Consider the following 100803-nt stretch of genomic DNA (forward strand, 5'->3'; position numbering starts at 1 on the left):
ACTGGTGACGGTGTGGGAGAGTAGGACGCAGCCGGACAAACATTGTGCCAAAGCCCTCGACGAGTCGTCGAGGGCTTTGGTGCGTCCTGGGGCGGGTGCACACCCGTCGCTGCAGGACGACACAGGCGAAAGAGGGGCCCCGCCGGCACGATGCCGGCGGGGCCCCCTTCGTCGTGCTCGGACCTGCGTCAGCCGTCTGAGGGCTTGTTCATGCCGTCCTTGATGAGGTTCATGACGGACGAGTCCGCGAGCGTGGTGACGTCACCGACCTCTCGGTTCTCCGCCACGTCCTTCAGCAGCCGCCGCATGATCTTGCCGGAACGGGTCTTGGGCAGCTCCTCGACGATCATGATCGAGCGCGGCTTGGCGATCGGACCGATCTCCTTGGCCACGTGGCCACGCAGCTCCTGGACGAGCTCCTCGCCCTGGGTCCCGGAGTCGGCACCTTCCTGCCGGAGGATGACGAAGGCGACCACCGCCTGGCCGGTCGTCTCGTCGCTCGCGCCGACCACGGCGGCCTCGGCCACCCTGGGGTGCGAGACGAGCGCGGACTCGATCTCCGCCGTGGACAGCCGGTGACCGGAGACGTTCATGACGTCGTCGACCCGGCCGAGGATCCAGATGTTGCCGTCGGCGTCGTACTTCGCCCCGTCACCGGCGAAGTAGTACTCGGGGCCGAAGCGGCTCCAGTAGGTGTCCTTGTAGCGCTCTGGGTCCCCCCAGATGCCGCGCAGCATGGCGGGCCACGGCTTGGTGAGCACGAGGTATCCGACCTGCTCGGGCTCGGTGAGCGGCTGGCCCTCGTCGTCGAGGATCTCCGCGCTGATGCCCGGGATGGGCCTCTGCGAGCTGCCCGGCTCGAGCGTCGTCACCCCGGGGAGGGGGGAGTTCATGATCGCGCCGGTCTCGGTCTGCCACCACGTGTCCACGATGGGGGCGGTGCCCGCACCGATGACATCGCGGTACCAGCGCCACGCCTCGGGGTTGATCGGCTCACCGACGGAGCCGAGCACCCGGATGGAGGAGAGGTCGTACTTCTTGGGGATCTCCTCGCCCCACTTCATGAAGGTGCGGATGGCGGTGGGGGCGGTGTAGAGGATGCTCACCTTGTACTTCTCGACGATCTCCCAGAACACGCCCTGGTGCGGGCTGTCGGGGGTCCCCTCGAAGATCACCTGGGTCGCGCCGTTGGCGAGCGGCCCGTAGACGATGTAGCTGTGACCGGTCACCCAGCCGATGTCGGCGGTGCACCAGTAAACGTCGGTCTCGGGATGAAGGTCGTGGACGACGGAGTTGGTGTAGGCGTTCTGCACGAGGTAGCCGCCGGAGGTGTGCAGGATCCCCTTCGGCTTCCCCGTCGTCCCGGAGGTGTAGAGGATGAAGAGCGGGTGCTCGCTGTCGTGCGGCTGCGGCTCGTGCTGGTCGGAGGCGCTGTCGACCACGTCGTGCCACCAGACGTCGCGCGAGTCGTCCCAGTCGACGTCCATGCCGGTGCGCTTGACGACGAGCACCTTCTCCGCGGTCGTACCCTGGACGGCGTGGTCGACGGCGGCCTTGAGCGGCATCGACTTGCCCTTGCGGAACTGCCCGTCCGTGGTCACGACGACCTTGGCCTCGCCGTCCTCGATGCGCGTCCTGAGCGCGTCGGAGGAGAAGCCGCCGAAGACGACCGAGTGGGGCGCGCCGATGCGCGCGCAGGCGAGCATCGTGATGACCGCCTCCGGGATCATCGGCATGTAGACGGCGACGCGATCCCCCTTCGTCACTCCGAGCGACTCGAGGGCATTGGCCGCCTTGCAGACCTCGCGCTGGAGGTCCGCGTACGTGATCGTGCGGTCGTTGCCGTCCGCGGCGACGACGTGGAGGGCGACGCGGTCACCGTTGCCGGCCTCGACGTGCCGGTCGACGCAGTTGTAGGCGACGTTCAGCTCGCCGCCGAGGTACCACTTGGCGAAGGGGGCCTCGCTCCAGTCGAGCGTGGTGTCGAAGTCCTTGGACCACGTGACGTACTCCCGGGCTCGTGCCGCCCAGAATCCCTCGTGGTCCGCCGCTGCCTCGTCGTAGAGCGCTGCCTTGCCGTTCGCCTGTGCGGCGAACTCGGTGCTCGGGGCGTAGTCCGACACATGTCCTCCTCATCGAGAGCCCGCGCGACGGTGCGCGGACGTGGTGTACCTCTCCACCTTGGCCCGCGGGGGCGGTGAGCACAACGTGGTCCCACGGACCGTCGCCGGGCGCGGGGGAGCAGGCGACGAGCGGTCGAGGGGAGTGTGGTCACCCTGCACAGCCTCCGGACCGACCGCGCCGCGCCACCCTGAGCACAGTGACCAGTGATCGGTGCGAGCGTGGCCCCCTCCGCCGCGATCTGGGACGGTTGGGTGATCACAAGGAGGTGGTTGACGTGTTCACCGAAGGACAGTTGTACTCGCCCGTGACCGAACACGCAGACGGCAGCGTCGAGGTGCACCTGGCGGACACGCACCCGGGCCGTGAGGACCCGGAGTACCTGCGGCGACGGGGCGAGATCGCCGGCGCCGCCCTCGCGTGGGAGCGCGGCTCGCAGCCCGTCCCGACCATCACCTACTCCGAGCGGGAGCACGAGGTCTGGCGCACGGTGAGCGCCGAGCTCGCCCCGCTCCACGAGCGGTACGCGCACAGCGAGTACCTCGCGGCCAAGGAGCGGCTGGCGCTGCCGACCGACCACGTGCCCCAGCTCGCGGAGGTCGGCGAGCGCCTGGTCCCGCTCACCGGGTGGACCTACGTCTGCGCGCCGGGGCTGGTGCCGCTGCGTGACTTCTACGCGGACCTGGGCAGCCGCACCTTCAACTCCACGCAGTACCTGCGCCATGACTCCCAGCCGTTGTACACGCCCGAGCCGGACATCATCCACGAGGTGATCGGGCACGCCAACCAGCTCGCCAGCCCGCGGTTCGCCGCCATCACGCAGGCTGCCGGGCGCGCCTCCCTGCGCCTCGAGACGCAGGAGGCGATGAAGCTCGTCGCGGACGTCTTCTGGTTCTCCATCGAGTTCGGCGTGATGCGCGAGCACGGCGAGGCCAAGGCGTACGGGGCCGGGATCCTCTCGAGCTACGGCGAGATCCAGGAGTTCGGCCACATGGAGATCCGCGAGCTCGACCTCGCCGACATGGGCACCCTCAACTACGACATCACGGCCTACCAGCCGGTGCTCTTCGCCGCCGAGTCGCTGACGCACCTCGAGGACGTCGTCGGCGAGTTCTTCACGACGGTCGACGACGACGCGGCGGCGGCGCTGCGTGCCGAGGCGGGCCGGCGGGGGCTCGTCCCCGGCTAGGGAGCCTCGACGAGGGCCGCGATGCCGGTGAGCACGATGCCCAGCCCCGTCCCGAACTCCGCGGGGGAGCGCGGCGGCGGGGCGATGCCCGAGCGGGTGGCCTGGTCGTGCGACTGGGCGACGTACGCGTGCCCGTAGACGAAGTGCAGCAGCGTGCTGGCCGCCGTCGATGCGAGGTCCTCCTCCAGCCCGGCATCGGCGAGCAGCTCGCCCACCTCCGCGGCGGGTGCCTGCCCGCCCATGCCGAAGGCCCACATGCTCATGACGAGGTCGGCGCCGTCCGGGTAGGCGGTGACGGCAGCGTGCAGGTCCGTGCAGCGGCGGTGGACGCGTTCGCGCCAGTCGGCGCCCGGTGCCGACGGGTGCTGCGGCCCGCGGCGCAGGATCTCGTCGGCGACCGCCCCGAGGAGCGCCTGCTTGTTGGGCACGTGGTGGTAGATCGCGCTCTGCTGCACCCCGAGCTCGGTGCCGATGGCCCGCATCGTCAGGTCGGGCAGGCCGACCCGCGCGAGGATCGACAGGGCGGTCTCGACGACCAGCGCGTGGGTGAGCGGCCGGCGGGGGGAACGAGGGGATGGCACGGTCCCGACCCTATGACGACGAAGGGGGGGAGAGCCGCAGCTCTCCCCCCCTTCGTCTCGCGCTGACCGGACGGTCAGTGCTCGACCACCTCGGCCACGCCGTGTCCGGTGAGGCTGCGGACCTCCATCTCCGCGAACTTGGCCCGGTTGAACTCCTTGCTCGTCACGGTGCCGAGCCAACCGAGGAAGAACCCGAGCGGGATCGAGACGAGGCCGGGGTTGTCCAGCGGGAACCAGCTGAAGTCCACGTCCTGCAGCATCGAGGGCGACTTGCCGGTCAGCGGGTCGATCGGCTTGCCGGACACCACGGGCGAGAAGACGATCAGCAGGAGCGCGGAGGACAGACCGCCGTACATCGACCACAGCGCACCCCGGGTGTTGAAGCGCTTCCAGAAGAGGCTGTAGAGGATGGTCGGCAGGTTGGCGCTCGCCGCGACCGCGAAGGCCAGGGCCACGAGGAAGGCGATGTTCTGGTCCTTGGCGAGCATGCCGCCGAGGATCGCCACGACGCCGGTGCCGACCGCCGCGTACCTCGAGACCTTGACCTCGGCGTCCTGCGAGGCCTGGCCCTTCTTGAAGACCTGGTTGTACAGGTCGTGGGCGACGCTCGCGCTGGCGGTGATGGTCAGGCCGGCGACCACGGCGAGGATCGTCGCGAAGGCGATGCCGGAGACGATGCCGAGGAGGACCGACCCGCCGAGCTCGTAGGCGAGAAGCGGGGCGGCGGCGTTGGCCTTGCCGGGAGCGTTGGCGATGACCTCCGGGCCGACGAGGGCGCCGGCGCCGTAGCCGATGACCAGGGTCAGCAGGTAGAAGCCACCGATGAGCCAGATGGCCCACTCGACCGACTTGCGCGCCTGCTTGCTCGTCGGAACCGTGTAGAAGCGCTGCAGCACGTGCGGCAGGCCGGCGGTGCCGAGGACCAGGGCGAGCGAGAGCGAGATGAAGTCGATCTTCGTGGTGAGGTTCTTGCCGTACTTCAGGCCCGGCTCGAGGAGCTTCTCGCCCGCCGCGGGGTTCTTGTCGACGGCGGCCTGCATGACACTCGAGAGGTTCATGCCGAACTTGCTGAGGACCCAGACGGTCATCACGGCGACCGCGAAGATCAGGAGCACCGCCTTGATCATCTGCACCCAGGTCGTGCCCTTCATCCCACCGATCATCACGTAGGCGACCATGACGATGCCCACGACCGCGATGACGACGTTCTGCGCCGCCGACCCGTCGACGCCGAGCAGCAGCGAGACGAGGCCGCCGGCGCCGGCCATCTGCGCGAGCAGGTAGAAGAAGGAGACGGCGAGGACCGAGCTGGCCGTCGCGATGCGCATGGGGCGCTGCTGGAGCCGGTAGGACAGCACGTCCGCGAGGGTGAACCGGCCGGTGTTGCGGAAGAGCTCGGCCACGAGCAGGAGGGCGACGAGCCACGCCACGAGGAAGCCGATGGAGTAGAGGAAGCCGTCGTAGCCCTGGAGGGCGATGGCGCCGGCGATGCCGAGGAAGCTCGCGGCGGACAGGTAGTCGCCGGCGATGGCCAGGCCGTTCTGCCGACCGGAGAAGGAGGCCCCACCGGTGTACATCTGGCTGGCCGTCTTGTGGCCCGAGGCCACCTTGATGACGATCGCGAGGGTCACGACGACGAAGACGACGAAGATCGAGATGTTGAGCGCGGGGGAGCCGGTCTGCTCGGCCGCGACGAGTGCGGGGATCATCCGTCCACCTCCGGGGTCCCGTGGGCGCCGACCTGGGCGGCGACGGCCTCGGCCTGCGGGTCGAGGACCCGGCTGGCCCAGCGGACGTAGGCGATGGTGATCGCGAAGGTCGTGACGAACTGGCCGAGGCCGAGGATCACGCCGATGTTGATGTTGCCGAAGACCTTGGTCGACATGAAGCCGGGGGCGAACATCGACAGCAGCACGTAGAGGAAGTACCACGCGAGGAAGAACGCGGTGACGGGGAAGACGAAGCCGCGGAAGGTGCGGCGCAGGTCGCCGAACTCCTTCGACTCCTGGACGGCGATGTAGCGCTCGCCGAGCGATTGAGCGTCGCTGCTCATGGCTCACCTCCGGTTAGGGGGAGACCCGGACAGCGGTGGCCGGGTCGGGACCAGAGTGGACCGCCCCGGTCCGTCCCCGGGGCCACCGTGCGCGGGCTCGCGGTCGGCGGGAGCACCCGTCGCCGTGCGGACCACGAGCGTGCGCCGAGCGGCCCCGTGGACGCGACGAACGGTCAACCGGTCTCCACGAGGACGTCCTCGGGCGTGTGCAGCCGGGTCATCGTCCGCGCCCACCTCCGCGGGCGCGGCGTCGCCAGGGAGACCACGATCGTCACGACGAAGGCGAGCGGAGTCGCCCACGCGGTCGGCGCGGAGGTGAGGGCGCCGAGCCACCCCTCGGGGGCGAGGTCGGTGACGGAGACGATGGCGGCGACCGACGTGGTGAGGCCTCCCACGCTCACGCCCGCGGCGGCCCCCTTCGCCGTGAGCCGAGGCCACCAGACGCCGAGGATCAGCAGGGGCGCGAAGGTCGCCGCCGCGATCGCGAAGGCGTGGCTGACCGCCGTCGAGATGCCGACCGGGCCGGCCGTGCAGGCCACGACGAAGGGGGCGAGCACCCCGACCCCTGCCGCGAGACGGAAGGAGGCGGCCGGGCCGGCGTCCCCGTGCGTCAGCCGGGCGGAGAGCGGGCGCAGGACGTCCTGGTCGATCGCCCCGGCGACCGACATCGCCACGCCCGAGGCGGTGGCGAGGAAGGCGGCGAAGGCGCCGCCCGCGACGAGGGCGGTGAGCAGCTGGCCGTCCAGGCCGGGGAGCATCGCGCCGGGGAGCGCGAGGACGACCGTGCGGCTCGGGTCGTCGCTGATGTCGGCCCGGTCGAGGTAGGCGCGACCGAGGTAGCCGTAGATCGGGGGGAAGACGTAGAAGAGGCTGAGCAGCACGAGCACCGAGACTGTCGTGCGCCGGGCCGCGACGCCGTCGGGGTTGGTGTAGAAGCGCACGGCGATGTGCGGCAGGCCCATCGTGCCCAGGCACAGCGCCGCGAGCGTGCTGTACGTCGTGAAGAGCGTCCGGCTCGTGGGGTCGTCGGAGGTGAGCGGCTCCCACCACGAGGCCTCCGCCTGCGGGGTGGGGGCTCCGGTGCGCTGCCAGACGAGGAGGAGGACGAAGGCGGGCACCGCGATGGCCGTGAGCTTGATCCAGTACTGCACCGACTGCACGAGGGTCACCGAGCGCATGCCACCGGCCGCGACGTTGAGCACGACGATGACCGTGAGGACGGTGGCGCCGACCCAGGTCGGCAGGCCGCTCACGTGCCGCAGCGCGAGCCCGGCTCCCTGCATCTGCGGCAGCAGGTAGAGCCAGCCGATGCCGACGACGAGCAGGGCGCAGCCGCGGCGCAGGGCGGTGGACTCCAGACGCGACTCCGCGAAGTCGGGGAGGGTGTAGGCGCCCGAGCGACGCAGGGGCGCGGCGATGAGCAGCAGCAGGACGAGGTAGCCGACGGTGTAGCCGATGGGCATCCACAGCATGTCGATGCCCTGGTCGAAGACCAGCCCGGCGACGCCGAGATAGCTCGCGGCGGACAGGTACTCGCCGCTGATCGCGCTCGCGTTGCGCCACGGGGTGACGGCGCGGCCCGCGACGTAGAAGTCGCTCGTGCCCTTGGCCAGGCGCAGACCGAGCGCACCGAGCGTGAGCGTCGTCAGGCAGACGAGGGCGATCGCCGCGACGCTGAGCGGCTGGGTCACCTGCGGCCCACGAGGTCGCTGAAGTCGGCCTCGATGCGCTCGCTGGCCCGGGTGTACCAGCGGGCGATGAGGACGACGCCGGGGTAGACGAGCAGGCCGAGGACGAGCCACGGCAGCGGGACACCGAGCAGCTCCAGCCGGCGCAGCGGCGGGGCGAGGGCGAAGAGGAGAGGCAGTGCGCCGAGGGTGACCAGGCCGACGGCGAGCACGCTGAGGGAGAGCTGGAGCTGGGCACGCACGAGGGAGCGCACGTACGTCGTGCCGAGCCGGGACTGGTCGGCGATCTCCTGACGGACGGTGGGCGGTCGGACCTGCCGGGTCCGGTGGCGGGTGCGGGTGACGCGGACCCGGTGGGGCGGGGTGCTCACCCCTCGTCCTGGCCCGGGCGGGGCCGCAGGAGGGTGCCGCGCAGGTGCCGGGTGTGCCGCCGGCTCACCTGCAGCTCCGTGCCGTCGACGACGACCGAGCACCGACCCGCGTCGTTGTGGATCTCGCTGATGTGGCGGGTCGAGACGAGCGTCGAGCGGTGGATGCGCACGAACCCGACGTCGGCCCACTCCTCCTCGAGGGTGGCGAGGGGGATGCGCACGAGGTGCGAGCCGCTCGGGGTGTGCAGCCGGACGTAGTCGCCCTGGGCCTGCACCCAGCGGATCTCGCTGCGGGGGACGAACCGGGTGATCCCACCGAGCTCGACGGGGATCGTCTCCTCGTCCTCGGGGGCCGAGGCGGGCTGGGCCTCACGCTCGGCGGCGGCGAGGCACCGGCGCACCGCCTCGCCGATGCGCTCGGGCCGCACCGGCTTCATGAGGTAGTCGACGGCGTCCAGGTCGAAGGCGTCGACGGCGTGGTTGTCGTGCGCGGTCACGAAGACGACCTGGGGCCGCTCGGCGAAGCGCCGGATGACGCGGGCCAGCTGCATGCCGTCCAGCCCCGGCATCGAGATGTCGCTGAAGACGACGTCGACGGCCTCCCGCTCGAGCGCCGCGAGGGCGGCCGTGCCGCTCGCCGCGGTGAGCACGCGGCTGATGCGCTCGTCCTGGTCGAGGAGCCAGGCGACCTCGTTGCGCGCCGGCGCCTCGTCGTCGACGACGAGGACGGTCAGCGCGGCGGGACGAGACGGTCGCGGCATGGCCCCCACCCTAGGCGGGTTGCTCGAGGGCAGGGGAGTACTTGGGCACCCGGAACGAGACCTTCATCCCCGCGCCGGGAGCCGTGTCGACGACGAGGCCGAACTCCTCGCCGTAGACCTGGCGCAGCCGCGCGTCGACATTGCCCAGCCCCACCGAGTCGGATCGGGACTGGCCGTCGAGGATCTTGCGGATCGTCTCGGGGTGGGCGCCGACCCCGTCGTCGTCGACGGAGAACTCCGCGACGCTGCCGTGGTCGGTCGCGCTGAGCACGACGTGCCCGGGTCCCTCCTTGGGCGCCAGGCCGTGCCGGACCGCGTTCTCGACCAGCGGCTGGATCGCGAGGTAGGGCACGCGGACGGGCAGCACCTCGGGCGCGATCTTCAGGGTGATGGACAGCCGGTCGCCGAAGCGGGCCTGCTCGAGGACGAGGTAGCGCTCGACATTGCGCAGCTCCTCGCTCACCGTCGTGAACGCACCGTCGCGACGCAGCGCGTAGCGGGTGAAGTCGGCGAACTCCAGGAGCAGCTCGCGCGCACGGGACGGGTCGGTGCGCACGAAGGAGGCGATCGCGGCGAGCGAGTTGTAGATGAAGTGCGGGGAGATCTGCGCCCGAAGCGCCCGCAGCTCCGCCTCCATGGCACGGGTGCGCTCGAAGGACAGGTCGGCCAGCTCGACCTGGGTCGCCACCCACGACGCGACCTCCTCGGCCGCTCGCGCCAGGCCGGCCGAGACCTGCGGGCCGTAACCCGCGATCGCGCCGACGACCCGGTCGTCGACGATGACGGGGGCGATGACGGCTGCCCGCACCGGGCACTCGGTCGAGGTGCACGTGACCGTGTCCGGCCCGAGGACGACGACCTGCCCCGAGGCGAGGACCGGGGCGGCCTGGTCCATCACGGCCGGCAGGTGGTGTCTCCCTTCGCCCTCCCAGACGATGACGCCGGAGGTGTCGCAGACCGCCAGCCCGGGGGTCGCGAGCATGGCCCGCAGGTACGGGGCGGCGCGCTCGCAGCCGTCGTCGGTGAATCCGTCGGCGAGGTGCCGACCGGCCATGGAGGCGGTGTGGAGGGTCTCGTAGGTCGCGAGGTCGGTGACCGAGATGAAGCCGGGTCGGGCCCGTCGCCAGCGCACGAGGGCGATGACGAGGCCCAGCGCGAGGAAGCCTCCCGTGACCACGGCCACGGTCGGCAGGTGCAGGCCGGCGTCCATGGGCGAACCCTAGTGCCGCCTACGCTGTGCGGGTGCCAGACTCAAGCCCGCTCGTCGCCGCCCTGACCCAGCTCGCCGCGATCCCGGAGGTCGCCGAGGCCTCGGACCGGGCCCGCGAGGCGTGCACCAACCTGCGCTGGCACGAGGCACTGCGCCGGCGGATCCCGGAGGCGTCCGCGGAGTCCCGCGTCCGCGGTGCCTGGGCGAGCGCCGAGCTCGACGGGGCCCGCTCGACCGCGACGATCGTGCGCGACCTCATGCGGGGGGCGCGGGAGCGCAGCCCCGACCCGGACCCGGCAGAGCGGGTCATCCACGGCGCCATCGCGGCCACCGCGGAGAGCGAGCACCTGCGCGACCTCGTCACCCGCTCGCCCGGGCAGGCGCTGGCGCGCCTGCACACCGCGGCGGCGGCGCAGCTGGTCACGGACCACGGCCAGCTCGGCCGGCCCCGCGTCGAGGGGGAGGGGTGCGAGGAGTTCGCCGACCTCGGCCCGGCGCCGACGGGCGAGGAGCTGCGGCGCCGGCTGTCCGGGATCATCGAGCTCATGCAGTCGGCGAGCGAGGCGCCGGCGCTCGTCGTCGCCTCGATCGTGCACGCGGAGATCGCGACCGTGCGGCCCTTCGTCGTCGGCAACGGGCTCGTCGCGCGGGCCGTGGAGCGGGCGATGATCGCCGCGACCGGGCTCGACCCCACGGGCGTCGCGGTGCCCGAGGCGGGGCACGGCCACGAGGGCGGTCCGGCGTACCTCGGCTCGCTCGGGGGCTACGTGCACGGTGGCGTGCCGGGGGTCACGTTGTGGCTGAGGCACTGCGGTGACTCGCTCGTCGCGGGCGCCGAGGAGGGCTGGCGGGTGGCCGACTCGGTGCGTGCGGGGCGCCTCGGCTGAGACCCTCGGCACCTCGCGCGCGTCGGGAATTGCGTTCCCGGCGTGGAGGGTTATTGTTGTCCTCAGCTGCTCCCTTCGGGTCGAGCGGCCAACGCCCGGCTCCCTCCCCCCGGAGTCCGCGCGTTGACGGCCCCGGCGCTCCCCCGCCGGGGCCGTCCCCTTTCCTGGGAGTGTGCTCCACGGACCACGCTCGTCCACAGACCACGGTGGCGTGAAGGGGGCATCCACAGGGCCGCCGGCCCCGTTCCGGGCGCCGTCGGGTCGGGGGCAGGGTCGAGGACATGCATCCCGTCGTCATCGTCACCGGCGCCTCCGGAGGGCTCGGCGCCTCCACGCTCGCTGCCGTCACGGCCACCGTGCTCGCCCGCGACGGCTCACCGGTGCTCGTCGACGGCGCCTTCGCCTCCGGTGGGCTCGATGCCACGGTCGCCGCGGAGCACCTCGACGGGCTGCGCTGGGGTGATCTCGCCGAGCACGAAGGGGAGGTCGACGCCGCCCGCCTGCGCCGGGCCCTGCCGCTCGGGCCGGTGCCTGTCCTCGCCGCCCGCGGGCGGCGCCCTTCCCCCGGGGCGGTGCGCGAGGTGATGCTGGGGCTGGCGGCCGAGGGGCCGGTGGTCGTCGACCTGCCCGCGATGGGCCGGGTGCCGGCGGTGTGGGCGGAGCTGGCCGCGCTCGTCGTGCTCGTGGTCGGCCTGCGGCCCCGGTGGCTGCGCGACGGGGAGGTGGTCGCGGGCGCGCTCGGGGACCTGCGCGGGTCGACGTTGCTCGTCACCCGCGGGCCGCGGCGGGCGGAACGGGTCTCGGAGCGGGCGGCCGAGCACCTGGGGCTACCGCTGCTCGATCACCTCGCCGACGACCCGGGCGTCGTCCGCGACGAGGCCCACGGACGCGCGCCCCGGCCCAGAGGAGCCGTCGGCGAGGTGGCGCGGGCACTCGCCGCGGAGCTGCCCGGCCACGGCCCGGCGCTCGCCGAGCGTGTCCTGGGGCTGGCGTCATGAGGTGGTCGAGCGCGATCGACGAGCAGGTGCGCGCTGGCAGGGCCCCGGACATCGGGGTCATCGACGAGGTGGCCCGCTCCGAGGCGGTGCGCCTGGGTGCGGCCGGGACGGCGCGGAGGTCGGGGGAGCTGCGCGCGGACCTCATGGGTCTCGGTGCGCTCGAGCCGCTCGTCGCCGACGCGCTCGTGACCGACGTGCTCGTCAACGGGGACGGCTCGGTGTGGGTCGACCGGGGCGAGGGCGTGACCCGGGCCGACGTGGTCGTCGGGGACGCGGACGCGGTCCGGCGCCTGGCCACGCGGCTGTCGGCGATCGCGGGGCGGCGTCTCGACGACGCCCAGCCCTGGGTGGACGGCCTGCTGCCGCGCGGGATCCGCCTGCACGCCGTGCTCCCGCCGTTGGTGGCCGACGGGGCACACGTGAGCCTGCGCATCCCGCGGCACCGGGGCGGTGGGCTCGACGCGCTCGTCCGGCTCGGTATGGCCACCCCCGCCCAGGCGGAGCAGCTGCGCGAGGTCGTCGCCGACAAGCGCGCCCACGTGGTCACCGGGGGGACGGGGACCGGCAAGACGACGCTCCTCGCGGCGATGCTCGCCGAGGTGCCGTCCGCAGAGCGGCTGCTCGTCGTCGAGGACGTGGGGGAGATCCAGGTCGGGCACCCTCACGTGGTGCGGTTGCAGGCGCGGGCGGCCAACACCGAGGGCGCCGGTGAGGTGACGATGGTCGATCTTGTGCGGCAGGCGCTGCGGATGCGGCCCGACCGGCTCGTCGTCGGAGAGGTGCGGGGCGCGGAGGTGCGTGACCTCTTGCTCGCGCTCAACACGGGGCACGAAGGGGGCTGCGGCACCCTCCACGCCAACCGCGCCGAGGACGTGCCCAGTCGCTTCGAGGCGCTGGGTGCGCTCGCCGGCATGAGCCGTGAGGCGGTGCGCGCCCAGCTGGTCAGCGCGATCGAGGTGGTCGTGCACCTGCGGCGGGTCGGTGGGCGTCGCGTCGTCGACTCGATCGGCCCGCTGCCCGGGGTGCGGACATGACACTCGCCGTGGTCGGCCTCGTGCTCGCGGCCGTGCTGCTCTGGCCGGGACCGACGACGGGCGTGTCCCTCACGGCGCCCGCCGCGCCCAGTCGTGGGTGGTGGACCCTTGGGACCGCAGGTGGACGCCTGCGCGACCTCGAGTCCCTCGCCGTCGTCGCCGACCTGCTGGCGATGGCCTTGCGCTCGGGAGCGACTCCCGTGGCTGCCGTGCGGGTGGTGACGGGCGAGGCCCCACGGCCGTGGCGGTCGGTGCTCGAGGAGGTGGGGGCCGAGCTCACGACCGGGGGTGGCGCGGGCGGGGTGTGGCGGAGGCACGCGGCCGGGCGTCCCGAGCTGGGTCCGCTCGCGGGCGCCTGGTCGCTGAGCGAGGACCTCGGCGTCGCCCTCGCCCCGTCCATGGCGACCAGCGCGCAGGTGCTGCGGGCCCGGGTGCAGGCGCGGCGCCGCCTCGAGGCGGCGACCGCGGGTGCGCGGGCGACGATGCACATGCTGACGCTGCTGCCACTCGTGGGGATGCTCGCGGGGTTCGCCTTCGGCCTCACGCCCTGGGAGGTGTACGGCCACAGCGCGGTGACGATGGGCGCGGCCGTCCTGGGGCTCGTGCTCACCGCCGTCGGGTGGCTCGTCTGCCGGTGGGTGCTCGCACGGGCCGTGCAGCCGAGGGTCCACACGTGAGCATCCTCGTGGTGCTGCTCGTGGTGGTCGCGGTGGCGGTGTGGCCGGGCCGGGCCGCCGGCGTGGGGTGGCTGCGGCGGGAGCCGGAGCCACCCAGGTCGACGGCCTCGCTCACGGTCGACGAGGTCGCCGACTCGAGCGTCCTCCTGGCGCTCGCGCTGCAGTCCGGGCGGGGCCTGGTCCAGGCCTTGGAGGAGGTCGCCGAGGTGTCCGCGCAGGGCGCGGGCGAGGACCTGCACCGGGTGGCCGCCGCACTCGGGTGGGGCCGCTCGATGGCGGAGTCCTGGACCTACGCGCGAGAGCTGTGGGGTCCGACGGCGACGGCCTTCGTCGTCGCCGACGCGGTGGGTGCCCCCTCTGCCGCGGTGCTGCTCGACGCGGCCGAGACCCTGCGGGACACCGAGGCCAGACGGCTCGAGGAGTCCGGGGGCAAGGCCGCCGTGATGCTCGTCCTCCCGCTCGGGCTGTGCTTCCTGCCGGCCTTCATCGCGACCGCGGTCATCCCGCTGGTCGCCGTGCTCGTGGGGACCCAGCTCGGCTGACCCGTCGGCGCGCCCCACGGGTCGAGGTGATCCCCACCGGGTGGGCGGTCGCTGCGACCTCGACCCGGCCAGCCGAGATCGGCGCTTTCCCCAACCCGGTCCTGCGTGTCGTGACGGTCCACAGGTCCCGCGCGACCCTCCCGCGTGCGGGCCCAGGGGCGAAGGGTGGAAGTCAGCGCAGCACACCAGGTGCTGCCGAGAGGGAGGAACGACCCATGAAGAAGTCCATCGTCAGCTGGGTCCACCGTGGGCGACTGGCCTGCGAGGCCGGGATGACCACGGCGGAGTACGCGGTCGGCACGCTCGCCGCGTGCACCTTCGCGATCGTGCTGCTCGCGGTCGTGAAGTCCGGGACGATCAAGACGGGCCTGTCGGGTGTCATCCTCGAGGCGCTCGGCATCCGCTGAGGGGACGGGGGACGCGGGGATGGTGACGGCGGAGCTCGCCCTCACCATCCCCGCGGTCGTCCTCGTCCTCGTCATCTGCCTGTCCGCCCTGTCCTGGGGCGTCGACCGGGTGCGCTGCGTGGACGCCGCCAGGGTGGCCGTCCGTGAGCTGGCCCGGGGCGAGTCCCCGTCCCGTGCGCTCACGGACGCGCAGCGCACGGCTCCCGACGGGGCGCGTCTGGAGGCCGGGCGCAGCGGCTCGGACGTCACCGTCACCGTGACGGCTCCGTCACCACCGGCCCTGGCCTTCGCGGCCGCGGAGACCTCGTGCGCGTCGACCGCCCGGCTCGAGTCCGTCGATGTCGCCCCGTGAGCTGCGCGCCGAGGCCGGCTCGTCGACGGTCCTGGCTGTCGGGCTCATCGCGGTCCTGCTCACCATCACGCTCGCGGCCCTGGCCGTCCTCAGCGCGGTGCGGGCGGCGCACGTCGCCCGCTCTGCGGCGGACCTGTCCGCCCTCGCGGGGGCTGTCGAGTACCAGCAGTCGGCCGACGCGGGCGGCGCGTGCGCCGAAGCCCGCCGTGTGGCTGCACACCACGACGTGGCGGTCATCGGCTGCGATGTCGGTGGCGGGGGCGAGGTGACCGTCACGGTGTCGGCGAGGATCCCCCTTCGGCTCGGCGGGGTCGGCCCGGACCATGCCGAGGGGAGGGCTCGCGCCGGCCCGTCACCGGAGGACGGGTGATGCCCCGGACCGCCTGCCCGAGGACCCTCCGTGGCCGGCCACGACCACGGCCTGGCCCGTCAGGGGCGCGGGTCGCGACGGATCGGGCGCGTCGCGTCCGGTCCGAGGGCGTCGCGGCCCGGGGTGGCGACACCCGTGTCGATGCGCTCGGTCGGCTGGTCGGTGAGCGTCGGGTCGTGTCGCTCGGCCACCTCGGCGCGCTCGCGGGCGATCTCGGTGGAGACGCGCTGGTCCTGGAGCTCGCGGTCGCGGCGGGCCACCTCCTCGCGGTGGGCCGCCTCTTGGTCGGCGAGGCGCTGCCTGGCGGCCAGCTCCTGCTCCTTGCGCTGGCGGCGCTGCCTGGTCCGTCGCGTCAGGGCCGCCTTGATGAGCACGAGCCCGAGCCACAGCAGGAGCATCGTCGCCATGCCCGCGACGACGAGCGCGAGCGGGTCGAGGGTGATCGTCACCGCGTCGAAGAGCTTGATGTCGACGTCCTGGCCGGCGACGTCCGGGGCCTGGGTGCCGAGGAGCAGGGCCGCGCCGAGCGCGAGGGCGACGAGCACGAGGATGAGGCCGAGGATGACCATGGCAGTAGCTCCCGGAGGTTGTCAGCCCGCGGTCTCCTGCAGCGGGTCCTCGCTCACTGTATGTCCGAGCGAGGCCAGGAGCAGGTCGAGCAGCGCGACGGCGCCGCGAGCGTCCAGCGGCTCGTTGCCGTTGCCGCACTTGGGCGACACGACGCAGGCCGGGCAGCCGTCGCCGCTGCACCCGCACGCGGCGATCGTCTCGCGGGTCATCGTCAGCCACTCGCCGATCCGCTCGTGCGCGCGTGCCGCGAACCCCGCACCCCCGGGGTGCCCGTCGTAGACCATGACGGTGGGCAGCCCCGTCTGCGGGTGCTGGTCGGTGGAGACGCCGCCGATGTCCCACCGGTCGCACGTGGCGAGGAGCGGGAGCATCCCGATCGCGGCGTGCTCCGCGGCGTGCGCGGCGCCCGGCACGTCCTGCTCGGCGACACCGGCCCGCGCCAGCGCCTCCGGCGTCATCGTCCACCACACCGCCCGGGTCGAGAGGGTCCGCTCGGGCAGGTCGAGCTCGTGGCGGCCGATGACCTCGCCGCTCGGCAGTCGCCGGAGGAACCCGGTCACCTGACGGCGCACGTCCACCCGGCCGAAGGAGACCCGGACCGGTCCGTGGTCGACCCCGACCTCCTCGGCGACGATGTCGAAGGAGGACACCGACTGGGCGTGCGTCGACCACCCCGGGTCGCCCAGCACGACCGTGGCCGTCGACTGCTCGAGATCGAGGTCGGTGACGACGAAGGTGCGCCCCTGGTGCACGTGCACGGCGCCCGTGTGGACCTGCGCGTGCGCCGAGCTCTCGTCGACCGTCCCGACGACGCGACCGGACCTCCCTTCGACGATGCTCACCACCTCGCCGATGCCGCGCAGGGACACGTGCTCGCCGGGCCGGTCGGGCCGGGTCCAGAACCAGCCGCCGGGGCGGGCACGCAGGATCCCTCGCGTGACGAGCACGTCGAGGACGCCGCTCAGCCCCTCGCCGAACCAGCGCTCGTCGTCGAGGGTCACGGGGATCTCCGCGGCGGCGCAGGCCACGTGCGGCACGAGGACGTGGAGGTTGCGCGGGTCGAGCACGCTCGTCTCGACCGGGGTGTCGAAGACCGCCTCGGGGTGCTCCACCACCCAGGTGTCGAGCGGGTCGTCGGCGGCGAGCAGCACGGCGAGGGCGTCCTGCCCGTCCCGCCCGGCGCGACCCGCCTGCTGCCACACCGAGGCCAGCCGACCGGGCCACCCGGCCATGAGGACGACGTCGAGCCCGGCGATGTCGATGCCGAGCTCGAGCGCGTTGGTCGCGGCGAGCCCGAGCAGGTCGCGGTCGCGCAGCCGACGCTCGATGATCCGCCGCTCCTCGGGCAGGTAGCCGCCCCGGTAGGCCGCGATCCTCCCTTCGTCCACCGCGCTCACCCGCCGCGCGGCGGAGGAGGCGAGGGCCTCGACCCCCGCCCGCGACCGCGCGAACGCGAGCGTCTGGACGTCCCGGCCCACGAGCTCGGCCATGAGCTCGGCGGCCTCCGTCGTGGGGGAGCGGCGGGCGCCCTCGTCGTCCTCCGGCGGCTGCCACAGCGCGAAGGTCAGCGCCCCGCGGGGCGAGCCGTCGCGCGTCACCGCGAGCACGTCGTCCCCGATGAGCCGCGAGGCGTGGCCGCCCGGGTCGCCGACGGTGGCCGAGGCGAGGACGAACACCGGATCGGCGCCGTACCGGCGTGCCACCCGCCGCAGCCGGCGGATGAGCAGGGCGACGTGCGACCCGAAGACCCCCCGGTAGACGTGGCACTCGTCGATGACGACGTAGCGCAGCCGCCGCAGCACGTGCGCCCAGTGCTCGTGCCCTGGCAGCAGGGAGTGGTGCACGAGGTCGGGGTTGGTGAGGATGACGTCGGCGTGGTCGCGGATCCAGCGCCGCTCGTCGGTCGGGGTGTCGCCGTCGTACGTCGCGGCGCGGATGCCGGGGACCGCCCACGACTGGATCCTCGCCAGCTGGTCGGCAGCCAGCGCCTTGGTCGGGGACAGGTAGAGCGCGGTCGCGCCGCGGCCGTTGGCGGCGGCCCGACCCTCGAGCACCGCGGTGAGCGAAGGGAGGAGGTACCCCAGCGACTTGCCCGAGGCCGTACCGGTCGCCAGGACGACGTGCCTGCCCTCCCGTGCCGCCTCGGCGGCAGCGGCCTGGTGTGACCAGAGCCGGTCGATGCCGGCGCCGGCGAGGGCGGTCCGCAGGGGTGGGGCGACCCAGTCCGGCAGGTCGGCGTGCTCCGCAGGGCGACGGGGGATCGACTCGACGTGCCGCACCCGGTCCTCGCGGCCGGCGGCCAGGGCGCGGAGCAGGTCGGGGGCCTGCGGACGGGTGCTGGACATGTGATCTACGGTAGGCCGGTGCCCATCACGATCACGACCAGCGAAGCGGGCGAGGTCCACATCGTCCACGTCAGTGGTGAGATCGACGTGACCTCCGCCGCCGTGCTGCGCGACGCGCTCGAGGCGCTCATCGCCGATGGGCGCCGCCGTCTGACCCTCGACCTGTCCGCGGTGACCTTCATGGACTCCACCGGCCTGGGGATCGTCGTCGGGCGCCTCAAGCGCCTCTCCCGCCACGGCGGGACGATGACCGTCGCGGCCGCCCACCCCCGGGTGCTGCGGGTCTTCTCCATCACCGGCCTCGACCAGCTCCTCGACGTCCACCCGGATGTCGACGCCGCAGTCCGCGCCGCGGAGGCAACTCGGCAGTAGTGTGAGCCAACGGTCGTGCCGCCACGACGACGGTCCGGCCGTGACCCGCGCCCATCAAGGAGGATGGCATGGCTGGCTCGCACGCGTCCCTGACCGCAGCGTCATCGATCACGCTCGACGGCACCAACCTCGGCCTCGTCGGCGGCGTGGCCGCGATCGGCCTCCTCGCGCTCGTCCTGGGGGTGGTCCTGCGGGGGCAGGTGCTCGCCGCGGGCGCCGGCACCGAGCGCATGCAGGAGATCGCCGGCGCGGTCGAGGAGGGCGCGCACGCCTACCTGCGGCGGCAGTTCAGGACGCTCGTCGTCTTCGTCGTCCTCGTCTTCGTCCTGCTCCTCTTCCTGCCCGCCGACACCGCGGGGGTCCGCTGGGGACGGTCCGGGTTCTTCGTCCTCGGCGCCGTCTTCTCCGCGACGATCGGCTACCTGGGCATGTCGCTCGCGGTCAAGGCCAATGTCCGCGTCGCCCAGGCCGCCCGCTCGACCGGTCGCGACGACGGGATGCGGATCGCCTTCCGCACCGGCGGGACGGTCGGCATGTTCACCGTCGGCCTCGGCCTCATCGGTGCGGCCGTCGTCGTCCTCGCCTACCGCGGTGACGCTCCCAAGGTCCTCGAGGGCTTCGGCTTCGGTGCCGCCCTGCTCGCGATGTTCATGCGCGTCGGCGGCGGCATCTTCACCAAGGCCGCCGACGTCGGCGCCGACCTCGTCGGCAAGGTCGAGGCCGGCATCCCCGAGGACGACCCGCGCAACGCCGCCACCATCGCCGACAACGTCGGTGACAACGTCGGCGACTGCGCCGGCATGGCCGCGGACCTCTTCGAGTCCTACGCCGTGATGCTCGTCGCGGCGCTCATCCTCGGCTCCGCGGCCTTCGGCGCCTACGGCCTCGTCTTCCCCCTGCTCATCCCCGCCATCGGCGCCGTGACGGCCATGATCGGCATCTTCATCACCCGCGCGCGGGCGGGGGAGTCGGCGCTCGACGCGATCAACCGCGGCTTCTACATCTCTGCGGTGATCTCCGCGGTCCTGTGCGCCGTCGCGGCGTACACCTACCTGCCCGGCGCCTACGCCGACCTGGGATCGCCCGACGAGGGCGTCGCCGCCCTCGTGGGCGACCCGCGCCGGGCGGCGCTGCTCGCCGTCGTCCTCGGCATCGTGCTGGCCGCCGTCATCCTGCGCATGACCGGGTACTACACGGGGACCGACAAGCGACCGACGATGGACGTCGCGCGCACCACCGAGACCGGCGCCGCGACCGTCATCCTCTCCGGCATCAGCCTCGGCCTCGAGTCAGCCGTCTACAAGGTCGTGACGATCGCGGTCTGCATCTACCTGGCCTTCCTCCTCGGCGGCTCGTCGGTCGTGCTCGGGCTCTTCTTCATCGCGCTCGCCGGCTGCGGGCTGCTCACGACCGTCGGCGTCATCGTCGCCATGGACACCTTCGGCCCGGTCTCGGACAACGCCCAGGGCATCGCCGAGATGTCCGGTGACGTCGACGGCGAGGCCGCACAGATCCTCACCGAGCTCGACGCCGTCGGCAACACGACCAAGGCGATCACCAAGGGCATCGCGATCGCGACGGCCGTGCTCGCCGCGACGGCGCTCTTCGGCAGCTACACGGATGCGTGGACCTCGGCAGTCCGCGCGGTCGACCCGGGCTCGCTCTCCAAGGACCGGGTGTCCGACCTCGAGCAGATGGTCAACACCCAGATCGTCGCCCCCAACGTCCTCGTCGGCGTGCTCGTCGGCGCCGCGGTCGTCTTCCTCTTCTCCGGCCTGGCGATCAATGCGGTCACCGTGGCCGCCGGGTCGATCGTCCACGAGGTGCGCCGCCAGTTCCGCGAGCACCCGGGGATCATGGCCGGCACCGAGAAGCCCGAGTACGCCCGCGTGGTCGACATCTGCACCCGCGACTCGCTGACGAAGCTCGCGACCCCCGGCCTGCTGGCCGCCCTCACCCCGATCATCGTCGGCTTCGGGCTGGGCATCGGGGCGCTCGCCGGGTTCCTCGCCGGCGCCATCGCCTGCGGCGCGCTCATGGCCGTCTTCCTCGCCAACTCCGGCGGCGCGTGGGACAACGCGAAGAAGATCGTCGAGGACGGCAAGCACGGCGGCAAGGGCTCGTCCGGCCACGAGGCCGCGGTCATCGGTGACACCGTCGGCGACCCCTTCAAGGACACCGCCGGGCCGGCGATCAACCCGCTCATCAAGGTGATGAACCTCGTCGCCGTCCTCATCGCCCCGGCGATCATCACCCTCTACCTCGGCGACGACACCGACCAGATGATCCGCTGGGGCATCGCACTCGTCGCGTTCGTCGTCATCGTCGGCGCGCTGCTCTACTCCAAGCGTGACGACGTCGCGATGGCCGACCCGGACGTCGAGCCGGTCCTCGACCGAGCCTGACGGGCGAAGGGAGCGGGCCGGGCTGGCTAGGCTCGTCGGGTGAGTACCTCGGCGACCCTGCGCACCGACCCGGCCCTGCTCGACTCCCTGAGGGAGGACCTGGCGGGCGCCCCCTTCGGCGTGGACGAGGTGCGCGAACGCCTCGGTGCCCTCGCCAGCGCGGCCCTCGGCCGCGAGCAGACCCTGCCCGCACGGCGCGCGGTCGCCGGCGCGAGCGACCCGCTCGGCGTGCTCATCGGGTGCTTCGGGCTCGGGCTGCCCACGGCCGCCGACGACCTGGCGAGCGCCCTGCCGCGCACCGGCGTCACCGGCGCGGTCGCCCTCGGGATCGTCGAGCCGGAGGGCGCGCACGTCCGGGCCACCTGCGACCTGCGGCCCTACGGGGACGACACCGGGCACGCGTGGTGGGTCGCCTCCGACCCCACGGAGCACGCCCGCAGCGAGCCGCTGCCCGTCGACCACGTGCTCGGCATCGGTGGCGCCTCGACGACCCTCGCGTCGTGGACCCCCCGCACCCGCGTCGCCCGGGCCCTCGACCTCGGCACCGGCTGCGGCGTCCAGGCCCTGCACCTGTCGACCCACGCCGAGCACGTCGTGGCCACCGACCTGTCGCGGCGTGCGCTCGGCTACGCCGCCTTCAACGCCGCGCTCAACCGCGCCGACTGGGACCTGCGCGAGGGCAGCTTCCTCGAGCCGGTGGCCGGGGAGGCCTTCGACCTCGTCGTGAGCAATCCGCCCTTCGTCATCACGCCGCGGAGCGGGGACGTGCCGCTCTACGAGTACCGCGACGGGGGCGCCGCCGGTGACGCGGTCGTCGCCGCCCTGACGAAGGGGGTCGGCGCCCACCTCGCGCCCGGAGGCGTCGCCCAGCTCCTCGGCAACTGGGAGACCGGCGCCGGCCAGGACTGGCGCGACCGGGTCGGGGAGTGGGTCGCGGAGAGCGGCCTCGACGCGTGGGTCGTGCAGCGCGACGTGCAGGACCCGGCGGAGTACGCCGAGCTGTGGACCCGCGACGGCGGTCACCTGCCGGGCACGAGCGAGCACGACACGCTGGTCGGCGCCTGGCTCGACGACTTCGCGTCGCGCCGGGTGGAGCAGATCGGCTTCGGGATCATCACGCTGCACCGACCCACGACGCAGCGGACCCCCTTCGTCGACCTCGTCGAGGCGCACGGACCGGTCGCCACCCCCATGGGGCCGACCATCGCTGCCGGGCTGGTGGCCCGCGACCGGCTCGCGGGGCTCGACGACGACGCCCTGCTCGACACCGCGTGGCGCTGCGCCGACGACGTGACCACCGAGACGCACGCGGCTCCGGGCGCCACCGACCCCAATGTCATCGTGCTGAGGCAGGGCGGGGGGCTGGCGCGCTCGATCCGCCTCGACACCCTCGACGCGGCCCTGGTGTCCGTGAGCGACGGCGAGCTGACCGCCCGGCAGTCGCTCACCGCGATCTCCGCGCTGCTCGACCTGCCGACCGGTGAGGCGCTCGGGGCCGGCGCGACGCTCGTGCGGCGCCTGGCCGCCGACGGCCTGCTCCGGCCCGCCTGAGCCTGACCCCACGCGCAGAGGGTCACGTCATGCACCAAGAACGCGTCTGATGTGCACGACGTGACCCTCTGGGGGTGGCTAGCGGGGTGTCGAGGTCACTGCATGGTGATCTTCCACTCGTCCTCGACCTTGACCAGCTTGACGTCGTTCTCCTCGTCCTTGCTGTTCTTGACCTTGACGGTGGCGGTCTTCTCGTCCTCGGAGACCGTGGAGGAGAGGATCTCGATGTCGTCGGCGTTGGCCTCCTCGGCCAGGTCGTCGCCGCCCTCCTTCATGCCCTCGACGCACGTGGTGCCGGCCGACTCCATGGTCTTGAGCATCTCGGGGTCGATGCTGTCGCAGACCTTGTCGTAGTCCTTGTCCTCGAAGGCCTGAGCGAAGTCCGTGACGGCCTGCTCCGCGTCCTTCTCCGGGCTGCCGCAGGCCGAGAGGCCCAGCGCGAGCCCGCTGGCGGCGATGATGGTGGCGAGCTTCTTCATGGGGTCCTCCCCGGTCGTGGCGCGGCCGTGGTGCAGCGCTCGTCGGTCACGACCCTAACGACGCCGGCCGGGGTGGGCGATGGGGAGGACTGCCCGCCCCGGTCGGTCCGATCAGTCGAACTGCCAGGAGCGCTTGGACAGGCCGAACCAGAAGCCGTCGACCGCCGTCCGGCGCTCGGTCGCGCCGGAGGCCTCGGCCGCGCCCATCGCGATGTACAGCGGCGCCCAGTGCTCGGTGCGCGGGTGCGCCTCGTGGGAGGCGGGTGCCAGCTCGAGCATCCGCTCGAGGGCGTCGACGTCACCGGCCGCCACGGTCTCGGCGGCCCAGTGGTCGAACTCGCTCGAGGCGGACGGGGGCGTGGCGTCGGCCCCGGCGCGCGGGTTGAACCAGCGCAGGTTGTGCGTCGTGAAGCCCGAGCCGACGATGAGCGTGTCCTGGTCGCGAAGGGGGGCGAGCGCCCGGCCGATCTCGAGCAGGCGGTGCGGGTCGAGGGTCGGCATCGACATCTGGAGCACCGGCACGTCGGCATCGGGGAACATCTCCACGAGCGGCACGTAGGCGCCGTGGTCCAGGCCACGGGTCTCGTCGCGCTGGACGTCGACCCCCTTCGCCCCGAGGAGGGAGGAGACCTCGGCGGCCAGGTCGGGGGCGAGCGGCGCGTCGTACTCGACCTCGAAGTACTTCTGCGGGAAACCCCAGAAGTCGTAGGTGAGCGGCACCTTGCGCTGCGTGGGGCTGACCGTGACGGGGGCGTTCTCCCAGTGCGCCGAGACCATGAGGATGTTCTTCGGCTTCTCGAAGGAGCCCGACCAACGGGCGAGCTCGGCGGTCCAGCGGGCGTCGTCGGCCAGCGGGGGAGCGCCGTGGGACAGGAACAGCACGGGCGGGGTAGCGGTCATGCACCCATAATACTTGTATCTTCAATGAAAATCCACCCCCGGCGGAATGGGTTCCGACCCGGCCACCGGGGCGTAGTACGGTCGGCGCCAGCGACCCGTGCGTCGAGGCAGCGACGAATCCGCTGCACGCAGGGTCGGGAGAAGAGGCACGCATGGCCAGCAAGCTCGTCATCGTGGAGTCCCCCGCCAAGGCGAAGACCATCGCCGGCTACCTCGGCGGCGACTACGTCGTCGAGGCGTCCGTCGGGCACATCCGCGACATCCCCACGCCCTCCGAGATGCCCGCGGAGATGAAGAAGGGGCCCTTCGGCCGCTTCGGCGTCAACGTCGAGGACGGCTTCGAGCCGTACTACGTCGTGGACCCGGACAAGAAGAAGAAGGTCACCGAGCTCAAGCGCCTGCTCAAGGACGCCGACACCCTCTACCTCGCCACCGACGAGGACCGCGAGGGCGAGGCGATCGCCTGGCACCTCCTGGAGACCCTCAAGCCCAAGGTCCCCGTCAAGCGGATGGTCTTCCACGAGATCACCAAGGAGGCGATCCAGCGGGCCGTCACCGAGACCCGTGACCTCGACCTCGACCTCGTCAACGCCCAGGAGTCGCGCCGCATCCTCGACCGCCTCTACGGCTACGAGATCTCGCCCGTCCTGTGGCGCAAGGTCAAGGCCGGACTGTCCGCCGGGCGCGTGCAGTCCGTGGCGACCCGCATCGTCGTCGAGCGCGAGCGCGAGCGGATGGCCTTCAAGGTCGCCTCGTACTGGAGCGTCGAGGGCAGCTTCTCCGCCGGGTCCGCCCCCTTCGCCGCCCGCCTCGCCAGCCTGGACGGGACCAAGGTCGCGACCGGCTCCGACTTCGACGACACCGGTTCGCTCAAGGGCACCGCCCGCCAGCTCGACGAGCGCGCCGCGACCACGGTCGCCGAGGCGACGATCGCCGCGTCCGTCACGGTCTCCTCGGTCAGCGAGAAGCCGTACACCCGCCGGCCGTACGCCCCCTTCACGACCTCGACGCTGCAGCAGGAAGCCGGTCGCAAGCTCGGCCTCGGCTCGCGCGCGGCGATGGGCGTCGCGCAGAAGCTGTACGAGAACGGCTACATCACGTACATGCGTACCGACAGCACCAACCTCTCCGGCTCGGCCGTCGCCGCAGCCCGGGGGCAGGCGCGCGACATGTACGGCGCGGACTTCGTCCCCGAGCAGCCGCGCGTGTACGGCAAGAAGGCGAAGAACGCGCAGGAGGCGCACGAGGCGATCCGCCCCGCGGGGGACCGCTTCCGCACCCCGGCGCAGGTCGCCGGCGAGCTGCGCGGCGACGAGTTCCGGCTCTACGAGCTGATCTGGAAGCGCACGATCGCCTCCCAGATGGCCGACGCGAAGGGCTCGACCGCGACGATCCGGCTGGCCGCCGACCTCGGCGGCTGCGAGGTCGCCACCGCCGCCGAGTACTCCGCGTCCGGCACCGTCATCACCTTCAAGGGTTTCCTCGCCGCGTACGAGGAGGGCACCGACGAGCCCCGCGAGTCCACGAAGGACGGCGAGGCCCGGCTGCCGAAGGTCACCGAGGGCACCGCGGTCGACGTCGTCGACGCGACCCCGAACGGCCACGAGACCTCGCCGCCGGCGCGCTACACCGAGGCCTCGCTCGTGAAGAAGATGGAGGAGCTCGGCATCGGCCGCCCCTCCACGTACGCCTCGACGATCAGCACGATCCAGGACCGCGGGTACGTCCGCAAGAAGGGCAACGCCCTCGTCCCGACGTGGCTGGCCTTCGCGGTCACCCGCCTCATGGAGGTGCACTTCAGCAGCCTCGTCGACTACCGCTTCACCGCCTCGATGGAGGAGGACCTCGACGAGATCGCGTCCGGCTCCGCGGAGCGGGTGGCGTGGCTGCAGCGCTTCTACTACGGGAGCGAAGGGGGCGGCCAGGGCCTGCACGAGCTGGTCACCGACCTCGGTGACATCGACGCCCGGGCGATCTCCACGATCGACATCGGCGACGGCGTCGTCGTGCGGGTGGGGCGCTACGGCCCGTACGTCGAGGAGGTCGTCTCGACCTCGGAGACCCCGAGGCGCGCCACGATCAACGACGACGTCGCCCCCGACGAGCTGACCCCGGCGATGGCCCGCGAGTACCTCGCGCAGGCCGCCGACGACGGGCGCGTCCTCGGGCAGGACCCGGAGACCGGCCGCGACGTCATCGTCAAGACCGGCCGCTACGGCCCCTTCGTCACCGAGGTGCTCGAGGAGGACGCCGAGGACAAGCCGAAGCGGGGCAAGGCCAAGGTCAAGCCGCGCACCGCCTCCCTCTTCGCGTCGATGGACCCGGCCACGGTCGAGCTCGACACCGCCCTGCAGCTGCTGTCGCTGCCGCGCACCGTGGGCACCGTCACCGAGACCAAGACCGCCGAGGACGGCACCGAGACGCAGGTCGAGGTGCCCATCACCGCGCAGAACGGTCGCTACGGCCCGTACCTGAAGAAGGGCACCGACTCGCGCTCCCTCGAGACCGAGTCGCAGATCTTCGCGATCACGCTCGAGGAGGCCCTGGCGATCTACGCCCAGCCCAAGCAGCGCGGGCGGGCCGCGGCCAAGCCGCCGCTGGCCGAGTTCGGCGAGGACCCGGTGAGCGGCAAGAAGGTCGTCGTCAAGGACGGGCGCTTCGGCCCGTACGTCACCGACGGTGAGACGAATGCCACGCTGCGACGTGATGACGAGCCCGAGACGCTCACCGCGGCACGGGCCTACGAGCTCATCGCCGAGAAGCGTGCCAAGGGCCCCGCGACCCGCAAGAAGTCGGCGAAGAAGGCGGCCAAGAAGACCGTGAAGAAGGCCGCGAAGAAGACGACGAAGGTAGCAGCCAAGAAGGCCGCGACCAAGAAGGCGTGAGGCCCGCCGGTGGCGACGGGGGATGGACTCCCGTTGCCGCCGAGGTTACCGATGGGTATGGTCCGGGCAACCCGCGTACCAGAGGAGCAGCGATGGAGCTCGACCCGACGACCTTCGACACGATGACCCCGCAGGAGTTCGCCCGCACGGTCAAGGGCATGTCCGACCGCGAGCTCAGCGAGACGATGCGGGGTGAGCTGCGGATCCCGATCCTCGACGCGGTCTTCGCGCGCTTCCCCGGCCTCTTCCGTCCCGAGCGGGCGGCGGGACTGCACGGCACCGTCCAGTTCCGCATCACGGGCGGGCCGGACGAGCGGCCGCACGACACCTACGAGATCGTCGTCGACGACGGCACGTGCACCATCTCCGAGACGCCGGGAGAGTCCTACGACGCCTCGCTGATGATGGCGCCGCCGGAGTTCATGAAGATCGCGACGGGCCGCGGCAACCCGACGATGCTCGCGATGCGAGGCAAGATCAAGGTCAGGGGCGACCTCGCCCTGGCCGCGAAGTTCCCCACCCTCTTCGACATCCCGAAGGCGTGAGCGCTGACATGAACCCCCTGATCATCGCCAAGACCATGGCCAAGCGCGGCATGCTCAACCCCGGACCCCCGGCAGCCCAGGTCAAGCAGCTGGCCGCGCTCCGGAAGTGGGGCTTCGGCCTCGCCGGTGAGCTGCGCCAGGCCGCGGGCCGCTCGCCCCGGACCGTCGCCGTCATCGACGAGACCCGGGGCGCCACGACCTACGCGGAGCTGCTCGCCAACTCCGAGAAGGTCGCCGTCATCCTGCGTGAGCTCGGCTTCGGCCCGGGCGACCGGATCGGGCTGCTCGCCCGCAACCACGTCCAGGCCATCGAGGTCATGTGCGCCACGTCGGCGGTCGGCATCGACCTCGTCCTCGGCAACACCGGCCTCGCCGGGCCGCAGCTGGCGCTCGTCGCGGAGGAGCAGGGCATCCAGGCCCTGATCCACGACGACGAGTTCGCCGAGGTCGTCGAGCACCTGCCGCAGTCCCTGCCGCGGGTCACCGAGACCGAGCTGGCCGACCGGGTCGCGCGGACGGTGCGCCCGAGCGAGCTGCCCGTCCCCGCCCGGGGTGGCCGCACGATCATCCTCACGTCCGGCACGACCGGCACGCCGAAGGGAGCGGCCCGCAAGACCCCCGGTGGGTTCGGCCCGCTCATCTCGATCATCGACCGGATCCCCCTTCGCGCCCACGACCGGATCCTCGTCTCCGCCCCGATCTTCCACACCTGGGGCTACGCCGCCATGCAGCTGTCGATGGCGCTGCGCGCGACGATCGTCCTGCAGCGTCGCTTCACGCCCGAGGCGGCCCGCGCGGCCCTCGAGGAGCTGCAGCCCGACGCGATGTTCGCCATCCCCGTGATGCTCCAGCGGATGATGGAGCTGCCGAGCGACCCGGCCGCGCGGGAGCGCCGCCGGCTGCGGGTCGTCGCGACCTCCGGCTCGGCCTACCCCTCCGGCTTCACGCGGCGGTTCATGGACGAGTACGGCGACGTCCTGTACAACCTGTACGGCTCGACCGAGGCCTCGTGGGTGTGCATCGCGACCCCGGCCGACCTGCGGCGCCACCCCAACACCGCGGGCACGCCGCCGCTCGGCACCGTCGTCAGGATCCTCGACGACGACGGGCGCGAGGTCCCACCGGGCGAGAAGGGCCGCATCTTCTGCGGCAACGAGCTCGTCTTCGACGGCTACACCAACGGCAACACCAAGGACTTCGTCGACGGGCTCGTCTCCACGGGGGACATCGGCCACGTCGAGGGCGACCTGTACTTCGTCGACGGTCGTGACGACGACATGATCATCAGCGGCGGTGAGAACGTCTACCCCATCGAGGTCGAGGGGCTGCTCGCGGAGCACCCGGCCGTCCGCGAGGTCTCGGTCATCGGTGTCCCCGACCCGGACTTCGGTCAGCGGCTGGCTGCCTTCGTCGCGCTCAACGAGGGCCAGGGCCTCACCGGTGACGACGTCCGGGAGCACGTGCGCGCCAACCGCGCGCGGCACTGCGTCCCCCGCGAGGTCGTCTTCCTCGACGAGCTCCCGCGCAATGCGACCGGCAAGGTCCTGGCCCGGGAGCTGCGCAAGACCTTCCCGGGCTGACGTGCAGCCGTCCCCGGACGAGGTGCCTCGATGAGGCTGTGGAGCCTGGACCCGACCCAGCTCGACCGGGCCGCCCTCGTGTCCGGCTGGCGGGAGGGCCTGCTCGCGCAGGCCGTCCTGCTCGGCCGGACGAAGGGGTACACGCGCCACCCCCAGCTCGAGCGGTTCCGGGCGCTCGGGGAACCGGTGACCGGCGTGGTCACCTGGCTCTCCGGCCTCGCGGACGAGGCCGACCGGCGGGGTTACCGCTTCGACCGGACACGGCTCTCGGGTCCCGGCGACCCGGGACTGCGGATGATCGTCACCGACGGGCAGCTCGCCCTCGAGCACGCCCACCTGCTCGCCAAGTGCGAGCAGCGCGCACCCGAGTGGGCGGCCGCCCTGCGCCTCGAGGGCCCGCGCCCGCACCCGCTCTTCGACGTCGTGCCCGGACCGGTCGAGGCCTGGGAGCGGGCCGGGTCGTGACGGCGCGGCCGGGGGCCTACAGCCAGGCGCCGAAGGCCAGCGGCTCGCGGGTGAAGCGGTAGGTCGCCCAGCTGAAGTGGCTCACCGTCCCCTCCCCGTCCCGGTGCACGACGAGGTGCTCGCCCGCCTCGCGGCCGGAGACGGTGACGAAGCGGTCGGTGCCCGCGGACTCGAAGACCGACGACGGCTGCTCCTTGGGCTGACCCGCGACGCGGGCCTCGAGCACCCCCTGCCGGACCGACAGCACGAAGTGCATGCCCTCGGAGTACCAGTGGCCGAGCAGCGGCACGAGGTCCTCGGGCAGGTCGGTGCCCGGCACCCACGCCTCGGCGGGCACCGGCTCGCGCTCGATCGCGATGGTGCCGAGCTCGATGGCGGCCGCCGCCGGCGGGACGGGCGCGGTGTTGTTCATGAGGACCACGCCCGTCGTCGCCGAGGCGCGCTCGGTGAAGACGCCGGTGATCGACCCCGGCCAGCCGCCGGTGTGACCGACCCACGTCCGCCCCTCGTGCCGGACGAGCTGCAGGCCGAGGCCCCACGCGGAGGTCCAGCCGACGGTGTCCGCCATGACCTGCGGCTGGCACATCTCCTCGAGCGTGCCGGCGGAGAGGACCTCCTCGACCGGGTCGGCGATGAACCCACCCCACCGGGCCATGTCGGCGAGCGTCGAGCGCAGCCCGCCCGCGGGGTCCAGGGCCCGCGCGTCGAAGACCGGCTCGGGCACCGGGACGTCGGCGAAGGGCGGGACGAAGTACCCCTTCGCCTGCCGCCCGGAGGGTGCGGTGCCGGTGCGCCGCATCTCCAGCGGGTCGAGGATGCGTCGGCGGACCGAGTCCTCCCAGCTGCACCCGTCGAGGCGGGAGATGATCTCGCCGAGCGTCGCGTACGCGAGGTTGGAGTAGTGCCAGCGGTCGTGCGGCCGACCGACCCGTTCGGCCTGCGACCAGCCGGCGAGCAGCTCCTCCCGGGTGGGCATGACCATCGTGTCGAAGACGTCGCCGACCGGCTCGCGCTGCATCCCTGAGGTGTGCGAGAGCAGCTGGCGGATCGTCACGCCCGGGTGCGCGGCGTCGGCGAGGTGGGTCTCGACGGTGTCGTCGAGGTCGAGGCGGCCCTCGTCGCGCAGCGCCATCGTGACCACCGCGGTGAAGGTCTTGGAGTTGCTCGCGACGGGGTACTGGGTGTCCTCGTCGGGGGCGTCACCCGGGCGGTCGACATCGACCGTGCCGATCCCCGTGGACCACTCGAGACGGCCCCGTCGGGCGACGCCGGCGGCGAGCCCCGGCACCCGCCCGTCGGTCTGCGCGGTCAGGGCGCGGGCGGTCAGGGCGCGGGCGGTCTCGTCGCTGAAGGTCACCGGCCCAAGGTATCCCCGTGGTGCCGGCGTCCGCGTCCTCGCGGCGCTCGGTCGGTGCGGGCTCAGCGGGCGATGAACCCCTGGGCCTGCAGCCACTCCATGGCGACGTCGGCGGGGTCCTCGCCGTCGACGTCCACCTTGGCGTTGAGGTCGATCAGCACCTCGTCGGTGAGCTCTTCGACGACGGGCGCGAAGAGGTCGACGACCGCCGGGTGCTCGTCGACGACCCGCTCGGTGAGCACGGGCGCGACGTTGTACTTGGGGAAGAAGGCCTTGTCGTCCTCGAGCACGACGAGGTCGAGCGCCTTGATCCGGCCGTCGGTCGTGAAGACCTCGCCGAAGGTGCACGTGCCGGTGTCGGTCGCCTGGTAGATCGCGCCGGTGTCGAGGACCTTGACGTTGTCGTCGGGGAAGCTCCTACCGCGGGTCAGCCCGTAGGCCTTGAGCATCGGGCCGAAGCCGTCGTTGCGGTTGTTGAACTCCGACTCCACGCAGAAAGTCAGGTCCTCCTCGGGGACGTCCTTCAGCTGCGACAGCTTGCTGATGCCGAGCCGCTCGATCTCCTCGCGCGGGCCGGCGAAGCCGTAGGTGTTGTTCATCGGCGCCGGCTCGAGCCAGACGAGCTGGTTGTCCGCCAGGTCCCGGTCGCGGACGGCCTCGTACTGCTTCTGCTCGTCGGGGATGGGGGTGGTCTCGCCGAGGTAGGCGATCCACGCCGTCCCGGTGTACTCCCACTGCATCTGCACCTGGTCCTCGATCATCGCCTGCCGGGCGCTGGAGGAGCCGGGGATGTTGGTGAGGTCCGGGGCCTCGGCGCCCGCAGCCCGCAGGAGGATCACGGCCATCTTGCCGAGGATGAGCTGCTCGGTGAAGTTCTTCGACCCGACGCCGATCGTCGCGCCCGACAGGTCGATGTCGGCGATGGGGCCGGCGGCCTCGCCCGACGGCACGAAACCACCGCTCGTCCCGAGGCCGCAGCCGGCGAGACCCAGGCCGAGCGCGCCGGCGCCGCCGAGGAGCAGCGCGCGTCGCGTCGGGCCGGGCGAAGGGGGGCGACGTCGCGTCATCACTGGGTCCCCTTGGGCGTGAGGACCAGCTCGAGCACCCGGCCCGCCCAGTCGATGAGCAGGGCGAGGACCGCGATGATGACGGCGCCGCTCACGAGGATCGGGTAGCGGAAGAGCGTGATGCCGGTGACGATGAGCGCCCCGAGCCCGCCCGCGTTGACGAAGGTCGCGAAGCTCGCGGCGCCGACGACGAGCACGAGGGCGGTGCGCACGCCGGCCATGATCACCGGCATCGCGAGGGGCAGCTCGACGCGGCGGAGCACGTCGAGCGGCGACATGCCCATGCCGCGCGCGGCCTCGACGAGGGTGTGGTCGACCTGCTGGAGGCCGACGATCGTGTTGCGCAGCACCGGGAGGAACCCGTAGATCGCCAGGCTGATCACGGCCGTGCGGGTGCCGAAGCCGAGCCACATCGCGAGCAGCACGATGAGGCCGATGACCGGGGCGGCCTGGCCGGCGTTGGCGACCGCGGTGATCGGTCCGGCGAACCGGCGGGCGGGGCCGCGCGTGAGGATGATGCCGGTCGGGATCGCGGTGACGAGCACGACGGCGGTCGTGACGAGGGTGAGCTCGACGTGCTCGCGGGTGAGGTCGAGGATCGTGTCCCAGGCGAGCTGCCGGTTCTCGATCTCGTCGAGGTCCGCGTTCTGCCGCCAGAGCGCCCAGCCGCCGAGGACGGCGGCGCACAGCAGCGGGAGACCGACGAGCAGGCCGATCGTCGTGCGCCGGTCCTCGACACCGGTGTCCGCGGACGAAGGGGAGGGGAGCGCGTCGGTCATGAGGCCGCCTCCTCCGCGGTCGCCTTGATGTGGTCGGTGACCGCCGCGAAGGTCACGACGCCGAGGAACTCGTCGCGGCGACCGGTGACGAGGACGCCACCGTGCGAGCTGGCGAGCATCGAGTCGAGCGCGTCGTTGATCGTGGCGCGACGGTCGACCACCGAGATGTCCTGGTCGGTGAGCTCAGGCAGTCGGGCCATGCGCGAGGCCTCGCCGAGGCTGTACCAGCCGACGGGGCGGCGCCGGCCGTCGAGGACGATGACGTCCCGCTGGCCGGCGGCGCGGGCGGCCTCGGCGGCGGCCCTCCCTTCGTCCCCGACGCGGGCGACGACGGGGGACTGCAGCTCGAGCTCGTCGACGCGGGAGAGGCTCAGCTGCTTGAGCGAGGAGCCGGCGCCGACGAAGTCCTCGACGAACTCGTCCGCGGGGTTGGCCAGGATGTTGGTCGGGGTGTCGTACTGCGCGATGTGTGCGCCCTCGCGCAGCAGGAGGATGCGGTCGCCGAGCTTGACTGCCTCGTCGATGTCGTGGGTGACGCAGACGATCGTCTTCTGCAGCTCCTCCTGGATGCTCATCAGCTCGTCCTGCAGCCGCTGGCGGGTGATCGGGTCGACCGCGCCGAAGGGCTCGTCCATGAGCAGCACGGGCGGGTCCGCCGCGAGGCCGCGGGCGACGCCGACGCGCTGCTGCTGGCCGCCCGAGAGCTCCTTCGGGTAGCGGTTGCGGTAGCGGGCGGGGTCGAGACCGACGAGCTCGAGCAGGTCGTCGACCCGCTCGGTGATCCGCTGCTTGTCCCACGTGAGCAGGCGGGGGACGAGCGCGATGTTGTCGCCGACGCTCATGTGGGGGAAGAGCGAGCCGCCCTGGATGACGTATCCGATGGTGCGGCGCAGCTCCGTCGCGTTCCTGGAGCGGATGTCCACGCCGTCGATGGTGATCGTGCCGGAGGTCGGCTCGTGGAGCCGGTTGATCATCTTCAGCGTCGTCGTCTTGCCGCAGCCCGAGGGGCCGATGAACATCGTGATCTGGCCCGCGGGGACGGTGAGGGAGAGGTGGTCGACCGCGGGCGTCCGCTGCCCCGGGTAGGTCTTGACCACGCTGTCGAAGACGATCTCGGCGCCGCTCACCTCGCGGCGCGGGGCGTCGTCGTGGTGCTCGGCGGGCTGGTCGTCGGTGGTGGACATCAGGCGCGGATCCCCTTCGAGGTGGTGAGTCGGCTGACGAGCAGCAGGGCGGCGTCGAGCAGAAGGGCGAGGACGACGACGCCGAGCGTGCCGACGAGGGCGTAGTTGAGCGCGTTGGCGCCGCCGATCTGGGCGAGCCCGGTGAAGATGTACGGGCCGAGGCCCGGGCCGAGCGCGTACGCGGCGATCGCGGCGACGCCCATCGACATCTGAGCGGACACCCGCAGCCCGGCCATGATCACGGGCCACGCCAGCGGGAGCTGCACGCGCACGAAGCGGGACGCCGGGCCCATGCCCATCCCCTTCGCCGACTCCAGCAGCGTCGGGCTGACGCCGGAGAGGCCGACGACGGCGTTGCGCAGGATCGGCAGGGTCGCGTAGAAGGTGACGGCGATGACCGAGGGCAGCGCGCCGATGCCGACGAGCGGCAGGAGCAGGCCGAGCAGCGCGAAGGAGGGGATCGTCAGGCCGATGGCGCTGAGCATGTTGGCGGCCGGCTTGAGCCTCGGGACGCTGGTGACGAGGACCGCGAGCAGGATCGCGATGACCGTCGCCAGGAGCACCGACTGCACGACCAGCGAGAGGTGCTGGAAGGCGCGGTAGAGGATGTCCTGCCACTTGTCCGAGACGAACTCGCCCACGGCCCACCTTTCGCGCCCCGGCGGTCGGAGCCCTCCCACCCAAGCGTGCTTCGTGCGGCGGTGCCCGCCCAGAGGGCTTCCGCGACCGATTTGTGACCTTCCGCAGCACGGCCGCGCGCGACCGCGCGAGCGGTGTCCCGGGCGTGCCATAGGGTCGACCGGGTGACGGACAGCGGGTACTTCATCGCCTTCGAGGGCGGCGACGGCGCGGGCAAGTCGACCCAGGTGCGCCGGGTCGCGGAGGCGCTCGAAGCCGCCGGCCGTGAGGTCGTCGTGACCCGCCAGCCGGGCGGCACGACGCTCGGCGCGGCGCTGCGGGACCTCGTGCTCCACGGTGGGGCGCTCACCCCCCGTGCGGAGGCGCTGGTCTTCGCGGCCGACAAGGCCCAGCACGTCGAGGAGGTCATCCTCCCTTCGCTCGCCCGCGGAGCGGTCGTCGTCACGGACCGCTACGTCGACTCCTCCGTCGCCTACCAGGGCGCGGGCCGCGCGCTCGGCGCTCAGGAGGTCGCCGACCTCCAGGCCTGGGCGGTCGGCGGCCTCACCCCGCACCTGACCGTCGTCGTCGACGTCGACCCGGCGACCGGTCGGCAGCGTCGCGGCGGTACGGACGACCGGATGGAGTCGGAGGCCGATGCCTTCCACGCGGCGGTCCGCGAGCACTTCCTGGCCATGGCGAAGGGGGAGCCCCACCGGTACCTCGTCGTCGACGGGACCGCGTCCCCGGACGAGATCGCCGAGCGGGTGCACGCTCGGCTCGTGGACGAGGGAGTGCTGTGAGCGCCGGTGCAGCACCCGGGGGCGCCACGGCGCCGCCGATCTGGCGGGACGTCGTCGGGCAGAGCGAGACGATCGAGACCCTGACGCGGGCGGTCGCCGACCCGGCGTCCATGACGCACGCGTGGCTCTTCACCGGCCCGCCGGGGTCCGGGCGCTCCACGGCCGCTCGGGCCTTCGCGGGTGCGCTGCTGTGCCCGCGCGGCGGCTGCGGCGAGTGCCGGGAGTGCCGGACCGCCCTCGACGGGACGCACGCCGACGTCGACGTGCTCGCCACCGAGGCGCTGTCGATCGGCGTCGCCGCGACCCGTGACCTCGTCCAGCTCGCCGGACGCTCGCCGAGCGTCGGGCGGTACCGGATCATCCTCATCGAGGACGCCGACCGGCTGACCGAGCAGTCGGGCAACGCCCTGCTCAAGGCGCTGGAGGAGCCGACGCCGCGCACCGTGTGGTTGCTGTGCGCGCCGAGCCTCGAGGACGTGCTCATCACCGTGCGCTCGCGCTCGCGGCACGTCCGGCTGCGCACGCCACCGGTCGCCGAGGTCGCCGCCCTGCTGCAGCGCCGTGACGGCATCGACCCCGGCATGGCGACCTACGCCGCGCGCGCCGCGCAGAGCCACATCGGGCTGGCCAAGCGGCTCGCGACCGACGAGGGCGCCCGCATCCGGCGCCGCGACACGATCACCCTCGCGTCCCGGATCCGTGGTGTCTCCGACGCCGTCGGCGCGGCTGCCGACCTCCTGCAGATCGCCGAGCAGGAGCGCGACCGCACGCTCGAGTCGCGCGCTGCTGCCGAGAAGGCGCGTCTGCTGGAGACGCTCGGCGCGGACCCGTCCGCGCGCACGCAGCCCCCGCACATCCGCGCCCAGGTCACCTCGCTGGAGAAGGAGCAGAAGACCCGCGCCACCCGGTTCACCCGCGACATGATCGACCGCGCGCTCGTCGACCTGCTCTCGATCTACCGTGACGCGCTCGTCCTGCACGCCAGCTCCCCGGTCGCCCTCGTCAACGAGGACGCCAGGCCCGTGGTCGAGGAGGTCGCGCGCTCGTTCAGCGGCGAGGGGCTGCTCCTCGCCATGGAGTCGATCGCCACCGCGCGCGAGCGGATCGCCGCCAACGTCGCGCCCCTGCTCGCCCTCGAGGCGATGGCGGTGTCCCTGCAGCTGCCTGCCCGGCGGTAGGACCCGCTCGGTGGCCGTCGTGCGCCGTCGCGGCCCACAGGTAGCGTCTGCGGCATGAGGTCTCGTGCGCGCTCGCTCCGTCTGGTCGCTGCGGTGGCGGCGGTGGTCCTGCCGGTGGCGGGGTGCTCGCTCCTCGAGCCCGACACCCGTCCGACGGGGCTGACGACAGGGGACCAGGCACCGCCGGCCGGGACGCAGGGACTGGAGCGGTTCTACGAGCAGGACCTGCAGTGGGGCGGGTGCGAGCGCGGCGACGGGGAGTGCGCGCAGCTCGAGGTGCCGATGGACTACGAGGACCCGGACGGCAGGACCCTCAAGATCTCGGTCCTGCGGGTCAAGGCCAAGGACGAGGCCGCCGGCTCGCTCGTCGTCAACCCCGGCGGCCCCGGAGGCTCGGGCGTCGACTACGCCGCCGCGGCCGACTTCGTCGTCAGCGAGCGGATCCGCAAGAACTTCGACGTCGTGGGCTTCGACCCCCGTGGGGTCGCGCGCTCCGAGCCGGTCGACTGCCTCGACGACCGGGGGATGGACGCCTACCTGGCCAAGGACCCGACGCCGGACACCGACGAGGAGCGGGCCGCGGACCGGGCGGAGCAGCAAGAGTTCGCCGACGGCTGCAAGAGCAGGACCGGCGAGCTGCTCGGGCACGTCTCGACCGCAGATGCTGCCCGGGACATGGACGTCCTGCGTGCCGCGCTCGGTGACGGCAAGCTGACCTACCTCGGCAAGTCCTACGGCACCTACCTCGGCGCCACCTACGCCGAGCTCTTCCCCGACCGTGCCGGACGGATGGTCCTCGACGGGGTCATCCCGCCGGACGCGACCGCGCAGGAGGTCGTCATCGGCCAGGCCAAGGGCTTCGACACCGCGACCCGGGCGTGGGCGCAGGACTGCGTCGACAACGACTGCTCGCTCGGCGGCACCGTCGACGAGGTGGTCGCGACCGTGCAGGACCTGCTGCAGCAGCTCGACGGCCAGCCGCTGCCCGCGTCGGCCGGCATCGAGCTGACCGAGGGGTGGGCGACCTGGGGCATCGCGCAGGCCCTCTACGACCAGGGCATGTGGTCGCAGCTGACCGACGCGCTGGTGAGCGCCGAGGACGGTGACGGCGGCCCGCTGAGCGAGCTCGGTCGTACCTACGCTGGCCGCGACTCCGGTGGCGACTACGCCTCCAACCTCCTCGAGGCCCTGCCTGCGGTCAACTGCCTGGACCGTCCGGAGCAGGACGTCGACCAGGATGCCCTCGTGGACGAGGCGGTAGCGGCCGCGCCGATCTGGGGCCGTGCGCTGTCCTCGGAGTCCCCGTGCGCCGAGTGGCCGGTCGAGTCCACCAGCACGCCGCACGAGGTCGACGCGAAGGGGGCCGACCCGATCCTCGTCGTCGGCACCACCCGCGACCCGGCGACGCCGTACGAGTGGGCCGAGCGCCTGCACGAGCAGCTCGCCGACTCCGCGCTCATCACCCACGAGGGCGACGGGCACACCGCGTACATGCGCCAGAACGACTGCGTGGACAAGGCGGTCGACGAGTTCTGGCTCACCGGCGCGACGCCCGACGGCGACGCGCTGACCTGCAAGGAGTGATCCCCACCTGCGGTCGGATCGTGGGCCAGAATGCGTGAGGTGACCTCACCTCGTCAGCACGCGAAGAACGCCGCGGACTTCGCGCTGGTGTGGTGCGTGGCCAAGACGGTCCACCGGGTGAGGTACCGCGCCGGCGGGATCCCTCGCACCGGGCCCGTCATCCTCGTGGCCAACCACCTCACGATGACGGACCCCCTCGCCGTGGCCCGGGCGGCGATCGGGCACCGGCGCTTCCCCCACTTCCTCGCGATGCAGGAGGTCTTCGGCTGGCCCGGCGTCGGTGCGCTGGCTCGCGCCACCGGGCAGATCCCGGTCGCGCGGGGTTCGTCCTCGGCGGCGCAGGCCCTCGACAGCGCGTCCGAGCGGCTCGACCAGGGCCAGCTCGTCGCGCTCTACCCCGAGGGGCGGCTGACGACCGAGCCGGACCGCATGCCCGGGCCCGCGAGGACCGGCGCGGCCCGGCTGGCCCTGCGCCACCCCGACGCGGCCGTCATCCCGGTGGGGACGTGGGGACCCCAGCAGGGCCACCACCACATCTGGCACCGCCACACGGCCTGCCTGTCGGTCGGGCCGCGGCTCGACCTGTCCGCGTGGGCGGGCCGCACGGACGACGCCGCCGCCCGCGAGGTCACCGACGCCATCATGGGCGCGATCCGCGCCGAGATCGCGCAGGCCCAGCAGATGTGGCGTTCCCGCTAGGCGTCAGGGTGTGACGGTGACCGTGTCCCGCCAGCCCGGGACCCAGGTACCGGAGCTGGTGTCCTTGCCGCTCAGGATGACCTCGTACTCACCGGGAGTGGCCCACTCGCCGTCGGCGAGGCGACCCTTCCACGTCACCGTGAGGTCGGTGTCGCCGGTGCGGGTGCTGCTGCGGTCGGAGATGACGCCGTGCTCGTCGCTGCGGATGCGCACCCGCCAGGTGACGTCGCCGCCCGTCTTGACGTTGAGCGCCGAGCCGCCGCTGCCGTAGGTGATCCAGCGCGGGCTCGTGCTCGGCCGGTAGAAGGCGGAGGACTGCCGCTCCTTGGCGTTGGTCCGGATGCCGGAGAGCTTGGACTGCAGGTACCGGCCGGGGCAGGCGGTCTGCCCGACGTTGCGGTGCCCGAGGACCGTCGGGCGCCACACGCCACCGATGGTGGCCTTGGCGGTGGGGTCGACGTGGTGGCGGCCGAGCTTCCACGCCATGAAGCGCTCGATGGCGGTCACCATCGCGGTCGGCGCGGCCGTGACGTCGTAGTCCCCCATCGCGGAGATGCCGAAGGTCTGCGAGTTGACGCCCCGCGCGTGCGCCCCGATGACGGCCCTGTCGAGGCCGCCCGCACGGCCCTCCCACAGGCGGCCCCACTTGTCGACGAGGACGTTGTAGCCGATGTCGTTCCAGCCGCGGCCGTTGACGTGGAAGTCGTAGATCCCGCGCAGGATCTGCGGCACGTCGTCCTTGGAGTAGGTGTTGATGCCGGCGGTGTGGTGCACGACGGCACCCCGCACCTCGCCGTAGTCGGGCTCGCCCTTGCGGATGGACTCGTCGGCTCCCCACTCGGCCCGGGTGTGGACGGTCGGACGGCGCTGGACGCCGTGCGCCGTGGCGGGCGGGGCGGAGCCGACGTCACCGTCCGCGTCGGAGGTCCCGGGGTCGACGAGGTCGACCTCGAGGTCGGACGGCCTCGCGCCTGCGGACTCGACCCTCACCTGCACGCCGTCGGACTCGGCCGTGACGAGCGGCTGGGTGCCGCCGCGCTGGGAGGCGGCCTCGGCGGACCCCGCGTCCGGACCCCCTTCGGCCTCGAGCAGGCTCCACCCGGTCCACCGGCCGGACGCCGCGTCACGGGTGCGGACGAAGGCCTCGACGTCGGTGCGCTCGCCGCTCCACGTCACGCCCGCGACGCGGAAGTCGCGGGTGGCCGTCGGGGCGGTCATGCCGACGACCTTGTCGTCGGACCTACCGCGCTGGGGGACGGCGGGCGCCGCCTTGAGCGCCGAGCGGTCGATGCCGCCGATGGGGATCGAGTCCCGTTGAGCCGGAACGGGTTTGGGGGCAGCGCTCGTGTCGACGACCGGCACGATGCTGATCAGGGAGGTCGCCGTGGCGGCGACGGTCAAGCGGGAGAGAGCACGACGAAGGGAGCTCACGAGGAGACCTCACAGGGGATTGGGTCCGATGGGCACCGGTCACGCTAACCGCCGTGCGGCGAGGCTGCAGTGCGGGGTCGCGTCAGCGCATGTGGGCCACGAGACCGAGCCACGAGAACCCGAGGTCGATGTCCGGCTCCGCCGCCGGGTCCTCCCACGGCACCTCGTTCTTCTTCTGCACGTAGTGGTTGGCGACCGGCGAGCTCGGGGCCGGGGCGGCACCCGAGAGCGCTGCCTGCACCGACTCGACGTACTTGGTGGCAGCCGTCTTGTTGAACTTGCCGTCCATCAGCGCCTTGCGCGTGCGCGGGTCGGACCCGACCGCGACGCGCAGCAGGCTCTGGTCGCCCTGCCCGCCGACGCCGATGACGAAGATCTTGGGGTTGGACATCTTGGACTTCTCGAGGGCGACGAGCTTGTGCCCTTGGGTGTGGACGGCGAGGACCTGCAGGTTCTTGGTGTTCTGCACGACCCCGAGGGCCGCGTCGAAGACGGCGTCTGCGGGGGAGTGGACGGGCAGGTCGATCTCGTGTGGTGCGCGCACGGGTGGCCTTTCGTCGGGGCGTCATCGGCGACGCTACCGGTCCCCACCGGCCGCGCGGGTCGGCACCCGCGCCCCTAGCCGCGGGCGCGCTGCCACCGGCCGTCGCGCCACTCGACGAGGCCCAGGTCCGCGAACTGGTGCAGCCAGGTGGTCATCGGCCACTCGCCCCACCGCTCGTGGAAGACCGCGGCGTTGCGCAGGATGGCGTCCAGGTGACGCACGGGCGGGGACTCGACCTCGTGGTGCTGGTGGTAGGCCCGCGCACCGCCGACCCAGCCGTGGCGTGCGCCGCGCTCGAGCACGAGTCGTCCGAAGTCGGTGTCCTCCCCTCCGTAGCCCGTGTACTCCTCGCAGAACCCGCCGATGCGTGACCAGGTGTCCTGCGCGAGCGCGAAGGACAAGGACCAGAAGAGCTCGGGACGGGGGTTGGGGAGCCGTTCGCCGGGCTCGGGTGCCGGACGACCGGGGTGGGGCGCGTCCGCCCCTTCGAGGGCGGTGAGGTCGTACCCGCCCGGGGGAGGCGGAGGCAGGTAGGTCACCGGTCCCGACCACACGACGTCCGGCTCGTCGGTCACTGCCGCGGTGTACGCCTCCACGAGGTCCGCTCCCGCGAGGCAGTCGACGTCGAGGAAGACCAGGACCCCGGCCCCGAGCTCGCGCGCCTCCTGCGCCCCGAGGTTGCGGGCGGCGGCGAGCGGTAGCTCGGGCGAACCGGTGCGCAGGTGGAGCACTCGCGCGTCGGGCACCTCGAGGTCCGGGTCGTCCATGGCGACGACCACGCGGTGGTCCGGCCGGCGGGTGCCCCGTGCCAGCGTCTGCGCCTGGTTGGCCAGATGGCGCCGGCGACCGTGCACGATGGTGATCGTCGCGACGGTCATGCCGCGTCGACCTCGCGCAGGACGCGGGCGAAGCGCTCGGCCGCGTCGCCGTCGCACCAGCCGCGCCACTGCTCGCCGTCGAGGGCGCAGGCTCGCTCGAGCAGACCCGCCCAGAGCGTGGGGTCGGTGGGCAGGGACGCGAGCACGAGGGCGGGCCACTGCTCGTCCCGCAGGGCGTGCCCCATCGCCTCCTGCTCGTCGAAGGGCCGCGGCTGCGGGAGGACGATGGCCGGTCGGCGCGCGGCGGCGGTCTCGGCGACGGCGTTCTGCCCCGCGTGCGTCAGCACGACGTCGGCGGAGCGCAGGACGGCGAAGGGGGAGTCGACCCAGTCCTGACCGCCGAGCACCGTCCAGGTCCACCCGGGTGTGTGCTCGCGTGCCGCCGCCAGGTCCCGCGCGGGCGGGCCGTCACCGCCGCGACCCCACAGGACGACGACGTGTGGCCGCACCGGCTCGCCCGCCGGGGGCGTCGGCGGCGACACGGGGGCGAACCGGGAGAGCCCGCCGAGGCAGCGCAGGCGCGAGTGCAGCTCCGACGGGAGACCGGTCGACATGCCGGCCGACTCGGGCCACATCGCGACGAGCGCGTCGCACACCCCGTATCCGAGCAGGTGCGCACGGTCGGACCGCGCGCCGGGCAGGACGACGCCGACGACGCGGACGCCGTGCAGCCGGGCGAGCAGGGTGACCTCGACGGAGTGATCGCTGACGACGAGGCTCGGGCGCTCTGCGTCCAGCCAGGACGACAGCTGCGACATCCTCTCCGACAGGCCGCGGTGCCCGACGGGGACCCAGTGCAGGTGGTCGTCGGCGGTCACGTCGGTGCACCCCTCAGCTCCGTCCGTGGGTGCGTCGTCCGCGAGCTGGACCCACTCGCCGGGCCACCCCGGGGGCCGAGGCAGGGTCGACAGTCCGGTGATTTCTTCGCCCCACGCCGCGGCGACGGACTGGGCCCGGTGGAGGTGCCCCGAGCCCTGGTGGTGCACGTAGTAGCCGATCACGCGCCGGCCGCCTCCAGGGCGTCGCGGTAGACGTCCTCGTAACCGTCGACCATGGCCCGGTGGGAGAAGCGGGTCTCCGCCGCGCGCCGGACCGCGTGCCGGTCCAGCACCACCGCGGTCCTGATGGCCTCCGACAGGCCGGGGACGTCGCCTGCGTCGGCAAGCGCACCGGTCTCGGGCGTGACGAGCTCGGTGAGGGCGCCGCGGGAGAAGGCCGCGACGGGCGTGCCGCACGCCATGGCCTCGGCGGCGACGAGACCGAAGGGTTCGTCCCAGGCCGGCGTCACGAGAGCGACCCGAGCCTGCCCGACGAGCCCGACGAGCTCGCGGTGCGACACGTGACCCACGTACTCGACGTCGTCGCCGAGGAGCGGTTCGACCTCGCGCGCGAAGTAGCCGTTGTCGAGCACCTCACCGGCCAGCCGCAGCGGCATTCCGGCCCTGCGCGCCGCGAGGATCGCCTGGTGCGGGGCCTTCTCCGGGACGATGCGTCCCGACCAGATCGCGGGCCCGCCGCCCGGCCCGGGCGTCCACTGGTCGAGGTCGACCCCGTTGGGGACCGCGGCGCTCGGCACGACGTCCGCCCAGGCCCTCGCCGTGGCCGTGCTGACGGAGACGAAGTGGCAGTTTGGCCCCGCGAACTGCGCGGCGGAGGTCAGCCAGGGGAGCGGCGGCGTGTGGAGGGTGGTGACGACGGGGATCTGGAGCGCGGACGACATGGCGACCGGCAGGTGGTGGAGGCTGTTGTTGTGCACGAGGTCGTAGGTGCTCCGCCCGCTGCGCATCAGGTCCAGCATCAGTCCGAGGTAGGCGTGGTGCTCCTCCATCCAGATCTCCGGCGGGGCGGCGACGTCCTTGCGGGCCGTCTCGTCGGGGGCGTAGAGGGCCAGCGGCAGCTCATGGACGTCCAGGTCCGGGTCGGACCCGGACCGGGCGAAGAGGGTCACCCGGTGTCCCCGACGTCGCAGTTCCTTCGCCAGCCCGTGGGTGTGCGCCTCGAGGCCTCCGGCGAAGGGCTCCCGGACGGGGAACCGGCTGGAGGCGATGAGGCAGATGCGCAGTCCCCGGCGCGGGCTGCTCATCGGAGCAACCGCCGGTAGAGGGACTCGTGGGCCGCGGCGATCTCGGTGCGCTGGCCGCGGCGCTCGTCGACGGTGAGCGCCGCGACGGGCCCCTGCTCGTGGGCGCGGGTGATGGCCCGCGCCAGGGTCTCGGGGTCGAAGCCGTCCTCGTCCATCTCGTACGACAGCACCGGCCCCTGCTCGGCGTAGTACCCGCAGGTGGGCGCCGCGACCGCTGTCCCCAGATCGCGACAGGCCTCGAGCCACCCCGAGTGGGTGCCGAAGCGGTACGGCAGCACCGAGACGTCGAGCGAGCCGAGGTAGGCCCACAGGGCGTCGTCGTCGAAGTAGTCGTGCACGCGCAGCTCGAGCAGTCCTCGGTCCGCGGCCTCGGTGAGGTGGGCGGCGAGCACCGCGTCGCGGCGGTTGCCGTCCGGGTCGAGCACGTCCCGGTGCCCGTTGACCTGCAGCACCCCGCCGGGCAGCCCGGCGACGGTCTCCTCGAGGACCGGCAGGATCGCCATCGGGTCCATGTTGGCCCGCAGGCTCTTGATGTGGAGGCCGACACGGAACTCCTCCCGCGACCCCAGCTGCATCCTGCGGGTGCGGTGCTCGTCCATGGTCGCGAAGTCGACGACGTGCGGGTGCGGCAGGACGATCGCCTCCCGGTCCCACCGGCGACGGATCTCGTCGGCGGCGCCGGGGGTGAGGGTGATGACGGCGTCCGCGTACTCCATGAGCACGTCGAGCTGGCGCCCGTGGGTGGTGCTGTCGGGGTGGTGCGGGTTGCGCAGGTCGTGGGCCGTGTAGACGAAGGGGGCGCCCCGCCCCCGTACGACGGACATCGCCTCGCGCAGCTCCTCGGGGTCCCGCGCGTCGAAGCCGAACTGGACGTGCAGCAGGTCGTACTCCGCCTCAGCCAGCCACGCCGGGTCCAGCATCACCGGTGGCCACCACTTCTCGATGGTGGAGCGGCCGGGGGCGTCCGGGTCCGGGTCCGCCAAGCGCTGGACGTGGGTCGGCTCCCCGTCGAGCGCGGCGATGTGCCGGACGTAGACGTGCGAGGCGGGGACGGAGGCGACCGTGATCGGCCCGTCCTCGCCCGTGTCGACGGCACCCGCCTGCACTGGCGATCGCTCGGTCATCCGTCTCCTCTCGGCGCAGGGGAGACGACCTGCGTGCTCGCAGCTCCTCCCCGAGAGCGTCTCTACCCCCGACTGAGTGGTTTCACACCACGAGCCGCGCACCTGTTGGTGCGCGGCCCGTGGTGACCTGACGGCTCGTCAGATCGCTCAGACGTTGGTGTCCGGTCGCTGTTGGTGCTGCTGCACTGCGTCGCGTGACTCGGCGGCGCTCGTGCTCACCTTGTCGGCTTGCTGCTGGCCCTGGGCCTTGACGGTCTCGGCAGCGTCCTGCGCCGATTCCTTGAGCGACTGGGCCGCCTCCTGAGCCGGCTCCTTGAGGTGCTCGGCGCCTTCCTGGGCCATGGACTTCGCCTCGTCGAGGATCGGCGCGGCCTTCTCCTTGGCGGTGACTGCGGCCTGCTTCTCCTTCTCGGAGGCCGGCAGCAGCGAGCCGAGCAGCCACCCGGCTCCCAAGGCCATGAGCCCTGCGGCCATGGGATTGCCCCTGGTCTTGCTCTTGAGCTGGCGGCGCGCCTCGTCGGCCCGGTCGCTCCCGCGCTCCGCGAGGGTCGGCGATGGCGGGTCGTCCACCCCCATGACCTTGTCCTTCAAGCCGGTCATGCCGCCCTTGACCTTGTCGGCCTGACGGCGGGCGATGTTGCCGGGGGTGACCGCCTCGCCCAGGGCGTCGACGTTGGTGCTGAGGTCGGACCGGGTCCGCTCGATCTCAGCTCGGATCTGGTCGGGGTCGTTGCTGGTCATGCGTGATCCTCGTTTCCCTTGAGCGCGTCCGGGACCTTCTTGGCGGTCTCGACCGTGCGCGGCAATCCTTTGACGTGCTTGAGCTGGGCGCGCCCGCTGACCGCGAGGATCGCGGCGAGGATGCCCCAGATGATGGCGACGATGACGGCCGCCCAGCCGCGGTTGTCCATCCATGAGCCCAGGGCCCACCACAGCGCGATCGAGAGGAACAACAGGGCGAACCAAGCCGCCAGCCCAGCGCCACCGAGGAGCCCTGCGCCCTTGCCCGCCTGGCTCGCGGACTGCTGTGCCTCGGCCTTGGCCAGGGCGACCTCCTGACGGATGAGCACCGACATGTCGCCTGCGATGTCGCCCACGAGCTGGCCGATCGACCCGACCTCGCCCTTCGCGTAGGTCTCGTGCGCCCCGTGGAGCGGTTCTGGCTCGGGCACCGCGTCCGAGACGTGCGCGTACTCGCGGGGGCGGCCGGTCAACGCCTCTTCGCCGTTGCCCGCGCCGTGACTGGTTGTCATCGGCCCTCCTGCGGCGGGGGGAGCGCGGAGCCGCCGGGGGCGCCGGGCACGGCCGTGCCGGGCACCTCGCCGATCCCGACGGTGGGCTCCACCAGGCCGGGGTCGGCCACGGGGACAGCGCTGACCGGGACGGTCGCGAGCGGCACGGCGCCGGTGGGAGCGGTGCCGGGCGAAGGGGGAGCGGGCACGCCGTCGTCGCCGGAGTCGTCCCGGGCATCGTCAGCGAGACCACGGACGAGGCGTCCGCCGAGGAACCCGAGGGCTGCAGCGCCTGCTAGGAAAGCGCCCGGGCGACGGCGGGCAAAGCTCGTGAGCTCGGCAAGCACGTCACCGGGCTCGCGCTGCTCGAGCCACTGCGACGCGGTGTGGGCCCGGTCGGCTGCTTGCCTGGCCAGGTCGGCCGCCATTCCGCCGTCGGAGCGTTCGGCCATGGTGCTCAGCTCGTCGCCCAGCGTCGACAGGCCGCTCGCGGCCCGTGCCTGCTGGTCGGTGGCCTGCTGACCGATCTCGCCCTTGGTCTGGTCGTAGAGGGCGCGGGCCTGGGTCCTGGCTTCCTGGGTGACCTCGGCCGCCTGTTCCTTGGTGGTGCTGGCGACCTGCTGGGCGCTGTCCTTCGCATCGGAGGCGACCGTGGCGGCCTCGTCCTTGGCGACGTCGCGCGTGCGGTCCGGCTCGTCGAAGCCGTGGGAGGGGAAGGCCGGCTGCGGCGGCTCGGGCCGGCGCGTGGGGTCCAGCGGCGGGGGCGGTGGGATCTCAGTCATGCGGCTCTCCTTGCAGGACGTGGAGGCGCCGCGAAGCGCAGGTCACCTACGAGGACGTGGCCGGCAGTGCCGGCCAGCAGCATCGTGATGGTGCCCATGGCAACCTCCAGAAGTTGGTCGTGCTTGGTGGTCCCTCATGGCTACCCGCAGGGTCGTGAATGAAACCGCGACGGCCACGGAAGAAGGACGCCGCGGGGAACCACAGCGCGGAGGGGACCACGGGGGTACCAACTCGGACGCGGCGGGAGAGCGGTCATGACGGCACCGGGGCCGGGAATGACGAAGACCCCCGATTTCTCGGGGGCCTTGCGTGGAGCCGCCTGTCGGAATCGAACCGACGACCTTCTCATTACGAGCACGAAGGGTGCTCCGGTCGGCCCGGTTGCGGGCGGTGCAGTCGGTGCGTTCCCTGAGTTCTACGCCCCGTTGTGCGCCGAGGGGGTACCACGGGGGTACCAGAAACCGCGGAGGTCCATCGCCCCGATAGCGGAGCAGAGAAGAGCTCGTAGAGGTTCGGTCAAGGCCCCTTCTTCGCGATGCCGCCCACCGCATGTTCGGGAGGACATACCTGGACCATGCAACCGAGCTGGGCCTTGACGGGTTCTCGAAGAGGTCGGATCGTCGCCCGCCGGGGAGATGGATCGGACGAGAGTCGCACCCCACCCGCGCCGCCGACAAGCGTGCGTAGGTGGGGTGCGCGTAGGGCGAGGAACGAGCCCGGAGCGCGGGGGTCCCTACCGGAGCGCGCGCCGGAGGCGTGCGCGCGGGCCGGAGGCCCGCCTTGAGTCAGTAGGGAAAGTCATCACACGCGGGGGACGGGAAGTCAACAGGCTGCGTGGCGCAGCTGACCGAGATAGATCCGGCACCTGCCATCATCGAGATAGATCCGGCATCTGCCATCATCGAGCTAGCAGGGACGGGGAGGAGCCAGATGAGTGACTTGATACCGAATTTGGGTGACTTGTGCGCCAAGTTGCCGGCCAAGGATGTTGCGCCTGATGCTCACGAGTTCGTAGAGCAGTTGGCAAAGGCAAGCACTCCAGGCGAGGTCAACGCCAACATCGATGCATTGGTGGACCGTTGGTTGAAGGTGCCCGATGACAGTGAGTGAGCCAGTCGCCCCTACAGTCCCTCGGATCCTGCGCCTGCGGATTCGAGGGTTTCGCTCCTATGGGACCGAGATTCGAGAGATCGAGCTTGGTTCGCCCATCACGGTGATCAAGGGCGACAACAGCCAGGGGAAGACGGCGACTGCCGAGGCGCTGGAGTTCCTCTTCACCGGGCTCAGCAGCAGGCGAGTTCTCCTCGGTGCAGCAAAGGCTGAATACGAACGGATGCTCACCAACGTTCATTTGCCGCATGGTGACTCCGACGTCTGGGTGGAGGCGGACGTTCGGTGCAGCGACGGTGTGGAGCGCACAGTCCGACGTACTTTGACAGCGGACTACACGGGTTCGTCTGATTGCGAGAGTACGATCAGCGTGGACTCTCAGCGAGCCGAGGATCTCGATGTACTGGGGATCCCTTTGGGCGAGCCGCCACTAGCGGCGCCGGTCCTTCTCCAGCACAACCTCCGGTACGTGTTGTCTACGGCGCCGCAACAGAGGGCCTCGTACTTTCGTGCGTTGCTTGAGTTGACGGACCTTGACCAGGTGCGGCAAGCCGTTGAACGTGCCAAGGCTCGTGTTGCTGGGATTCCTCCGTTGCCATGGGTTTCCACGCTCGCTGTCCTGCAGAACGCCACGCGAGCAAACTCCGCCGCCAGCGCGGCCGCTGACAGCGTGGAGGCTGCCACCGATCTGCCGTCGGTGACGGCAGGTCTTGTGTCAGTGGCGATGGCTCTCAGTCCTGCCGCTACGGGCCGAACCGCAGAAGAGGTGATTACGGAGTTGCGCGCCGCAAAGCAGCGGGCGGAGGAACGTGTCTTTCCCCTAGTGGCGCTGACCCCGACGATCTCCAACTTGCCCCCTCGCCTAGACGGTTCTAGTTTCGTAGGAAACATCGCTGCCTACATGGAGCGGTTGCGGGGTGTCGAGGCGGAGGCGGCGCGTCTCGCGCCAGTCTTTGAGGCAGTACTGAGACACCCCCATCTGGGTGCTCTGACTGAGGCCACAACTTGCCCCGTCTGCGAACAAGGGAGCCTCGGGCCCGACCGCATTCAGCGAATTCGCGAGCAGTTGGCTTCTTCGGCGGACATGCAGATCGCCGCGTCAGCTGTCATGAGTGAGTTGCGCTCCGTGTTGACCAGCGTCGAGGGCGCCATCCAGGCGCTGTGGACCGTTTTGCCTTCGGCGCAGGACTGGGACGACCGAACGTGGGCAGAGGTCGCGGCGCATCGTGACGATCTCCTTGGTTCCAGGCCGACTGACTGGCCGAGCCTCAACTCCGGTGAATCGGCGCAAGGCGCAATCTCTCGAGCTCGCCACCAGGTCCAAAGGCTCGAAGGGATTCATGAACAGGTCAAGACCGCTACCGAAGAACTGATCCGAAAGGTCAACGAGCGCGCTGCGATTCAGGATGAGTTGTCGGGGTTGCTTGATCAGTTCAACGAAGGTATTGGCGTCTTCCGCGACGAGATCGGCGGCCTGATGGACGTTGTCGGTCGGCTACACGAGGAAATGGGTGAGAAGCTGCAGTTGGCGACGCTGACACATGGCGTCCGCGAGGTCCTCGACCTACTGGAGCACCGTGAAGAACTGCATCACGAGCTGACGCTCTCACGACAACGCGACCGCACAAGACTGCGGGTAGAGGCGCTTGGTCGGTTGCTCCAAAAGGCCGAAAAGAGTCTTCTTGACGAGCGCTTTGACAACATGGGTGCTGAGATTGATCGGTGGTGGGCCACCTTGCGCCCGGACGAATTAGTGCGTTTCGGCGGGGTTGGCCGTCGCGCGTCAGGCCGCCGGTATGTGAACCTTACCGCTGAGCTTGCGGTCTCTGAGGAGGCCCAGCCACAGGTCCGCGATGCGGTTGGAGTCTTCAGCGACAGTCAGCTCAACGCCTTGGGTCTAGCGGCCTTCCTCGCGCGGCAGCGCCTGCTCAACAGTCCGGTGGTGGTCCTCGACGATCCATTGCCGGGGTACGACCCCGAGCACCGAGTGACGTTCACCTTGAACACCTTGGGGGCTCTCCTGGATGGAGGAGTTCAGGTCATCGTGTGCACGCATGACCCGAAGTTGGCCGTCAACATTGTCGAAGTCCAAGGCCATCGCGGTGCCGAGCACTATGAGTTGACACTGTCAGACATGGCTGAAGGTACGGCCGTCACGAATGAGACCGACGTTTTCGGGCGATGCGTACTTGAGGCACAGGACGCGATCGCGAGCCTGACTGTCGATGGCAGGCGCAACGCTTCGAACGCGCTGCGCCGCGCAGCGGAGAGGCTGGCGAAGCAGATTATTGCGACAGGCCGAACCCAAGCCGGGACCGTCACGAGGGTGTCCGAGGTCGGCGACAAGGTCCTTAGCGAATTGATCCCGGAGGTGCTCGGATTTGCCCTTGGCCAGGACGAACGAGGTCGCTGGAACCTCTGGAGGACGAGCCTGAACCCCAGCGCCCATGACAATGAGGTTCCAGCCTCGACGACCCTCAAGGTGATTCTCGGCGACATCAAGCGACTTCAGAAGGATCACGTGCGCCACTGGCCGGGTGGTTTGCGCAAGTAGTACCAGTCGCGATGACTCCGCAGCCGGGGCAGCCCGTGACCGGATCGCAGGACTCCTCTTCGAGCACCAGGCACGCTGGAGCCTGCGTCACCGCACCCAGGTGGAGGCGGGGAAATCAAGGAGAACATCGCATCGGTCGCAGCGATCGGGCGCGTCAGGGCAGACGCAACTAGGGTGGGGCATCGTCGAGGTCCTTGGGCGAGCAGAGGTAAAAGTCCGCTCATCATCGAGGACCTCGACGTCTACACTCAGTTACCCCTCACCACCGGCGCGCCCACACTCAACTCTGAAGAGCCGACAAAGTCCGGCGCCTAGTGACTAGACCAGCCCGCGTAGCCTGGCAGCGTCTTCTAGGTCGTCCCTAAATCGATCGAGGGTTGCGAGCGTGTACATGCCGTCGATTTGTTGAGATTCCCAGAGCGAGTGGATCTTGCGGAGGTCCGACTTGCGCGACTTCCAGCCGATGCCGTCGATAACTGCGATGACGAACTGGCGAGGGAGCCGAATCTCGGCCATTTCTTCGATCTCACGCACGGCATCTGTGAGTTTGCTACCCGTTGAGTCAAAGCCCTTGGCCGCGACAACGATCTGAGCATTACCCGAATCTGGCACCACAAGGTCGCACGGTGCAGTGCGTCCGCTCCGTCCTGTGAACCGCGTCCGAGTCTCGTACGGCAGATTGAGGTCGACGGCTATGGCTTCGATCTCATCCTCGACCTTTCGCCCCGATTGTCCTGCTTGGGTGGCCGTCACTCGGCTACCCGCCCGAGCGACAAGAACGTCGCCAAAGTCGTACCTGCGGGTCTGTTGCGTAGTGAGCATGCGCAGGAGGTCAAAGTCTTTGTCGAGCCAGGTCACCAGGTCGACAGCTCGTTCCCTCGCGAGCGTGACCCAGCCTGAGGTGTCGAACTCATCGCGGAGAGCGTTCTTGAGTTTCTCTTGGCCGAGACCAACTACCAGCCCGAGTACCGGAACCCTTGTCGGATTCGCCTTTGCCCAAGCGGCGAGGCTCGCTAGGTCCACTGCAGGGAGCAGAGTAAGTTGTTCCGCTGCGTCCTTGATTTCCTCCGCCTCGGGAGTCGACGCAGTCGGGTCGATATGAGCGGTAAGCCGACCAAGGGTCCCTAGGTACTCATCAAACGTGACGGCGCCGCTCATCCGTCACGTCCAATGAACAGGTACTCGCTCACATCGCGCCGCGTGGCGGCCGCATGAGTTCCGAAATGGTACTTGTGGTCAATCGAGACAACCTCGACAGATGTCTTGACTTTGCCGAGAAGGTCGACAATTCGGGCCGCGTCGGGGATCGCGTTAGACGAGTACGACAACACAATCGCGCCCGCACCTTCGAAGTGCTCAAACGTTCTCAGCAAGGCATCTTCAATGGTCCGCTTGTAAGCGAACGGCGTGTATCGCTTCTCGAGCTTCTTGGTCTTGGTCTCTTCCATGATCGTGACGCCACGCCAGTACACGCTTAGCCCTTCAAGGAAGTGATAGCGCTTGATGTAGTCGTTGTCGTCGCGCGGCGGAGCGTACGGCGGGTCCAGGTAGGCGATGTCCGGCTCGCGGTCTTCGATGTCGAACACTTCGCCTCGCACTGACTTGCTGCGGGCCCTATTGCTGAAAACTGTGGCGTTGTAGTCAGCCACGCGTTCGCGGAAATGCTCGCGAAGTGACAACTGCAGGTCGCGCCTGCCGTCGGCGTACCGTGTCGAGTCAGTGAAAGTGAATACGCCTCTAGGTTGCTTGCGTGCCGCCGAGAGAACCAGGGCCGACAGTGCGAGGTCCTTCTTGTACCCCGTCAACCGGTCGATGTGCGACCAGGCAGAGTCAAGGAATTGGCGGTCCTCAGCTGTGAAATAGAGGCCATCGAATGTGGACTGGATGAAGTCGCGGTCATCGGCGGGCGGGCCGAGGATGGCTTCAACGGTGTCCTCATCGAGTCGTACGGAGGAGTTCTGCACGGTGGCTCGCGAGATGACACTCGGGAAGTTCAAAAAGTCATTGCTGGTGACTCGGAAGCCTTGGGCCTTGAGCAGGTACGACACGACGCCCGAGCCGGAGAACGCATCGACGGCGGTCGCCCCGCCCAGATCGGCGAACACGCGCTCAAGGTGCGGAAGGAGGCGGTACTTGGAACCCATGTACCGCAGCCGAGGGAAGGACTGCGCTCGCTCGAGTACCTGAGTTGAAGTTGCTTCGATCGCTCGTCCCACGGCCATAGTGGCTACCGTAGGCCTTGGGCGCTGGCGAGGCACGTTGCCTCGCTCGAAGTGTCCCTCCTTGCGCGAGAGCCAGATTGACCGATGGCGTCGAGCAGGCTTGGCGGGGACGCCCCGAAGGGGCGCGCGACCTCACGACCGAGACGGCTGACACGTGAAGCGCAAGCATGGTCGTCGGTGGGATCAGGTACGCGAAGCCCCGCTGTCGCCCCCGCGAGCCGCGGCATCCGCGCCCTAAACAACGACTGCGCCGTAGGTGACGCCGCGAAGGTTGGGACGGGCTGCCCGCATGCCTCATTTCTCGCTTGGTTCATGTTGGGGCGGCGTGTATCGCCTGTGGATAACCGGGCCCACAGTTGAGCCGCGTCTGTTGTGCTGGTCGTGTCGCTCGGGAAGCCGCTAGGACCTGATGGCTCGGATCGCGCCGCCGGTTCATGCTTCCGAAAGATGCGTAGTGCACTGTGCGCTGCGTACCGTTGTTGTTGGGCGATCGTCCCGACAACCAATCAGCAAGGGGTGCTCAACGTGATGGGTTTCAACTTTTCCTCCCTGCCGGCCGCGATGCCGGCGGACATCGTCAACACCGGTGGCCTCAAGGACGAGCTCTTCGGGCTCTTGGGCATCGGCATCATCGCGGTGGGCCTCGTGGCCCTCTTCGCCTTCGGCACGAAGAAGTCCGGCGTCCGTGACCTGCTCTCGACGCTCGGTGGCGTGCTGATCGTGTTCCTCATCGTCGGTCTGGCCGGCCTCGTCGGCACCTCAACGGGCCGCGACATGGTTTCGGCCATCTTCAACTTCTGAGGTGGGCTGCCGTGCGACTGACGACGGACGACCGCGTGTGGCGGTTTCAGGGGCGGTTGGTCGAGGTGGACGGGATCGAGATCCCCATGCACCCGCGCTACGTGGCCGTCTTCATCTTCCTCGCGTTGGCTCCGCTGCTGGCGCTCCTGTTCTCGCCGCTGGGGTGGTTCCTCGCAGTTGTCTCTGGAGCGGTCTTCGGCGGGATCGGCGCATGGATCCTCGCCGACTCTGTCACCGGTGAAGTCCCCTTTGGGGCGTGGCTCCGGATCATCCGGTCCGAGGTAGAGGCCCGGCGGCGGTTCCGTCGTGACCGCCTGGACCACGACGTAAAGGTGGGTGGCCTCCGATGAAGATTGGACGCGCAAACCAGAAGCGGGCGAAGGGGGAGCTCGACACCTCGCTCCCGAAGTCCTACGACTGGCAGCTAAAGGGCATCTCTGGGCACGTCACGACCGCCCGTGGTGAGGTCCGCGCCTGGTACGTCCTACGCGAGGTCGACTGGGAGTTTCTCTCGACGGACCAGCGCGAAGCGCACATTCACAACGCCGGCCGCTTACTGGCTGGCCTCGCCGGTCGCAGCGTGCACGAGCGGGTGTCGTCGATGCCCTTCGCGGCGTCGATGTGGGCCGCTGCCCTGGACGCGGGGACACCGAGCCCCGTCGACGAGGACGCGTGGCGTCAGTACCTGACGGGTGGCCAGCGGGTTCTCGCGTCGAGATCGCTCTCGGCAACTCCGGTCCTGTGGGGTGTGTCCGTCGGCAACGAGTCCACGGTCTCGCGCTTCCTCGCTGGATTCGGCAAGGGCGACCGTGCTGGCCGGGCTTCGGACCGACTGAGCGGTGACATCGAGAATCTCGATGCGCTCATGGAGTCCATCGGTCGGCCGGCCACCCAGCGCGAGGTCGAGTGGCTCGTGTCGAGGTCGCGTGGTCTCGGCCTGCCGAACCCGTCCCCTTCGTGGGTCGCGGGAGCGGAGCCGGTCGACGTCTTCGACCTAGCCGGCGTGATGGATCAGGTCGAGGTGCATCCGGGCGCGGTCGGTTCCCGCACAGTTCGACTCGTCGGCTCGCCGGACCGGTCCAAGACCGTCGACCCCGTCGAGACGCACGTGGCTGTGCTCTCGATGGCTCGAATGGAGGATCGATCGATCCCCGAGACCTCCCCGCCCTGGGCCGCCTACGCGCGCCGTTTCGGTGGCTTCGAGATGTCCTCGCACTTCGTCGTGCGCGACGGCCGCGGAGCGGCCAAGGACGTCGAGAAGCGGCTGCAGCTGATCCACGACCAGAAGGACCAGTTCCAGCGGGTCGACTCCCGGATGGAACCGCCGATGCTCGGGCAGGCGCACAAGGCCGCGCGAGCGATGAAGCACGAGATGGAAGAGGGCTATGGCACCGAGGCCACCCGCGTCTACGCGTACGTGCGCTTTGCCGTGGCTGCGCCGACGAGCAAGCAGGCGCTCGAGCGCGCCCAAGGCCTGATCAAGCACTACGAGGCCGAGCGCATCGACCTGAAGTTCATGCGCAACGTCGAGGGTGCCTATCGCGAGTTCGTGCCGGGCGAGGGCATCTCGACGACCGCCCACCTGCGGCACATGCCCGTCATCACCTACGCGGCCGGCCTGCCCAACATCTCGAGCCGCCTCGGCGACCGAGAGGGCCACCTGATCGGCTCGACCGTCGGGGCCGGCGGTCATCCCTTCATATGGGACATGCACCAGGGCATGGAGCGCTTCTCCCGATCGGGGCTGACGCCCCTCGTCTCTGGGCTGGGCGGTGGCAAGTCAACGCTCATGGGTCTGCTCGCCGCACTCGAAACCCTGTCGAACGTCTCCACGACGGTCTTCGACCCGTCCGGACCGCTGGCCAGAATCACGAAGTGGGAGCCGATCGCGTCTGTCTCCAGCTCGCTGAACCTGCTCGACGCTGCTGAGGGGACGTTGTCCCCCTTCGGCGTCGTGGTCGACCCCTCGCTCGAGTCCGTCGAGGCCGACGACGCAGTCCAGGAGAAGTTGCGTGCGATCGCGACTCGGCGGGAGCGGGGCGAGTACCTCGAGCAGAAGTGGCGCGATGCGCAGCAGGTCGCACGCATGGAGCGCACCGCACTGGCTCTGGACGCGATGCGCAGCATCCTCCCCGAGGGCGTCATGTCAGGCGCCATGACCGAGGTCTTGCTCTCCCGGGCGCTGGCCCAGCAGACGAGCCGGCAAGACGCATCTCTCGCCGACGTCGTCGAGCTCCTGGCAGACCGGTCTCTCTTCCCCGAGGACATGGCGCGCACGCTCTACGAGAGCCTGCATCAGATGATGGACCACCCGCGCACGCGGCTGTTCTTCAACCCCGGGGCGCAGGAACAGTCGTCGTCGCGGCTCCTCGTCATCACCCTGCCGGGTATGAGCCTGCCGAAGCAGGAGGCGGAGCGCTCGTCCTGGTCCGTCGACGAGCGTCTCTCCGTCGCGGTGCTCAACCTCGCCGCACAGTTCGCCTCCTCGCGCATCTACTCGGGCGGCATGAACGAGCGAAAGTTCGTCGGTCTCGACGAGGCACACCGCCTCTCCGAGTGGGCGTCCGGCCGCAATCTCTTCGCCCGGCTCGAGCGCGACAGCCGCAAGTGGAACGCGCGCATCGTCACCAGCTCGCAGGACCGCCACACCGCCCTGTCAGCACAGTCCGCCTCGAAGGCACTCATCAGTGACGCCTTCATCGGCGCCCTGGACGACCCGGACCAGCAGGAGGACGCCCTGCGTCTGATCGGCGTCAAGACCGGCGTGGGGTACGAGCAGACGCTGGGCAATCTCCGATCCCCCGAGGGAACGCCTGAGAGTGCCGAGTACCGCGACTTCGTCGCCCGGATCAACGGCAAGGTCGGACGCTTCCGCGTGAACCGGGACCTGCTGCCGGGGCTGTGGGAACTGCTCGACACCCGCCCGAAGGGGCAGGAGCGCCGAGCCCTGGGCGGGACCACGAGCGAACTGGAGTGGGTCTGATGCGCTCGGCAACTCGGGGCCTCGTGACCTTCATCGTCGGTGTGCTCGGGTTCCTGGTCTGGGGAGCGTCACCCGCTGTTGCGGCTCCCGACCCCTTCGGATGCGAGACGGTCCCAGTGGCCGAGTCACCGACCGACGGTCTCGGGGGATGGGTCCTGCCCGCTCCCAAGAGTCCGCCGACGACGGTCGAGCCGACGTCCGGGGCCAGCCTGCTGCAGAACTACGGGGTCGCTGGCTTGTCGTGGTTCACCTTCGACGACGACTGCGACTTCGGGACGGGAGAGATCACCGACAAGCCGGCTGAAGTCACCGACGGCATCGCCTCCACGTTCTTTCTCCCCGCGGTGCTCTCCGCAGCTGTCACCGTCTCGGCCGGCAATGCCTTCGGCAACCCCGATTGGCTGGACTTCCTCGACCCGGTCTTGCAGCACACGTCGACGGCCATGGCCCAGGCATTCACCGAGCCGCTGATGCCGCTCTTCGTGCTCGTGGCTGCGCTGTCCGCCCTGGTCTTCGCCGCTCGACGTCAGGTCAGTCAGACGCTGCGAGTCCTGGCCTTCGTCCTCATCGGCCTCTGCGTCGTCGGCCTAACCGTCGGGTGGCCGATCAAGGCGTCCAAGGCGGCTGACGACATCGTCTCGAGCGTCGTCCTCGCGGGCCAGAACAACATCATCAACGGCAAGGACGAACTCCCTTCGGACGCAGACCGGGAGCAGCCGGGAACGGTCTTCGTCGGCTCGCTCTACAAGTCGCTGGTCTGGGACGTCTGGCTCCGCGGGCAGCTCGGCTCGGACGACTCCGCGGTGGCGCAGAAGTACGGGTACGAGCTGTACGCGGCCCGCACCCTCACCTACGCCGAGAAGGCTGAGATCAATCGCGACCCCAGCGGCGCGGGGAAGAAGATCTACGAGCAGAAGAAGAAGGACTTCAAGGACGTCGCCGGCAAGATCAAGAAGGAAGACCCCGGGGCGTACGCCACCCTGACCAACTCCAACTTCGGGCAACGGATGGGGCTCGCCCTGGGCGGCTCGCTCGTCGCACCGACAGCGTTCTCCCTGCCCTTCATCGCCTTCGTCCTGCTGCTCCTGTGCTTCCTGTACTGGCGATTCACCGTCATCCTCGGGCCGATGCTCGGCGCGGTCATGGCGATGATGCCGTCCGTCGCCCGCTCGGTGGCTCGCAAGCTCGTAGCCGTCGTCCTCAACACGGTGATCTTCGGCCTCGGGGCCGCGGTCTACATCTCGCTGGCCACCTACATCACGCAGACCGACGAACTGGCCTTTGGCTGGCAGTGCCTGTGCATCGCGGTCCTGACACTCGTCGGCTGGATCGTGCTCCACCCGGTGCGCGCCCTGACCCGCTTCACATCGCTGAACATGCCCGGGGCCGACGGCTCGCAGGCCTCCGGCGTCGTCAGTGTCGCCAAGACAATGCTCACCATCGCCGCCGGCACCGCCATCGGGCGCAGCGCCGCCGATGACGAGGAGGAAGAGGAGGACAACGACGGTCCGAAGGAGAAGTCGACGCACCAGTGGAGAGAAGGCACCCAGAAGGACGACGACGCAGCCGCACCCGACAAGGCGCAGGCGCAGGCGCCACAGCTTGGGACCACACCCGCTGCCTACTACGCCCAGTTGCCAGAGGCTGCCGAGACCCCGACCTATCGACACACTCCGGAGTCAGCGGGTAGCGAGGATCGTCAGCACGACGTGGTCTCGTCGGTGGTGATCACAGACGCCTCCACCGATCGGGTCAGCGATACCGCTGCAGACCGAAGGGAGTCCCCGGCGCCGGTCGTGGTCGTCGAGCACTCCTCGGATGAGTACGAGGTCCCCGCGGTGACGGCCGATCCGGTCGAGACCGTGGTCGACGCAGCACCCCGGCGCTACGACGCCGGACTGGACCACAACCCCTTCGACAACCCGGACGAGGCCGGATGGGTCTTCTACGACGCATCGACAAAGAGCTTCGTCACGAGCAACGGCCAGGACGAGACCGAGCGAGGGGAGGCGTCATGACCACAGGCAAAGTCGTCCGGGCGGTGATCGCCACCGTGGCGATCATTGCGGCCATCGTCGTCGTCCGCTTGCGGCCCGCCGCCGAGACCCGACCCACTTCGCCGGTCACCGTGACCGCCTCGAGCTCTGCGCCGACGACGAGCATCCCCGAGGGCGCGCTCCAGGCAGACGGGCGAAGGGGGGATGAGCCCTGGCAGAGGACGGCGCGTTCGTTCATCAACCGGTATCCGAACACGCAAGGGGGTAAGTCGGCGTGGTTGGCGCGACTTCGTCCGGTCGTGAGCGATGACCTCCACCGCAGCCTCCAGACCGTCCACCTCGCCAACATCCCTTCCGGCACCTTCGAGCCCGGTCAGGTCCAGCAGACCGCCGAAGTCGGCGGCGTGATGCGCTTCCCCCTTCGCGGCGGCGATGTGGCAGCCGTGGACGTCTCGGTGTCGACCTCGGACCAAGGCCGACTACGGGTCACCGGCTTCGAGCCGGTCACCGACGGGAGCGTGTACTGATGGACCCGTGGATCGTCGGTGCTCGCCTGGCATGGCGGTACCGAGGGCTGATCGCCGCCGCCTCGGTCGTCTTGGTCATCGGAACGTGGCTCTTCCTGCTCATGGTCGTAGCCGCAGCTAGTGGTGGGTTCTCCACCGAGGAGGACTCGCCGATGGTCGGGGCGTCGGTGACCTGCGTGGGCGCATCCACGAAGGGGTCCACACTCACGCAGGAGCAGGCCAACAACGCGGCACAGATCATCGCCGTAGCGAAGCGACTGAAGATCTCCACCCGCGGGCAGGTCATCGCGATCGCGACCGCGCTCCAAGAGAGTTCACTGCGCAACCTCGACCACGGCGACCGGGACTCGCTCGGTCTCTTCCAGCAGCGGCCCAGCCAGGGCTGGGGAACACCGGCCCAGATCCGTGACATCGACAAGTCCACCGAAGCCTTCTTCGGGCGCGCCAAGCACACCAACAACCCAGGGCTGCTCGACGTCACGGGATGGAAGTCTCTCCCGGTCACCGTCGCAGCACAGATCGTCCAGGGCTCCGCGTTCCCCGAGGCCTACGCCAAGCACGAGGCCCGATCCGTGGCCATCGTCGAGGCCGCCAGCGGCGAGACCGGATTATGCGAGGAGGTCTCGGTCGGTGGGGCAGGCGCGTGGAAGGCGCCCCTTCTGACCAACGGGCTGATGAAGTCCTCGTCCTTCGGGATGCGGGTGCACCCGATCACCGGCGCTGCCCGCATGCACGAGGGAACCGATTTCGCCGCTCCCGAGGGGATGCCGATCACGTCCATGAGCAAGGGGCAGGTCGTGCACGCCGGAGTCATGGGCGGCTACGGCAACCTCGTGATCATCGATCACGGCGCCGGGGTCACGACTCGCTACGCACACATGAGCCGTATCGACGTGAAAGCCGGCCAGGGGGTGAAGGCCGGGCAACGCATCGGAACCGTGGGCAACACCGGCCAGTCCAGCGGCGCCCACCTGCACCTCGAGGTGCGCATCCGCGAACAAGCCGTCGACCCGCTGTCGTGGCTGAAGGACAAGGGACTCGATCTGACAGGGAAGGACTCCTGTGTGGGACAACGTGCGTCGTTACGCTGTGGCCATGACAACGGGTGACGTGGCCAAGCTGCTCAAGCGGGCCCGCGAAGCCTCGGCCGAGGTCGAGAAGCTCGAGGCCTCTCTGGCCGCTGCCCTGGAACAGCGCAACGCGATCTTCCTCGAGATCGCCTCCGAAGGGGTCTCGGCCAGCAGGATCAGCGAGGCTGTCGGCGGCAGAGTCGGCACGAGCGGTGTCCGGTACGGCATCCTGAAGGCGCAGAAGCGGTGAACCTCGTATTCCTCGAAGTAGTTTCTGGAACGGACAGGGGAGTGGCGCCTTAGTCGACTCGCGATCGGGGGCGGTTTCGGAAGCCCTCGCGGCGCCTGCGGAGCGATGTCTGCAGGGGGACACATACTGTGGCCACGAGGAGCGAAGCGAGCGGGCGAGGGTAGGTACATGAAGCGCATCCCAAAGGGTCGGCTGGAACTGACATGGATGGGCAAGGACTCTGCTCTCATCCCAGTTGAGGACGGCAAGTACGACTACGCCTGGGTCGACCCGAGCGACCCCCGCGCCCGCGAGGTCAAGTCCATCGAGGTACTGGAGCAGGTCGGGGAAGTCGACGACCCCGCAGGCACGGACGAGAACCTGCTCATCATCGGAGACTCAGGCGACGCCCTACGCTCCCTCGGGACCATCCCGGAGTACCGCGACAAGTACGCGGGTCAGGTCAAGTTGGTCTACATCGACCCTCCGTTTAACACGGAGCAGACCTTCGAGCACTACGCCGACCAGCTGGAGCACTCCGTCTGGCTGACGATGATGCGCGACCGCATCCGCGAGATTAAGCCATTACTAGCTTCCGATGCGTCGGTGTGGGTACATCTGGATGATGCGGAGGTGCACCGAATGCGCCTCCTGTTGGACGAGGAATTTGGTGCTGAGAACTTCGTCGCCACGGTGATCTGGAAACGCCGTAACGATCCGCGCAATACGGCGCCCCATATTTCGATGGACCACGACGTGATGCTCGTCTACGCAAGCGACAAGCAACGGTGCGTCTTCAACCCGTTGGTTCGCACCGCGTCGATGAACTCCGCGTACGTCAATCCTGATGACGATCCCCGGGGACCGTGGAGGCGAAGTGACATGGCTGCCCGAAACGAGTACTCGAAGGGCTTGTATTCGATCACCACGCCGGGCGGTCGCTTCATCGAAGGACCCCCCTCGGGCAGTTACTGGCGGGTCTCCGAGGATGAGATGCATCGCCTCGACGCTGACAGGCGCATCTACTGGGGTCCGGACGGTAAGTCACGGCCTTACATCAAGCGCTTTCTGACCGAGGTGAAAGACGGGCGCGTCCCGTCCACTGTTTGGGCGCCCGAGGAGGTCGGGTTCGTGCGCAACGGCAAGGAGGAGACGCGCTCCTTGGTCGGGGATGTTTTCGCCACACCAAAGCCGGAGCGCCTGATGGCCCGAGTGTTGCAGATCGCGAGCAATCCGGGAGATCTAGTGCTGGACTGCTTCGCAGGTTCCGGGACGACTGCTGCTGTCGCGCACAAGATGGGTCGGCGTTGGGTGACCGTGGAACTATCGGAGAGCAATGTGAACTCCTTCGTTTTGCCGCGCCTCCGGAAGGTCGTAGACGGGGCCGATCCTGGAGGAGTCACTTCCATCACCGAGCGAGTAGCGGTTGCAGACCTCCCAGACGGGGTTAGCCCTGAGGAAGCCCAGAAGTTCACGACCTTGATCGGGAAGTTCGCAGACCAGCAGACCCTTCCTATCAACATCATTGACGAGGCCGCGAAGGCGGTTCGCCAACTCGCCAACGGCGGTGAGCCTCGGCTGACGAGCGAAGAGTCGAAGGCCCTCCTTGGCCTGCTCAAAAAGGTCAAGCTTGGCTCGGATGGCGGTGTGACGATCGATGTCATGCCAGAGGCGCGAAAGTCATTGCGTGCTGCGGCCAAGACCCGTGATCAGTCCACCACGGTCTGGAAGGGTGGCGGAGGCTTCACAGTCGCAAAGGTGGGTCCCTCGATGTACGAGGTGGACGATGAGGACGGATCGGTGTACCTCGCTGCCGAGGCGACCAACGGGGCCTGGTCGAAGGCGGTCGCCGGGCAGTTGAAGTTCACCCTCACTCCCGGCGACCCGGTGTTCTGCGGTGTGCGGAAGCGTCAGCGGCTCGCGGTGATCGACGGTGTAGCCGACGAGACGGTTGTGCGGACGGTGGTCGAGCACCTGGGCGAGCAGGAGAAGGCGGTGATCGTGGCCAAGGGCGTGCTCCCAGAGGCCTCCGAACTGCTTCAGAGCCTCTCGCCTGGGTCGCGGATCAAGAAGGCTCCAGGGGACATATTCCCGAACGGGACGGTGAAGTGAGATGAGGGTGGAGATCACCTGCGACGACGCTCTGATCGAGGAGATTGCGGCCCGTTTCGACTTGCGCCAGCCGAACAAGAACGCACTCTCGGAGATCGTGCGGCGGATCGCGGAGGGCACGTCCGCGTATGAAGAGATGATCGCGGATCTCGCCACGGGTGTAGGTAAGACCTTCCTCATGTCCTCGTTGATCGAGTACCTCGCGACCCAAGGGGTCCGACATGTGCTCGTGGTGACGCCAGGGGCAACGATCCAGCGCAAGACGCTGGCGAACTTCGACGCGGCCTCGGCCAAGTACGTGTCCGGGGCGGACATAGAGCCGTTCATCGTCACGCCGGACAACTTCCAAGCCGCCAACGTGGGGTCGGTTCTGCGGGACCCGAGGCGGCTGAAGGTGTTCGTCTTCAACGTGCAGCAGTTGATCCGCCCGACAGACAAGGTGAGCCGCAAGGTCCGCTCCGAAGACGAGAACCTCGGTGATGCGCTCTACTCACACCTGGAGAGTGCCGAAGACCTGTTCGTGATCGCGGATGAGCACCACGTCTACCGCGAGAAGGCCAGGGCGTTCTCTGCGGCGATCCGCGACCTTAACCCCGTGGCGCTCATTGGTCTGACCGCGACCCCGGACAAGGCGGACCACGACAAGGTCGTCTTCCAGTACACCCTCGGTGAGGCCATCGCCGACGGGCATGTCAAGGTCCCGGTGATCGTCTATCGCAAGGACGGGACCAAGGACGAGCGCACCCAACTGGCCGATGCCTGTCAGCTGCTGCGGCACAAGGAAGAGGCGTACGCGGTCTATCGCGAGACCAGCTCCGATGCGCCTGAAGTCAAGCCTGTCCTGTTCGTGGTTTGCCAGACCATCGAGCACGCAACCGAGGTGGGACAGGTGCTTGCCCAGCCAGGCCTCATCGGAGACGGCTCGCAGGTTCTGGAGGTCACCTCGCAGTCCTCTGACGAGGCCCTGGACGCCCTGGCCAAAGTCGAAGAGGCTGACTCCCCGATCCGGGCCATCGTGAGTGTGAATATGCTCCGCGAGGGTTGGGACGTGAAGAACATCGCCGTGATCGTGGCGCTTCGCAAACTTGCCTCCCAGACCCTGACGGAACAGATCCTCGGTCGGGGCCTGCGTCTACCGTTCGGATCCCGCACGGGGCTGCCGATGGTCGACCAGGTGGACCTCGTGGCGCACGATTCTTACAAGCAATTGCTTGACCAGAAGGACGTCCTTCGTCAGCGCATTCAGCTTCCCTCGTCCTCGCTAGAGGTGGATGATCAGGGCTTCGCCACGACTTCGGAGATCGATCCCACGCAGCCGCTCGACCCTAGTGCCATGCCTGCTCACTACGGCTCAGGTGGAGGAACTGGGCCAGGTGGTGGCGTGGCTCCTATGCCTGGTCAGTGGGCACTCTTCGGAGACGGCTTCGATGAGGAAGGGGAAGGTGGAACTGAAGATGTCCGCGATGCCGTCACTTCACCTCTGGTCTTCGACGAGACCGAGAACCGACTCGCGGCTGCAGCTCCGGTGCCACGGGGCAGAGTCAACGACGCGCCCCAGATCATCTTCCCTCGCAGGGATTCACTTCTAGCTCAGGCGCCGTTCTCTCTGTCGGACATCCCGGATGGAGATGCTGAGCAGGCTGGGGTCGCCTTCATCAACGAGGTGCCTACGTTCATCTTCCGTGATGCGTTGGAGGCTGAGCGAGTCGGTGATCAGGTCTCGATCAACGTGGCCCCACAGGCACACGAGACAGCGCAGCAGACCCTCGAGGGGCTCGATGTAGTCTACGACGACCTCGTCGAACTGATCATGCAGCAGCCCGAGGTGCCGCAGGAGAAGTCCAGCAAGACCGCCTCCAAACGTCTTGTACGAGCGTTTCTGAAGGGGGCTGGGGTACTCAACGACGGTGAAGCAGGCGAGTGGGGTCAAAAGCGCCGAGAGCAGGCCGTAGAGGGTATGCGTCGCCTGATCCGCGAGAAGATCGCCAACCGCAAGCAGCAGGTGCAGTTTCACTTCACGCCAGTCACGCTCCCCCTGGAACCGGTCCCCGTTCCAACTGAGGGTCTTGCGGCTCATGCCCCGGGTAAGTTCCGCAAGAACGCGCCTTATGTAGGCTGGAAGCGCAACGTGATGCCGGTCGCGACGTTCGATGCCGGCAGCACCGAGTTCGAACTGGCGCGGCTGATGGACCGTGACCCGAACATCGAGTGGTGGCTGCGTGTCTACGTCGGTGGGCAGGCATTCATCCCAACACCAGAGGGTCGGTACTTCCCTGATTTCATCGCCCTGGACATCAAGGGCGTGTTCTGGTTGATCGAAGGCAAGGCTGACGACAACGCCCAGGACGCCGATGTACTCCGCAAGATCGAGGCGGCTCAGGTCTGGGCGCGCGCCGTGCGCGACGAAGAGGACTTCGGGACGTGGCGCTACATGTTCGCCACCGAGTCCGACATCAAGCAGGCGGCGGGCTCGTGGAACTCGTTGCTGGTCACGACGAATCCGGAGTAGGCCCGCTATTTGACGAGCGACCAGTTGCATGTTGATCAGGAGCGCTAGTGATGCCCGTCGGTGGCCGGACATGGCACGGGTGGTGTCCGGTGAGGCATCCTGAAGGCTCAGCAGTCACGCTGAGGAGGCGATGGTCGTGCGGAGCGTGCCGAGGTATCCCGAGGTCCGGGAGGATGGCTCGTTGTGGGTGCCCCTCGCTCCACCGCCGGCGCCGACCTACCGGCAACTCTCGGTCGATGATCGTGACGTAGTCGGTCAGCGAGCAGTGGTCTCGTACTCCACCGAGTGGCTCTTGGAGCTACGCGTTTTCAGCGACCCCTATGAGGAGCGCACGGATAGTTCACGGTGGGTTGTCCACCTGTGTGACGAAGCAGCGTGGCACGTCTTTGAGCGTTACGGGCAATGCCCCTCGAACGCTGAGAGCCTGGTGGCATCGGTGGCGTTGGTCTATCTCGTGTCTTCCCCATGATCCACACTGAATCCGCTGCAGCGGCTCTGGCACTTACTCTGCTTGAGGGACAAGAGCCGCGACGGTCGCACGTGGCAGGCGTTGGTGAACTGGCCGAGTCGATTGCTGTGCTGAACCCGGGGGTGGTGCCTAGGTGCGTGGTCGCATCAGCGTGGCTGCACGACATCGGGTATTCGCCCTCGGCAAAAGACACGGGATTCCATCCCATCGACGGCGCCAGATATCTTAGGCAGCGATCTTGGCCAAGCGAGGTGTGTGCTTTGGTGGCCTTCCATACGGGGGCTGAGATGGAGGCCATGGAGCGCGGAATGTGGGATGCTTTTACTCTGTTTCAGAGGCCAGCCTCTGAGGATTTAGATCTTCTTACGATGTTCGATCTATTTGTCGACCCGGAAGGGAATCGAACCACCCCAGAGGCTCGAGTCGACGAGATTCTGCGGCGGTATCGGCCAGAGTCGCCCGTTCACCGTGCGGTGACACGTTCTCGATCTCAGTTATTAACGGCTGCGGGTCGAGCGCAGGAGAGAATCATTCGCTGGGCTTAGCGAATCGCAACACTGCCCTTGAACGCAAGTGCGTCATCGATTCGTTGAAGCATGGAGGGGTGTACGTTACGTCGCGCCAACTCGTCCCGCGTCACCCACTCGACGGCGTCGCTCTCATTGCTGGTCTTCGGGGACCCCCCGGTCACGTGGGCTAGGAAAGATATTGAGAATTGTTGCCGTACTTCACCGTCGTCATACGCCATCACATGGCGAGGGTTTGTGTACAGGCCGGTGACTTCATCCACGTCAACGTTGTACCCTGTTTCCTCGAATACTTCTCTGACCACGGTGTCTCGGATGCTTTCGCCGAACTCATGGCCGCCTCCAGGCAGGGCCCATTTGTTGTTGTCGGTCTTGTGGATCACGAGGATTCGATTGTCTGGATCCGACACCACGGCTACAACAGATGGAACCACACTGTTGATCGAGGGCGCGTTGTCATCGTCAATGTAGTCGACTCTTCCCATGCGTCGACCCTACGTGAGCGAGCTCGCGGGAGGTGCTCCGATGGTCCGGTCCACCTTCGCCTTTGCCGTGGGCCAAGTTCGGTTGGTGCGCAGACGGGCTAGGGGGTGCATTGGGGTCGCTGCCCCGGCGACCTTCACTCGGCAGAGTGCCGCCTGCCACCGGACCACCCGCGCTCAAAGCTAGCGATGTAGTGGTCGAAGAGTCTGCCTCCATCCAGTTTCCGAATATGCAGGACTGGAGAGTGGCTGGCGGGGGAGCCCAGCGCATGAGGGTTCACTAGCGCGTTGTCGTCGAAGCGGAAGATTGAGGCGTAGACCGTCACGTCGTGGGCTCTGGCCTCGATGCCGGGGGTTGCCAGCACCGGTGAGAGGTAGTTCCACGTGAGTCGGCAGCGCGACGCCAGAAGGTCGCCAATGCCTTCTTCTTCGCCACGCTCGGCCACGCTGCGTGACGCTGGGTCTCCGAATAGGAGCCGGACTCGTACCCCGCGTCGTGCTGCGCTCGTCAGCAGACCGCCAAAGTCTGGAATGGCGTCGTGGAGGAAGCTGCCTGCGAAGGCCCATAGGTCGATCTGTGAAGTGGCAGATTCGAGGAGGTGCACCCAGGTGTCGATCGGGACGGCTCCGCGATTCGGGTAGAGATGGGCCAGCTCGCTCTCGGTCGCCTTAACTGACCGGGGGTCCGAAGCAACCTCGGGCCAGAGGAAATGTTCGTCCTCACCGAGCAAGGCTGCGATTTGAACTCGGTTGCGACGGTGGGGGACTCGGCTGAGCGTCACCCATCGTTCCACGGTCTTGGGGTCAACTTCGATGCGCTCAGCGAGGTCAACGTATGTCTTGCCAGCCGTGCTCATGGCGCTGCGCAGTCTCTCGTTAGACATGGCACTCCTTGCCTTGGGACGCGATGGGACGTCTCAACGCTAGCAGAGACGTCCCCAAACGTCCCGCTGTGCCCTGATGACGTCCCTGCCTGGGCGGCTTTCCTAGAGGAACTGCAGGGGCAATGGGCTCCCGCTCAAGCGAAGGAGAGTGTCATGGCTGTCAGCCGCAGGATGGAAGTGGTGTTCGAGTCGGTCTTCCCTAATGGGGCCTACCTCGTCGGGGACGTCGAGCCGGTGGGAGACTTCAACCAGGACGCGCGGCCGGATGGGACCCGACCGCAGCAGACCGACCCGGAGACGGGAGAGCTGATCTGGACGGTGCCGGTGCTTGACGCCGACCCCGAGGCTCGCAAGAACGAGAAGACGATCAACGTCAAGATCTCTGCCCGTCAGCAGCCGGTCCCGCCGGACAACCCGGGCGACCTGCCGTTCGTGCCGGTCCTGTTCGAGGGGCTGACGCTCACCCCGTGGATCGATGACAACGGGGTCCGCCCCAAGCTCGCATGGTCCTACCGGGCCAAGAGCATGAGCGCCCCCGGCAAGTCGTCCAAGACCTCGGGTGCCGGTCGCGCGGAGTCGGCGGCTGCGTGATGAACATGCTCAGGGTGTGGGGTGGCCGCGCGGCTCGTGGGTTGCTGCTCGCGGGGCGTGCGGCCGCCCCTGCGCTCGGGTGGCTTGCGGCGTTGTGGCTGGCCCTTGTCGCTATGTCCATGGTCGCGGGCTCGATGCCACCGGTCATCGGCGACTTCGAGGTCCTGCCGGTTGGTCCTTGGGATGTCTCGTGGGCGGCGCAATGGGAAGGACCAGCGCGTGCCGCCGCAACCGCCCTCGGCTGGGTGGCTGCAGTCTTCGTCGTCGGGTCCATTGCCTGGGCGACGTGGCTGCCTGACTCGGCTGCGGCGTGGATCGGGCGTCGCGACGTGCGTCGTTCCTTCCTCGACGTCGCGCGTTCCTGTGGGCTCTCCGAGCGAGTGGAGGCCGGCAACGAGACTCATTGGACCGACCCGCGCCTCCTGCGCGTGAAGTCCCGCGGAGGCGTCGTCATCGCCCGAGTACGGGCACGACGTGGCCAGTCCGGGGCCGAGGTCGTCGCCGTCGCGGAGAAGATCGCCGCCGGCGTTGGGGCTGCCGCCTACCGCGCGTCGCTCGTCTCTCCGTCGGTGGCTGAGCTGCGACTGACGATGTTCGATGCCCTCGCCCGGTCGACGGTCGCGGACCTGCCCGAGCCGACGCATACGGGCGCCATGATCGAGCCCGTCGACGTGGGCCGTGATGAGTCTGGGATGCCGTGGCGTCTGTCGCTCGTCGGCCGACACACCCTCGTCGCCGGCCGCTCCGGCTCCGGCAAGGGCTCGGTCCTCTGGGGTGCGGTCGCTTCCCTCGCCCCGTGGATCGCCCAGGACACCGTCCGCATCCACGGCGTCGACCTCAAGCGCGGCGTCGAGATCGCCATGGGTGATGGCCTGATGTACCGCACCGCCTACCGTCCCGAGCAGGCACTCACGGTCCTGCGTGACCTGCTGACGATCATCGACGCGCGCGCGACCCGCATGGTCGGACAGACCCGACTTCATGAGCCACTGCCGGGCGACCCCCTCCACGTCCTCATCATCGACGAGCTCGCCGCGCTGACGGCCTACGCCGATGTCGAGGTGAAGAAGGAAGGCAACCGCCTCCTCGCCGAGATCCTCACTCAAGGTCGAGCCATGGGCGTGGTGGTCATGGCCTTCGTCCAGGACCCGAAGAAGGAGACGGTCCCCGCTCGTGGTCTCTTCACCCAGACGATCGCCCTTCGCCTTGCGTCTGCCGACGAGGTGCGCATGGTCCTCGGACAGGGGATGAGCGACGAGGCGCCCGCGCACCGCATCCCCATGAACATGCCTGGTGCCGGCTACCTCGTCACCGAGGAGGGTTCGGTGGCTCGCGTTCGCGCCGACTACTGGCCGGACCACCTAATCAAGGCCACAGCCGCTCGATTCCCGGCGGCCAAGCGTTGGGTCCCTCCGCTCGAGAAGACCTCGACGGCAGGAGCTCACTTCGTCCGGGTGACCGAGCCCCAGCCCGACGAAGGGAGCCAGCCGCCCCGTCCGCGATCTCCGCGGAAACGGTCGCCTCGGCGCCCGGCACACACGACCGAAGCAACGAATGTCATTGCACTGGAAGGAATGGGCCATGCTCCCGAATGACCGGACCCGCGCAGCAACGCGCACCCTCGCAACCCTCAACACCCATGGCGCCTGCGTCGGGCATCCCCACCCGGACTGGTGGTTCCCCGAGCGCGGCCACGACGACACAGACAAGGCCCTGCTGGTCTGCGACACCTGCCCGGTCCGTCGCATGTGCCGCGACTACGCGCAGACGTGGGACGACCGGGGCGTCTGGGGTGGGAGCACTGACGACGAGCGACACGAGCGCCAACTCTTCGTCGTCCCTGCGGAGTGGGCCGACATGCCCCTTCCCGGTCTCGAGCTGGGTGAGACCGCATGAGCTGGATGCTGGCCGTCGCGCCATCACAGGTCCTGCCCCTTCGTTCCGGACTCGGCAGGGGCTCGGCCGTGGCCTGCGACGAGTGCCAGACGGTCTTCGTCCGCCGGGTGGACGGTCGGGTCATCTTCCCGACGACCTCCGACGCCATCGCCGCGGCCACGACATTTTGCGAAGGGTGGTCCTACGTCATCGGCGACTGCGTCGACCACCTGGCGTGTGAAGACTGCGTCGTTGCGCACGCCGCGGTGGGTGAGTTCTGATGCCTGCCCGGCTGCGATTCGGCCTGAACACCCAGGCACGCAGCATGATCACGGCGCACGGAGTCAGCCTCCGGGAGTACCTGGACTTCTGCGGGCACGGCTCCTCGTGGCGTGGCGACGAATGCGGCTGCGAGGACGACCGGTGCCGTGGCCACCACCACGCGGAGCTCGAACCATGCGGCTGCCTTCCGGTCCGCCTCGCCGACTTGCTCGAGCAGCGCTCGGCCACGGATCGCGCCGACTTCGGTCCGGGACTCGACGAGGCGTGAGGACGATGCGAGGCATCCAGACACGTAGCCGGGCGCGCTGCATTGCCCTGGTCATCGCGGTGCTCTCGCTGTCGCGGCTCGTCCTGCACCTGCTCGGGTGGTGGCCGGTGTGACTGTCGGACAACGGCTCGACGGCGACCTCACGGGCCTGACCCATCGCTCACGGGATGCAATCCAGCAGCTGCTCTCGCGCGGCAGCCTCGAGGACTTCGCGCAGGCCGCCAGCCGAGTCGGGTTCTGCCAGAGACCCATTCGCCTGGCCGGGCACTCATCGAGCGTCGACACGGCCACCGGCGAGGTCCTGTCGACATTCACGTCGAATGATGCGCCGACGGGTGTCCTCCTGACCCGCTGTGGCAACCGCCGCGAATCGGTGTGCACCTCGTGCTCCCGGGTCTACGCACGCGACACCTTCGAGATGATCCGATGCGGCCTCGAAGGGGGCAAGGGCGTCCCCGGAGCAGTCGCCGAAAACCCGCTCGTCTTCGTCACGGTGACCGCACCCTCCTTCGGCGCCGTCCACTCCACCCGAGGTGGCCGCACCTGCCACCCCCGCGGACACGCGACCTGCCCCCACGGCCGATCGCTCTCGTGCACCCAACGTCACGACAAGGACGACGAGGCCGTCGGCTCACCGATCTGCCACGACTGCTACGACTACCTCGGCCACGTCGTGTGGCAGTTCCACGCCCCCGAGCTCTGGCGCCGAGCGGTGCAGGACGTCAGCCGGCAGCTCGCCGCCCGTCTGGACGTGCCGGTCTCCAAGGTCTCCAAAATCGCCTCACGGCAGTACGGCCGCACCGCAGAGATGCAGGCTCGAGGAGCCGTGCACTTCCACGCGCTGTTTCGCCTTGACGGCCCCGCGGAACACGGCATCGGTGCCGCCTGTGCCGTGGACGTCGACATTATGGTCGAGGCCATTCACGCTGCCTTCGCCCGAACCCGCGTCGTCGCGCCCAGGACCGGAGAGCAAGACCTCGAGCGGGCACTGCAGTGGGGGAGGCAAATCGACGTGCGCGTGGTGCGCGAAGGCTGTCGTACCGATGACCCCGACGGACCCATCACCGGCGAGCAGGTCGCCGCGTACCTGGCCAAGTACTCCACCAAGGACACGTCACTGTCGGTCCCCGACGGCGAGCACGCTCGTCGCCTCCAGCGCACCTGCCAGGACGTCCACGACCTCGCAGTCCTTCGGGCCGAACGGCGACGTGCGGGGGAGGACCTCGAGGCCCCCGTCGACTCCGAAGGACGCGACCATTACGCGCTCATCGGCAAGTGGGCCAAAGAGCTGGGCTACCGCGGGCACTACTCGTCCAAATCGCGACGCTACAGCGTCACCTACCGGACGCTGCGTCGTCGCCGAGCACGATTCCAACAGGTCATAGGAGACGAGACCGAGCGGGCCAAGCGAGCCGGCCGACCCGTCGACCCGCAATCCGTCGAGGAAGCCCTGCGGGCAGAAGCCGACGAGTCGGCCACCCTCGTCGTCGGCGTCTGGGAGTTCGTCGGGGCCGGCTGGACCAACGAAGGGGAATCGGAGATCGCAGCGGCTGCAGCTGCTCGAGCACGTGAGTACGCACAGCACCGCGCAGCCATCACCAACTGACGACACAAGGGGAAAGGGCACGACGATGAACACGAAAGAACTGCAGGACCTGGCGCTTCCGATCTACCTGACGACGGCGGAAGTGGCCACACTGGCAAGGGTGGATGCCTCCACCGTGTGCCGCTGGCGCCAGCGAGGAGAGGGACCGCGCGTGACGTGGCTGTCTCCAACGATGCCGCGCTACCTGTGGGACGACGTCCAGAAGTGGCTCAAGCACGCGGCGGCCTGAGATGACGATCGTCAAGAGAAACGGGCGGTACTACGCCAAGTTGAAGTCCGGGCGCGACTTCATCGCAGGCCGCACGTTCGACACCCAGCGGGAAGCCAAGGCCTGGCTGGCTCGGGAACGTGCCGCGCTGGACGGGGGTGTCGACCCTCGAGCCGGACGCGAGCGAATGCGGGAAGCATTGAAGCGCTGGCTGGAGATCCGCCGGACTACGGTCGCCGTCAAGACGCATCGTGCGGACGGCGATCTGATGCGCCTGACCCCGCCCAGCATGCTGGCGCTGCAGCTGTCGGCCATCTCTGAACGGGAGGTGAGCCGCGTCTTCGTGCAGCTCCTGGCCGACGGACTGGTCGAGTCCTCGGTGGTCCGCTACCGGGCCAGCCTGTCGTCCTTCTTCGGATGGTGTGTCCGCGAAAAGCTGATCCTGACCAACCCGGTCACCGCGGCCAAGGTCCCTAAGGGCTCCGAGGAGCGGGCCGAGATGATGCCCTTCACCGAGGACGAGCTCTGGGAGGTCTTCGAGGACTGCCGGGCGAAGAACGAACGCTTGGCGAGCATCGTCCTCGTGCTCGGATGGACCGGGCTGCGCTGGGGCGAGGCTCGAGCAATGACGGTCGGGGACGTCGTCCAGCTGCCGACCGCCGGCCTGATGGTGCGTCGCTCGAGGTCGGAAGGCATCGACACGAAGTCGACCAAGGGTCGCCGGTGGCGGAGGGTGCCGGTCGCGGACGGGATCGTCCCTCACCTCGAGGCCCTGGCGGAGGGAAAGACCGAGCGAGACCCGCTCTTCACGACCGACGCGGGCGGGCTGCTCAACCGCACCGCCTTCATCCGAACCCTGAAGTGGAAGGAGACCGGCCGGGGCCGGCGCCTGCACGACCTGCGGCACACCGCCGCCTGCCTCTGGCTCGCCCGCGGAGTCGACCTCGGGACGGTCCAGGCGTGGATGGGACACGAGTCCGCGTCGACGACGAACCGGTACCTGCACTTCCTCGGAACGGGGGCCGATCGGGCGGGTCTCGAGAGGCTGAATTTGGGCTGGGGGTACCAGGGGGGTACCAACTTGCGCGCGACGGGGGAGCGGTCATGACGGTATCGACGCCGGGAATGACGAAGACCCCCGATTTCTCGGGGGCCTTGCGTGGAGCCGCCTGTCGGAATCGAACCGACGACCTTCTCATTACGAGTGAGACGCTCTAGCCGACTGAGCTAAGGCGGCGTGCGCCCGTGGACGCGAGGCACGAGTATACGGATCAGCGGCCGGGCGGCGTAATCGAGTCGGCCGGGACCTCGCCGGCTGTGGCGATGAGCTCCAGGACGACGTCGGCGACGACGTCGGGATGGGTCTCCATGAGCCAGTGGCCGGCGTCGAGCTCCCGGGTGATCGCCAGCTCCGGCCGGTCGCCGGCGCGGCGACGGACCTGCTCGGCGGTGTAGGAGGTCGAGGCGTCGGCGAAGGCCGCGTCCTTGCGTCCCCACACGTACGCGGTCGGGATGACGCGACGGTGCGCGCTGGGGCGGGGGCCCCCCTTCGCCCTGCGCTTGCGCCACATGAGGGTGGGGGAGAGGGCGGCCCGGTACCAGGCGAAGGTGCCCTCGGCCGCGCCCGGGGTCTTGAGTCGCTTGGCGTCGTACGCGGCGCGCTCGCGGGGCATCCCGATCTTCTCGAGGACCTGCTGGCCGAAGAGCCGGAAGAACACGACCGGGATGACCGGCAGCGCGAAGCCGGCCATGTACAGGCTGTGCTTGGCCTGGTCACCGTGGCGGAACCCGTGCGCCATCCCGCCCCCGTTCGGGGTGGAGAGGACCGTGAGCGTCTCGACCCGCTCGGGCGCCCGCGCGGCGACGGCCCAGGCCAGCGCCCCGCCCCAGTCGTGCCCGACGACGTGCGCGCGCTCGCAGCCGACCTCGTCGAGCAGGGCGACGACGTCGTCGACCATCTCGGTGAGCTCGTAGTCGAGGTGGTTGCCCGGGCGTGCGCCGGGGGAGTAGCCGCGCAGGTCGGGGGCGATGACCCGCAGCCCGGCGGCCGTCAGGCGCGGCGTCACGGCGTGCCACGAGGTGCGGTCCTGCGGCCAGCCGTGCAGCAGGACGACGAGATCGGCGCCCTCGGGGCCGGAGTCGTCGACGTCGAAGGTCAGTCCGTCACGGGAGTAGTAGCGCACGACTGCACGCTAACCCGCGGGCGGGCAGGATGGCTGCGTGACCTCACCGCGATTCGTCTTCCGGCACGTCTGGGAGCTGCCGGGCCCCCCGGGCGACGTGGTCGAGGCCCTCGCCGACGTGGAGCACTACTCGCGGTGGTGGCCCCAGGTCAGATCCGTCGAGCCGCTCGGCGACGGCTCCGGGCGCGCGGTGATCCGCAGCCTCCTGCCCCTGACGCTCCACCTGCTCCTGCTGCGCGAGACCGAGGACCACGAAGGGGGGCGCCTGCGCGTCCGCCTCGACGGTGACCTCGTCGGGTGGGCGAGGTGGTCGGTCGACACCGCCCCGGGCGGCAGCCGGGCGCTGTTCGAGCAAGACGTGAGGGTCGCCGCCCGGTGGTCCCGGGCGGCGACCCTCGCGCCTGCGGTGCTGCGCGCCAACCACGCGTGGATGATGCGGCAGGGCCGCGCCGGGTTGGCTCGCGAGCTCAGCCCTCGTCGCTGAGCGGGTTCTCCTTCGTCGCCAGCTCCTCGCGCGCCTTGGCGGCGGCGGCCTTGATGTCCTCCTCGGAGTGACCCATGTCCTGCGCCGGGACGTGGCCCGAGCTGGGCATGGTCCACCGGGCGGTGGTCATGCCGGCGGCCTTGGCGCGCTCGATGGCCTCGAGGATCGTCGTCTCGGCCTCGTCGCGGCCGGCCCAGTGGGCGCCCTCGACGGACTTGCCGGGCTCGAGGTCCTTGTAGGTCTCGAAGAAGTGCTGGATCTCGAGACGGTCGAACTCGCTGATGTCCTCGAGGTCCTTGATGTGCTCCTTGCGCGGGTCGCCCGCCGGGATGCACAGGATCTTGTCGTCGCCACCGGCCTCGTCCCGCATGTGGAACATGCCGATCGGCCGGGCGCGCACGAGGCAGCCGGGCCAGGTCGGCTCGTCGAGGAGCACGAGCGCGTCGAGCGGGTCGCCGTCCTCGCCGAGGCTGTCCTCGATGTACCCGTAGTCGCTCGGGTAGGCCATGGAGGTGAAGAGCATGCGGTCGAGGCGGATGCGACCGGTCTCGTGGTCGACCTCGTACTTGTTCTTCTGGCCCTTCGGGATCTCGATGGTGACGTCGAACTCCACAGGTGTACCTCTTGTCCGTGATGGGTGAACTATTCTCGGCCCCAGTGTTCCACCACCACAGCCACAACACCGCAGGGGGCCGCGCGTGCGACGCACTCTGATCGCCGTGACCTCCGTCGCAGCACTCGTCGTCGGGTACGGCGCCGCCGATGCCTACGACCGGGTGCCCGGTGTCCTCACGATCGACGAGCCGGTGTCGCAGCAGGCCCCCGAGCCGGTCGACGTCGACCCCGTCCTGCCCCCCGCCTCCACCGAGGCGCCCGCCCCCACCGAGGGTGGGCTGGCCACGGCCCTGCGGTCCGACCTCGAGGACCAGGCCCTCGGCTCCCGCGTCGGCATCGTCGTGCGCGACGCCCTCACCGACGAGGTGCTGCTGGCCCGCGGCGAGGACCGGGCGCAGACCCCGGCCTCGACGGCCAAGCTGCTCACGGCCGCAGCGGTCGCCGAGCGCGCCGACCTCAGCCGCGTCATGACGACCGAGGTCGTGCAGGGCGAGGGCGACGAGCTCGTCCTCGTGGCCTCGGGCGACACGATGCTCGCGCCCGGCCACGGCGACCCGACCCAGGTCGAGGGCCGGGCGGGTCTGGCCGACCTCGCCGAGGAGGTGGCCGCCTCGCTCGGGACGAAGGGGGCGCAGCGCCACACCCTTCGCCTCGACGCCACGTACGCGGCCGGCGAGCGCTACGCACCGACCTGGGACATGGCCGACGTCGCCGCCGGCTACACGCAGGGCGTGACGATGATCGGGCTGGCGGGGGAGCGCCCGATCCCCTTCCGTGCCTCACCGCGATACCCGGAGCGCTCGGTGCTCACCGCCTTCGCCAAGGCGCTCAAGGCCGAAGGGGTCAAGGTCTCCGTCGACGACTCGGCGAGCACCTGGCGCCGGCCCGCGCCCCAGGGCGCCGAGGCGCTCGGCGCGGTCGACTCCGCGCCGCTCGGCGACGTGCTCGCGCTCGCGCTCGACGACAGCGACAACGCCCTCACCGAGAACGTCGCCCGCCAGACCGCCGTCGCCGACGGCGCCGGCGCCTCCTTCGCGCAGGTCGCCGGCTGGGTGCAGTCGACCCTCGAGGGCGCCGGCGTCGACCTCACGGGGGTGAGGCTCAAGGACAGCTGCGGGCTCTCCTCCGGCCAGGTCGTCCCGGCCCGCGTCATCTCCGACGTCATGCAGCTGGGGATCACCGGGTCGGCCACGACGATGACCCAGGTCCTCTCCGAGCTGCCGGTCGCGGGCCTCACGGGGACCCTGCACGACCGCTTCCACACCGACGACACCCGCTCGGCCGCCGGCGTCGCCCGCGCCAAGACCGGCACGCTCACGGGCACCTCGGCGCTCGCGGGCACGACGACGACCGCCGAGGGCCGGCTGCTCACCTATGTGGTCGTCGCCGACCGGGTCCCGTCGACGACGGGCACCCTCGGCGCGCGGGCCGCGTTGGACCGCGTGGTCGCCGACATCACCGCCTGCGGCTGTCGCTGACGGGCCCCGGACTGTGAGGATGAGCGCGTGACGCAATACGTCGACTGGAAGTTCGCCAAGACCGCCGGTGCCCGGCTCGTGCCGCCCGGCCCTGACGTCAGCCATGACGAGGCCGCCGAAATCGTCGGTGAGATCCACGAGCACGCCGACGCGGCCGTCGCCCCGGTCGCGGCGACGTCGCGGATGCACGCGCCGGGGGACGCCCCCGCGCCGCTCGTCGTGGACCGCCCCACCTGGATCGAGGTCAACGCCGACTCGATGGCCGCGATGCTCACCCCCGCGCTGGAGGCCGCGGCCAGACGCCGCGACCGGGAGCCGTGGGGACCGGCCCAGGCGGTCGGCTCCAAGCTCACCGGCGCCGAGGCCGGCGGCATGCTCGCCTTCCTCTCGACCAAGGTGCTCGGCCAGTACGACATCGCGCCGGGCGGCACCCCGGCCCTCCTGCTCGTCGCGCCCAACATCGTGACGACCGAGCGCGAGCTGGCGGTGAAGCCCCGCGACTTCCGCCTGTGGGTCTGCCTCCACGAGGAGACCCACCGCGTGCAGTTCACCGCCGTCCCGTGGCTGCGCGAGCACCTCATCACCAGCGCGCAGGGGCTCGCGACCGAGCTCATGCCCGACTCGGAGGCGCTGCGCTCGCGCTTCGAGCAGGTGACCAGCCAGCTGCCCAAGGTCTTCAGCGGCGAGGGGCAGGGGCTCGCCGAGCTCGTCATCACCCCCGAGCAGCGCGAGCGCCTCGCCGAGGTCACCGCCGTCATGTCGCTGCTCGAGGGCCACGCCGACGTCGTCATGGACGACGTCGGGCCGGCCCACGTCCCGAGCGTGGCGGAGATCCGCGCCCGGTTCAGCCAGCGCCGCAAGGGCGCCGGGGCGGTCGACCGCCTGCTGCGCCGCCTCCTCGGCCTCGAGGCCAAGATGCGCCAGTACCGCGACGGCGCGACCTTCGTGCGCACCGTCCAGGAGGTCGTCGGCGTCGACGGGTTCAACGCGGTCTGGACCTCGCCCGAGACGCTGCCGACCGCCCGCGAGATCACCGACCCGACCACGTGGGTGCGTCGGGTGCACGGCTGAGGTGGGCGCCGGCCACCCCGCGCAGGCGGACTGCCGAAGGGGGGTCCGCGCCGTCCTCGAGGGGTTGCCCCCGGGCTCGCTGGCGCTCGCCGCGGTGAGCGGGGGGACCGACTCCCTCGCGCTCGCCGGCGCGCTCGCCGCCGAGGGCCCGGCCCACGACGTCACCGTCGGCGCGATCGTCGTCGACCACGGGCTGCAGGCCGGCTCCGCCGACACCGCCCTCCTCGCGGCCCAGCAGTGCGGCGACCTCGGGCTGGCCCCGGTCGCGATCGTCCAGGCCGTCGTCACCTCCTCGGGTGGCGGGCTCGAGGCCGCGGCCCGCGAGGCCCGGTACGCCGCCCTGGCCGACACCGCTGCGGCGATGGGGGAGGAGCACCCCGCGGTCGTGGTCCTGCTCGGGCACACCCGCGACGACCAGGCCGAGCAGGTCCTGCTCGGGCTCGCCCGTGGCTCCGGCGCCCGCTCGCTGGCCGGCATGGCGCCGCTCGTGGTCCGGGAGGGGGTCCCCTTCGTCCGGCCGCTCCTCCACCTCCCGCGCACGACGACCGAGCAGGCCTGCGCGGCGTGGGGACTCGTGCCGTGGGAGGACCCGATGAACGCCGACCGCGCCTACACGCGGGTGCGCGCCCGCGAGGCGCTCGCCGCGCTCGAGGCGGACCTCGGCCCCGGCCTCACCGAGGCCCTGACGCGCAGCGCCGACCTGCTGCGTGACGACGCCGACCTCCTCGACGACCTCGCCGGGCGGGCCGTGCCCGACGACGACCCGGCCGGCGTGCCGGTGACCGACCTGACGGAGCTGGCCCCCGCCCTTCGCTCGCGCGTGTGGCGACGACTGCTCGTGCGGGCCGGCGCGCCCGCCGGGGCGCTCACCGCCCAGCACGTCGCCGAGTGCGACCGGCTGCTCGTGGACTGGCACGGTCAGGGGCCGCTCCACCTGCCCGGCGACCTGCGGGTGCGTCGGGCCGACGGCCGGGTGCACATCGGGCGTGCGACTGGTGGACAATGAGAGCGGCCCGGACCGCTTGCGAAGGAGAGCTGTGGACTCCCAGGACATCAAGGACGACCTCGTCGAGGTGCTCATCACCGAGGAGCAGATCCAGGCACGGCTGGCGGAGCTCGCCGCCGAGGTCTGGGAGTACTACCGCGACAAGGACGTGCTGCTCGTCGGCGTCCTCAAGGGAGCGGTCATGGTCATGGCCGACTTCATGCGCCACCTGCCCGGCTCCGCGCCGATGGACTGGATGGCGGTGAGCTCCTACGGCTCCGGCACCAAGTCCTCCGGCGTCGTGCGGATCCTCAAGGACCTCGACACCGACATCACGGACAAGCACGTCCTGATCGTCGAGGACATCATCGACTCCGGCCTCACCCTGTCGTGGATCCGGGCCAACCTCGGCTCCCGCTCGCCCGCGTCGGTCGAGATCCTCACCCTCCTGCGCAAGCCCGAGGCGGCCAAGGTCGAGATCGACACCCGCTGGGTCGGCTTCGACATCGCCAACGAGTTCGTCGTCGGCTACGGCCTCGACTACGCCGAGGGCTACCGCAACCTGCGGGACGTCGCGACCCTCGCGCCGCACGTCTACTCCTGACCCGGGAACACCGCGGTGCAGGTGCTCGTTGGCCACTGAGCCGGGAGGGCACGGGGTTCGGGTAGTTTCGTCCTGATCCCCCGGCCGTGCCGGTGGCCGCCACGTCGTCGAGTCAGGAAGTCCGGGAAGCCCCCGTACCCGTATGAACGCCAAGAAATTCTTCCGTTCCCCCGCCTTCTGGGGGCTGCTGCTCGTGCTGGTCTTCGGGCTGATGTTCCTCAACCGGAGCAACAACGAGTACGCGCGCGTCGACACCTCCGCCGCGGAAAAGCTCGTCACCGACGGCAAGGTCAAGGACGCCCACTTCACGACCGACAACCTGCTGCAGCTCGACCTCAAGGACGGGCAGACCTACAGCGACGGCGACACGGTCAAGGACGCGGAGAAGGTCGAGACCGAGTTCATCGACGCCCGCGCCGACCAGATCCTCAAGCTCGTCGACGACAACGTCGAGGGCGTGCAGAACGACACCGTCGAGCAGCCGAGCGTGTGGCAGAGCCTGCTCTTCTCGATCCTGCCGCTGCTCCTCCTCGTCGGTCTCTTCTGGTTCATCATCAGCCAGGCCCAGGGTGGCGGCTCCAAGGTCATGCAGTTCGGCAAGTCCAAGGCGAAGCTCGCCAGCAAGGACACCCCCAAGGTGACCTTCGCCGACGTGGCCGGCGCGGACGAGGCCGTCGAGGAGCTCCACGAGATCGTCGAGTTCCTCCGCGACCCGAGCAAGTTCCTCGCCGTCGGCGCCAAGATCCCCAAGGGCGTGCTGCTGTACGGCCAGCCCGGTACCGGCAAGACCCTGCTCGCGCGGGCCGTCGCCGGCGAGGCGGGTGTGCCCTTCTACTCCATCTCCGGGTCGGACTTCGTCGAGATGTTCGTCGGCGTCGGCGCCAGCCGCGTGCGTGACCTCTTCGAGCAGGCCAAGGCCAACTCGCCGGCCATCGTCTTCGTCGACGAGATCGACGCCGTCGGCCGCCACCGCGGCGCCGGCCTGGGCGGCGGCCACGACGAGCGCGAGCAGACGCTCAACCAGCTGCTCGTCGAGATGGACGGCTTCGACGTCAAGACCAATGTCATCCTCATCGCGGCGACCAACCGGCCCGACATCCTCGACCCGGCGCTCCTGCGCCCGGGCCGCTTCGACCGCCAGATCGCCGTCGAGAACCCCGACATGATCGGCCGCCACCGCATCCTCGAGGTGCACTCGGCCGGCAAGCCGATGGCCCCCGGGGTCGACCTGCTCGCCGTCGCCCGGCGCACCCCCGGCATGACCGGCGCCGACCTGGCCAACGTCCTCAACGAGGCCGCGCTGCTCACGGCCCGCACGGACAAGCAGTTCATCGACGACGCGATCCTCGACGAGGCCATCGACCGGGTCATCGCCGGCCCGCAGAAGCGCACGCGCATCATGAGCGCGCAGGAGCGCAAGATCACCGCGTACCACGAGGGTGGTCACGCCCTGGTCGCTGCGGCGATGAACCACACCGACCCGGTCACCAAGATCACGATCCTGCCGCGCGGGCGGGCCCTCGGCTACACGATGGTCATGCCGCTCGACGACAAGTACTCGACGACGCGCAACGAGATCCTCGACCAGCTCGCGTACGCCCTCGGTGGCCGCGTCGCGGAGGAGATGATCTTCCACGACCCCTCCACCGGCGCGGCCAACGACATCGAGAAGGCCACGGGCATGGCCCGCAAGATGGTCACCGAGTTCGGCATGAGCGAGCGCGTCGGTGCGGTCAAGCTCGGCCAGTCCCAGGGCGAGGTCTTCCTCGGCCGCGACATGGGCCACCAGCGCGACTACTCCGAGAACGTCGCGACGATCGTCGACGAGGAGGTGCGCCGCTTCATCGAGGCCGCCCACGACGAGGCGTGGCACGCGCTCAACGACAACCGCGACGTGCTCGACCGCCTCGTCCTCGACCTGCTCGAGCACGAGACGCTCAACGCCAAGGAGCTCGCGGTGATCTTCACCGACGTGCGCAAGCGGCCCGTGCGCCCGACGTGGCTGAGCAGCGAGCACCGCACGATCTCCGACATCCCGCCGGTGCTCACCCCCGCCGAGCAGGCCGCGATGCGCTCCCGCGAGAGCGAGCACGCCCGTGCCGCCGGCTCCGCCCCGGCGACCGACCCCGACGTGACCGAGGCGATCGACCGGGCCGCCGAGGAGGGCGCGACGATCTACCCGCAGGAGCACCCGCCGACCGAGGTCCGCGAGGTGCCGCCGGGCGGGACCGTCGACGGCGACGGGCGCCACTGAGCCATGGGCGACGTCGACCTGGCGCGCATCGAGGCCGCCGTGCGCGAGATCCTGCTCGCGGTCGGGGAGAACCCCGACCGCGACGGGCTCGTGGACACGCCGGCTCGGGTGGCCCGCTCCTACGCCGAGGTCTTCGCCGGGCTGCGCCAGTCGCCCGAGGAGCTGCTCGCGACGACCTTCGACATCGACCACGACGAGCTGGTCATCGTCCGGGACATCGAGCTGTACTCGACGTGCGAGCACCACCTCGTGCCCTTCCACGGGCTCGCCCACGTCGGCTATGTCCCGGGGCACGGCGGTCAGGTGACCGGGCTGTCCAAGCTGGCGCGCCTCGTCGACATCTTCGCCAAGCGGCCGCAGGTGCAGGAGCGGCTCACGAGCCAGGTCGCCGACGCCCTCGTCACGCACCTCGACGTCGCCGGGGTCATCGTCGTCATCGAGGCCGAGCACCTGTGCATGTCGATGCGCGGGGTCCGCAAGCCCGGCGCCAAGACGATCACCTCCGCCGTTCGGGGACAGCTGCGCGACCCGACGACCCGCGCGGAGGCCATGGCCCTGCTCACCGGGGCCGCTCGGTGACCCACGTCGTCCTCGAGCAGCTCGCGGCCGGGGCGCAGCGGCCCGGGCCGGTCGTCATGGGGATCGTCAACGTCACGCCCGACAGCTTCAGCGACGGCGGACGGTGGATCGAGACCGACGCGGCGATCGCCCACGGGCGCGAGCTGGTCGCCGCCGGCGCGCAGATCGTCGACGTCGGCGGGGAGTCCACCCGCCCCGGCGCCGAGCGGCCCTCCGAGGCGGAGGAGCTGCGGCGCGTCGTCCCCGTGGTCGCCGCGCTGGCGGACGCCGGAGTCGTCGTCTCCGTCGACACCATGCGCGCCTCCGTGGCCGCCGCCTCCCTCGAGGCGGGCGGAGCGATCATCAACGACGTGAGCGGCGGGCTGGCCGACCCGACGATGCCCGACCTCGTCGCGGCGAGCGGGGCTCCCTTCGTCGTCATGCACTGGCGGGGCCACGCCCACGACATGCAGACGCGGGCGCAGTACGACGACGTCGTCGGGGAGGTGTGCACCGAGCTCGTCGCGCGCGTCGACACCCTGCTGGCGGCCGGGGCGACCCGGGAGCAGCTCGTCCTCGACCCCGGCATCGGCTTCGCCAAGACCGCCGAGCACAACTGGCAGCTGCTCGCGGGCCTCGAGCGGGTCGTCGACCTCGGCCACCCCGTGCTGCTCGGCACCTCCCGCAAGGGCTTCCTCGGCTCCGTCGGGCGCGCGGCGGGCGATGCGCGCACCCTCGACGCCCGGGACATCGTCACCGCCGCCACGAGCGCCCGCGCCGCCCGCGCCGGCGTCTGGTGCGTGCGCGTCCACGACGTCACGGCCACCGTCGACGCCATCGACGTCGTGACCGCCCTGGGCGAGCTCGCGTGAGCGACCGGATCAGCCTGCTCGGCGTGCGCGCCCGCGGGTTCCACGGCGTGCTCGCCGACGAGAAGCGCGACGGGCAGGAGTTCGTCGTCGACGTCGTGCTCCACGTCGACCTCGCCCCCGCCGGCCGCACCGACGACCTCGCGCTGACGATCAACTACGCCGAGGTCGGCGCCGACGTCGTCGCCCGCATCGAGGGACCCTCGCTCGACCTCATCGAGAGCCTCGCCGAGCAGGTCGCCGGCGACGCCCTCGCCCGGCCGGGCGTCCGCTCCGTGGAGGTCACCGTGCACAAGCCGTCGGCGCCGGTCGGCGTGCCCTTCGGCGACGTCGCGGTGAGCGTGACCCGCACCCGCGCGGTGCCCGTGGTCATCGCCCTCGGCGCCAACCTCGGGGACGCGGCGGCCACGCTGCAGGCCGCGATCGACGACCTCGGCGACGCCGTGCGCACGGTGCGTCGGGCCCCCTTCGTCACGACGGACCCGGTCGGCGGACCCGACCAGCCGCGCTACACCAACACCGTGCTCGTCGGCACGACGGCGCTCGACCCCCGCACCCTGCTCGAGCGGCTGCACGCGGTCGAGGCCCGCCACGGTCGCGTGCGCGAGGTCCGCTGGGGGGCGCGCACGCTCGACCTCGACCTGGTCCAGTACGGCGACCCGGCACGCGGCGACGACGTCGTCAGCGACGACCCGACGCTCACGCTGCCGCACCCGCGGGCCCACGAGCGCGGCTTCGTGCTGCAGCCGTGGAGCCGGGTGGACCCGGACGCGGTGCTGCGGGTGGGGGAGCGGGTCGTGCCCGTCACCGAGCTGCTCGCCGGGATCGACACCGGCGACATCCGGGAGACCGGGTGCTGAGCCGTGGCCTGCGCCTCCCGACCGTCCTCGCCGTGGTCGTCGGCACCGGGGTGCTCAGCTGGTCCGTCGGCCGGTGGTGGCTCGCCGGCGGCAACGCACCGCTGCGGGTCGGCTGGCTCGCGGGGGTGCTCCTGCTCGGCATGGCCGTGGTGGTCGTCGCGGCCGGGGCGCGCATGTGGCGGATGCGTCACGGACGCACCCACGTCGCGCCCGTGGTCGCCGCGCGGATCCTCGGCCTGGCGCAGGCCAGCTCCCTGACGGGTGCCGTGATGGCCGGCCTCGACCTCGGTCAGGCCCTCGTGCTGCTGCCGGACCGCGACTTCGCCGGACGGGGCGAGCTCGCCCTGTGGTGGGCCCTCGGCGGCGCGGGAGCGCTCGCCCTCGTGGCAGCGGGGCTGCTCGTGCAGTCCTGGTGCCGCATCGGCGGCGACGAGGACGAGCCGCCCGACGGTCGGGAGCGACCGGGCGTCAGCTGACGACCTGCTCGGCCCAGACGACCCAGTTGCCCTCGTAGTGGCCGCCGTTCAGCGGCGTCTCGGGGTCGCAGGTGATCAGGCGCAGCACCGGCTCGGGGTTGTCCCAGTCCCAGATGGAGTCGTCCCGGGGCACGGCCTCCTTGGTCATGGCCTCGGAGCGGGTGATCGAGAACTTCACCGTGCGGCCGTCGCCGTACGTCACCGTGACGATGTCCCCGACCTTGACGCGCGGCAGGTTCCAGAAGACATCGGGCTCGTTGCCGTGGTTGATGTGGCCGGCGAGGATGCTCGCTCCCCGGTGGCCCGGCTTCGGCCAGCCCGGCTCGGCGTACCAGCCGGCGGTGCCGAAGGGGGGAGCCAGCACCTTCTGCGCATCGAGGCGGGTCGCCACGAGGCTGGCGTCGACGATCGAGGTGCCGCCCGAGCGGACCTGCACCCGAGTGGGCTCGCCCGCCGGGGCCGGCGCGGCGGCCGGGGCGGTGCCCTCGCTGCGTCGGGCAGCCGAGGGGCTGGGGTCGGGGGTCGAGGACTGCTTGGGGCGGGTCGTGCGTGAGGAGCTCGGCGTGCTGGAGCTCGGCGTGCTCGAGCTCGGCATGATCTCGCTCGGCGGCACGTAGGTCCCCGTCGGCAGCGAGACCCCGGCCTCGTCGTCGCGCTGCGTCCACCAGGCGCCGCCGGCGACGCCCCCGCCGATGACGAGCGCGACCGCGGCGGCCAGGAGCCACGTGCCGCGCTGGTAGCGCTTCTTCTCCCCGCGCTCTCGTCGCGTCGGTGGCGTCGTCACACGATCCTCCTGCGTGGTGGCGGTGTCCCTGAGGGGTGGAACGCCGAGGGGCGCCTGCGAGTTCCCTCGGCGGGCAGTCGGACGGGCCGCCGGGCGGGATGGGTCCCGGCCCGACGGCCCGTCGGTCACCGACCGTGATCGGCGTCGTGCCTCAGTGCTGGGCCTTCAGGCGGCGGCGCGCCAGGACGACCGTGCCGGCGCCTGCCCCGGCGAGGAGGGCCCCGCCGAGCAGGACGGCGGCGGTGCTGTCGCTGGTCGGGGCCTCGGCGCGGGTGAAGCCGTCGGTCTGGACGACGCCCGGGGTCTCGGGGCCACCGGCCGGGGTCTCACCGTCGTCCGTGGTCGAGGAGTCCGGGTTGGTCCAGGGGGCGTAGTACTCGACGTTGCAGCCGCCGGCGACGGACTCGTCGCGACCCTCGGAGTCGACGCAGTCCTGCGAGACGAGGCGGACGTAGTCCGTGCCCTCGGCGAAGGCGAAGTCGCGGGTGTTGCTGCCCCGCGTGACCTCCCACGTGATCGTGCGCAGGACCTGCTTGTCGCCGTCGAGCAGGAGGACCTGGACGGTGCCGGCCTGCTCGGCGGTGCCCGCGACGGTGAAGCGCTTGCCGTCCTCGGTGATGGGCAGGGTGCTGGGCTCGGAGAACCAGTCGTTGGTCTCGGCCGTCGGCTCGGAGGTGCTCGAGGTCGTGGTGCTGGAGGTCGAGCTCGTCGTGCTGGAGGTCGTGCTCGGCGGGGTGGTCGGCTCGTCGGAGACGCTGATGCTGTCGATGACCCGGACGCCGGAGACATAGGTGCAGGTGGAGTCGATCGCCTCGCCCACCTGCACCTGGTCGGCGTCGTAGCCGCGGAAGGTGGCGCTGAAGGTGGTCGGTGCGCTGACCGTGTAGGTGCCTGCCTGGTCGGCGACGACCTCGCCGCCGGTGCCGGTGATCGGCAGGTCCGGGGTGGAGTCCTGGACCCACGAGGTGCCGGTCCAGATGTGCGTGCGGGTGATCGACAGGTCGGTCGTCACGGGCGCCTGGTCGCTGCCGTTGGAGACGGTCGCCTCGATGTCGTCGACGTCGCCCTCGACGTAGTGCCAGCCGAGTGCGCCGGCCATGGCGTTGGAGACGCCGTCGTTGAGGGTCAGCGTGCCGGAGGGGGTCAGCGTGACGGTGTCGCCGACGGTCGCGGTGTCGGTGTCGGTGGCGCTGAGCGAGATGTCGAAGCTCTGCGGGCCGATCGGCGTCGTGCAGCTGTAGACCAGGTCCGTGTCGGCGTGGGCCGGGACGGCAGCGGCGAGGCCGATCATCCCCAGACCCGTGACGAGAGCGGCCCCTGCGGACAGACGTGTGGTGCGGCGCTTGGCCATGTGTGGTTCCCCTGTGAGTCGTGTCGCGCCCCCCGAGACGACGGCGCCTTCGCCCGCAACTTACCGGCCGCTGGGAGCCCTCACAACCTTTTGTCAGGTTTCCTTACCCGCGGGTCACCTGCCGGCCGGTCACTTGTCGACGTCCCCGACCACGAAGAACATCGAGCCGAGCACCGAGACCATGTCGGCGACCAGGCAGCCGGGCAGCAGCTCCCGGAGCACCTGCACGTTGTTGAAGGACGCGGAGCGCAGCTTCAGCCGCCACGGCGTCTTCTCGCCGCGGGAGACCAGGTGGTAGCCGTTGAGCCCCAACGGATTCTCCGTGGCGGTGTACCGCTCGCCCTCCGGGACCTTGAGCACCTTGGGCAGGCGCTGGTTGATCGGGCCCCGGGGCAGGGCCCGCAGCCGCTCGACGCACGCGTCGGCCAGGTCGAGGCTGACGTGGGTCTGCTCGAGCAGCACCTCGAGGCGCGCGAGCGAGTCGCCGGCGGTGCGGGTGACGACCCGGCCGGGACCCCCTTCGCCGAAGAGCTCTCCGTACGCGAGGTACGGCGCATCTCGACGCAGGTCCAGGTCGACGCCGCTGGCCCGGGCGATCGGCCCGGACACGCCATACGCCTCGGCGAGCGAAGGGGGGAGGACCCCGACGCCCCGCGTCCGGCCCTCGAGGATCTCGTTGCCGGAGATCAGGCTCTCCAGCTGCGGCATGCGGGCGCGCACGGCGGCGACCGCGGCGCTGACCCGGTCGAGCCAGCCGGCGGGCAGGTCCTCCTTGAGGCCGCCGACGCGGTTGAACATGAAGTGCATGCGGCCGCCGGAGATCTCCTCCATGACGGCCTGGATCTCCTCGCGCTCACGGAAGCTGTAGAAGATCGGCGTGATCGCGCCCAGCTCGAGCGGGTAGGAGCCGAGGAACATCAGGTGGTTGAGCACCCGGTTGAGCTCCGCCAGGAGCGTGCGCGCCCACGTCGCTCGCTCGGGGACCTCCATGCCGAGCATGGCCTCGACGCCGAGGACCACGCCGAGCTCGTTGCCGAAGGCCGAGAGCCAGTCGTGCCGGTTGGCGAGCACGGTGATCTGCCGGTAGTCGCGCACCTCGAAGAGCTTTTCGGCGCCCCGGTGCATGTAGCCGACGACCGGGTCCGCGGAGACGATGCGCTCGCCGTCGAGGACGACACGCAGCCGCAGGACGCCGTGGGTCGCGGGGTGCTGGGGGCCGATGTTGAGCACCATGTCCGCGCTCGCGAGCGACCCGTCGCCGACCCCCACGTCGAGGGTCCGGGTCCCCGGGGTGCTCGTCATGCCCGCCAGTATGCGCCAGCGAAGGGGAGTCCCGCCGCTTTGGCACGATGGCCGGGTGAGGCGACCCCGGGGATCGAGGGCCGTGCGCGCCGGGCTGGTGGCCCTCGTGCTCGGCGCCACGAGCCTGTCCGGGTGCACCGACGACGGCGACGAGCCCCGTCCGCACCTCACCGGCACCGCGAGCGTCGGTGACCGCAGCGTGCTCGACCCCTGGTACGAGGCGGCCCGCGGGTCCGATGGCGCCGCGGCCAACCTGGTCGTGCTCGGGGACTCGGTGAGCGAGGGGTACGGGCTCGAGGGTCGGCTCGAGCGCCGGTGGGGCGATCGGGTCCAGTCGCGGCTGCGCCAGCGGGCCGGCGCGCCGGACTGCCCGAGGACACCAGGCGGCTGGCACGGCACGACGTCGCTCGTCCCCGCGGACTACCGCGCGCCGAGCCTGCCGGACCCGCAGGTGCAGGGCCCGACCCGGCCCGCCGGCGACGTGGGTCCCGGCGGCCGTGCGCTCATCCTCGAGCCGGGCGCGGAGATCACCTGGCGGGTGGACGCGCACACCTTCGACGTCGGCTACCGCACGACCGCGGGCGGTGGACCCCTGCAGGTGAGCGTCGACGGCCGGGTACCCCTCAACGGCGTGGCCGTCTCGACCGACTCCGCCGCGGGGGCTGGGGGCTCGGGTCAGGGGGAGCGCCGCGTGTGGTCCTCGCCCGACCTCGCCCCGGGCACGCACACGGTCACCGTCCGCAACGCGATGCCCGCCGGCAGCGACCTCACCGCGACGGTCACGGACCTCACCCCCTTCCGCGGGGACCGCGGCCGGTGCGTCCACGTGCTCGACGCGTCGCGCTCCGGGGTCTCGGTGCGCACGATCACCCAGAGCCCCGGGTACGTGGCCGACGCGCTCTCGCTCGACCCCGACCTGCTGCTCGTGCCGCTCGGGTTCAACGACCGGCGGGCGGAGATCGCACCGGAGGACTTCGGGCGCAGCCTCGACGAGCTGCTCGGGCAGGTGCGCGATGAGGGGTACGACGGGCCGGTGCTGCTCGTCGGCTGGTTCAACCCCGGGATCGGCAGCGTCGGGCCGTCGTGGCCGGACTACCTGGCCCAGATGCGGGCCCGCACCCGGCACGCGGGCGTGAGCTACGTCGACCTGTCCGTCGTCCTGCCCCGGGCCGACCCCGCGACGGGCGCCTACATCGACGCGCTGCACCCCTCCGACGTCGGCCACCAGCTGATCGCCGACGCGCTCATCGAGGTGCTGGTGCCGCGGTCGGTGGGGACGTCGGACGAGCCACCCGGGTGAACGCCCACAGGAAGTCGCCGGGTCCCGCCCCCGTGAGCGCCGCGGCCCGGGAGGCGCGGGCGAGGGCGGCGAGATAGCCGGCGGGGTCGGTGCGCGCCAGCTCGAGCGGCGGTCGCGTGCCGTCGACCCCGAGCCCGCGCAGCACCTCGCGCTGGGTCCGGACCTCGTCGGCGCCGAGCGAGTCCATCGCGACGTGCGCGGTGAGGTCGCAGGACCCGTCGGGCACGGGGGCGCAGAGCGCGCCGTCCGCGTAGCCGAGGAGGCTGCCGGCCGGCGGTCGCTGCCCGCGCAGGTGCCCGTAGTCGACGGCGACGACGAGGCCCGTGCGCACCTGCGCCACGAGCGCGGCATGGGCCTCGTCGCGGGTGCGCCCGACCTCGACGCGGGTGCCGGGCGGGTGCGGACCGGGCCACCACCGCTCGACCCAGTCCGCGTCGGCCGGAGGGAGCGGCCCACCAGTGCTCTCGAGACCCCCGGCATCGACGTGCAGGACCCGCAGCTCACCGCGCTCGTCCGCGCGCGCCACCGGGCACGGGACGACGTCGAGCCACTCGTGCGCGAGGACGAGGGCGTCGCCTGGGCCGCCGAGGTCGGGCAGGTCGGCGCCGCCGGGGGAGACGACCCAGCCGACGCGGCCGGGCAGGTCGGCAGGGCGCGGGACGACGTCGACACCGACGAGGGTGGTCGTCGGGTCGGCCTGTGCCGCAAGGGCGCCCAGCAGCTCACCCCGGCCGCAGCCGATGTCGACGATCGTCGTGAGCGACTCGCGTCGCGCCAGCTCGAGCAGCGCCGCGGCGAGGACATCGGCCGCCGGTCCCTGCGCCGACGTGCCGAAGTGCCCCACCGGGCCCTCGGGGCGACGGTAGAAGCCCCCTTCGGCGTACAGGGCGTGCGCCCACGCCTGCTCCCACGTCCGGTCCATGGGTCAACCCTAGGGACGTGCGAAGGGGGCGACCCGCGCCCGGGTAGCGTCGGGCCGGTGAGCAGTCCCGACCACCCCCGTGCACCCTCCCGCCCGACCCTGCGGATCGGGGTCGTCGGCGCAGGCCGGGTCGGCGCGGTCCTCGGCGCCGCGCTGCGCGCCGCCGGCCACGAGGTCGTCGCGGTCTCCGCGGTCTCGGAGGAGTCCGTCGAGCGCGCCGAGATGCTGCTCCCAGGCGTCCCCGTCGCCCCCGTGCCCGAGGTCGTCGAGGCCGCCCAGCTGGTGCTGCTCGCCGTGCCCGACGACGCCCTGGCCGATCTCGTCGCCGGGCTGCACGCGACCGGCACGTGGCGACCGGGCCAGCTCGTGGCCCACACCTCCGGCCGGCACGGTCTGGCCCCCTTCGCCCCTGTGGCCGCGGACCTGCTGCCGATGGCCATCCACCCGGCCATGACCTTCACCGGGACCAGCCTGGACCTGGCGCGGCTGTCCGAGTGCTGCTTCGGGATCACGACGCCGCAGGCGCTGCGCCCGGTCGCCGAGGCGCTCGTCGTGGAGATGGGCGGCGAGCCCGTGTGGGTCGCCGAGGAGGCCCGAGGGCGGTACCACGCGGCCCTCGCCCACGGCAGCAACCACATGGTCACCCTCGTCGCCCAGGCGATGGAGGTCCTGCGCTCGGCCGGCATCGAGCCCGCCGACCGGGTGCTGCGCCCGCTCCTGCAGGCGAGCCTGGACAACGCGCTCTCCTCGGGTGACGCCGCGCTCACCGGTCCGGTCGCCCGCGGCGATGCCGGTACGGTGGCCGCGCACCTGGACGAGCTCGCCGGACTCGCGGAGGACATCCGACCGGCGTACCTCGCGCAGGCGCGCGCCACCGCCCTGCGGGCCGAGCGCGCCGGCCGCCTGCGACCGGACGCCGCCCGCGCCGTCCTGACCGTCCTCGACGAGGAGACCCGATGACCACCGCCCCCGTCGTCACCCGCAGCCGCGACGAGCTGGCCGCCGCCCGCGCGGACCTCACCGACGGTGACGTCGCCGTCGTCATGACGATGGGTGCCCTCCACGAGGGCCACGCCCGGCTCATCCGCACCGCCCGCGAGCGCGCCCGCCACGTGCTCGTCACGATCTTCCTCAACCCCTTGCAGTTCGGACCCAAGGAGGACCTGTCGCGCTACCCGCGGACCTTCGACGACGACCTCGTGATCTGCACCCGCGAGGGCGTCGACGTCGTCTTCGCGCCGACGCCCGACGTCATCTACCCCGACGGCGACCCGGGCGTGCGCATCTCCGCCGGACCGCTCGGTGACGTCCTCGAGGGGCAGTCGCGCCCGGGCCACTTCGACGGGATGCTCACCGTCGTCGCCAAGCTCATGCACCTGACCGCCGGCGACCTCTTCTACTACGGGCAGAAGGACGCGCAGCAGCTGCTCCTCATCCGTCGCATGGTGCGCGACATCGACTTCCCCGCGCAGGTCGTGGCCGTCCCGACCGTCCGCGAGGAGGACGGGCTCGCGATGAGCAGCCGCAACACCTACCTCTCGCCGAGCGACCGGGAGACCGCGCTGACGCTCTCCCGCGCCCTGTGGGCCGGTGCCGCCCGCGCCGCCGAGGGGCCGTCCGCAATCCGGCGGGCCGCCCGCGAGGTGCTCATCGAGGAGCCGCTCGCCCTCGTCGACTACCTCGTGCTCGTCCACCCGACGACGCTCGAGGACGTGCCCGAGTGGTACAAGGGCGAGGCCCTGCTCGCCGTCGCGGCGCGCGTCGGCACGACCCGGCTCATCGACAACACCCCGGTGCTCGTCGGGCCGGGGGGCGGCGCCCAGCAGGTCTTCTCGGACTGACCGCGAGCGGCGTCACATCGGGGCGGGGCCAGCGGTCTGAGAGACTGTCCGGCGGTCATCCGCATCGGACGAAGGACATCCTCGTGCAGCGCTTCATGCTCCACAGCAAGATCCACCGGGCCACCGTCACCCAGGCCGACCTGCACTACGTCGGGTCGTTGACGATCGACATGGACCTCATGGACGCCGCGGGCATGCTCCCCGGCCAGCAGGTCGACGTCGTCGACATCGACAACGGCAACCGCCTGACCACCTACGCCATCGAGGGCGAGCGGGGCAGCGGCATCGTCTGCATCAACGGCGCGGCCGCGCGGCTCGTCTCGCCCGGCGACCTCGTCATCATCATCGCCTACGCCGCGATGGACGACGACGAGGCGCGGACCTTCGAGCCCAATGTCGTCTTCGTCGACGGGGACAACCGGATCGTCGAGCAGTACCACGACGCGGGCGACGTGCCCGACGGCTTCGGCCTGAAGACCTCGGCGGTCACCCACCGAGAGCACCCGGGCGGTGGCTCCGTCGGTGCGTGACCCCGCGCCGGTCGTCCTGCCGAGGTTCCTGACCTCCCCGGCGCCCGGGTGGGCCGCCGAGGCAGACGTCCTCGTCGTCGGCTCGGGCATCGCCGGGCTCACCTGCGCCCTGCGGCTGCGCGAGCACGTCGACCGCGTGCTCCTCGTGACCAAGACGCGGCTGTCCGAGGGGTCGACCCAGTGGGCGCAGGGCGGGATCGCCGCCGCCCTGGCCCCCGAGGACTCAGCCCAGGAGCACCTCGACGACACCCTCGTCGCGGGCGTCGGCCTCTGCGACGAGACGGCGGTCGAGGTCCTCGTCACCGAGGGTCCCGCCCGGGTGCGTGAGCTCATCGGCCTCGGTGCGCGCTTCGACCGCGGGGCCGACGGCGAGATCACCCTCACTCGCGAAGGGGGCCACCACCGCGACCGCATCGCCCACGCCGGCGGCGACGCCACCGGCGCCGAGATCTCGCGGGCGCTCATCGCGCAGCTCGAGGCGGTGCGCGCCGACCCCGGCATCGAGGTCATCGAGCACGCGCTGGTCGTCGACCTGCTCACCGACGAGGAGGGAACCGTCGGCGGGGCCACCGTGCACGTCATCGGGGAGGGTGAGGTCGACGGGGTGGGCGCCGCCCGTGCCCGGGCCGTGGTGCTCGCGACCGGCGGCCTCGGCCAGATCTACTCCGCGACGACCAACCCTCCCGTCGCCACCGGCGACGGCATGGCCGCTGCCCTGCGCGCCGGTGCCGCGCTCGCGGACCTCGAGTTCGTGCAGTTCCACCCGACCGTCATGCACCTGGGCGAGGGGGCGACCGGGCAGCAGCCGCTGGTCTCCGAGGCGGTGCGCGGCGAGGGCGCCGTGCTCGTCGACGAGCAGGGCAAGGCCTTCATGACCGGGCTGCACCCGATGGCCGACCTCGCGCCGCGCGACGTGGTGGCCCGGGCGATCCTCGAGCGCATGGAGGCCACGGGCACCGACCACGTGTACCTCGACGCGCGGCACCTCGGCGCCGGGTTCCTCGAGCAGCGCTTCCCGACGATCGTCGCCCGCTGCCGAGAGCTCGGCATCGACCCCGCGACCCAGCCGATCCCCGTCGCGCCGGCCCAGCACTACGCCTCCGGCGGCATCCGCACGGACCTGCGCGGCCGGACCAACCTGCCCGGCCTCTATGCGTGCGGCGAGGCCTCGTGCACCGGGGTGCACGGAGCCAACCGGCTGGCGAGCAACTCGCTGCTCGAGGGCCTCGTCTTCGCCCACCGCATCGCCGAGGACCTCACCGCGCGCCTCGGCGCCGGCGAGCTCCCGCTCGTCACGACGACGGGTGCGGGCAGCACCGGGATCCTCGACAGCCGCCACCGCCGCGAGCTGCAGCAGGTGATGACGAGGGGCGTCGGGCCGCTGCGCTCCGAGGACTCGACCCGGGCGGCGCTGGCCGAGCTGGCCGAGCTCGCCGGTCGGCCGAGCGAGGAGGCCGAGCCCGGCCCGCGCTCGTGGGAGACGACCAACCTGCTCCATCTCGGGCAGGCGCTCGCGACCGCGGCCCACCTGCGGGAGGAGACCCGCGGCGGGCACGTGCGGCGCGACCACCCGCACCACGACGACGCGCAGTGGGCGGCCCACCTCGTGCACGTCGTCGACCCCGGAGACCCCGACCGCGAGCTCACGACGATCAAGCTCGACGTCGCGCTGGCGTGGCCGCAGGACGAGGACGACCTCGTCGACGACGGGTCGGACGAGGGCGAGCAGTAGGCGTCAGCGCAGGCGGGGCACGGAGCGCGCCCCGTCGAGCGCGTCACCGCCCGCGTCCTGCGCGGCGGCCGCCTCCCGGGCGACCCGCTCCGCGAGGACGTCGAAGGGGGCGACCTCCTCACCGTCCGCCGCGGCGGCCGAGCGGGTGCGCGCCAACCACGAGGCGGTGGTGACGCCGTCCTGGGTGGAGCCGAGGAGCTCGGTCACCCGCTCCCAGCCCGCGGCCGCCGCGTCGGCGGGTCCGCCCCACGCGGGGACGAGGGCCTCGTGGGCGTAGCGGGCGGCCTTGGCGCGCTTGCGGGTTTCGTGGACGAGCCGCTGCTGGTCGTCCGCGTCGGTGGCCGCCGCGGCCTCGGCAGCCGTCTGCTCGGCCCGTCGCACCGCCTGCCCCGCCAGGCGGGGGAGGACCGCGCGGGCACGGCGCCGGGCACGGCCACGCCAGGGCGGAGTGACGGCGAGGTCGGCAAGCTGCTCGGCCAGCCGGTCGAGGCGCTCGGAGCCGAGGGCCTCGTCGAGCTGCTCGGTCGCACTCTCGTGGGCCTCGTCCAGGGTGCTCTCGATGCGGGCCCGGACCGCCTCCGGTCGTGGTCCGGGCAGGGCCGTGGTCATGGCGCGAAGGTGCTGGCGCACCACGTCGATGTCGCGGACCTCGCCGAGCACGCCGGCGTACCAGCGCATCTCCTCGCGCAGGGGGTCGGTGACCTCCCGGTCGAGCAGCCGTCGGTAGACCCGCAGGGTGCTGCGGAGGCGTCGGAGCGCGACGCGGGTCTTGTGCACGGCGTCGGGGTCGTGGGTGCGCACCCCGCCCTCCCGCGCCTGGACGACGCCGACCTGCACGCGCAGGTAGTCGAGCAGGACCTCGGCGGCGGAGGAGGCGGGGGAGCGGGGCGGTGGCGGGTCGGGCAGCGGGCCGAGGGCCCGGGCGACCTTGGAGGCCCGGGTCGAACGGCTGATGCCGGTGCGGGCGTCGCCGACGAGCGCGGCGACCGCGCGCTCGAGCACTGCCGCGTCGGCGCCGGGGGCCAGCTCGACCTCCAGCTCTCGCCAGCCCTCGCCCGCCGGTGCGGTGAGCACGACGTCGTCGCAGAGCACGGCGACGACCCGACCGGAGTCGTCGAGCAGGTCGGTCTCGGCGCGGCGGGTGAGCAGGGTCGCGACCGGGAGCAGCGGTGCGGCCCCGACGACCTCGGTGACGAGCTCGCGCAGCTCGGGCGGCACCCGGGCGGCGGTGCGGCCGAGGGGCGCATGCCGCTCGGTGCGTGCGCCGTCCTCGCGGGGCAGCTTGAGGTGCCAGCCGGCGTCGTCGCCGCCGGTGCGCCGGCGCAGGGTGGTCCGCGCCCGCTGCAGGGCCAGCCCGGGGGTGTCGAGGTAGGTCGCGGCCAGGTCGTGGACCCGTCGCTCGCCGGTCGTCGCCACACCGGCGAGATCGGGCAGCACCGCGTCGAGCTCCGCCTCGAGCTTCACCTCGCGCTCGACGTGCTCCGCCGGGTCGGGTCGGGGTCCGGTCACTGCGCCCACCTCCTCGTGGTGGTCCCATTGTCCCCCCCGTCCCCGCGCGGGCGCTCACGTTAGCCTCGCTCCGTGACCGCCGACCAGCAGCCCGACCGAGAGCTCGCCTTCCCCGACGAGGCCGCCCGCCGGCTCGTCGCCTCCGCCCTGGACGAGGACCTCGGGCCGCAGGCGCTCGACGTGACGAGCACCGCGACGATCCCCGCCGACCAGGTGGGTGCGGGTCAGGTGGTCGCCCGCGAGGCGGGTGTGCTCGCCGGGGGCCCGGTCATCGCCCTCGTCCTCGACGAGGTGGCCACGAGGACCGGGGGGACCTCCCCTTCGCTCGACGTGCGGATCGCCGACGGGAGCGCCCTGGCCCGCGGGGACGTCGTCGCGGAGCTGCGCGGCTCGTTGCGTCAGGTCCTCATGGCCGAGCGGACGCTGCTCAACATCATGTCGCGGCTCACCGGGGTGGCGACCCACACGCGGCGCTGGACCGACGCGCTCGAGGGCACCGGGTGCACGGTCCTCGACACCCGCAAGACGACGCCGGGCCTGCGCGCGCTGGAGAAGTACGCGGTCCGATGCGGCGGCGGCACCAACAAGCGCATGGGCCTCTACGACGTCGCGATGGTCAAGGACAACCACGTGCACGCCGCCGGGGGAGTGGCCGCCGCCTACGCCGCGATCCGCGCGCGCTACCCCGAGGTGACGATCGAGGTCGAGGTCGAGAGCACCGAGCAGGCGCTCGAGGCGCTCGAGGCAGGGTCTCGGTTCCTCATGTGCGACAACATGCCCGTCGACCTGCTCCGGGCGACCGTCGACGCCGCCCGCGCGTGGGCCGACGAGCGCGGCGAGCGCGTCGAGATCGAGGCGACCGGAGGTCTGACGCTCGAGGTCGCGGCCGCGTACGGGGCCACCGGCATCGACTGGATGAGCGTGGGTGCCCTCACCCACTCCTCGCCGATCGTCGACCTCGCGCTCGACCTGCTCTGATGCTCACGGTGCGCGGCCTGGGCAAGGCCTACGGCGGGCGGACCGTCCTCGACACGCTCGAGCTCGAGGTCGCCGCCGGCGAGGTCGTCGCCCTCGTCGGGCCCAACGGCGTCGGCAAGTCCACCGCCCTGCGGTGCGTGGTGGGCGCGGAGACACCGGACGAGGGGGAGGTCCTCCTCGGCGAGCACCGTCTCGACACCCGCCAGCCGCAGACCCGGCGCGCGCTGTGCGCGGTGCTCGGGGACCTCGGCGTCCTGCCGGACCTCACGGTCGCCGAGCACCTGGACCTGCTGGCACGAGGGCACGGCGTGGACGCCCCCGAGGCCGTGGTCGCCGGCGCGCTCGACGAGGCGCGGATCGAGCACGTCGCCGACCAGCTGCCGGGGACCCTGTCGTCGGGCCAGGCGCAGCGCTTCGCGCTCGCGACGGCGATGGTGCGGCCCTGGGCGCTGCTGCTCGCCGACGAGCCGGAGCAGCGGCTCGACGACGCAGGACGGGCCTGGCTCGGTGACTGGCTCGCCGGCCATGCCGCCGCAGGGCGTGCGGTGCTCGTGGCCTGCCACGACCCGGAGGTGGTGCGGCGCAGCGGTGCCCGCGTCGTGGCCCTCGAGGGCGATGTCTGAGGTGAGCGGCGGCGCCGGCGACCGTGCGGGTGACCGGGTGCTCGCCCGGGAGGTGCTGCGCACGCGTCGCCGCGCCTCCCGCGCACCGAGCCCGCTGCAGGTCGTCCAGGACTGGTACGTCGGGCTCTTCATCGCCGCGACGCTGCTGACGATGCTCTTCGCGGCGACCGGGCCGGCCATCCTGCGCCCCGACTGCGACACCGCCGTGTGCCTCGGCCCGGGTGGCCACGACCTCGTGGCCGTCGGGGCCGCCGCGCTGGCAGTGCTCGCCGCCTGGGCAGGGCTGCGCGCGGTCGGACCGGTCTCCGCCGACCCCGGGCAGGCGACGTGGCTGCTGTCGACACCCGCGGACCGGGGGCTGCTGCTGCGCGGCACCGTGCTGCGGGTGCTCCTCGTCGCGGCGGTGGCGGGGGCCTCGTGGGGCGTGCTCGTCGGGTTCGCGCTCGCGGGCGGGTCCGGGTCGGCTGCGCCGCCGGTCGTCCCGGTCCTCGGGTGCGCCGCCGTCGGGCTGCTCGTGTGCCTGGTGCTCGGGCCGCTCGCCCTGCGCCGCCAGGGCGGGTCCTGGCGGCCCGGCCCGGCCTCGCGGTCCGTCCCCGACGTCGAGCTCGCGAGGGCCGGGCAGGTCGTGCAGGCGGTCACCGCGGCGACGCTGATGCTCGACGGCGCCGCCCTCGAGGTCCTGGCGGCCCGTCGTCGGCTCGCCCGGCGGGGCACCCGTCCGAGCCGCCCCGGGGCCGGCGGGGCGCTGTCCGGCGTCCTCGTCCACGAGCTGCACGCGCTCTCCCGCCGCTCGCGCCAGCTGGTCACCGCACTGCTCGGCTGCGTGGGGGCCCTGGTCGCCGGCCTCCTCCTCGGTCGGCTCGCCGGTGCCGTCCTCGCCGCGCTGGCAGTCTTCGCCGTCGCGCGCACGGCGGCCGGTGGGCTCTCGACGTGGCTCACCACGCCCGGGTTGCGTCGCGCCCTGCCCGCGCACCCTGCCGCGGTGACCGCGGTCCTGGCGGGACCCCCCTTCGTCGCGGCGCTCATGGGGTCCCTCGTCGCCGTGGGCGCGCTCGGCCTGCCGTGGTGGGCCCCGCCCGCGATCGCGCTCGCGGCGCTCGCCGGGGCGATGCGGGCGTGCGACCCGCCGCCCGGGCTCGGGGTCGCCCTGTCCACCCCCGGCGGGGCGCTGCACGTCGGGCTCGTCCAGCGGCTCGTCCTCGGGACCGACCTGGCGCTCGCGGGGACCGCGCTCGTGCTCATCGGCGACGCGACCGACGCCGGCCCGATCACGCTCGCGGTCTGCGCGGCACTCCTCGCGTGGCAGGTGCTGCGCCCTCGCGACTGACGTGGATTCGGGGCGGGGCAGGGGGCGCGGATATCGTGGTCTCCCGTGAGTGACGCCCCCATCGAGACCCCTGCCGACGACGAGCTGCCGGAGCAGATGCGCATCCGGCGCGACAAGCGCGACCGGCTCCTCGCCGACGGCCGGCAGGCGTACCCGGTGGGCATCGGCCGGACCCACTCCCTCGCCGAGGTCACCGAGGGCTGGGCGTACCTTGAGACCGGCGAGGAGACCCAGGACGTCGTGACCGTCGCCGGCCGGGTGATGTTCGTGCGCAACACCGGCAAGCTCGCCTTCGCCGCGCTCCAGGAGGGCGTCGGCACGCGGCTGCAGGTCATGCTCTCCCTGGCCGAGGTCGGCGAGGACGCGCTCGCGGCGTGGAAGGCCGACGTCGACCTCGGCGACCACGTCGCCGTCACCGGCCGGGTCATCCGCTCCCGTCGCGGCGAGCTGTCGGTCATGGCCACCTCGTGGGTCATGGCCTCCAAGGCACTGCGGCCGCTGCCGGTCCTGCACAAGGAGCTGTCCGAGGAGTCGCGGGTGCGTCAGCGCTACGCCGACCTCGTCGTGCGCCAGGAGGCCCGTGACATGGTGCGGCTGCGCGCGGGCATCGTGCGCGCCATCCGCGAGACCCTGCACGCGCGCTCGTTCATCGAGATCGAGACGCCGGTGCTGCAGACCGTGCACGGCGGCGCCGCGGCCCGTCCTTTCAACACTCACATGAATGCCTTCGGTCAGGACATGTCCTTGCGGATCGCGCTCGAGCTGCCGCTCAAGAAGGCGGTCGTCGGTGGCATCGACCGCGTGTACGAAATGGGTCGTCTCTTCCGCAACGAAGGCGTCGACTCGACGCATTCTCCGGAATTCACCTCGCTCGAGGCCTATGAGGCCTGGGGGGACCAGTTCACGATGGCCGAGCTGATCAAGGACCTGCATTTGGCCGCCGCCGATGTGGCCGGGACGCGCGTGGTGCAGACGCCTCGTGGAGAGGTCGACCTCGACGGCGAGTGGCGCTGGCTGCCCTTCTACGAGGCCCTGAGCGAGGCCGTGGGCGAGAGCATCGACGTCAGGACTCCCGCGGAGCGGCTGCGCGAGATCGCGGCGGCGAAGGGGGTCGACCTCGACCCGTCGTGGGAGGACGCCGGCAAGATCGCCATGGAGCTGGTCGCCGAGCTCGTCGAGCCGACGTGCGTGCAGCCGACCTTCATCTGCGACTACCCCGCGATCGCCCAGCCTCTGGCGCGCCCGCACCGCGACGAGCCCGGTCTCATCGAGGCCTGGGACCTCTTCATCGGCGGCGTCGAGCGGGGTACGGCCTTCTCCGAGCTCATCGACCCGGTGATCCAGCGCCGCGTCCTCGAGGACCAGTCGCGGCGGGCCGCGGCGGGCGACGAGGAGGCCATGCAGCTCGACGAGGACTTCCTGCGCGCCCTGGAGTTCGGCGCCCCGCCGATGGGCGGTCTTGGTCTGGGGATCGACCGGCTCATCATGCTCTTCACGGGTGCCGGGATCCGGGAGACCATTCTCTTCCCGCACACCAAGCCCGAGGCCTGATCATGGAATTCATCAACGAGTACTGGCCCTATGCCGCGGCCCTGCTGCCGACCGTCGGGGTCGCATTCCTCTTTTACTGGATCATCCGATACATGCTCGAGGCCGATCGCAGCGAGCGCAAGGCCTTGGCGAAGTGGAATGCGGAGCAGCGCAAGGATGCGCACGAGAAGAAGGACATTTCCGGGGATTCTCCGCAGGGCGGCGAATAGCCTAAGGTGGTGAATGACAGACATTCATTCACCACCTTTACGGAGACTTCCATGGCTCAGCGTGTCCAGATCCTGCTGGAGGACGATCTCGACGGTGGCGAGGCCACCGAGACGGTCACCTTCGCCCTCGACGGCGTGACCTACGAGATCGACCTCAGCGACAAGAATGCCGCCACGTTGCGTGACGCCCTCGCGGGCTACATCGGCGCCGGCCGTCGCGTCTCGGGTCGCCGCAGCAGCGGCGCCCCCTCCGGCTCGCGCAGCAACAGCGGCGAGCTCACCAAGATCCGCGAGTGGGCCCGCGCCAACGGCCACGACGTGTCCGACCGCGGCCGGATCAGCCAGAAGGTCCGCGACGCCTACGCCAAGGCCAACGGCTGAGCGGGTCACCCACGGTCGTGGGGGGGGGGGGGGGGGGG

Annotated in this window: 97 protein-coding genes and 1 tRNA gene; 60 read left to right on the top strand and 38 right to left on the bottom strand. The window is 71.0% G+C overall.

Annotated elements, in window-relative coordinates:
- Positions 1-188: 188 nt before the first annotated feature.
- Positions 189-2123 (bottom strand): acetate--CoA ligase, encoded by a 1935-nt coding sequence (gene acs, locus ABC138_RS02000; protein ID WP_068321082.1) that lies wholly within the window; start codon positions 2121-2123, stop codon positions 189-191.
- Positions 2124-2428: 305 nt separating this feature from the next.
- On the opposite strand from acs, the gene ABC138_RS02005 reads away from it, so the two are divergent.
- The gene (locus tag ABC138_RS02005; RefSeq protein WP_245634843.1) at positions 2429-3310 is read left to right on the top strand and encodes a phenylalanine 4-monooxygenase; all 882 of its coding nucleotides are present in this window, start codon (positions 2429-2431) and stop codon (positions 3308-3310) included.
- On the opposite strand, the gene ABC138_RS02010 is transcribed toward ABC138_RS02005, so the two are convergent.
- The 7 genes from ABC138_RS02010 to ABC138_RS02040 all read right to left on the bottom strand — a co-directional run bounded on the left by ABC138_RS02010 (position 3307) and on the right by ABC138_RS02040 (position 9974).
- The gene (locus ABC138_RS02010; RefSeq protein ID WP_068426111.1) at positions 3307-3891 is read right to left on the bottom strand and encodes a TetR/AcrR family transcriptional regulator C-terminal domain-containing protein; all 585 of its coding nucleotides are present in this window, start codon (positions 3889-3891) and stop codon (positions 3307-3309) included. The genes ABC138_RS02005 and ABC138_RS02010 overlap by 4 nt on opposite strands.
- 74 nt (positions 3892-3965) lie before the next feature.
- Positions 3966-5600 carry a cation acetate symporter gene (locus ABC138_RS02015; protein ID WP_068321092.1) on the bottom strand — a complete coding sequence of 545 codons (1635 nt, stop codon included), beginning with the start codon at positions 5598-5600 and terminating at the stop codon, positions 3966-3968.
- Complete coding sequence (locus ABC138_RS02020; RefSeq protein ID WP_068321095.1) at positions 5597-5944, bottom strand: DUF485 domain-containing protein; 348 nt, start codon at positions 5942-5944, stop codon at positions 5597-5599. Before ABC138_RS02020 ends, ABC138_RS02015 begins: the two co-directional genes overlap by 4 nt.
- Positions 5945-6117: 173 nt before the next feature.
- Entirely contained in the window at positions 6118-7635 is a 1518-nt protein-coding gene (locus ABC138_RS02025; protein ID WP_345912596.1) for a cation acetate symporter, read from the bottom strand.
- Positions 7632-8003 carry a hypothetical protein gene (locus tag ABC138_RS02030; protein WP_345912597.1) on the bottom strand — a complete coding sequence of 124 codons (372 nt, stop codon included), beginning with the start codon at positions 8001-8003 and terminating at the stop codon, positions 7632-7634. Before ABC138_RS02030 ends, ABC138_RS02025 begins: the two co-directional genes overlap by 4 nt.
- Positions 8000-8764, bottom strand: coding sequence for a LytTR family DNA-binding domain-containing protein (locus ABC138_RS02035; RefSeq protein WP_345912598.1), 765 nt, complete (start codon positions 8762-8764; stop codon positions 8000-8002). Before ABC138_RS02035 ends, ABC138_RS02030 begins: the two co-directional genes overlap by 4 nt.
- Positions 8765-8774: 10 nt before the next feature.
- Positions 8775-9974 (bottom strand): histidine kinase, encoded by a 1200-nt coding sequence (locus ABC138_RS02040; protein ID WP_082817278.1) that lies wholly within the window; start codon positions 9972-9974, stop codon positions 8775-8777.
- A gap of 32 nt (positions 9975-10006) precedes the next feature.
- Here ABC138_RS02040 and ABC138_RS02045 point away from each other — a divergent pair, with 32 nt between their 5' ends.
- The 8 genes from ABC138_RS02045 to ABC138_RS02080 all read left to right on the top strand — a co-directional run bounded on the left by ABC138_RS02045 (position 10007) and on the right by ABC138_RS02080 (position 15241).
- Positions 10007-10861, top strand: a complete 855-nt coding sequence (locus tag ABC138_RS02045; protein WP_068426121.1) for a Fic family protein — start codon at positions 10007-10009, stop codon at positions 10859-10861.
- A 281-nt stretch (positions 10862-11142) separates the two neighbouring features.
- The gene (locus ABC138_RS02050; protein ID WP_338537552.1) at positions 11143-11859 is read left to right on the top strand and encodes a hypothetical protein; all 717 of its coding nucleotides are present in this window, start codon (positions 11143-11145) and stop codon (positions 11857-11859) included.
- The gene (locus ABC138_RS02055; RefSeq protein ID WP_068321110.1) at positions 11856-12893 is read left to right on the top strand and encodes a TadA family conjugal transfer-associated ATPase; all 1038 of its coding nucleotides are present in this window, start codon (positions 11856-11858) and stop codon (positions 12891-12893) included. The genes ABC138_RS02050 and ABC138_RS02055 overlap by 4 nt, the downstream gene beginning before the upstream one ends.
- On the top strand, positions 12890-13570 hold the full coding sequence (locus ABC138_RS02060; RefSeq protein ID WP_345912599.1) for a type II secretion system F family protein: 681 nt from the start codon (positions 12890-12892) through the stop codon (positions 13568-13570). Before ABC138_RS02055 ends, ABC138_RS02060 begins: the two co-directional genes overlap by 4 nt.
- Positions 13567-14112 carry a type II secretion system F family protein gene (locus ABC138_RS02065; RefSeq protein ID WP_068321116.1) on the top strand — a complete coding sequence of 182 codons (546 nt, stop codon included), beginning with the start codon at positions 13567-13569 and terminating at the stop codon, positions 14110-14112. The genes ABC138_RS02060 and ABC138_RS02065 overlap by 4 nt, the downstream gene beginning before the upstream one ends.
- Before the next feature lie 215 nt (positions 14113-14327).
- A complete protein-coding gene (locus tag ABC138_RS02070; protein WP_068321119.1) occupies positions 14328-14519 on the top strand; it encodes a DUF4244 domain-containing protein in 192 nt (63 codons plus the stop codon).
- 19 nt (positions 14520-14538) lie between these two features.
- Positions 14539-14871, top strand: coding sequence for a TadE family type IV pilus minor pilin (locus ABC138_RS02075; RefSeq protein ID WP_345912600.1), 333 nt, complete (start codon positions 14539-14541; stop codon positions 14869-14871).
- On the top strand, positions 14858-15241 hold the full coding sequence (locus ABC138_RS02080; RefSeq protein ID WP_068426134.1) for an Rv3654c family TadE-like protein: 384 nt from the start codon (positions 14858-14860) through the stop codon (positions 15239-15241). Before ABC138_RS02075 ends, ABC138_RS02080 begins: the two co-directional genes overlap by 14 nt.
- A gap of 59 nt (positions 15242-15300) precedes the next feature.
- Here the strand turns inward: ABC138_RS02080 and ABC138_RS02085 are convergent, their stop codons facing one another.
- Together ABC138_RS02085 and ABC138_RS02090 are read right to left on the bottom strand one after the other, a co-directional pair.
- Positions 15301-15810, bottom strand: a complete 510-nt coding sequence (locus ABC138_RS02085; RefSeq protein ID WP_068321128.1) for a hypothetical protein — start codon at positions 15808-15810, stop codon at positions 15301-15303.
- 21 nt (positions 15811-15831) lie between these two features.
- Positions 15832-18156 (bottom strand): DEAD/DEAH box helicase, encoded by a 2325-nt coding sequence (locus tag ABC138_RS02090; RefSeq protein WP_068321131.1) that lies wholly within the window; start codon positions 18154-18156, stop codon positions 15832-15834.
- Between the two features lie 18 nt (positions 18157-18174).
- Here ABC138_RS02090 and ABC138_RS02095 point away from each other — a divergent pair, with 18 nt between their 5' ends.
- The 3 genes from ABC138_RS02095 to ABC138_RS02105 all read left to right on the top strand — a co-directional run bounded on the left by ABC138_RS02095 (position 18175) and on the right by ABC138_RS02105 (position 22484).
- On the top strand, positions 18175-18528 hold the full coding sequence (locus tag ABC138_RS02095; RefSeq protein WP_068321133.1) for an STAS domain-containing protein: 354 nt from the start codon (positions 18175-18177) through the stop codon (positions 18526-18528).
- 68 nt (positions 18529-18596) lie between these two features.
- Complete coding sequence (locus tag ABC138_RS02100; protein ID WP_068321137.1) at positions 18597-20933, top strand: sodium-translocating pyrophosphatase; 2337 nt, start codon at positions 18597-18599, stop codon at positions 20931-20933.
- A gap of 39 nt (positions 20934-20972) precedes the next feature.
- Positions 20973-22484, top strand: coding sequence for a methyltransferase (locus tag ABC138_RS02105; protein WP_068321139.1), 1512 nt, complete (start codon positions 20973-20975; stop codon positions 22482-22484).
- A 95-nt stretch (positions 22485-22579) separates the two neighbouring features.
- Here the strand turns inward: ABC138_RS02105 and ABC138_RS02110 are convergent, their stop codons facing one another.
- A complete protein-coding gene (locus tag ABC138_RS02110; RefSeq protein WP_068321141.1) occupies positions 22580-22963 on the bottom strand; it encodes a DUF4878 domain-containing protein in 384 nt (127 codons plus the stop codon).
- A gap of 111 nt (positions 22964-23074) precedes the next feature.
- The gene (locus ABC138_RS02115; RefSeq protein WP_068321144.1) at positions 23075-23863 is read right to left on the bottom strand and encodes a class III extradiol ring-cleavage dioxygenase; all 789 of its coding nucleotides are present in this window, start codon (positions 23861-23863) and stop codon (positions 23075-23077) included.
- 152 nt (positions 23864-24015) lie between these two features.
- Between ABC138_RS02115 and topA the strand changes: the two genes are divergently transcribed.
- The 4 genes from topA (at position 24016) to ABC138_RS02135 (ending at position 29338) form a co-directional block, all read left to right on the top strand.
- Positions 24016-26748: a type I DNA topoisomerase gene (gene topA / locus ABC138_RS02120; RefSeq protein WP_345912602.1), complete on the top strand. Its 2733-nt coding sequence runs from the start codon at positions 24016-24018 to the stop codon at positions 26746-26748.
- A gap of 92 nt (positions 26749-26840) precedes the next feature.
- Positions 26841-27293 (top strand): SCP2 sterol-binding domain-containing protein, encoded by a 453-nt coding sequence (locus ABC138_RS02125; protein ID WP_345912603.1) that lies wholly within the window; start codon positions 26841-26843, stop codon positions 27291-27293.
- Positions 27290-28873, top strand: coding sequence for an AMP-binding protein (locus ABC138_RS02130; RefSeq protein ID WP_345912604.1), 1584 nt, complete (start codon positions 27290-27292; stop codon positions 28871-28873). The genes ABC138_RS02125 and ABC138_RS02130 overlap by 4 nt, the downstream gene beginning before the upstream one ends.
- A gap of 30 nt (positions 28874-28903) precedes the next feature.
- On the top strand, positions 28904-29338 hold the full coding sequence (locus tag ABC138_RS02135) for a pyrimidine dimer DNA glycosylase/endonuclease V (RefSeq protein ID WP_068321156.1): 435 nt from the start codon (positions 28904-28906) through the stop codon (positions 29336-29338).
- 16 nt (positions 29339-29354) lie between these two features.
- Here the strand turns inward: ABC138_RS02135 and ABC138_RS02140 are convergent, their stop codons facing one another.
- The 5 genes from ABC138_RS02140 to ABC138_RS02160 all read right to left on the bottom strand — a co-directional run bounded on the left by ABC138_RS02140 (position 29355) and on the right by ABC138_RS02160 (position 34366).
- Entirely contained in the window at positions 29355-30695 is a 1341-nt protein-coding gene (locus ABC138_RS02140) for a serine hydrolase domain-containing protein (protein WP_068321159.1), read from the bottom strand.
- Between the two features lie 62 nt (positions 30696-30757).
- On the bottom strand, positions 30758-31762 hold the full coding sequence (locus ABC138_RS02145; RefSeq protein ID WP_082807366.1) for a glycine betaine ABC transporter substrate-binding protein: 1005 nt from the start codon (positions 31760-31762) through the stop codon (positions 30758-30760).
- Positions 31762-32541, bottom strand: a complete 780-nt coding sequence (locus ABC138_RS02150; RefSeq protein WP_345912605.1) for an ABC transporter permease — start codon at positions 32539-32541, stop codon at positions 31762-31764. Before ABC138_RS02150 ends, ABC138_RS02145 begins: the two co-directional genes overlap by 1 nt.
- Positions 32538-33725, bottom strand: a complete 1188-nt coding sequence (locus tag ABC138_RS02155; RefSeq protein ID WP_345912606.1) for an ABC transporter ATP-binding protein — start codon at positions 33723-33725, stop codon at positions 32538-32540. Before ABC138_RS02155 ends, ABC138_RS02150 begins: the two co-directional genes overlap by 4 nt.
- Positions 33725-34366 carry an ABC transporter permease gene (locus tag ABC138_RS02160; RefSeq protein WP_345912607.1) on the bottom strand — a complete coding sequence of 214 codons (642 nt, stop codon included), beginning with the start codon at positions 34364-34366 and terminating at the stop codon, positions 33725-33727. Before ABC138_RS02160 ends, ABC138_RS02155 begins: the two co-directional genes overlap by 1 nt.
- Before the next feature lie 162 nt (positions 34367-34528).
- Here ABC138_RS02160 and tmk point away from each other — a divergent pair, with 162 nt between their 5' ends.
- From tmk to ABC138_RS02180, 4 genes are read left to right on the top strand one after another with little or no spacing between them, the layout of a single operon-like run.
- Entirely contained in the window at positions 34529-35146 is a 618-nt protein-coding gene (tmk, locus tag ABC138_RS02165) for a dTMP kinase (RefSeq protein ID WP_345912608.1), read from the top strand.
- Positions 35143-36324, top strand: a complete 1182-nt coding sequence (locus ABC138_RS02170) for a DNA polymerase III subunit delta' (RefSeq protein WP_345912609.1) — start codon at positions 35143-35145, stop codon at positions 36322-36324. Before tmk ends, ABC138_RS02170 begins: the two co-directional genes overlap by 4 nt.
- Before the next feature lie 54 nt (positions 36325-36378).
- Positions 36379-37908 carry an alpha/beta hydrolase gene (locus tag ABC138_RS02175; RefSeq protein ID WP_345912610.1) on the top strand — a complete coding sequence of 510 codons (1530 nt, stop codon included), beginning with the start codon at positions 36379-36381 and terminating at the stop codon, positions 37906-37908.
- 30 nt (positions 37909-37938) lie between these two features.
- Positions 37939-38607, top strand: coding sequence for a lysophospholipid acyltransferase family protein (locus tag ABC138_RS02180; protein WP_345912611.1), 669 nt, complete (start codon positions 37939-37941; stop codon positions 38605-38607).
- A gap of 3 nt (positions 38608-38610) precedes the next feature.
- On the opposite strand, the gene ABC138_RS02185 is transcribed toward ABC138_RS02180, so the two are convergent.
- From ABC138_RS02185 to ABC138_RS02225, 9 genes are all read right to left on the bottom strand, one after another.
- Positions 38611-40038 (bottom strand): N-acetylmuramoyl-L-alanine amidase, encoded by a 1428-nt coding sequence (locus ABC138_RS02185; RefSeq protein WP_345912612.1) that lies wholly within the window; start codon positions 40036-40038, stop codon positions 38611-38613.
- Positions 40039-40120: 82 nt separating this feature from the next.
- Entirely contained in the window at positions 40121-40582 is a 462-nt protein-coding gene (locus ABC138_RS02190) for a hypothetical protein (RefSeq protein ID WP_345912613.1), read from the bottom strand.
- A 74-nt stretch (positions 40583-40656) separates the two neighbouring features.
- Positions 40657-41460 carry a galactosyltransferase-related protein gene (locus tag ABC138_RS02195; protein WP_345912614.1) on the bottom strand — a complete coding sequence of 268 codons (804 nt, stop codon included), beginning with the start codon at positions 41458-41460 and terminating at the stop codon, positions 40657-40659.
- Positions 41457-42461, bottom strand: a complete 1005-nt coding sequence (locus tag ABC138_RS02200; protein ID WP_345912615.1) for a glycosyltransferase — start codon at positions 42459-42461, stop codon at positions 41457-41459. Before ABC138_RS02200 ends, ABC138_RS02195 begins: the two co-directional genes overlap by 4 nt.
- A complete protein-coding gene (locus ABC138_RS02205) occupies positions 42458-43543 on the bottom strand; it encodes a glycosyltransferase family 4 protein (protein ID WP_345912616.1) in 1086 nt (361 codons plus the stop codon). Before ABC138_RS02205 ends, ABC138_RS02200 begins: the two co-directional genes overlap by 4 nt.
- Positions 43540-44667: a glycosyltransferase family 1 protein gene (locus ABC138_RS02210; RefSeq protein WP_345912617.1), complete on the bottom strand. Its 1128-nt coding sequence runs from the start codon at positions 44665-44667 to the stop codon at positions 43540-43542. The genes ABC138_RS02205 and ABC138_RS02210 overlap by 4 nt, the downstream gene beginning before the upstream one ends.
- Positions 44668-44814: 147 nt before the next feature.
- Entirely contained in the window at positions 44815-45408 is a 594-nt protein-coding gene (locus tag ABC138_RS02215; RefSeq protein ID WP_345912618.1) for a DUF3618 domain-containing protein, read from the bottom strand.
- Positions 45405-45920, bottom strand: a complete 516-nt coding sequence (locus ABC138_RS02220) for a phage holin family protein (RefSeq protein ID WP_345912619.1) — start codon at positions 45918-45920, stop codon at positions 45405-45407. The genes ABC138_RS02215 and ABC138_RS02220 overlap by 4 nt, the downstream gene beginning before the upstream one ends.
- The gene (locus ABC138_RS02225; RefSeq protein ID WP_345912620.1) at positions 45917-46681 is read right to left on the bottom strand and encodes a hypothetical protein; all 765 of its coding nucleotides are present in this window, start codon (positions 46679-46681) and stop codon (positions 45917-45919) included. The genes ABC138_RS02220 and ABC138_RS02225 overlap by 4 nt, the downstream gene beginning before the upstream one ends.
- 835 nt (positions 46682-47516) lie before the next feature.
- On the opposite strand from ABC138_RS02225, the gene ABC138_RS02230 reads away from it, so the two are divergent.
- Positions 47517-47792: a hypothetical protein gene (locus ABC138_RS02230; protein WP_345912621.1), complete on the top strand. Its 276-nt coding sequence runs from the start codon at positions 47517-47519 to the stop codon at positions 47790-47792.
- Positions 47779-50346 (top strand): AAA family ATPase, encoded by a 2568-nt coding sequence (locus tag ABC138_RS02235; protein WP_345912622.1) that lies wholly within the window; start codon positions 47779-47781, stop codon positions 50344-50346. Before ABC138_RS02230 ends, ABC138_RS02235 begins: the two co-directional genes overlap by 14 nt.
- 318 nt (positions 50347-50664) lie before the next feature.
- Here the strand turns inward: ABC138_RS02235 and ABC138_RS02240 are convergent, their stop codons facing one another.
- Both ABC138_RS02240 and ABC138_RS02245 read right to left on the bottom strand, forming a co-directional pair.
- On the bottom strand, positions 50665-51504 hold the full coding sequence (locus ABC138_RS02240; protein WP_345912623.1) for a hypothetical protein: 840 nt from the start codon (positions 51502-51504) through the stop codon (positions 50665-50667).
- Positions 51501-52490, bottom strand: coding sequence for a DNA adenine methylase (locus ABC138_RS02245; protein WP_345912625.1), 990 nt, complete (start codon positions 52488-52490; stop codon positions 51501-51503). The genes ABC138_RS02240 and ABC138_RS02245 overlap by 4 nt, the downstream gene beginning before the upstream one ends.
- A 603-nt stretch (positions 52491-53093) precedes the next feature.
- Here ABC138_RS02245 and ABC138_RS02250 point away from each other — a divergent pair.
- The 9 genes from ABC138_RS02250 to ABC138_RS02290 all read left to right on the top strand — a co-directional run bounded on the left by ABC138_RS02250 (position 53094) and on the right by ABC138_RS02290 (position 64796).
- Positions 53094-53369, top strand: coding sequence for a hypothetical protein (locus ABC138_RS02250; RefSeq protein ID WP_345912626.1), 276 nt, complete (start codon positions 53094-53096; stop codon positions 53367-53369).
- A gap of 11 nt (positions 53370-53380) precedes the next feature.
- A complete protein-coding gene (locus ABC138_RS02255; protein ID WP_345912627.1) occupies positions 53381-53719 on the top strand; it encodes a hypothetical protein in 339 nt (112 codons plus the stop codon).
- Positions 53716-56352, top strand: coding sequence for an ATP-binding protein (locus tag ABC138_RS02260; protein ID WP_345912628.1), 2637 nt, complete (start codon positions 53716-53718; stop codon positions 56350-56352). Before ABC138_RS02255 ends, ABC138_RS02260 begins: the two co-directional genes overlap by 4 nt.
- Positions 56353-56468: 116 nt before the next feature.
- On the top strand, positions 56469-58370 hold the full coding sequence (locus ABC138_RS02265) for a hypothetical protein (protein ID WP_345912629.1): 1902 nt from the start codon (positions 56469-56471) through the stop codon (positions 58368-58370).
- Positions 58367-58876 (top strand): hypothetical protein, encoded by a 510-nt coding sequence (locus ABC138_RS02270; protein WP_345912630.1) that lies wholly within the window; start codon positions 58367-58369, stop codon positions 58874-58876. The genes ABC138_RS02265 and ABC138_RS02270 overlap by 4 nt, the downstream gene beginning before the upstream one ends.
- Entirely contained in the window at positions 58876-59985 is a 1110-nt protein-coding gene (locus ABC138_RS02275) for a M23 family metallopeptidase (protein WP_345912631.1), read from the top strand. Before ABC138_RS02270 ends, ABC138_RS02275 begins: the two co-directional genes overlap by 1 nt.
- Positions 59972-60196 carry a hypothetical protein gene (locus ABC138_RS02280; protein WP_345912632.1) on the top strand — a complete coding sequence of 75 codons (225 nt, stop codon included), beginning with the start codon at positions 59972-59974 and terminating at the stop codon, positions 60194-60196. The genes ABC138_RS02275 and ABC138_RS02280 overlap by 14 nt, the downstream gene beginning before the upstream one ends.
- A 168-nt stretch (positions 60197-60364) precedes the next feature.
- Positions 60365-62287, top strand: coding sequence for a site-specific DNA-methyltransferase (locus tag ABC138_RS02285; RefSeq protein ID WP_345912633.1), 1923 nt, complete (start codon positions 60365-60367; stop codon positions 62285-62287).
- A gap of 7 nt (positions 62288-62294) precedes the next feature.
- On the top strand, positions 62295-64796 hold the full coding sequence (locus tag ABC138_RS02290; RefSeq protein WP_345912634.1) for a DEAD/DEAH box helicase family protein: 2502 nt from the start codon (positions 62295-62297) through the stop codon (positions 64794-64796).
- Positions 64797-65806: 1010 nt separating this feature from the next.
- On the opposite strand, the gene ABC138_RS02295 is transcribed toward ABC138_RS02290, so the two are convergent.
- A complete protein-coding gene (locus ABC138_RS02295) occupies positions 65807-66277 on the bottom strand; it encodes an NUDIX domain-containing protein (protein ID WP_345912635.1) in 471 nt (156 codons plus the stop codon).
- Between the two features lie 134 nt (positions 66278-66411).
- The gene (locus ABC138_RS02300) at positions 66412-67131 is read right to left on the bottom strand and encodes an XRE family transcriptional regulator (RefSeq protein WP_345912636.1); all 720 of its coding nucleotides are present in this window, start codon (positions 67129-67131) and stop codon (positions 66412-66414) included.
- A gap of 180 nt (positions 67132-67311) precedes the next feature.
- Here ABC138_RS02300 and ABC138_RS02305 point away from each other — a divergent pair, with 180 nt between their 5' ends.
- The 8 genes from ABC138_RS02305 to ABC138_RS02340 all read left to right on the top strand — a co-directional run bounded on the left by ABC138_RS02305 (position 67312) and on the right by ABC138_RS02340 (position 73096).
- Positions 67312-67749 (top strand): plasmid replication, integration and excision activator, encoded by a 438-nt coding sequence (locus tag ABC138_RS02305; RefSeq protein ID WP_345912637.1) that lies wholly within the window; start codon positions 67312-67314, stop codon positions 67747-67749.
- Between the two features lie 245 nt (positions 67750-67994).
- Complete coding sequence (locus ABC138_RS02310) at positions 67995-69344, top strand: FtsK/SpoIIIE domain-containing protein (RefSeq protein WP_345912638.1); 1350 nt, start codon at positions 67995-67997, stop codon at positions 69342-69344.
- A complete protein-coding gene (locus ABC138_RS02315) occupies positions 69331-69645 on the top strand; it encodes a WhiB family transcriptional regulator (protein WP_345912639.1) in 315 nt (104 codons plus the stop codon). Before ABC138_RS02310 ends, ABC138_RS02315 begins: the two co-directional genes overlap by 14 nt.
- Entirely contained in the window at positions 69642-69905 is a 264-nt protein-coding gene (locus ABC138_RS02320; protein WP_345912640.1) for a hypothetical protein, read from the top strand. The genes ABC138_RS02315 and ABC138_RS02320 overlap by 4 nt, the downstream gene beginning before the upstream one ends.
- Positions 69905-70174: a hypothetical protein gene (locus tag ABC138_RS02325; protein WP_345912641.1), complete on the top strand. Its 270-nt coding sequence runs from the start codon at positions 69905-69907 to the stop codon at positions 70172-70174. Before ABC138_RS02320 ends, ABC138_RS02325 begins: the two co-directional genes overlap by 1 nt.
- Before the next feature lie 109 nt (positions 70175-70283).
- Positions 70284-71780: a replication initiator gene (locus tag ABC138_RS02330; RefSeq protein ID WP_345912642.1), complete on the top strand. Its 1497-nt coding sequence runs from the start codon at positions 70284-70286 to the stop codon at positions 71778-71780.
- Positions 71781-71805: 25 nt separating this feature from the next.
- Positions 71806-72009 (top strand): hypothetical protein, encoded by a 204-nt coding sequence (locus tag ABC138_RS02335; RefSeq protein ID WP_345912643.1) that lies wholly within the window; start codon positions 71806-71808, stop codon positions 72007-72009.
- 1 nt (position 72010) lies between these two features.
- Positions 72011-73096 (top strand): tyrosine-type recombinase/integrase, encoded by a 1086-nt coding sequence (locus ABC138_RS02340; RefSeq protein ID WP_345912644.1) that lies wholly within the window; start codon positions 72011-72013, stop codon positions 73094-73096.
- Between the two features lie 52 nt (positions 73097-73148).
- On the opposite strand, the gene ABC138_RS02345 is transcribed toward ABC138_RS02340, so the two are convergent.
- Both ABC138_RS02345 and ABC138_RS02350 read right to left on the bottom strand, forming a co-directional pair.
- A tRNA-Thr gene (locus tag ABC138_RS02345) sits at positions 73149-73225 on the bottom strand.
- Positions 73226-73259: 34 nt separating this feature from the next.
- Positions 73260-74171, bottom strand: coding sequence for an alpha/beta fold hydrolase (locus tag ABC138_RS02350; RefSeq protein WP_068321206.1), 912 nt, complete (start codon positions 74169-74171; stop codon positions 73260-73262).
- Positions 74172-74208: 37 nt separating this feature from the next.
- On the opposite strand from ABC138_RS02350, the gene ABC138_RS02355 reads away from it, so the two are divergent.
- Positions 74209-74655 carry an SRPBCC family protein gene (locus ABC138_RS02355; protein ID WP_068321210.1) on the top strand — a complete coding sequence of 149 codons (447 nt, stop codon included), beginning with the start codon at positions 74209-74211 and terminating at the stop codon, positions 74653-74655.
- Here ABC138_RS02355 and ABC138_RS02360 read toward each other — a convergent pair.
- Positions 74639-75268 carry an inorganic diphosphatase gene (locus ABC138_RS02360; protein WP_068321213.1) on the bottom strand — a complete coding sequence of 210 codons (630 nt, stop codon included), beginning with the start codon at positions 75266-75268 and terminating at the stop codon, positions 74639-74641. The two genes, ABC138_RS02355 and ABC138_RS02360, sit on opposite strands and share 17 nt — an antisense overlap.
- Before the next feature lie 85 nt (positions 75269-75353).
- Between ABC138_RS02360 and dacB the strand changes: the two genes are divergently transcribed.
- The 9 genes from dacB (at position 75354) to ABC138_RS02405 (ending at position 84425) form a co-directional block, all read left to right on the top strand.
- Positions 75354-76748 (top strand): D-alanyl-D-alanine carboxypeptidase/D-alanyl-D-alanine-endopeptidase, encoded by a 1395-nt coding sequence (gene dacB / locus ABC138_RS02365; RefSeq protein WP_068321216.1) that lies wholly within the window; start codon positions 75354-75356, stop codon positions 76746-76748.
- Between the two features lie 27 nt (positions 76749-76775).
- Complete coding sequence (locus ABC138_RS02370) at positions 76776-77819, top strand: zinc-dependent metalloprotease (protein WP_338537569.1); 1044 nt, start codon at positions 76776-76778, stop codon at positions 77817-77819.
- A gap of 1 nt (position 77820) precedes the next feature.
- Complete coding sequence (gene tilS, locus ABC138_RS02375; protein WP_345912645.1) at positions 77821-78825, top strand: tRNA lysidine(34) synthetase TilS; 1005 nt, start codon at positions 77821-77823, stop codon at positions 78823-78825.
- A 31-nt stretch (positions 78826-78856) separates the two neighbouring features.
- A complete protein-coding gene (hpt, locus tag ABC138_RS02380; RefSeq protein ID WP_068426202.1) occupies positions 78857-79408 on the top strand; it encodes a hypoxanthine phosphoribosyltransferase in 552 nt (183 codons plus the stop codon).
- 142 nt (positions 79409-79550) lie between these two features.
- Positions 79551-81662, top strand: coding sequence for an ATP-dependent zinc metalloprotease FtsH (ftsH, locus tag ABC138_RS02385; protein WP_068426204.1), 2112 nt, complete (start codon positions 79551-79553; stop codon positions 81660-81662).
- A gap of 3 nt (positions 81663-81665) precedes the next feature.
- Positions 81666-82241, top strand: coding sequence for a GTP cyclohydrolase I FolE (gene folE / locus ABC138_RS02390; protein WP_068426209.1), 576 nt, complete (start codon positions 81666-81668; stop codon positions 82239-82241).
- The gene (gene folP, locus ABC138_RS02395; RefSeq protein WP_345912646.1) at positions 82238-83092 is read left to right on the top strand and encodes a dihydropteroate synthase; all 855 of its coding nucleotides are present in this window, start codon (positions 82238-82240) and stop codon (positions 83090-83092) included. The genes folE and folP overlap by 4 nt, the downstream gene beginning before the upstream one ends.
- On the top strand, positions 83089-83949 hold the full coding sequence (folK, locus tag ABC138_RS02400; protein WP_345912647.1) for a 2-amino-4-hydroxy-6-hydroxymethyldihydropteridine diphosphokinase: 861 nt from the start codon (positions 83089-83091) through the stop codon (positions 83947-83949). The genes folP and folK overlap by 4 nt, the downstream gene beginning before the upstream one ends.
- Positions 83943-84425, top strand: a complete 483-nt coding sequence (locus ABC138_RS02405) for a DUF3180 domain-containing protein (RefSeq protein WP_338537574.1) — start codon at positions 83943-83945, stop codon at positions 84423-84425. Before folK ends, ABC138_RS02405 begins: the two co-directional genes overlap by 7 nt.
- Here ABC138_RS02405 and ABC138_RS02410 read toward each other — a convergent pair.
- The 3 genes from ABC138_RS02410 to ABC138_RS02420 all read right to left on the bottom strand — a co-directional run bounded on the left by ABC138_RS02410 (position 84418) and on the right by ABC138_RS02420 (position 87862).
- Complete coding sequence (locus ABC138_RS02410; RefSeq protein WP_345912648.1) at positions 84418-85209, bottom strand: class F sortase; 792 nt, start codon at positions 85207-85209, stop codon at positions 84418-84420. The genes ABC138_RS02405 and ABC138_RS02410 overlap by 8 nt on opposite strands.
- A 151-nt stretch (positions 85210-85360) precedes the next feature.
- Positions 85361-86560, bottom strand: a complete 1200-nt coding sequence (locus ABC138_RS02415) for a hypothetical protein (RefSeq protein WP_345912649.1) — start codon at positions 86558-86560, stop codon at positions 85361-85363.
- Between the two features lie 129 nt (positions 86561-86689).
- Positions 86690-87862 carry an NADH-quinone oxidoreductase subunit D gene (locus ABC138_RS02420; RefSeq protein WP_345912650.1) on the bottom strand — a complete coding sequence of 391 codons (1173 nt, stop codon included), beginning with the start codon at positions 87860-87862 and terminating at the stop codon, positions 86690-86692.
- Positions 87863-87917: 55 nt separating this feature from the next.
- Here ABC138_RS02420 and ABC138_RS02425 point away from each other — a divergent pair, with 55 nt between their 5' ends.
- Complete coding sequence (locus tag ABC138_RS02425; protein ID WP_345912651.1) at positions 87918-89162, top strand: GDSL-type esterase/lipase family protein; 1245 nt, start codon at positions 87918-87920, stop codon at positions 89160-89162.
- On the opposite strand, the gene ABC138_RS02430 is transcribed toward ABC138_RS02425, so the two are convergent.
- On the bottom strand, positions 89107-90084 hold the full coding sequence (locus tag ABC138_RS02430) for an SAM-dependent methyltransferase (protein ID WP_345912652.1): 978 nt from the start codon (positions 90082-90084) through the stop codon (positions 89107-89109). The genes ABC138_RS02425 and ABC138_RS02430 overlap by 56 nt on opposite strands.
- 57 nt (positions 90085-90141) lie before the next feature.
- On the opposite strand from ABC138_RS02430, the gene ABC138_RS02435 reads away from it, so the two are divergent.
- The 4 genes from ABC138_RS02435 to ABC138_RS02450 all read left to right on the top strand — a co-directional run bounded on the left by ABC138_RS02435 (position 90142) and on the right by ABC138_RS02450 (position 94187).
- On the top strand, positions 90142-91044 hold the full coding sequence (locus ABC138_RS02435; RefSeq protein WP_345912653.1) for a DUF2520 domain-containing protein: 903 nt from the start codon (positions 90142-90144) through the stop codon (positions 91042-91044).
- Entirely contained in the window at positions 91041-91925 is an 885-nt protein-coding gene (panC, locus tag ABC138_RS02440) for a pantoate--beta-alanine ligase (RefSeq protein WP_345912654.1), read from the top strand. Before ABC138_RS02435 ends, panC begins: the two co-directional genes overlap by 4 nt.
- An 83-nt stretch (positions 91926-92008) precedes the next feature.
- Positions 92009-92455, top strand: coding sequence for an aspartate 1-decarboxylase (panD, locus tag ABC138_RS02445; RefSeq protein WP_068321262.1), 447 nt, complete (start codon positions 92009-92011; stop codon positions 92453-92455).
- Entirely contained in the window at positions 92448-94187 is a 1740-nt protein-coding gene (locus tag ABC138_RS02450) for an L-aspartate oxidase (protein WP_345912655.1), read from the top strand. Before panD ends, ABC138_RS02450 begins: the two co-directional genes overlap by 8 nt.
- Positions 94188-94190: 3 nt before the next feature.
- On the opposite strand, the gene ABC138_RS02455 is transcribed toward ABC138_RS02450, so the two are convergent.
- Positions 94191-95696, bottom strand: a complete 1506-nt coding sequence (locus tag ABC138_RS02455) for a CYTH and CHAD domain-containing protein (RefSeq protein WP_345912656.1) — start codon at positions 95694-95696, stop codon at positions 94191-94193.
- Between the two features lie 72 nt (positions 95697-95768).
- Between ABC138_RS02455 and nadC the strand changes: the two genes are divergently transcribed.
- From nadC to ABC138_RS02485, 6 genes are all read left to right on the top strand, one after another.
- Positions 95769-96674, top strand: coding sequence for a carboxylating nicotinate-nucleotide diphosphorylase (gene nadC / locus ABC138_RS02460; RefSeq protein ID WP_345912657.1), 906 nt, complete (start codon positions 95769-95771; stop codon positions 96672-96674).
- Positions 96674-97297 carry an ABC transporter ATP-binding protein gene (locus ABC138_RS02465; RefSeq protein ID WP_345912658.1) on the top strand — a complete coding sequence of 208 codons (624 nt, stop codon included), beginning with the start codon at positions 96674-96676 and terminating at the stop codon, positions 97295-97297. The genes nadC and ABC138_RS02465 overlap by 1 nt, the downstream gene beginning before the upstream one ends.
- Positions 97290-98624, top strand: coding sequence for a DUF6297 family protein (locus ABC138_RS02470; protein WP_345912659.1), 1335 nt, complete (start codon positions 97290-97292; stop codon positions 98622-98624). The genes ABC138_RS02465 and ABC138_RS02470 overlap by 8 nt, the downstream gene beginning before the upstream one ends.
- A 96-nt stretch (positions 98625-98720) precedes the next feature.
- Complete coding sequence (lysS, locus tag ABC138_RS02475; RefSeq protein ID WP_345912660.1) at positions 98721-100175, top strand: lysine--tRNA ligase; 1455 nt, start codon at positions 98721-98723, stop codon at positions 100173-100175.
- Positions 100176-100177: 2 nt separating this feature from the next.
- Positions 100178-100384 (top strand): hypothetical protein, encoded by a 207-nt coding sequence (locus ABC138_RS02480; protein ID WP_068321279.1) that lies wholly within the window; start codon positions 100178-100180, stop codon positions 100382-100384.
- Between the two features lie 51 nt (positions 100385-100435).
- Positions 100436-100765 carry an Lsr2 family protein gene (locus ABC138_RS02485; RefSeq protein WP_068321282.1) on the top strand — a complete coding sequence of 110 codons (330 nt, stop codon included), beginning with the start codon at positions 100436-100438 and terminating at the stop codon, positions 100763-100765.
- Positions 100766-100803: the final 38 nt, after the last annotated feature.

The organism is Janibacter sp. LM (genome assembly GCF_039631275.1).
GTDB lineage: Bacteria > Actinomycetota > Actinomycetes > Actinomycetales > Dermatophilaceae > Janibacter > Janibacter terrae.

Coding starts and splice junctions, on each gene's coding strand:
- ABC138_RS02465 (WP_345912658.1), top strand. CDS start 96,674: ATGCTCACGGTGCGCGGCCTGGGCAAGGCCTACGGCGGGCGGACCGTC.
- ABC138_RS02335 (WP_345912643.1), top strand. CDS start 71,806: ATGAACACGAAAGAACTGCAGGACCTGGCGCTTCCGATCTACCTGACG.
- folE (WP_068426209.1), top strand. CDS start 81,666: ATGGGCGACGTCGACCTGGCGCGCATCGAGGCCGCCGTGCGCGAGATC.
- ABC138_RS02245 (WP_345912625.1), bottom strand. CDS start 52,490: ATGGGTTCCAAGTACCGCCTCCTTCCGCACCTTGAGCGCGTGTTCGCC.
- ABC138_RS02415 (WP_345912649.1), bottom strand. CDS start 86,560: ATGGCCAAGCGCCGCACCACACGTCTGTCCGCAGGGGCCGCTCTCGTC.
- ABC138_RS02220 (WP_345912619.1), bottom strand. CDS start 45,920: ATGACAACCAGTCACGGCGCGGGCAACGGCGAAGAGGCGTTGACCGGC.
- ABC138_RS02205 (WP_345912616.1), bottom strand. CDS start 43,543: ATGAGCAGCCCGCGCCGGGGACTGCGCATCTGCCTCATCGCCTCCAGC.
- ABC138_RS02215 (WP_345912618.1), bottom strand. CDS start 45,408: ATGACCAGCAACGACCCCGACCAGATCCGAGCTGAGATCGAGCGGACC.
- ABC138_RS02305 (WP_345912637.1), top strand. CDS start 67,312: ATGGCTGTCAGCCGCAGGATGGAAGTGGTGTTCGAGTCGGTCTTCCCT.
- ABC138_RS02080 (WP_068426134.1), top strand. CDS start 14,858: ATGTCGCCCCGTGAGCTGCGCGCCGAGGCCGGCTCGTCGACGGTCCTG.
- ABC138_RS02300 (WP_345912636.1), bottom strand. CDS start 67,131: ATGAGCACGGCTGGCAAGACATACGTTGACCTCGCTGAGCGCATCGAA.
- ABC138_RS02155 (WP_345912606.1), bottom strand. CDS start 33,725: ATGTCCACCACCGACGACCAGCCCGCCGAGCACCACGACGACGCCCCG.
- ABC138_RS02235 (WP_345912622.1), top strand. CDS start 47,779: ATGACAGTGAGTGAGCCAGTCGCCCCTACAGTCCCTCGGATCCTGCGC.
- ABC138_RS02050 (WP_338537552.1), top strand. CDS start 11,143: ATGCATCCCGTCGTCATCGTCACCGGCGCCTCCGGAGGGCTCGGCGCC.
- ABC138_RS02195 (WP_345912614.1), bottom strand. CDS start 41,460: ATGACCGTCGCGACGATCACCATCGTGCACGGTCGCCGGCGCCATCTG.
- ABC138_RS02260 (WP_345912628.1), top strand. CDS start 53,716: ATGAAGATTGGACGCGCAAACCAGAAGCGGGCGAAGGGGGAGCTCGAC.
- ABC138_RS02470 (WP_345912659.1), top strand. CDS start 97,290: ATGTCTGAGGTGAGCGGCGGCGCCGGCGACCGTGCGGGTGACCGGGTG.
- ABC138_RS02295 (WP_345912635.1), bottom strand. CDS start 66,277: ATGGGAAGAGTCGACTACATTGACGATGACAACGCGCCCTCGATCAAC.
- ABC138_RS02060 (WP_345912599.1), top strand. CDS start 12,890: ATGACACTCGCCGTGGTCGGCCTCGTGCTCGCGGCCGTGCTGCTCTGG.
- ABC138_RS02150 (WP_345912605.1), bottom strand. CDS start 32,541: ATGACCGACGCGCTCCCCTCCCCTTCGTCCGCGGACACCGGTGTCGAG.
- lysS (WP_345912660.1), top strand. CDS start 98,721: ATGCGCATCCGGCGCGACAAGCGCGACCGGCTCCTCGCCGACGGCCGG.
- ABC138_RS02430 (WP_345912652.1), bottom strand. CDS start 90,084: ATGGACCGGACGTGGGAGCAGGCGTGGGCGCACGCCCTGTACGCCGAA.
- ABC138_RS02070 (WP_068321119.1), top strand. CDS start 14,328: ATGAAGAAGTCCATCGTCAGCTGGGTCCACCGTGGGCGACTGGCCTGC.
- ABC138_RS02420 (WP_345912650.1), bottom strand. CDS start 87,862: ATGACGAGCACCCCGGGGACCCGGACCCTCGACGTGGGGGTCGGCGAC.
- ABC138_RS02270 (WP_345912630.1), top strand. CDS start 58,367: ATGACCACAGGCAAAGTCGTCCGGGCGGTGATCGCCACCGTGGCGATC.
- ABC138_RS02225 (WP_345912620.1), bottom strand. CDS start 46,681: ATGACTGAGATCCCACCGCCCCCGCCGCTGGACCCCACGCGCCGGCCC.
- ABC138_RS02020 (WP_068321095.1), bottom strand. CDS start 5,944: ATGAGCAGCGACGCTCAATCGCTCGGCGAGCGCTACATCGCCGTCCAG.
- ABC138_RS02340 (WP_345912644.1), top strand. CDS start 72,011: ATGACGATCGTCAAGAGAAACGGGCGGTACTACGCCAAGTTGAAGTCC.
- ABC138_RS02480 (WP_068321279.1), top strand. CDS start 100,178: ATGGAATTCATCAACGAGTACTGGCCCTATGCCGCGGCCCTGCTGCCG.
- ABC138_RS02100 (WP_068321137.1), top strand. CDS start 18,597: ATGGCTGGCTCGCACGCGTCCCTGACCGCAGCGTCATCGATCACGCTC.
- ABC138_RS02275 (WP_345912631.1), top strand. CDS start 58,876: ATGGACCCGTGGATCGTCGGTGCTCGCCTGGCATGGCGGTACCGAGGG.
- ABC138_RS02090 (WP_068321131.1), bottom strand. CDS start 18,156: ATGTCCAGCACCCGTCCGCAGGCCCCCGACCTGCTCCGCGCCCTGGCC.
- ABC138_RS02145 (WP_082807366.1), bottom strand. CDS start 31,762: ATGACGCGACGTCGCCCCCCTTCGCCCGGCCCGACGCGACGCGCGCTG.
- ABC138_RS02285 (WP_345912633.1), top strand. CDS start 60,365: ATGAAGCGCATCCCAAAGGGTCGGCTGGAACTGACATGGATGGGCAAG.
- ABC138_RS02055 (WP_068321110.1), top strand. CDS start 11,856: ATGAGGTGGTCGAGCGCGATCGACGAGCAGGTGCGCGCTGGCAGGGCC.
- ABC138_RS02315 (WP_345912639.1), top strand. CDS start 69,331: ATGCTCCCGAATGACCGGACCCGCGCAGCAACGCGCACCCTCGCAACC.
- topA (WP_345912602.1), top strand. CDS start 24,016: ATGGCCAGCAAGCTCGTCATCGTGGAGTCCCCCGCCAAGGCGAAGACC.
- ABC138_RS02075 (WP_345912600.1), top strand. CDS start 14,539: ATGGTGACGGCGGAGCTCGCCCTCACCATCCCCGCGGTCGTCCTCGTC.
- ABC138_RS02110 (WP_068321141.1), bottom strand. CDS start 22,963: ATGAAGAAGCTCGCCACCATCATCGCCGCCAGCGGGCTCGCGCTGGGC.
- ftsH (WP_068426204.1), top strand. CDS start 79,551: ATGAACGCCAAGAAATTCTTCCGTTCCCCCGCCTTCTGGGGGCTGCTG.
- ABC138_RS02035 (WP_345912598.1), bottom strand. CDS start 8,764: ATGCCGCGACCGTCTCGTCCCGCCGCGCTGACCGTCCTCGTCGTCGAC.
- ABC138_RS02015 (WP_068321092.1), bottom strand. CDS start 5,600: ATGATCCCCGCACTCGTCGCGGCCGAGCAGACCGGCTCCCCCGCGCTC.
- ABC138_RS02180 (WP_345912611.1), top strand. CDS start 37,939: ATGCGTGAGGTGACCTCACCTCGTCAGCACGCGAAGAACGCCGCGGAC.
- ABC138_RS02135 (WP_068321156.1), top strand. CDS start 28,904: ATGAGGCTGTGGAGCCTGGACCCGACCCAGCTCGACCGGGCCGCCCTC.
- ABC138_RS02240 (WP_345912623.1), bottom strand. CDS start 51,504: ATGAGCGGCGCCGTCACGTTTGATGAGTACCTAGGGACCCTTGGTCGG.
- panC (WP_345912654.1), top strand. CDS start 91,041: ATGACCACCGCCCCCGTCGTCACCCGCAGCCGCGACGAGCTGGCCGCC.
- ABC138_RS02325 (WP_345912641.1), top strand. CDS start 69,905: ATGCCTGCCCGGCTGCGATTCGGCCTGAACACCCAGGCACGCAGCATG.
- ABC138_RS02485 (WP_068321282.1), top strand. CDS start 100,436: ATGGCTCAGCGTGTCCAGATCCTGCTGGAGGACGATCTCGACGGTGGC.
- ABC138_RS02115 (WP_068321144.1), bottom strand. CDS start 23,863: ATGACCGCTACCCCGCCCGTGCTGTTCCTGTCCCACGGCGCTCCCCCG.
- ABC138_RS02280 (WP_345912632.1), top strand. CDS start 59,972: ATGACAACGGGTGACGTGGCCAAGCTGCTCAAGCGGGCCCGCGAAGCC.
- ABC138_RS02085 (WP_068321128.1), bottom strand. CDS start 15,810: ATGGTCATCCTCGGCCTCATCCTCGTGCTCGTCGCCCTCGCGCTCGGC.
- ABC138_RS02320 (WP_345912640.1), top strand. CDS start 69,642: ATGAGCTGGATGCTGGCCGTCGCGCCATCACAGGTCCTGCCCCTTCGT.
- ABC138_RS02125 (WP_345912603.1), top strand. CDS start 26,841: ATGGAGCTCGACCCGACGACCTTCGACACGATGACCCCGCAGGAGTTC.
- ABC138_RS02175 (WP_345912610.1), top strand. CDS start 36,379: ATGAGGTCTCGTGCGCGCTCGCTCCGTCTGGTCGCTGCGGTGGCGGCG.
- ABC138_RS02040 (WP_082817278.1), bottom strand. CDS start 9,974: ATGGACGCCGGCCTGCACCTGCCGACCGTGGCCGTGGTCACGGGAGGC.
- ABC138_RS02210 (WP_345912617.1), bottom strand. CDS start 44,667: ATGACCGAGCGATCGCCAGTGCAGGCGGGTGCCGTCGACACGGGCGAG.